Annotated in this window: 107 protein-coding genes, 8 tRNA genes and 4 pseudogenes (1 of these 119 running past the window's edge); 60 read left to right on the forward strand and 59 right to left on the reverse strand. The window is 71.6% G+C overall.

Annotated features, from left to right (window positions below; translation table 11 throughout):
- Positions 1-65: 65 nt before the first annotated feature.
- The 5 genes from H7827_RS13265 (at position 66) to H7827_RS13285 (ending at position 1,365) form a co-directional block, all read left to right on the forward strand.
- Entirely contained in the window at positions 66-416 is a 351-nt protein-coding gene (locus H7827_RS13265) for a metallopeptidase family protein (protein WP_030733240.1), read from the forward strand.
- Positions 417-498: 82 nt separating this feature from the next.
- A tRNA-Glu gene (locus H7827_RS13270) sits at positions 499-574 on the forward strand.
- 121 nt (positions 575-695) lie between these two features.
- Complete coding sequence (gene aroQ, locus H7827_RS13275; RefSeq protein WP_432745241.1) at positions 696-1,169, forward strand: type II 3-dehydroquinate dehydratase; 474 nt, start codon at positions 696-698, stop codon at positions 1,167-1,169.
- Between the two features lie 43 nt (positions 1,170-1,212).
- Positions 1,213-1,287: transfer RNA gene (locus H7827_RS13280), tRNA-Asp, on the forward strand.
- A 4-nt stretch (positions 1,288-1,291) separates the two neighbouring features.
- Positions 1,292-1,365, forward strand: a tRNA-Phe gene (locus tag H7827_RS13285).
- An 87-nt stretch (positions 1,366-1,452) separates the two neighbouring features.
- On the opposite strand, the gene H7827_RS13290 is transcribed toward H7827_RS13285, so the two are convergent.
- Together H7827_RS13290 and H7827_RS13295 are read right to left on the reverse strand one after the other, a co-directional pair.
- Positions 1,453-1,698, reverse strand: a complete 246-nt coding sequence (locus tag H7827_RS13290) for a tyrosine-type recombinase/integrase (protein ID WP_432745244.1) — start codon at positions 1,696-1,698, stop codon at positions 1,453-1,455.
- Between the two features lie 2 nt (positions 1,699-1,700).
- Positions 1,701-1,886: pseudogene (locus H7827_RS13295) on the reverse strand (bifunctional DNA primase/polymerase); the annotation flags it as partial.
- A gap of 112 nt (positions 1,887-1,998) precedes the next feature.
- On the opposite strand from H7827_RS13295, the gene H7827_RS13300 reads away from it, so the two are divergent.
- Together H7827_RS13300 and H7827_RS13305 are read left to right on the forward strand one after the other, a co-directional pair.
- Complete coding sequence (locus H7827_RS13300) at positions 1,999-2,127, forward strand: GntR family transcriptional regulator (RefSeq protein WP_432745247.1); 129 nt, start codon at positions 1,999-2,001, stop codon at positions 2,125-2,127.
- A 45-nt stretch (positions 2,128-2,172) separates the two neighbouring features.
- Positions 2,173-2,730, forward strand: a complete 558-nt coding sequence (locus H7827_RS13305; protein WP_432745250.1) for a UTRA domain-containing protein — start codon at positions 2,173-2,175, stop codon at positions 2,728-2,730.
- A gap of 1,473 nt (positions 2,731-4,203) precedes the next feature.
- Here the strand turns inward: H7827_RS13305 and H7827_RS13310 are convergent.
- Both H7827_RS13310 and H7827_RS13315 read right to left on the reverse strand, forming a co-directional pair.
- Entirely contained in the window at positions 4,204-4,755 is a 552-nt protein-coding gene (locus H7827_RS13310; protein ID WP_432745252.1) for a hypothetical protein, read from the reverse strand.
- A 289-nt stretch (positions 4,756-5,044) separates the two neighbouring features.
- Positions 5,045-6,049 (reverse strand): ABC transporter permease, encoded by a 1,005-nt coding sequence (locus H7827_RS13315; RefSeq protein WP_432745254.1) that lies wholly within the window; start codon positions 6,047-6,049, stop codon positions 5,045-5,047.
- A 77-nt stretch (positions 6,050-6,126) separates the two neighbouring features.
- Here H7827_RS13315 and hrpA point away from each other — a divergent pair, with 77 nt between their 5' ends.
- Positions 6,127-10,074, forward strand: a complete 3,948-nt coding sequence (gene hrpA / locus H7827_RS13320; protein ID WP_432745257.1) for an ATP-dependent RNA helicase HrpA — start codon at positions 6,127-6,129, stop codon at positions 10,072-10,074.
- An 82-nt stretch (positions 10,075-10,156) separates the two neighbouring features.
- Positions 10,157-10,231 (forward strand) — tRNA-Asp (locus H7827_RS13325).
- A 503-nt stretch (positions 10,232-10,734) separates the two neighbouring features.
- On the opposite strand, the gene bldC is transcribed toward H7827_RS13325, so the two are convergent.
- Positions 10,735-10,941 carry a developmental transcriptional regulator BldC gene (bldC, locus tag H7827_RS13330; RefSeq protein WP_019431930.1) on the reverse strand — a complete coding sequence of 69 codons (207 nt, stop codon included), beginning with the start codon at positions 10,939-10,941 and terminating at the stop codon, positions 10,735-10,737.
- 451 nt (positions 10,942-11,392) lie between these two features.
- Positions 11,393-12,331 carry a hypothetical protein gene (locus H7827_RS13335; protein WP_432745260.1) on the reverse strand — a complete coding sequence of 313 codons (939 nt, stop codon included), beginning with the start codon at positions 12,329-12,331 and terminating at the stop codon, positions 11,393-11,395.
- Positions 12,332-12,770: 439 nt separating this feature from the next.
- Here H7827_RS13335 and H7827_RS13340 point away from each other — a divergent pair, with 439 nt between their 5' ends.
- Together H7827_RS13340 and H7827_RS13345 are read left to right on the forward strand one after the other, a co-directional pair.
- On the forward strand, positions 12,771-13,904 hold the full coding sequence (locus tag H7827_RS13340) for a Leu/Phe/Val dehydrogenase (RefSeq protein ID WP_432745262.1): 1,134 nt from the start codon (positions 12,771-12,773) through the stop codon (positions 13,902-13,904).
- Positions 13,905-14,198: 294 nt separating this feature from the next.
- On the forward strand, positions 14,199-14,501 hold the full coding sequence (locus H7827_RS13345; RefSeq protein ID WP_386537050.1) for a DUF3073 domain-containing protein: 303 nt from the start codon (positions 14,199-14,201) through the stop codon (positions 14,499-14,501).
- Positions 14,502-14,617: 116 nt separating this feature from the next.
- Here H7827_RS13345 and purM read toward each other — a convergent pair whose 3' ends face one another.
- The 3 genes from purM to H7827_RS13360 all read right to left on the reverse strand — a co-directional run bounded on the left by purM (position 14,618) and on the right by H7827_RS13360 (position 18,229).
- Positions 14,618-15,691: a phosphoribosylformylglycinamidine cyclo-ligase gene (gene purM, locus H7827_RS13350; protein ID WP_432745265.1), complete on the reverse strand. Its 1,074-nt coding sequence runs from the start codon at positions 15,689-15,691 to the stop codon at positions 14,618-14,620.
- Between the two features lie 108 nt (positions 15,692-15,799).
- The gene (gene purF, locus H7827_RS13355) at positions 15,800-17,341 is read right to left on the reverse strand and encodes an amidophosphoribosyltransferase (protein WP_375878023.1); all 1,542 of its coding nucleotides are present in this window, start codon (positions 17,339-17,341) and stop codon (positions 15,800-15,802) included.
- A 102-nt stretch (positions 17,342-17,443) separates the two neighbouring features.
- Positions 17,444-18,229 (reverse strand): sterol carrier family protein, encoded by a 786-nt coding sequence (locus H7827_RS13360; protein ID WP_386537045.1) that lies wholly within the window; start codon positions 18,227-18,229, stop codon positions 17,444-17,446.
- A gap of 147 nt (positions 18,230-18,376) precedes the next feature.
- On the opposite strand from H7827_RS13360, the gene H7827_RS13365 reads away from it, so the two are divergent.
- Both H7827_RS13365 and H7827_RS13370 read left to right on the forward strand, forming a co-directional pair.
- Positions 18,377-18,862, forward strand: coding sequence for a PH domain-containing protein (locus H7827_RS13365; RefSeq protein WP_390116058.1), 486 nt, complete (start codon positions 18,377-18,379; stop codon positions 18,860-18,862).
- Positions 18,863-18,976: 114 nt separating this feature from the next.
- A complete protein-coding gene (locus H7827_RS13370) occupies positions 18,977-19,519 on the forward strand; it encodes a hypothetical protein (RefSeq protein WP_030733215.1) in 543 nt (180 codons plus the stop codon).
- Positions 19,520-19,532: 13 nt separating this feature from the next.
- On the opposite strand, the gene H7827_RS13375 is transcribed toward H7827_RS13370, so the two are convergent.
- From H7827_RS13375 to H7827_RS13385, 3 genes and pseudogenes are all read right to left on the reverse strand, one after another.
- Positions 19,533-19,763: a hypothetical protein gene (locus H7827_RS13375; RefSeq protein WP_432748082.1), complete on the reverse strand. Its 231-nt coding sequence runs from the start codon at positions 19,761-19,763 to the stop codon at positions 19,533-19,535.
- A 109-nt stretch (positions 19,764-19,872) separates the two neighbouring features.
- Positions 19,873-20,025 (reverse strand): annotated as a pseudogene (locus H7827_RS13380) (pyridoxamine 5'-phosphate oxidase family protein); the annotation flags it as partial.
- Between the two features lie 114 nt (positions 20,026-20,139).
- Positions 20,140-20,454: a hypothetical protein gene (locus tag H7827_RS13385; RefSeq protein ID WP_200365708.1), complete on the reverse strand. Its 315-nt coding sequence runs from the start codon at positions 20,452-20,454 to the stop codon at positions 20,140-20,142.
- A 93-nt stretch (positions 20,455-20,547) separates the two neighbouring features.
- On the opposite strand from H7827_RS13385, the gene H7827_RS13390 reads away from it, so the two are divergent.
- The gene (locus H7827_RS13390; protein ID WP_432745271.1) at positions 20,548-21,273 is read left to right on the forward strand and encodes a PIG-L deacetylase family protein; all 726 of its coding nucleotides are present in this window, start codon (positions 20,548-20,550) and stop codon (positions 21,271-21,273) included.
- A 99-nt stretch (positions 21,274-21,372) separates the two neighbouring features.
- On the opposite strand, the gene H7827_RS13395 is transcribed toward H7827_RS13390, so the two are convergent.
- On the reverse strand, positions 21,373-21,888 hold the full coding sequence (locus tag H7827_RS13395) for a GNAT family N-acetyltransferase (RefSeq protein WP_432745274.1): 516 nt from the start codon (positions 21,886-21,888) through the stop codon (positions 21,373-21,375).
- Positions 21,889-21,924: 36 nt separating this feature from the next.
- Between H7827_RS13395 and H7827_RS13400 the strand changes: the two genes are divergently transcribed.
- The gene (locus tag H7827_RS13400; RefSeq protein WP_432745277.1) at positions 21,925-22,614 is read left to right on the forward strand and encodes a maleylpyruvate isomerase family mycothiol-dependent enzyme; all 690 of its coding nucleotides are present in this window, start codon (positions 21,925-21,927) and stop codon (positions 22,612-22,614) included.
- A 16-nt stretch (positions 22,615-22,630) separates the two neighbouring features.
- Here H7827_RS13400 and H7827_RS13405 read toward each other — a convergent pair whose 3' ends face one another.
- On the reverse strand, positions 22,631-24,553 hold the full coding sequence (locus H7827_RS13405; RefSeq protein ID WP_432745279.1) for a serine/threonine protein kinase: 1,923 nt from the start codon (positions 24,551-24,553) through the stop codon (positions 22,631-22,633).
- A gap of 131 nt (positions 24,554-24,684) precedes the next feature.
- Here H7827_RS13405 and H7827_RS13410 point away from each other — a divergent pair, with 131 nt between their 5' ends.
- Entirely contained in the window at positions 24,685-25,323 is a 639-nt protein-coding gene (locus H7827_RS13410) for a TetR/AcrR family transcriptional regulator (RefSeq protein WP_432745281.1), read from the forward strand.
- A gap of 192 nt (positions 25,324-25,515) precedes the next feature.
- Positions 25,516-25,791, forward strand: a complete 276-nt coding sequence (locus H7827_RS13415) for a DUF3817 domain-containing protein (protein WP_432745284.1) — start codon at positions 25,516-25,518, stop codon at positions 25,789-25,791.
- On the opposite strand, the gene H7827_RS13420 is transcribed toward H7827_RS13415, so the two are convergent.
- Both H7827_RS13420 and H7827_RS13425 read right to left on the reverse strand, forming a co-directional pair.
- Positions 25,712-26,635: a phosphotransferase gene (locus H7827_RS13420; protein ID WP_432747983.1), complete on the reverse strand. Its 924-nt coding sequence runs from the start codon at positions 26,633-26,635 to the stop codon at positions 25,712-25,714. The genes H7827_RS13415 and H7827_RS13420 overlap by 80 nt on opposite strands.
- Positions 26,635-27,312 (reverse strand): GntR family transcriptional regulator, encoded by a 678-nt coding sequence (locus tag H7827_RS13425; protein WP_432745286.1) that lies wholly within the window; start codon positions 27,310-27,312, stop codon positions 26,635-26,637. Before H7827_RS13425 ends, H7827_RS13420 begins: the two co-directional genes overlap by 1 nt.
- A 139-nt stretch (positions 27,313-27,451) precedes the next feature.
- Between H7827_RS13425 and H7827_RS13430 the strand changes: the two genes are divergently transcribed.
- The 5 genes from H7827_RS13430 (at position 27,452) to H7827_RS13450 (ending at position 32,347) form a co-directional block, all read left to right on the forward strand.
- Complete coding sequence (locus tag H7827_RS13430) at positions 27,452-28,795, forward strand: malonyl-CoA decarboxylase domain-containing protein (protein ID WP_432745288.1); 1,344 nt, start codon at positions 27,452-27,454, stop codon at positions 28,793-28,795.
- Between the two features lie 14 nt (positions 28,796-28,809).
- Entirely contained in the window at positions 28,810-30,345 is a 1,536-nt protein-coding gene (locus H7827_RS13435) for an AMP-binding protein (RefSeq protein WP_432745291.1), read from the forward strand.
- Between the two features lie 53 nt (positions 30,346-30,398).
- On the forward strand, positions 30,399-30,815 hold the full coding sequence (gene madL / locus H7827_RS13440) for a malonate transporter subunit MadL (RefSeq protein WP_432745293.1): 417 nt from the start codon (positions 30,399-30,401) through the stop codon (positions 30,813-30,815).
- Position 30,816: 1 nt separating this feature from the next.
- Positions 30,817-31,587 carry a malonate transporter subunit MadM gene (gene madM, locus H7827_RS13445; RefSeq protein WP_386537014.1) on the forward strand — a complete coding sequence of 257 codons (771 nt, stop codon included), beginning with the start codon at positions 30,817-30,819 and terminating at the stop codon, positions 31,585-31,587.
- A 118-nt stretch (positions 31,588-31,705) separates the two neighbouring features.
- Positions 31,706-32,347 (forward strand): class I SAM-dependent methyltransferase, encoded by a 642-nt coding sequence (locus H7827_RS13450; protein WP_432745295.1) that lies wholly within the window; start codon positions 31,706-31,708, stop codon positions 32,345-32,347.
- Positions 32,348-32,366: 19 nt separating this feature from the next.
- On the opposite strand, the gene H7827_RS13455 is transcribed toward H7827_RS13450, so the two are convergent.
- The 3 genes from H7827_RS13455 to H7827_RS13465 form a co-directional block, all read right to left on the reverse strand.
- The gene (locus H7827_RS13455) at positions 32,367-32,597 is read right to left on the reverse strand and encodes a hypothetical protein (RefSeq protein WP_432745297.1); all 231 of its coding nucleotides are present in this window, start codon (positions 32,595-32,597) and stop codon (positions 32,367-32,369) included.
- 91 nt (positions 32,598-32,688) lie between these two features.
- On the reverse strand, positions 32,689-33,714 hold the full coding sequence (locus H7827_RS13460; protein WP_432745299.1) for a trypsin-like serine peptidase: 1,026 nt from the start codon (positions 33,712-33,714) through the stop codon (positions 32,689-32,691).
- Positions 33,715-33,849: 135 nt separating this feature from the next.
- Positions 33,850-34,260, reverse strand: coding sequence for a RidA family protein (locus H7827_RS13465; protein ID WP_432745301.1), 411 nt, complete (start codon positions 34,258-34,260; stop codon positions 33,850-33,852).
- A gap of 304 nt (positions 34,261-34,564) precedes the next feature.
- Here H7827_RS13465 and H7827_RS13470 point away from each other — a divergent pair, with 304 nt between their 5' ends.
- Entirely contained in the window at positions 34,565-34,759 is a 195-nt protein-coding gene (locus tag H7827_RS13470) for a hypothetical protein (protein ID WP_148236115.1), read from the forward strand.
- Positions 34,760-34,816: 57 nt separating this feature from the next.
- On the opposite strand, the gene H7827_RS13475 is transcribed toward H7827_RS13470, so the two are convergent.
- On the reverse strand, positions 34,817-35,503 hold the full coding sequence (locus H7827_RS13475) for an ArsR/SmtB family transcription factor (protein ID WP_386537000.1): 687 nt from the start codon (positions 35,501-35,503) through the stop codon (positions 34,817-34,819).
- Between the two features lie 71 nt (positions 35,504-35,574).
- Between H7827_RS13475 and H7827_RS13480 the strand changes: the two genes are divergently transcribed.
- A complete protein-coding gene (locus H7827_RS13480) occupies positions 35,575-36,342 on the forward strand; it encodes a sulfite exporter TauE/SafE family protein (protein ID WP_432747984.1) in 768 nt (255 codons plus the stop codon).
- Between the two features lie 54 nt (positions 36,343-36,396).
- Here the strand turns inward: H7827_RS13480 and purL are convergent, their stop codons facing one another.
- The 3 genes from purL to purS are packed head-to-tail and all read right to left on the reverse strand — an operon-like array spanning position 36,397 to position 39,592.
- Complete coding sequence (purL, locus tag H7827_RS13485) at positions 36,397-38,652, reverse strand: phosphoribosylformylglycinamidine synthase subunit PurL (RefSeq protein ID WP_432745304.1); 2,256 nt, start codon at positions 38,650-38,652, stop codon at positions 36,397-36,399.
- Entirely contained in the window at positions 38,649-39,329 is a 681-nt protein-coding gene (purQ, locus tag H7827_RS13490; protein WP_200365722.1) for a phosphoribosylformylglycinamidine synthase subunit PurQ, read from the reverse strand. Before purQ ends, purL begins: the two co-directional genes overlap by 4 nt.
- Entirely contained in the window at positions 39,326-39,592 is a 267-nt protein-coding gene (gene purS, locus H7827_RS13495; protein ID WP_200365723.1) for a phosphoribosylformylglycinamidine synthase subunit PurS, read from the reverse strand. The genes purQ and purS overlap by 4 nt, the downstream gene beginning before the upstream one ends.
- Positions 39,593-40,003: 411 nt before the next feature.
- Between purS and H7827_RS13500 the strand changes: the two genes are divergently transcribed.
- From H7827_RS13500 to H7827_RS13535, 8 genes are all read left to right on the forward strand, one after another.
- Entirely contained in the window at positions 40,004-40,321 is a 318-nt protein-coding gene (locus tag H7827_RS13500; protein WP_030733157.1) for a histone-like nucleoid-structuring protein Lsr2, read from the forward strand.
- A gap of 100 nt (positions 40,322-40,421) precedes the next feature.
- Positions 40,422-40,493: transfer RNA gene (locus H7827_RS13505), tRNA-Gly, on the forward strand.
- 49 nt (positions 40,494-40,542) lie between these two features.
- A tRNA-Gly gene (locus tag H7827_RS13510) sits at positions 40,543-40,614 on the forward strand.
- 89 nt (positions 40,615-40,703) lie between these two features.
- A tRNA-Gly gene (locus H7827_RS13515) sits at positions 40,704-40,776 on the forward strand.
- Between the two features lie 139 nt (positions 40,777-40,915).
- Complete coding sequence (locus tag H7827_RS13520) at positions 40,916-41,842, forward strand: ABC transporter ATP-binding protein (protein WP_386536995.1); 927 nt, start codon at positions 40,916-40,918, stop codon at positions 41,840-41,842.
- Positions 41,843-41,952: 110 nt separating this feature from the next.
- Entirely contained in the window at positions 41,953-42,756 is an 804-nt protein-coding gene (locus tag H7827_RS13525) for an ABC transporter permease (protein ID WP_200368624.1), read from the forward strand.
- A gap of 19 nt (positions 42,757-42,775) precedes the next feature.
- Positions 42,776-44,242 carry a sensor histidine kinase gene (locus H7827_RS13530; protein ID WP_432745307.1) on the forward strand — a complete coding sequence of 489 codons (1,467 nt, stop codon included), beginning with the start codon at positions 42,776-42,778 and terminating at the stop codon, positions 44,240-44,242.
- Entirely contained in the window at positions 44,239-44,844 is a 606-nt protein-coding gene (locus H7827_RS13535) for a response regulator (protein WP_432745309.1), read from the forward strand. Before H7827_RS13530 ends, H7827_RS13535 begins: the two co-directional genes overlap by 4 nt.
- Before the next feature lie 198 nt (positions 44,845-45,042).
- Here the strand turns inward: H7827_RS13535 and H7827_RS13540 are convergent, their stop codons facing one another.
- Positions 45,043-45,552 carry a MarR family winged helix-turn-helix transcriptional regulator gene (locus tag H7827_RS13540; RefSeq protein ID WP_432745311.1) on the reverse strand — a complete coding sequence of 170 codons (510 nt, stop codon included), beginning with the start codon at positions 45,550-45,552 and terminating at the stop codon, positions 45,043-45,045.
- Positions 45,553-45,735: 183 nt separating this feature from the next.
- On the opposite strand from H7827_RS13540, the gene H7827_RS13545 reads away from it, so the two are divergent.
- A complete protein-coding gene (locus H7827_RS13545; protein WP_432745313.1) occupies positions 45,736-47,247 on the forward strand; it encodes an MFS transporter in 1,512 nt (503 codons plus the stop codon).
- Between the two features lie 43 nt (positions 47,248-47,290).
- Here the strand turns inward: H7827_RS13545 and H7827_RS13550 are convergent, their stop codons facing one another.
- The 6 genes from H7827_RS13550 to purD form a co-directional block, all read right to left on the reverse strand.
- Positions 47,291-48,376, reverse strand: coding sequence for a low temperature requirement protein A (locus H7827_RS13550; protein ID WP_432745315.1), 1,086 nt, complete (start codon positions 48,374-48,376; stop codon positions 47,291-47,293).
- An 89-nt stretch (positions 48,377-48,465) separates the two neighbouring features.
- Positions 48,466-49,236 carry a hypothetical protein gene (locus H7827_RS13555; protein ID WP_432745317.1) on the reverse strand — a complete coding sequence of 257 codons (771 nt, stop codon included), beginning with the start codon at positions 49,234-49,236 and terminating at the stop codon, positions 48,466-48,468.
- 122 nt (positions 49,237-49,358) lie between these two features.
- Complete coding sequence (locus tag H7827_RS13560) at positions 49,359-50,282, reverse strand: phosphoribosylaminoimidazolesuccinocarboxamide synthase (RefSeq protein ID WP_432745319.1); 924 nt, start codon at positions 50,280-50,282, stop codon at positions 49,359-49,361.
- A gap of 98 nt (positions 50,283-50,380) precedes the next feature.
- Positions 50,381-51,874 (reverse strand): N,N-dimethylformamidase beta subunit family domain-containing protein, encoded by a 1,494-nt coding sequence (locus tag H7827_RS13565; protein WP_386537059.1) that lies wholly within the window; start codon positions 51,872-51,874, stop codon positions 50,381-50,383.
- 370 nt (positions 51,875-52,244) lie between these two features.
- On the reverse strand, positions 52,245-53,837 hold the full coding sequence (locus H7827_RS13570) for a hypothetical protein (RefSeq protein WP_432745321.1): 1,593 nt from the start codon (positions 53,835-53,837) through the stop codon (positions 52,245-52,247).
- Between the two features lie 393 nt (positions 53,838-54,230).
- Positions 54,231-55,496: a phosphoribosylamine--glycine ligase gene (purD, locus tag H7827_RS13575; protein WP_046724263.1), complete on the reverse strand. Its 1,266-nt coding sequence runs from the start codon at positions 55,494-55,496 to the stop codon at positions 54,231-54,233.
- 191 nt (positions 55,497-55,687) lie between these two features.
- On the opposite strand from purD, the gene H7827_RS13580 reads away from it, so the two are divergent.
- On the forward strand, positions 55,688-56,422 hold the full coding sequence (locus tag H7827_RS13580) for an SLATT domain-containing protein (protein ID WP_432745323.1): 735 nt from the start codon (positions 55,688-55,690) through the stop codon (positions 56,420-56,422).
- Between the two features lie 20 nt (positions 56,423-56,442).
- Here the strand turns inward: H7827_RS13580 and H7827_RS13585 are convergent, their stop codons facing one another.
- Entirely contained in the window at positions 56,443-57,090 is a 648-nt protein-coding gene (locus tag H7827_RS13585; RefSeq protein ID WP_030733123.1) for a hypothetical protein, read from the reverse strand.
- Positions 57,091-57,223: 133 nt separating this feature from the next.
- On the reverse strand, positions 57,224-57,883 hold the full coding sequence (locus H7827_RS13590; RefSeq protein WP_386536967.1) for a GntR family transcriptional regulator: 660 nt from the start codon (positions 57,881-57,883) through the stop codon (positions 57,224-57,226).
- A 118-nt stretch (positions 57,884-58,001) separates the two neighbouring features.
- On the opposite strand from H7827_RS13590, the gene H7827_RS13595 reads away from it, so the two are divergent.
- The 4 genes from H7827_RS13595 (at position 58,002) to H7827_RS13610 (ending at position 65,435) form a co-directional block, all read left to right on the forward strand.
- Positions 58,002-58,514, forward strand: coding sequence for a MarR family winged helix-turn-helix transcriptional regulator (locus H7827_RS13595; RefSeq protein WP_432745326.1), 513 nt, complete (start codon positions 58,002-58,004; stop codon positions 58,512-58,514).
- Positions 58,515-59,009: 495 nt separating this feature from the next.
- Positions 59,010-60,833, forward strand: coding sequence for a protein kinase domain-containing protein (locus H7827_RS13600; RefSeq protein WP_432745328.1), 1,824 nt, complete (start codon positions 59,010-59,012; stop codon positions 60,831-60,833).
- Positions 60,834-60,902: 69 nt separating this feature from the next.
- Positions 60,903-62,942 carry a serine/threonine-protein kinase gene (locus tag H7827_RS13605; protein ID WP_432745330.1) on the forward strand — a complete coding sequence of 680 codons (2,040 nt, stop codon included), beginning with the start codon at positions 60,903-60,905 and terminating at the stop codon, positions 62,940-62,942.
- Positions 62,943-63,125: 183 nt separating this feature from the next.
- On the forward strand, positions 63,126-65,435 hold the full coding sequence (locus H7827_RS13610) for a serine/threonine-protein kinase (RefSeq protein WP_432745332.1): 2,310 nt from the start codon (positions 63,126-63,128) through the stop codon (positions 65,433-65,435).
- 91 nt (positions 65,436-65,526) lie between these two features.
- Here H7827_RS13610 and H7827_RS13615 read toward each other — a convergent pair whose 3' ends face one another.
- Positions 65,527-66,810 (reverse strand): adenylosuccinate synthase, encoded by a 1,284-nt coding sequence (locus H7827_RS13615; protein WP_386541906.1) that lies wholly within the window; start codon positions 66,808-66,810, stop codon positions 65,527-65,529.
- Between the two features lie 107 nt (positions 66,811-66,917).
- On the opposite strand from H7827_RS13615, the gene H7827_RS13620 reads away from it, so the two are divergent.
- Positions 66,918-67,688: a diacylglycerol kinase gene (locus H7827_RS13620; RefSeq protein ID WP_386541905.1), complete on the forward strand. Its 771-nt coding sequence runs from the start codon at positions 66,918-66,920 to the stop codon at positions 67,686-67,688.
- Here the strand turns inward: H7827_RS13620 and H7827_RS13625 are convergent.
- Positions 67,685-68,209, reverse strand: a complete 525-nt coding sequence (locus H7827_RS13625; RefSeq protein ID WP_432745335.1) for a GbsR/MarR family transcriptional regulator — start codon at positions 68,207-68,209, stop codon at positions 67,685-67,687. The two genes, H7827_RS13620 and H7827_RS13625, sit on opposite strands and share 4 nt — an antisense overlap.
- A gap of 65 nt (positions 68,210-68,274) precedes the next feature.
- On the opposite strand from H7827_RS13625, the gene H7827_RS13630 reads away from it, so the two are divergent.
- From H7827_RS13630 to H7827_RS13660, 7 genes are all read left to right on the forward strand, one after another.
- Positions 68,275-69,195, forward strand: coding sequence for an ABC transporter ATP-binding protein (locus tag H7827_RS13630; RefSeq protein WP_386541901.1), 921 nt, complete (start codon positions 68,275-68,277; stop codon positions 69,193-69,195).
- Positions 69,192-70,871: an ABC transporter permease gene (locus tag H7827_RS13635; RefSeq protein ID WP_432745337.1), complete on the forward strand. Its 1,680-nt coding sequence runs from the start codon at positions 69,192-69,194 to the stop codon at positions 70,869-70,871. Before H7827_RS13630 ends, H7827_RS13635 begins: the two co-directional genes overlap by 4 nt.
- 236 nt (positions 70,872-71,107) lie before the next feature.
- On the forward strand, positions 71,108-71,707 hold the full coding sequence (locus tag H7827_RS13640; protein WP_148236114.1) for a hypothetical protein: 600 nt from the start codon (positions 71,108-71,110) through the stop codon (positions 71,705-71,707).
- A gap of 11 nt (positions 71,708-71,718) precedes the next feature.
- The gene (locus H7827_RS13645) at positions 71,719-72,546 is read left to right on the forward strand and encodes a class F sortase (RefSeq protein ID WP_386541897.1); all 828 of its coding nucleotides are present in this window, start codon (positions 71,719-71,721) and stop codon (positions 72,544-72,546) included.
- 135 nt (positions 72,547-72,681) lie between these two features.
- Positions 72,682-73,050, forward strand: coding sequence for a YbjQ family protein (locus H7827_RS13650; RefSeq protein ID WP_030733097.1), 369 nt, complete (start codon positions 72,682-72,684; stop codon positions 73,048-73,050).
- Positions 73,051-73,059: 9 nt separating this feature from the next.
- Entirely contained in the window at positions 73,060-73,662 is a 603-nt protein-coding gene (locus H7827_RS13655) for a DUF7691 family protein (protein WP_432745340.1), read from the forward strand.
- A 97-nt stretch (positions 73,663-73,759) separates the two neighbouring features.
- Positions 73,760-74,473, forward strand: a complete 714-nt coding sequence (locus H7827_RS13660; RefSeq protein ID WP_432745342.1) for a bleomycin resistance protein — start codon at positions 73,760-73,762, stop codon at positions 74,471-74,473.
- A gap of 724 nt (positions 74,474-75,197) precedes the next feature.
- Here H7827_RS13660 and kynU read toward each other — a convergent pair.
- From kynU to H7827_RS13705, 9 genes and pseudogenes are all read right to left on the reverse strand, one after another.
- Positions 75,198-76,433 (reverse strand): annotated as a pseudogene (kynU, locus tag H7827_RS13665) (kynureninase); the annotation flags it as partial.
- Positions 76,426-77,247: a tryptophan 2,3-dioxygenase gene (locus H7827_RS13670; RefSeq protein WP_432745344.1), complete on the reverse strand. Its 822-nt coding sequence runs from the start codon at positions 77,245-77,247 to the stop codon at positions 76,426-76,428. The pseudogene kynU and the gene H7827_RS13670, both read right to left, overlap by 8 nt.
- A 166-nt stretch (positions 77,248-77,413) precedes the next feature.
- On the reverse strand, positions 77,414-77,827 hold the full coding sequence (locus H7827_RS13675; protein WP_030733075.1) for a DUF3151 domain-containing protein: 414 nt from the start codon (positions 77,825-77,827) through the stop codon (positions 77,414-77,416).
- Between the two features lie 51 nt (positions 77,828-77,878).
- Positions 77,879-78,901, reverse strand: a complete 1,023-nt coding sequence (gene fbaA / locus H7827_RS13680; RefSeq protein WP_432745347.1) for a class II fructose-bisphosphate aldolase — start codon at positions 78,899-78,901, stop codon at positions 77,879-77,881.
- 150 nt (positions 78,902-79,051) lie between these two features.
- Positions 79,052-79,588, reverse strand: a complete 537-nt coding sequence (pyrE, locus tag H7827_RS13685; RefSeq protein ID WP_030733069.1) for an orotate phosphoribosyltransferase — start codon at positions 79,586-79,588, stop codon at positions 79,052-79,054.
- 11 nt (positions 79,589-79,599) lie between these two features.
- Positions 79,600-80,463: an aldose 1-epimerase gene (locus H7827_RS13690; RefSeq protein ID WP_432745349.1), complete on the reverse strand. Its 864-nt coding sequence runs from the start codon at positions 80,461-80,463 to the stop codon at positions 79,600-79,602.
- A gap of 23 nt (positions 80,464-80,486) precedes the next feature.
- Positions 80,487-81,485 carry a CoxG family protein gene (locus tag H7827_RS13695; protein WP_432745351.1) on the reverse strand — a complete coding sequence of 333 codons (999 nt, stop codon included), beginning with the start codon at positions 81,483-81,485 and terminating at the stop codon, positions 80,487-80,489.
- 191 nt (positions 81,486-81,676) lie between these two features.
- A pseudogene (locus H7827_RS13700) lies at positions 81,677-82,465 on the reverse strand (spermidine synthase); the annotation flags it as partial.
- A complete protein-coding gene (locus H7827_RS13705) occupies positions 82,462-83,019 on the reverse strand; it encodes a DUF2617 family protein (protein WP_432745353.1) in 558 nt (185 codons plus the stop codon). The gene H7827_RS13705 and the pseudogene H7827_RS13700, both read right to left, overlap by 4 nt.
- A gap of 447 nt (positions 83,020-83,466) precedes the next feature.
- On the opposite strand from H7827_RS13705, the gene H7827_RS13710 reads away from it, so the two are divergent.
- From H7827_RS13710 to H7827_RS13730, 5 genes are all read left to right on the forward strand, one after another.
- Entirely contained in the window at positions 83,467-85,224 is a 1,758-nt protein-coding gene (locus H7827_RS13710; protein WP_432745355.1) for an ABC transporter family substrate-binding protein, read from the forward strand.
- Between the two features lie 183 nt (positions 85,225-85,407).
- Positions 85,408-86,919, forward strand: a complete 1,512-nt coding sequence (locus H7827_RS13715; protein WP_432745357.1) for an ABC transporter permease — start codon at positions 85,408-85,410, stop codon at positions 86,917-86,919.
- An 11-nt stretch (positions 86,920-86,930) separates the two neighbouring features.
- Positions 86,931-87,935: an ABC transporter permease gene (locus H7827_RS13720; protein ID WP_432745359.1), complete on the forward strand. Its 1,005-nt coding sequence runs from the start codon at positions 86,931-86,933 to the stop codon at positions 87,933-87,935.
- Positions 87,935-89,080, forward strand: coding sequence for an ABC transporter ATP-binding protein (locus tag H7827_RS13725; RefSeq protein WP_432745361.1), 1,146 nt, complete (start codon positions 87,935-87,937; stop codon positions 89,078-89,080). Before H7827_RS13720 ends, H7827_RS13725 begins: the two co-directional genes overlap by 1 nt.
- 2 nt (positions 89,081-89,082) lie before the next feature.
- Positions 89,083-90,132 (forward strand): ABC transporter ATP-binding protein, encoded by a 1,050-nt coding sequence (locus H7827_RS13730; protein WP_432745363.1) that lies wholly within the window; start codon positions 89,083-89,085, stop codon positions 90,130-90,132.
- An 81-nt stretch (positions 90,133-90,213) separates the two neighbouring features.
- On the opposite strand, the gene H7827_RS13735 is transcribed toward H7827_RS13730, so the two are convergent.
- The 3 genes from H7827_RS13735 to clpB all read right to left on the reverse strand — a co-directional run bounded on the left by H7827_RS13735 (position 90,214) and on the right by clpB (position 93,813).
- On the reverse strand, positions 90,214-90,510 hold the full coding sequence (locus H7827_RS13735; RefSeq protein WP_030733044.1) for an MTH1187 family thiamine-binding protein: 297 nt from the start codon (positions 90,508-90,510) through the stop codon (positions 90,214-90,216).
- Positions 90,507-91,133 carry a YbjN domain-containing protein gene (locus H7827_RS13740; RefSeq protein ID WP_432745365.1) on the reverse strand — a complete coding sequence of 209 codons (627 nt, stop codon included), beginning with the start codon at positions 91,131-91,133 and terminating at the stop codon, positions 90,507-90,509. The genes H7827_RS13735 and H7827_RS13740 overlap by 4 nt, the downstream gene beginning before the upstream one ends.
- 94 nt (positions 91,134-91,227) lie before the next feature.
- Complete coding sequence (clpB, locus tag H7827_RS13745; RefSeq protein WP_432745367.1) at positions 91,228-93,813, reverse strand: ATP-dependent chaperone ClpB; 2,586 nt, start codon at positions 93,811-93,813, stop codon at positions 91,228-91,230.
- Positions 93,814-93,998: 185 nt separating this feature from the next.
- On the opposite strand from clpB, the gene H7827_RS13750 reads away from it, so the two are divergent.
- Positions 93,999-94,580: a Uma2 family endonuclease gene (locus H7827_RS13750; RefSeq protein ID WP_432745369.1), complete on the forward strand. Its 582-nt coding sequence runs from the start codon at positions 93,999-94,001 to the stop codon at positions 94,578-94,580.
- 55 nt (positions 94,581-94,635) lie between these two features.
- Complete coding sequence (locus H7827_RS13755; protein ID WP_432745371.1) at positions 94,636-95,439, forward strand: nucleotidyltransferase; 804 nt, start codon at positions 94,636-94,638, stop codon at positions 95,437-95,439.
- Here the strand turns inward: H7827_RS13755 and H7827_RS13760 are convergent.
- On the reverse strand, positions 95,436-96,251 hold the full coding sequence (locus H7827_RS13760; RefSeq protein WP_432745373.1) for a trypsin-like serine peptidase: 816 nt from the start codon (positions 96,249-96,251) through the stop codon (positions 95,436-95,438). The genes H7827_RS13755 and H7827_RS13760 overlap by 4 nt on opposite strands.
- A 208-nt stretch (positions 96,252-96,459) precedes the next feature.
- Between H7827_RS13760 and H7827_RS13765 the strand changes: the two genes are divergently transcribed.
- The 3 genes from H7827_RS13765 to H7827_RS13775 all read left to right on the forward strand — a co-directional run bounded on the left by H7827_RS13765 (position 96,460) and on the right by H7827_RS13775 (position 99,551).
- Positions 96,460-98,343: an N-acetylmuramoyl-L-alanine amidase gene (locus tag H7827_RS13765; protein ID WP_432745375.1), complete on the forward strand. Its 1,884-nt coding sequence runs from the start codon at positions 96,460-96,462 to the stop codon at positions 98,341-98,343.
- Positions 98,344-98,380: 37 nt separating this feature from the next.
- The gene (locus tag H7827_RS13770; RefSeq protein WP_386536774.1) at positions 98,381-99,025 is read left to right on the forward strand and encodes a phosphatase PAP2 family protein; all 645 of its coding nucleotides are present in this window, start codon (positions 98,381-98,383) and stop codon (positions 99,023-99,025) included.
- A gap of 79 nt (positions 99,026-99,104) precedes the next feature.
- The gene (locus tag H7827_RS13775; protein ID WP_432745377.1) at positions 99,105-99,551 is read left to right on the forward strand and encodes a hypothetical protein; all 447 of its coding nucleotides are present in this window, start codon (positions 99,105-99,107) and stop codon (positions 99,549-99,551) included.
- 12 nt (positions 99,552-99,563) lie between these two features.
- Here H7827_RS13775 and H7827_RS13780 read toward each other — a convergent pair whose 3' ends face one another.
- The 8 genes from H7827_RS13780 to H7827_RS13815 all read right to left on the reverse strand — a co-directional run bounded on the left by H7827_RS13780 (position 99,564) and on the right by H7827_RS13815 (position 106,934).
- On the reverse strand, positions 99,564-100,349 hold the full coding sequence (locus H7827_RS13780; RefSeq protein ID WP_432745379.1) for an alpha/beta fold hydrolase: 786 nt from the start codon (positions 100,347-100,349) through the stop codon (positions 99,564-99,566).
- Positions 100,350-100,489: 140 nt separating this feature from the next.
- Positions 100,490-100,975, reverse strand: coding sequence for a heat shock protein transcriptional repressor HspR (locus H7827_RS13785; protein WP_386536767.1), 486 nt, complete (start codon positions 100,973-100,975; stop codon positions 100,490-100,492).
- A 3-nt stretch (positions 100,976-100,978) separates the two neighbouring features.
- Positions 100,979-102,184 (reverse strand): molecular chaperone DnaJ, encoded by a 1,206-nt coding sequence (gene dnaJ / locus H7827_RS13790; RefSeq protein WP_030733021.1) that lies wholly within the window; start codon positions 102,182-102,184, stop codon positions 100,979-100,981.
- A gap of 96 nt (positions 102,185-102,280) precedes the next feature.
- The gene (gene grpE / locus H7827_RS13795; protein WP_386536764.1) at positions 102,281-103,051 is read right to left on the reverse strand and encodes a nucleotide exchange factor GrpE; all 771 of its coding nucleotides are present in this window, start codon (positions 103,049-103,051) and stop codon (positions 102,281-102,283) included.
- Positions 103,048-104,928 carry a molecular chaperone DnaK gene (dnaK, locus tag H7827_RS13800; RefSeq protein ID WP_030733014.1) on the reverse strand — a complete coding sequence of 627 codons (1,881 nt, stop codon included), beginning with the start codon at positions 104,926-104,928 and terminating at the stop codon, positions 103,048-103,050. Before dnaK ends, grpE begins: the two co-directional genes overlap by 4 nt.
- Positions 104,929-105,039: 111 nt before the next feature.
- Positions 105,040-105,585 (reverse strand): peptidoglycan recognition protein family protein, encoded by a 546-nt coding sequence (locus tag H7827_RS13805; RefSeq protein WP_432745383.1) that lies wholly within the window; start codon positions 105,583-105,585, stop codon positions 105,040-105,042.
- 266 nt (positions 105,586-105,851) lie between these two features.
- Positions 105,852-106,496, reverse strand: coding sequence for an NADPH-dependent F420 reductase (locus H7827_RS13810; RefSeq protein WP_432745385.1), 645 nt, complete (start codon positions 106,494-106,496; stop codon positions 105,852-105,854).
- 72 nt (positions 106,497-106,568) lie between these two features.
- A complete protein-coding gene (locus tag H7827_RS13815; protein WP_386536755.1) occupies positions 106,569-106,934 on the reverse strand; it encodes a DUF488 domain-containing protein in 366 nt (121 codons plus the stop codon).
- A gap of 96 nt (positions 106,935-107,030) precedes the next feature.
- Between H7827_RS13815 and H7827_RS13820 the strand changes: the two genes are divergently transcribed.
- From H7827_RS13820 to dcd, 3 genes are read left to right on the forward strand one after another with little or no spacing between them, the layout of a single operon-like run.
- Positions 107,031-109,187 (forward strand): (Fe-S)-binding protein, encoded by a 2,157-nt coding sequence (locus H7827_RS13820; protein ID WP_030733005.1) that lies wholly within the window; start codon positions 107,031-107,033, stop codon positions 109,185-109,187.
- A 47-nt stretch (positions 109,188-109,234) separates the two neighbouring features.
- On the forward strand, positions 109,235-109,936 hold the full coding sequence (locus H7827_RS13825; RefSeq protein WP_375877996.1) for a Yip1 family protein: 702 nt from the start codon (positions 109,235-109,237) through the stop codon (positions 109,934-109,936).
- A gap of 17 nt (positions 109,937-109,953) precedes the next feature.
- Positions 109,954-110,529 carry a dCTP deaminase gene (gene dcd, locus H7827_RS13830; RefSeq protein ID WP_030733001.1) on the forward strand — a complete coding sequence of 192 codons (576 nt, stop codon included), beginning with the start codon at positions 109,954-109,956 and terminating at the stop codon, positions 110,527-110,529.
- Here dcd and H7827_RS13835 read toward each other — a convergent pair.
- Entirely contained in the window at positions 110,497-110,700 is a 204-nt protein-coding gene (locus H7827_RS13835) for a hypothetical protein (protein WP_432052361.1), read from the reverse strand. The two genes, dcd and H7827_RS13835, sit on opposite strands and share 33 nt — an antisense overlap.
- Before the next feature lie 77 nt (positions 110,701-110,777).
- Between H7827_RS13835 and H7827_RS13840 the strand changes: the two genes are divergently transcribed.
- A tRNA-Gly gene (locus tag H7827_RS13840) sits at positions 110,778-110,848 on the forward strand.
- 65 nt (positions 110,849-110,913) lie between these two features.
- On the opposite strand, the gene H7827_RS13845 is transcribed toward H7827_RS13840, so the two are convergent.
- The 3 genes in view from H7827_RS13845 to repSA are tightly spaced (at most 2 nt apart) and all read right to left on the reverse strand, a layout consistent with a single transcriptional unit that may run on beyond the window.
- Complete coding sequence (locus H7827_RS13845) at positions 110,914-112,113, reverse strand: tyrosine-type recombinase/integrase (protein ID WP_432745388.1); 1,200 nt, start codon at positions 112,111-112,113, stop codon at positions 110,914-110,916.
- Positions 112,113-112,319, reverse strand: a complete 207-nt coding sequence (locus H7827_RS13850) for an excisionase family DNA-binding protein (protein WP_432745390.1) — start codon at positions 112,317-112,319, stop codon at positions 112,113-112,115. The genes H7827_RS13845 and H7827_RS13850 overlap by 1 nt, the downstream gene beginning before the upstream one ends.
- A 2-nt stretch (positions 112,320-112,321) precedes the next feature.
- Positions 112,322-112,731, reverse strand: the 3' end of a protein-coding gene (gene repSA, locus H7827_RS13855; protein ID WP_432745392.1) for a replication initiator protein RepSA. The gene runs 973 nt beyond the window's last position; the window shows 410 of its 1,383 coding nt (coding positions 974-1,383); the start codon falls outside the window, past its right edge; its stop codon occupies positions 112,322-112,324.

A 112,731-nucleotide genomic window follows, 5' to 3' on the forward strand; every position in this document is an offset into this window, starting at 1 on the left:
GGACGGCAAGGACAGGCGCCCTGCCCAACTGCCATCCGGCCCCGGGGGTCACGGACAATGGAGGTGTGCTGAAGATGACACGTGAGTCATTCGAGGAACTGGTGAGCGAAGCGCTGGACCAGGTCCCCCCGGAACTGGCCCGTCTGATGGACAACGTCGCCGTCTTCGTCGAGGACGAACCCGACCCGTCCGACCCCGAACTGCTGGGGCTGTACGAGGGAACGCCGCTCACCGAGCGCGGCGAGTGGTACGCGGGGGTGCTGCCGGACCGGATCCTCATCTACATGGGCCCCACGCTGCGCTACTGCGAGACCGAGCGGGACGTGGTGCACGAGGTGACGGTGACCGTCGTCCACGAGATCGCCCACCATTTCGGCATCGAGGAGGAGCGGCTGCACGAACTGGGCTGGGGATGAGGATCCGTGTTGGTGATCCGTTCGGGCATCGCCTATGCTTCTCGCGTTCACCCGTCACTTCGCGGTTTCGGTGTGACCAGCGGCCCTCATCGTCTAGTGGCCCAGGACGCCGCCCTTTCAAGGCGGTAGCACGGGTTCGAATCCCGTTGGGGGCACCACCCGAAGCCATCCACAGCGTTCCGTCTGTGGGTGGCTCTTTGCCTTTTTCCGTTTTTCCGCCGCCTTTTCGCCGCTTCCCGCGGCCCCGAGCCGCCCCGAGAACGAGAGAAGTGATGCCGGGTGTCCGACCGACCGCTCCTGGTGCTCAACGGTCCCAACCTCAATCTGCTGGGCAAGCGCGAACCCGCGATCTACGGCACGGACACCCTGGCCGACGTCGTCCGGCTGTGCGAGGAGACGGCCGCCTCTTACGGCGTCACCGTCGACGCCCGGCAGAGCAACCACGAGGGCGAGCTGATCGACTGGATCCAGGAGGCCAGGGAGAAGCACGCGGGCATCGTGATCAACCCGGCCGCGTACTCGCACACCTCGGTCGGCCTGCTGGACGCGCTGAGCGCGTGCGACGGGCTGCCCGTCGCGGAGGTGCACATCTCCAACATCCACCGCCGCGAGGCGTTCCGGCACCACAGTTACGTCTCGGCCGCCGCCTCCGCCGGAGTGATCGTGGGCTGCGGTGTCCAGGGGTACGCGTTCGCGGTGGAGCGGGTCTGCCGGCTGCTGAAAGCGCCGCTCAGCGGGGTCTCCGCACCGTGATACGCTGCTTCAGCGACATCGGGAGAGCCGGTCGCACAAGCCAGGTCCTGTAGAGCAGTTTGGAGTGCTCGCCACCCTGTCAAGGTGGAGGCCGCGGGTTCAAATCCCGTCAGGACCGCTCTGGCTGGGTAGCTCAGTTGGTACGAGCGTCCGCCTGAAAAGCGGAAGGTCGCCGGTTCGACCCCGGCCCCAGCCACCTTCCTTGAACAGCAAAAACACCCCTCTCAGTGGTATTGAGAGGGGTGTTTTTGACATCCATACGCCAACCGGTACGCCAACGGCGTCAGCTCAGCCGGTCCCCGAGCTTGTCCGACGCCTTCCGCATCTCGTCAAGGGACGCGTGGGCGTAGACCTTCATCGTGACGCTGTGGTCGCTGTGCCCGGCGATCTGCTGCACGATGTGCGGCCGCACCCCGAGGTCCAGCAGCAGGGTCACGCAGGAGTGGCGTAGATCATGAAAGCGGAGAGCGCCCAACCCGAGCCGCTTCCGCAGCGGATACCAACTGCGCCGGAGATTGTCCGGCTCCAATGCGGGCCGGTCTCACCCGGCTTGGGCACGTCCAGGTCGATGACCAGCAGTCCGGACGGCCCGGTGGCCAGGCCGATGTTGTACGGGCCGGCCTGCCAGCACCGGGCGATCCGGTCCGGGTCGGTGGTGGCACATGGCTCCCACCGGGAGATGGCGGGGCGCTTGGTGCCGGGGATGAGCGGGAAGATGTGCCAGCCGCGTTATCCGTGTCCGGTTCGACAACAAGGCCGACCCCCACCGGAAATCCATCCTTCCCCCATCCGGTCTGACCGGCTCACCGTGGGCGGCGGAAGCCTGACCATGCACACTCTCTACCGCTACGAAGTAGTGGCCAACGACTTCCGCCAGCAGATCACCCGCGGCGACCTACGCGCGGGCGCCAAGCTCCCCACCGAAGAGAAGCTGGCCACGCAATACGGCGTGGGCTGACCCACCATCCGGCAGGCCCTTGGCGCGCTCCAGGCCGAAGGGCTCGTGGAGAAGCGCCACGGACGCGGCAACTTCGTCCGCATCCCACTGAACCGCATCGTGTACGCGAACGACCGGCACCCCGAACCGACCCCCGCCGGCCCGCCGACCCTCACCCAGACCACCATCCGCGAAACCCTCGCCGGCACCGACCTCGCGCCCCTCCTCGACGTCCCGGAGGGAACACGGCTGATCGAACAGACCACGATCAGCCGCAGAAAAGGCAGCACCCCCCACGCCATGGTCCGCGCCTACATCCCCCGCAACCTCATCCCCGGCCCCCTGCCCACCCCCGAACCGCAGACCTCACCCTGGGCGGACAACCTCCGCACCCACCTCACCACGGCCGGCATCCACCCCACCCACACCACAGAACGCCTCACCGCCCGCCCACCCACCGCCGAAGAATCCGAAACCCTCAACCTCGCCCCCGGCGTCTCCGTCCTGGCCATCCAACGCCAAACCACGGACACCACAAACCGCATAGTCGAAGCCGCCCACCTCATCCTCTCCGGCGACCGCGTCGAAGCCACCTACACCACCCCCGTAGCCAAGAAGCTGTAACACCAGGGGACACCTGTCCCACCTGTCCCACTGTCCCACCTGTCCCACTGTCCCACCAGCAATCCCGGGGTCGGGCGCTCCAAAAAGCGCTCCACCCCGTGCCGTTCGGGATACGGATTCGCCACCCAACATCGCACCCAACTTTGTAACTCGACCTGCGACATGACATGGCGACTAGCTGTAAGGTTGTGTTCAGACGCGTACTCGTCAGTACGCCGAACAGGGGCTTCTCTGATCGTGTGAACTTCTCGCACTGGTGTGGTTCTGCCCCCGGGTTGCATCCGGGGACAGAACCACGTGCGAGATGCCAGAGTGAGCCCGGCCGAGTTCTACGCGGTCGGGCTCGCTCGCGCTGCAGAGCTATCGCAGCGCCTCGATGCACCTTGCGATGGCAGTCACAACACGGGCCGATACTTCTGCCACCATCACCCAACTCGCCTTCTCAGTACCTTGCGTAGTTGGACGACGCCGCCTTCGTCGTGCTGTTCGCCCCATCTCTCCACCTCCCCCTGCATTCTCAGGTGACATCCCTGAGCACTTGAAAAATCCAGGGCTGCCAATTCGAGGCGGTGAAGCTAGGCCAGCTTAGCGGGCATCAGGCCACACTGTGAAAGAGAAGAACCATGGCACTCATAAGATAGATGATCGCATGTCTTCAAATCGGATAAGGGCACTCTAGAGCGCGACCAGGGTAGCGCCCCTCTCGTGTTCCAGCCCTTGGACTTAAGTCGAACGTATGTTGCCATTGCAGCCCTGGCCTGGATACTTGAGAGCTGGATCGAGCTCGACGGTGATCAGGCACGTAAGCACCCAGCTCGCAGCCCCATTCGGCAATCACCGCTAGAGATAGGCACCAAAGGCACCAAGCTTGCACGTCGCCTGACATTCGGCCCAACATGCATGCGGGCAACGGCCAGCATTCCAAGCCAGCCCCCGCCGACCCATCGATCCTGCTCAGGTCACCAACCGCGAAACCATCAGCGAGACGGACCCGCCCCCCTGGGGCTACGCATGAAGGAACCCCCTACAACATAGACCGAGGGCCTCACAAGGAGGCCCTCGGCGCTCGGTGCGGCCGACTAGCTACCGGTTACGCACGATCAACAAAATGACCGCGATCAGCAGCAGCGAGATCGGTTCCATTGTCTTCTCCCTCTACCAGGCCCTCACTTGGGCAGCGGATTGTTGGAGAAGTCACCCACCGAGCACTCATCAGTATGCGGCAACGAACCCTTAGTTGTCAGCCGTTCGGCGGAACTTACCTGGCGAGCCAGACACATGCAGGTCGACACGCAGGGGTTCCGCCAACATGCCCACGGAACACCCCGGGCTCCTACTCAGCAGATGATCATGTTCCGAGGCATGCCACCGAGACTTGAGCTCATACTGCGTGGCCTCTTAGCAGTCCAGCCAACTCGTCAGGGTGCGCCTTCGTCACCTCGCTCTCCAGTTCAACGACTGAAGGGATGCAGCTCAGGATGTGCTCTGCCATGGCGGCACCCAGTCATTCTCCCTGCACACGGCTGCAAGGGGCCGGTCTACACTTTTCAAGAGTTCCGAGCCATAGATGTCTTTAATCCGCATTCCCAGAACGCGCGAGACAGACAATTCAGTCTCGGGGTTACCCATGTCGCGGCGGGCCGACAAGACGAACTCCGCATAAAGCTTCAAAAGAACTCCAGGTGGAGCATTGTGATATGTGGACTGCATAAAATTATGGAATCCATCCACCGCTTCATCAGATCCGTAAATACTGATCCAAGCCGCAAACTCGGCGACATCCTTTCGGAACTTCTCGCCGTTGGCAACAATCTCTTTGACGGCCTCCGGATCCAGCACGTTGGCGAGGAGATCGATCATGGGCTTGTAGGTGCCATATCTCCTCTCGGAGACCTTTTGCTCCAAATCTCGGAGCCGCTGCGCTGCGGCATCGTGACGTCGAGCGGCCCGAGCGGACCAGGACGCAACGATAGCCGCAAGTACTGAAGCGATCGCCGGAATGCTTGTAGCGATGAGTCCACCCACGCACTTTCCCTTTCAGGAGATCTACCTTCGTGGACACCGACACGTCGCTGACGACCCGCTGTGATGGGGTACTGAGCTGATATGCCAGCGTGACTGAAGGCTATCGACTGGCACTGACATCAGTGGTGACATCAACGTCGATGGATGTCAGCGCATCAGGGCAGTCCTCGGCAGCAGGCGACACAGGGCGCGGGGGCACGGCACGGGATGGTGGGGTCGCCTGAAAAGCGGAAGGTCGCCGGTTCGACCCCGGCCCCAGCCACCTTCCTTCATCGACAAGCCCCGCGCCTCACAGCGCGGGGCTTTCGTGTTTCTCCCGGCCGCCGGGGTGGCGGGTGCGCCAGGTCCAGAAGATCACCGAGGAGACCAGGGCCCAGCCCAGCAGGACCAGATAGGGCTGCAGGTGCTGGTATCCGTGGAAGTAGACCGCGTTGTGCAGGGCGTTGACCGAGGCGCCCGGGGGGAGCCAGCGGCCCAGGATGCCCAGGGCGGCGGGGAGCAGTGGCCAGGAGACGGGGCCGCCGGAGGCCGGGTTGCCCAGGATGACCAGGAGGCCCCATGTCGGCAGCAGCGCCCAGCGGCCGAAGAAGGTGTTGAAGACGGTGAAGACCATGCCCGCGGTGAACATCGTCAGCATGAGCTGGAGCCAGCTGATCAGCGGCAGCGGGACCGCGTCCAGGATCCAGTCCACGGTGGCCGCGATGAGGAAGCCGCCCAGGACGGAGAAGCCGGCCACCGCCACGATGCGCTCGCCCGGGGTGAGCCGGGAGGCGTGGACGCTGAGCTGGATGGTGCCGAGGAAGCCGATGATCACCGCGGCCAGGGTGATGTAGAAGAGCGCCAGGCCGCGTGGGTCGCCGGAGTGCAGGGGCTTGAGGTCGGTCACCGTGACCTGGGCGCCGATCGTGTGGCCCGCCGCCGGGCCGGCCGTCTTCAGCAGTTCGGCCACCGAGGCGCCCGAGGCGCTGGAGACCGACAGTTCGATCGCGTCGTCCCGCTCCCGCACGATCGCGAAGACCCGCTGCCGCTCCACTGCGTCCACAGCCTGTGGATAATCCGGGTAGGTGTGGATGCGCAGCGTGGTGTGGAGGGCTTCTTCCAGGGCCGAGACGTACGCGGTGGTCCTGGCCGGCTCCGGTTCGCCGGCCACCGCCACCGGCATCCGGTGCGGGGTGGGGTTGGCGAGGGCGTAGGTGTACGCCCCGGCGAAGACGGCCGCGCCGACGGCGGCCAGCAGGGAGATGACCACCGCCGCGTAGTAGGGGGAGTGTTTGAACGCCTGCCAGCGACTCACATACGCACTCTAAAGGGATAAATCTCCCCGATATTGGTTCGCCGCTCCCCGCCGCCAGGTGAGACTCTTGACTCCGTATGTCTACGCAGCCCCCCTCCCCCGCCGCCCTTGCCGAGCGCCTGCCCCAGCTGATGCTGCACGACGAGCGGCGGCTCGGCCGGCGGCTCGACGGTGCCCGCCGGATCCGTAAGCCCGAGGCGCGGCAGTCCGTGCTGGCCGAGATCGCCGAGGCGATGGACCGGGCCGAGCTGCGCGTCGCGGCGCGCCGGGCCGCGCTGCCGGCGATCGTCTATCCCCAGCAGCTGCCCGTCAGCCAGAAGAAGGACGAGATCCGCGACGCGATCCGCGACCACCAGGTGGTGATCGTGGCCGGTGAGACCGGGTCCGGGAAGACCACCCAGATCCCGAAGATCTGCCTGGAGCTGGGGCGCGGGGTGCGCGGGCTGATCGGCCACACCCAGCCGCGCCGGATCGCGGCCCGTACCGTCGCGCAGCGGGTCGCCGACGAGCTGGGGACGCCGCTGGGGGAGACGGTGGGCTGGAAGGTCAGGTTCACCGACCAGGTCGGGGACTCGACCCTGGTGAAGCTCATGACGGACGGCATCCTGCTGGCCGAGGTGCAGCACGACCGCGAACTGCTGAAGTACGACACGATCATCATCGACGAGGCCCACGAGCGGAGCCTCAACATCGATTTCCTGCTGGGCTACCTCGCCCAGCTGCTGCCCCGGCGGCCCGATCTGAAGATCATCATCACCTCGGCCACCATCGACCCCGAGCGCTTCGCCCGGCATTTCGGCCCCGGGGAGGGGCGGGCGGCGCCGATCATCGAGGTGTCCGGGCGGACGTTCCCGGTCGAGGTCCGTTACCGGGAGCCCGAGGAGGACGACGACCAGGTCTCCGCGATCTGCGCCGCCGTCGACGAGCTCCAGGGGGAGGGGCCCGGCGACATCCTCGTCTTCCTCTCCGGGGAGCGCGAGATCCGGGACACCGCCGACGCGCTGGAGAAGCGCCGGCTGCGGTTCACCGAGATCCTGCCGCTGTACGCGCGGCTCTCGCACAGCGAGCAGCAGCGGGTCTTCCAGCAGCACAGCGGGCGGCGGGTGGTGCTCGCCACCAACGTGGCCGAGACCTCGCTCACCGTGCCCGGCATCAAGTACGTGATCGACCCGGGGACGGCCCGCATCTCCCGGTACAGCCACCGCACCAAGGTGCAGCGGCTGCCGATCGAGCCGGTGTCGCAGGCCAGCGCCAACCAGCGCAAGGGCCGCTGCGGGCGGACCAGCGACGGCATCTGCATCCGGCTGTACTCGGAGGAGGACTTCCTCTCCCGGCCCGAGTTCACCGATGCCGAGATCCTGCGGACCAATCTCGCCTCCGTGATCCTCCAGATGAACGCGGCCGGCCTGGGCGAGGTCGAGAAGTTCCCCTTCATCGACCCCCCGGACCACCGCAGCGTCAAGGCGGGCGTGCAGCTGCTGGAGGAGCTGGGCGCGCTGCACGGCGCCAAGCTCACCGACACCGGGCGCAAGCTCTCCCAGCTGCCGGTCGACCCGCGGCTGGCCCGGATGGTGCTGGAGGCCGGCCGCAACGGCTGCGCCCGCGAGGTGATGGTGATCGCCGCCGCGCTGTCCATCCAGGACCCGCGCGAGCGCCCCGCCGACAAGCAGCAGGCGGCCGACGAGAAGCACCGGCGGTTCCGCGAGGGGCCCGGCGAGGAGTCCGACTTCCTCGCCCTGGTCGCGCTGTGGGACTACGTGCGCGAGCGGCAGCGCGAGCTGTCTTCCTCCGCCTTCCGCCGGATGTGCCGCACCGAGTTCCTGAACTACCTGCGCATACGGGAGTGGCAGGACATCTACGCCCAGCTGCGCTCGGTCGGGAAGACCATGGGGGTCACCCCCGGCGACCAGGCCGCCTCCCCCACCGTCGTCCATCAGTCGCTGCTGGCCGGGCTGCTCTCCCACCTCGGGCTCAAGGACACCGACAAGAACGAGTACCTGGGTGCCCGCAGCGCCAAGTTCGCGGTCTTCCCCGGCTCGGCGCTGTTCAAGAAGCCGCCGCGCTGGGTCATGTCGGCCGAGCTGGTGGAGACCTCCCGGCTGTGGGCCCGGGTCAACGCGAAGATCGAGCCGGAGTGGATCGAGCCGCTCGCCCAGCACCTGGTCAAACGCACGTACAGCGAGCCGCACTGGGAGCAGAAGCAGGCGGCGGTGATGGCGTACGAGCGGGTCACGCTGTACGGGATCCCCGTCGTCGCCCAGCGCAAGGTCAACTACGGCCGGATCGACCCGGAGACCTGCCGGGACCTGTTCATCCGCAACGCCCTGGTGGAGGGCGACTGGCGTACCCAGCACCAGTTCTTCCGGGAGAACCGCGCGCTTCTCGCCGAGGTCGAGGAGCTGGAACACCGCGCCAGGCGCCGCGACATCCTGGTGGACGACGAGACGCTGTACGACTTCTACGATCAGCGGCTTCCGGAAGAGATCGTCTCCGGGGCGCACTTCGACTCCTGGTGGAAGAAGAAGCGCCACGACGAGCCGGATCTGCTCAACTTCGAGAAGTCCATGCTCATCAACGAGCGGGCCGAGGGCGTCACCAAGGCGGACTACCCGGACACCTGGCGGCAGGGCCGGCTCTCCTTCCGGGTGACGTACCAGTTCGAGCCGGGCACGGACGCGGACGGCGTCACCGTGCACGTACCGCTCCAGGTGCTCAACCAGGCCACCCCGGACGGTTTCGACTGGCAGATCCCGGGGCTGCGCGAGCAGTTGGTGACCGAGCTGATCCGCTCGCTGCCGAAGCCGATCCGGCGGCACTGCGTACCGGCGCCGAACTACGCCGCCCGCTTCCTGGCCGGGCTCTCCGGGCCGACCTCCCGGCCGCTGCGCGTGGAGCTGGCGGCGGCGCTCCAGCGGATGACCGGGGTACGGGTGTCGGCCGAGGACTTCTCGCCGCAGGCGGTGCCGGCCCATCTGCGCATCACCTTCCGGGTGGTGGACGAGCGGCGCCGGACGCTCGGCGAGGACAAGGACCTGGAGGCGCTGCGGCTGGCGCTCAAGCCCAAGACGCGCGAGGCCATCTCGCGGGCGTTCAAGGCGTCCGGGCAGGCCGCGGGCGGGGAGACCTCCCAGGTGGCCCTGGAGCAGCGCGGCGGCATCACCTCCTGGACGGTGGGGACGCTGCCGCGCCGGTTCGAGACGCGGCGGGCCGGGCAGCCGGTGCAGGCGTATCCGGCGCTGGTGGACGAGGGGTCGAGCGTCGCGGTGCGGCTGTTCGACACCGAGGAGGAGCAGCTCGCCGCGATGTGGCCGGGGGTGCGGCGGCTGGTCATGCTCCAGTTGCCCTCCGATCCGGCGAAGTTCGCGGTGGGCAAGCTGGACAACGCGGCGAAGCTGGCGCTGGCCGCCTCCCCGCACGGCAGCGTGCAGGCGCTGCTGGCGGACTGCGTGACGGCGGCGGCGGACCGGCTGATCGCCGACCGGGGCGGGGTGGTGTGGGACCAGGAGAGCTTCACCAAGCTCTTTGACGCGGTGCGCGCCGACATCGTCGATCTGACGCTCAAGATCGTGCGGCAGGTGCGGCAGGTGCTGATCGCCTGGCAGGCGTGCGAGCGGCGGCTGAAGGCCACCACCAGTCCCGTCCTGGCCTCCTCGGTGGCCGATGTACGGCAGCAGCTGGGCGAGTTGCTGCGTCCGGGCTTCGTCACGGCGCACGGGGCCGGCCGGCTCGCCGATCTGCTGCGCTATCTGACGGCCGTGGACCGGCGGTTGCAGCAGCTGCCGCACCAGGCGGAGCGGGACCGGGCGCGGATGGCCAAGGTCGCGGAGATGCGGGACGAGTACGCGTGGCTGCTGGAGCAGTTCCCTGCCGGGCGCCCGGTGCCGCGGCAGGCCCGGGAGATCCGCTGGATGATCGAGGAGCTGCGGGTGAGCTACTTCGCGCACGCGCTGGGCACCGCGTACCCGATCTCCGACAAGCGGATCGTGAAGGCCATCGACGCGCTGGTGCCGGGGCCCGCGCGCTGAGCCGGCCGGCGGTGCGGCGGGCCGATCTTCCGATTGGCTCCGCGCCCCGGCGGTGGGGTAGAGTCATCGACGCAAGGAACGAGGTCCTGTAGAGCAGTTTGGAGTGCTCGCCACCCTGTCAAGGTGGAGGCCGCGGGTTCAAATCCCGTCAGGACCGCATCACGAACCGGACCCCCACAGGGGGTCCGGTTTTTTTGTGTCACGTTTTCAACTACCCCGATGGAAAAGGGGAGTTGAGGGGAAGGAGAGGGGCAGAGGATGAACGGGCCCCGCCGCGAAGGAGCGGGCCGGCCCGGAGCGAAGGGTTCGCACTACCTCAGCAACTGCCGTGCGGACAAGAGTTTCCCCGTGTGACGGGAGTCACCTGGAACGATCGCTCAGCGGGCTGGTTCGACCCCGCAGAGACACCCGCTTATTTAATATGTGCAATTGCACCGCCCCCAGAGGGCTTCCGGAAGATCCCCCGAAAGATGCCGGAAGGACCCGGAAGCCGGCACCCCGGCGTACGCCGGGGGAAAAGCAGATCGCGCCGGACCCGGCGGAGTCCGACGCGATCTATGACCAGGAGGCCGGGATGGGGGCCCCGAAACCTGGGTTGTACTGGGGTTTTACCGGGTGTAGCCAGGTGTTGCAGGGTGTTGCGCTTGCTGTGCTGCTGGCTCAGGCCTCGCCGCGCTGCTGCGGGATGCCCGCCAGCAGTGCGCGCACCTCCGCTTCGCGGTAGCGGCGGTGCCCACCGAGCGTGCGGATAGACGTGAGTTTGCCCGCCTTTGCCCAGCGTGTGACCGTTTTGGGGTCGACGCGGAACATCGTGGCAACCTCAGCCGGGGTCAGCAGCGGCTCGGCATCAGGGGTGCGAGCGGTCATGAGCGGCCTCCTCGGGAGAACCGAACCATCACGGTTCTTTCCTCTAAATTCTGCACCTTGGCCCGCGTTGCCCGAAATGGCAGACGCGGGCCGAGTCGGTTATAGGACGAACGGCTTGTCCTCGGCACTACAACTACACCATCCGTCCAGCCGGGTCGGCCAAACCGATGGAATTGCGCTCTCAGGTGTTCAACCTCGGCGGAAGCCGATGGACCATGCCATAGCGGACAGTTATCGATGGGTGACAATCAGTCACTATCCTGATCAGTCCGCATCTGGCGCACCAAGGAGTGCATTACCGATCTATCCGCCCTTCGACGGATAGAAGAAGCCCGATCGGGCTCCTTGTCCTATTTTGGCACGAGGAGACGGGTTGCTGACAAGACTTCCTTAGAGTGCCTTCCATCACGCTTGGGCCTTTAGTCCCATGGCCCGGCGTCCCGGTCGGCCCTCAGTTGGCGAACTGGCGCTCCCGGACGGTCATCCAGCGCTCGGTCAGCTCCTCGTACAGCCTGCCCGCCCGCTCCAGGTCGCCCTCTGCCAACGCCGAGAGCCCCGCCGCGACCTCCGCCGCCGAGCGATCGGCGGCGAGCTGTTCCTCAGTGATCGTATAGACCAATCCGCCGTAGTCCAGTTCGACCAGTGACCGCGGATGAAACTCCTCCAGCCAGCGACCCACATCGGTGAGCGCCGCCGCCAGCGGACCGTCCCCCAGCCCCTGGCCGGGAGGTGCCCCCAGCTCCTCCTCCTTCTCCTCCCGCGCCCCCACCTCGGAGGGCGCCTCGGCCGCCGCCTGCCGGGCCGCGTCCCGCACCGTCCGCAGCCCGCGCGCCACCCGCTGCCGGGCCCGGACCATCGGCGTCCGGTAGCGCAGCGCCGCCGGCCTCCCCTCCCCCAGCCCCTCCCCCGCGGGCTCCGCCGCCGTGAACTCCCGCTCCTCGTCCGCGAACAGCGCGAACCAGCGCACCGGCACATGCCACAGCGCCGACCTGATCCACGGCCGGGCGTCCGGGTTCCGCTCCCGCCAGCGCCCGTACTCCTCCACCGCACGCTCCCGCGCCTGCGGCGGCAGCGCCGCGTCCAGCACCGACTGCGGCATCAGCCAGTGCCCCACCTCACCCAGCGCCTCCCAGGAGCGCAGCCGGGTCCGCCAGGGGCACACGCACACCACCCCGTCCACCACCGCCACGAACGCGTCGGCGCTCTCCTTGGGCGGCACCACCCGTCCCGGCACCGCGATCAGCTCGCGGATCGAGCGCCGCAGCTCCTCCTGCGGCCCCGGGATGTCCCCGCGCTCGGCGTACCGCGCCCAGTGCGCGCGCTCCGGCTCGGGGAACGCCCCCAACGGCTCGTACACCCGTAGATACGCCGCGTACGGCACCTTCGACACGTGCGGTCCCTCCAAGTCCCGGCTCCGGCGGCACGGGCGGCCCGCCCGGTCCCGCCGGGGGCGCCGCCGCACACCCCTCGATCGTGGCAGTGTGACGCACCCACGGCATCCCCTGCGCGGCATCAGGCTTCAGGGCCTGTCTGATGGATCCCGCCCGGCCCGCGGCGTCTGGCACGGCACCTCGCCGCACTCCGCTTCGCTCCGTCTCTGCTCTTCTTGCGAAGACCTTGGAGGCAGAGCTGTCGAGACGCCCGAGTAGCCCACTACGAGGACGCCCCTCCGCCCTGCGACGCACCGCACCTGGGGGTACCTCCCGGCCGAAGGCTGGGGGAGCCGCGGGCCTGACCGGCGCTATCCGTCGGACAAGCCCTAAGCTCGTCTCAGCAGGCCCTCCCGACCACTTGGAGGGCATCCGCCGCGTAGCGCAGGAGTCACCACCGTGACCGACGTAACAGCCGCTGTCAGCGCCGACAGTGTTCCCTTCGCCCCCTCCGGCTCCGTCCTGGACACCCTTTTCCGCTCCGAGCAGGGCGGCCACGAGCAGGTCCTGCTCTGCCAGGACCGGGCTTCAGGACTCAAGGCCGTGATCGCCCTCCACTCCACCGCCCTGGGCCCGGCGCTCGGCGGCACCCGCTTCCACGCCTACTCCGGCGCGGCCGTGCCCGAGGAGGCCGCGCTGCGCGACGCCCTCAACCTGGCGCGCGGGATGAGCTACAAGAACGCCCTGGCCGGCCTGGACCACGGTGGCGGCAAGGCCGTGATCATCGGTGACCCGAACACCCTCAAGAGCGAGGAACTGCTGCTCGCGTACGGGCGCTTCGTCGCCTCGCTCGGTGGCCGTTACGTCACCGCCTGCGATGTGGGCACCTACGTGGCCGACATGGACGTGGTGGCGCGCGAGTGCCGCTGGACCACCGGGCGTTCCCCCGAGCAGGGCGGCGCCGGGGACTCCTCGGTGCTCACCGCCTTCGGCGTCTTCCAGGGGATGCGGGCAGCGGCGGCGCACCGCTGGGGCACCCCGGACCTGGCCGGCCGCACGGTGGGCATCGCGGGCGTCGGCAAGGTGGGTCACCTGCTGGCCGGGCACCTGATCGGGGCGGGCGCCCAGGTGGTGATCACCGATGTGCGCGCGGAGTCGGTGGCGCGGGTCAAGGACGCGCACCCCGGGGTACGGGTGGTGGCGGACACCGAGGCGCTGATCACCACCGAGGGCCTGGACATCTACGCCCCGTGCGCGCTGGGCGGCGCGCTGAACGAGCGCACGGTGCCGGTGCTGACCGCAGGCATCGTGTGCGGAGCGGCCAACAACCAGCTGGGCCACGCGGGCGTCGAGAAGGACCTCGCGGACCGGGGCATTCTGTACGCGCCGGACTACGTGGTGAACTCGGGCGGGGTCATCCAGGTGGCCGACGAACTCCACGGTTTTGAGTTCGCACGTGCGAAGGCGAAGGCCGAGTTGATCTACGGGACGACCCTGGAGATCTTCGAGCGCGCCGACACCGAGGGGGTCCCGCCGGCGGTGGCCGCCGACCGGATCGCCGAGGCCAGGATCGCGGCGGCGGGCCCACGCTGAGACGCCCTCGCGGGGCGTACGGGGGCGGCGGCTCGCCCCCCGGGTAAGACATGTCACCACCCCTAGGGCGAGTCGCGCTCCGAAAGAAGGTAAAATCGCCGCTGACCAGCAAGGAGAGTTTCACCGGAATCGTTCGGGCGACCCGGGACCTGCGGACGGCGTACCGCAGGCGCGCGGAAGCAGGTACGGTTGAAACCCGATGGATCGGGTCCTCGTCCGAGAGCCCGCTCTCCTTTATGAACGGATGTCAACACTCCGGGGCCGTTGGGCTCCGTCGTTGAGGGGGTCGAGCCAATGGGGCGCGGCCGGGCCAAGGCCAAGCAGACGAAGGTCGCCCGCCAGCTGAAGTACAGCAGTGGCGGAACCGATCTGACACGTCTGGCCGAAGAGCTGGGTGCATCGCCGTCGAACGAGCCGCCGAACGGCGACCAGTTCAAGGACGACGAAGAGCTGGACGATGAGCTGGACAACGACCCGTACGCGAAGTACGCGGAGATGTACGGCGACGACAGCGACGAGGACGAGGACGAACAGGGGACCGGCAGGTCCCATGGGTCCTCCGGCTCGTCCGGTGCCCCGAAACGCCGGGGCACTTGAGCGGAATCTCAGGCAGTTCCTCAGCAGCCTGCTGAGCGACGGCAGCACGCGACCCGGTCCCGGTACCACCACCACCGGACCGGGTGCTGTGCTGTCCACGGACTGCCCCTCGCCTATCAGGCGTAGTCACCACTGAGCGTCACGGCCTCATCGCCCTCGGCACGCTCGGTCACCTCACCGGCCACCCATGCCGGTACTCCGCGCTCGGCGAGCAGCGCCAGCGCGCCGTCCACCGCGTGCGGCGGCACCACGGCGACCATCCCCACGCCCATGTTGAGCGTGCGCTCCAGTTCCGGCCGCGCCACCTTGCCGGCGTCGCCGACCAGGCCGAAGACGGGCGGCGGGCTCCAGGTACCGCGGTCCACCCGGGCGTGCAGCCCCTCGGGCATGACGCGGGCGAGGTTGCCGGCCAGGCCGCCGCCTGTGATGTGCGAGTACGCGTGCACCTCGCTGTCCCGGGCCAGTGCCAGGCAGTCCAGGGAGTAGATCCGGGTGGGTTCCAGCAGCTCCTCGCCGAGGGTGCGGCCCAGCTCGGGCACCTCGCGCTCCAGCGCCCAGCCCAGCTGCCGCAGCAGCACATGGCGGACCAGGGAGTACCCGTTGGAGTGAAGGCCGGAGGCGGCGAGCGCGATCACCGCGTCGCCGGACCGGATGCGGTCGGCGCCCAGCAGCCGGTCGGCCTCGACCACACCGGTGGCGGCGCCGGCCACGTCGTACTCCTCGGGGCCCAGCAGCCCCGGGTGCTCGGCGGTCTCGCCGCCGACCAGCGCGCAGCCGGCCAGCACACAGCCCTCGGCGATGCCCTTGACGATGGACGCCACCCGTTCGGGGTGCACCTTGCCGACGCAGATGTAGTCGGTCATGAACAGCGGCTCGGCCCCGCACACGACCAGGTCGTCCACGACCATGGCGACCAGGTCGTGGCCGATGGTGTCGTGGATGTCCAGGCGCTGGGCGATGGCGACCTTGGTGCCGACGCCGTCGGTGGCCGAGGCCAGCAGCGGGCGGCGGTAGTTCTTGAGCGCGGAGGCGTCGAAGAGCCCGCTGAAGCCGCCGAGGGTCCCCACGGACTCCGGGCGCTGGGTCTTGGCCACCCACTTCTTCATCAGCTCGACGGCGGTCTCGCCGGCCTCGATATCGACACCGGCGGCCGCGTAGCTGGCACCGGGCTGCCCGGAGTGGGTGGTCATCGCGCGTCTCTCTGTGGATGGGGCGGGGGGAAAGGGGAAGGTGCGGGGCCCGTACGGGAGGTACCCGCCTCGCGGTCGGGTCGGTCGTACGGGCCCGGCCGCCCGCGGCTAGGGGCGGCGCAGCGCGTCGGCGGCGCCGGGACCGGTCAGCAGCGTCAGCGAGGTACGGGCGTCTTCCTGCTCCAGGACATCCTTGCCGAGCACCTGGGGGTCGGGCAGCTCGACGGGGTACTGGCCGTCGAAGCAGGCCCGGCAGAGGTTGGGCTTGTCGATGGTGGTGGCCTCGATCATCGCGTCTATGGAGATGTACGCGAGGGAGTCGGCGCCCAGGGAGGTGCCGATCTCGTCGACCGACAGGCCGTTGGCGATCAGCTCGGCGCGGGTGGCGAAGTCGATGCCGTAGTAGCAGGGCCACTTGATCGGCGGGGAGCTGATCCGGACGTGGACCTCGGCGGCGCCGGCCTCGCGCAGCATGCGGACCAGGGCGCGCTGGGTGTTGCCGCGGACGATGGAGTCGTCGACGACCACCAGGCGCTTGCCGCGGATCACCTCTTTGAGGGGATTGAGCTTGAGGCGGATGCCGAGCTGCCGGATGGTCTGGCTGGGCTGGATGAAGGTACGGCCGACGTAGCTGTTCTTGACCAGTCCCGATCCGTACGGGATGCCGCTGGCCTCCGCGTAGCCGATCGCGGCGGGGGTGCCGGATTCGGGCGTGGCTATGACCAGGTCGGCCTCGACCGGTGCCTCGGCGGCGAGCCGGCGGCCCATCTCCACCCGGGAGACGTACACGTTCCGGCCGGCGATCTCGGCGTCGGGGCGGGCCAGGTACACGTACTCGAAGACGCAGCCCGCGGGCTTCGCGTCCGCGAATCGGGAGGACCGCAGACCGTTCTCGTCGATGGCGATCAGCTCACCGGGCTCGACCTCGCGGATGACCGAGGCGCCCACGATGTCCAGGGCGGCCTGCTCGGAGGCGACCACCCAGCCGCGCTCCAGGCGGCCCAGGACCAGCGGGCGGATGCCCTGCGGGTCGCGGGCGGCGTACAGCGTGTTCTCGTCCATGAAGACGAAGCTGAACGCGCCTTTGACCTGGGGCAGCACGATCGGGGCGGCCTGTTCGACGGTCAGCGGCTCCCCGGTGGCCTCGTCCCGCTGGCCGGCGAGCAGCGCGGTGACGAGGTCGGTGTCGTTGGTGACCGCGGCGCGCTGGCGGCGGCCGTGGTCGGTGGGGAGTTCGGCGACCAGGTCGGCGAGGTCGGCGGTGTTGACGAGGTTCCCGTTGTGGCCGAGCGCGATCGAACCGTGGCCGGTGGCCCGGAACGTCGGCTGGGCGTTCTCCCAGGTGGAGGCACCGGTGGTGGAATACCGGTTGTGGCCGACGGCCAGATGCCCCCGCAGGGAGCCGAGGGAGGTCTCGTCGAAGACCTGGGACACGAGTCCCATGTCCTTGAAGACCAGAATCTTGGATCCGTCGCTCACCGCGATGCCCGCGGACTCTTGTCCGCGGTGCTGGAGTGCGTACAGACCGTAGTAGGAGAGCTTGGCGACCTCCTCGCCCGGGGCCCAGACACCGAAGACGCCGCAAGCGTCCCTCGGGCCCTTTTCACCGGGGTCGAGGTCGTGGCTGAGGAGTCCATCACCACGAGGCACGTGGTTGAGTCTAGGACAGGTTCTCCGCTGGGGAAGAACCAGTGGATTGTGAGACATCCCCCAGCGGGTGCCTGACCTGCCCCGTTTCCGCACCCTGTGACATCAGCCGAGCACGGGCAGTTGACCGGCGAGGGAGATCGCGCGTTCGCCGCTCGCCCTGAGCCGGCCGGTGGCGGCGGTCTGCGCCCAGGTGGCGCGGCCGGTGGCCAGCCGCAGCCAGGTGATGGGGTCGGCCTCGACGACCGAGGGCGGGGTGCCGCGGGTGTGCCGGGGGCCCGGCAGGCACTGGACGGCGACGAACGGCGGGACGCGCAGCTCGGTGGAGTTGCCGGGGGCCTTGGCGGCCAGGGCGTCCGCCAGCACCCGGACGGAGATGGCCAGGGCACCGCGGTCCAGCCGGACGGGGCTCTGCAGGGAGCGGGTCAGGTCGTCGCTGTGCACCACCAGCTCCACCACCCGGGTGACGGTGAAGTCCAGGCCGCGCATCGGGCCGAAGCGGTGCGGCAGGAGGAGGTCCTCGCGGACGGCCGTCTCCAGGACGGCGTCCAGCTCCTCGGCGGCGGCGTCGATGGCCTCCACCGGGTCGCCCGCGGCCTCGGGGGCGTCGCCGATGCCGGCGCCGGGGTGGACGGCCCACTCGTCGAGATCGAGCGCGGGCCGGGTGGCGGCGGGGGCGGGCTGGGCGAGGAGCCGGGGGACGGCGTCGATCTGGCCCGCGATGTGCGCGAGCAGCGAGCTGACGTCGCGGCCCGGCAGGGCGGCGGGCCGGGCGAGCTGCTCGGGCGTGAGGGCGTGGGCGGCCAGCCGTACGTGTTCCACCTGCGCGAGCAGCGCGTCACGGACTCGGTCGGGGTGGTAGGCGCGCGACTTGCGCCGGACGGCACACATGGGAGGGAGCTTACGGCCATTCCTGCGGGAAGATCAGTGTTTGGGGAGGTGAAGTGGGGTGGGAGCGTGGTGGCAACGACATGACAACCTGATACCAAGTGGCCGGAGGGCGGCTGTGGCCTCGGCGCGCTGTGCCATGCTCCCGGTATGGCTTACGCGGACCGTTACCTCGCCGACGACGAAGAACTCCTTTACGAGACCAGGCAGCACTGGACCACGCTGGTCAGTGAGTTCGTGCAACTGGTCGTCATCGCGGCGGTGGCGGCCGTACTGACGCTGATCATCGGGGACCTCGGCTCCCCCGTGGCGTGGGTGGTGCTGGGGCTCGCCGGGATCGCGATCATCTGGCGGTGGCTGGTGCCGATGCTGCAATGGCGTTCGACGGTGTACTTCCTGACCACCAAGCGCCTGCACAAGCGCACCGGTTTCCTCAACAAGGTGGGTCGCAGCATCCCGTTGAGCCGGGTGAACGACGTGTCGTTCTCGGCCTCGCTGTGGGAGCGGATCATGCGGTACGGCACGCTGCACGTCCAGTCCGCCTCCGAGCAGGGCAAGATGACCTTCAAGCACGTGCCCAGCCCGGAGGAGTTCAAGAACCGGGTGTACGAGGCGCTGGACCGCGTCGACGACTGAGACCGGCCGGCCGCCCGCCGTTCACACGTCCCGGTCGCGGCCTTGATAATCGTGCGAGAACAAAGGGAGTTGGGGCCGGTCACGCCACGCGCGTAGCCACTACGATCATTTCTTGTGATCGCACTGGTGGTGACCATCGCGCTGGCGTTCGCCGGCTATCTCGCCACGTACCTCAACGGGGTACGGCTCTCCCAGCGCCAGGAGCGGCTCGCCCGGGTGAACCGGCAGCTGAGCGACTTCTACGGGCCGTTGTTCGCCCTCACCGAGGGCAACAGCCGCAGCTACGCCGAGTTCCTGGAGCGCAACGTCCGGCCGGACGGCAGCTCACCGTTCGGCGAAGGCGGACCCGCCGCCACCGAGCGGGAGAGCAGCGAGTGGCGGCTGTGGGCGTCCACCGTGTTCCTGCCCAACATCCAGGCGATGCGCGATCTGGTGATCCAGCGCGCCGACCTGCTGCGCGAGCGCGAGGTGCCGCCCGTGCTGCTCGAACTGTGCGCGCACGTCTCCGGATACGAGATCACCGCGGCGCGCTGGGCGCGCGAGGACTACAGCGAACACCTGTCGGTGGTTCCCTTCCCCGGCGAGGAGATCCGCGCCTACGCGCGCCGCGGGTTCACCGAGCTGAAGGCGGAGCAGGCCCGGCTGCTGGGCGGCTGAGCCCTCCCCTCTCCTATGGCGAGGCGGGGCCGGCGGGTGGTTCCACGGCGTAACTCAGGTCCTTGACGGTGAGAGTGGCCGGGGCCAGGCGCAGCCAGACGGCGCCGCCCGCCGTGGAGTCGCCGTGCAGATACCCGGTGAACCGCCGATCCCAGCGGGACTCGTCGGGGCCAAGGTAGCGGCTGAGCTTGCGGCGGCCGCGCGGCACGTCGAAGGGCAGGAGTTCGGCGCCGCCGCGCGCCATGACCTGCCGGACCCTGCCGGTCGCCAGGTCGCACTCTCCCCCAGACTTCGTCCGGGGGCACCCCCAGCACCACGGCCACCCGGGGATCGGCCTCCACGTGCTGCCGCAGCTTCGCCCAGGGGCCGGTGAGCGTCCAGAACGCGCCCTCCTCCCACAGGAACCACACCGGCCGGACGGCGGGCCCGGCCGGGGTGTTGGTGGCCAGGCGCGCGGTGCGGGGCGCGGCGAGGAAGGCGTCGACGTCGAACGGGTGGTCAGGCATCCCGCCATCCTCACCGTCCACGGGCCCGTCCGCATCGGTCCCAAGACCGAGCCTCCTTGGTCCGTCCGTGCTCGGTCCGGCCGTCCGCAACCACGGCGGGCGCGGCCGGGGCCGTCAGGTCGCCGAGTCCCGGATCTGCTCACGGGTCAGCCGCACCGGCTGCCCGGTGTCCTTGTCGAAACGGCGCCGCACGAGGATGTCGAAGCCGAGCGCGTGCAGGGCCGTCTCGGCCGCGTTGGTGTTCGCCGGTTCCCTTCCGGCCAAGGCGTTCCGTACGAGCACGAGGGCCGGGAGGTTCCTGCCGCCCGCCGTCACGAGGACGTCGTAGGAGATGTCCTCGGCCGTCCGCAGCGCGGCGACCGCGACATCGGCGAGGGTGAGGACGGCGTAGCCGCCGTTCTTCAGCCGGACCCTGGTTTCGTCAGCCATGGTGACCACGGTAAGTGCCGCTGATCCGGTGGGAGAACGGCGGTGCGGTGCGTGATCCTGGACCGGGGGGAGTGGTCGGTACAGGATGGGGCGATGGCGACCCTGGTGGCGTTTCACGCGCATCCCGATGACGAAGTCCTGCTGACCGGCGGCACCTTGGCGCGGGCCGCCGCCGAGGGGCACCGGGTGGTGATCGTGGCCGCGACCGACGGCCACATGGACGCCGTGCCCCCGCAGGGCGCGCCCCGGCTGGCCGAACTCCGGGCCGCCGCCGGTGTCCTGGGCGCGCACCGGGTGGTCCATCTCGGGTACGCGGACAGCGGGCACGGCAAGGACCTGTACCCCGACCCGGCCGACCGGCCGCGCCTGGTACGGGCCGACACCCGGGAGGCCGCCGGGCGGCTCGCCGACGTGCTGCGGCAGGAGCGGGCCGATCTGCTGCTGGGGTACGACCGCAACGGCGGCTACGGACACCGCGACCACGTGAAGGTGCACGAGATCGGGCGCCGGGCGTTCGCGTCCGGCGCCGTGCCACGGCTGCTGGAGGGCACCGTGCCGCGCGAGACGGCCGCCCGGCTGGCGCGGGCGCTGCGCGAGGACGCCACCCGCCTGGAGCGGATGTTCCTGCCGCGCGCGGAGATCACGCACGCCGTCAACGTCCGCCGCTACGCCGCCCTCAAGCAGCGGGCCCTGGCCGAGCACCGCTCGCAGACGGGCGGCAAGCTGCCCGGCACCCTGCTCGGTCTGCCCGTCCCGCTCTTCCGGGCGCTGCTGGGCCGGGAGTGGTTCAGCGAGGTCGGGCGGCCGCGGCGGCCCTGAGCGGCGGCCGAAGAGGTACGCGCCCCCGGTCCGCCGCGTCCCGCCCCCGCCACGCGCCCGCCGGCCGTGGGGCCGTCCCGCCGTGACCGGTGGTGCCGGTCACAGCGCGAACTGCCCCTGGGTACCGGTCAGGCCGAGCCCGGCCATCAGGTGCCGCATCGCTGTGTTCTCCGGCGTCGTGGACAGATAGAGCCGGTCGTGCCCGTCCGCCCGGGCCCGGTCGATCAGCAGCCGGAGGACCGTGCCGCCCACCCCCGCGCCCCGGTGCGAGCGGCCGATCCACAGACCGGCCTCCACGGTGCCCGCCTCCACCGTGCCCGGCCGCACGCGTTTCCGGTCGCGGTCGCGGTCCGGGCGGGGGCACAGCCGCGCCGCGCCCGCCACCCGGCCGGCCACGGTGATCGCGTACGTCGACTCCACCGGGTCCGGCGGCAGCGAGCGCCACGCGTGGAACCGCAGGAACGCGGCCCGGCGCTCCGCCGTCCAGCCGTCGCCGCCCGTCGGGTCCGCGACCGGCGGCATCACCTCCGGCGGGTCCGCTTCCGCGACGGCCACGGCGAGCAGGGCGGTCAGCAGGGGCCGGTCGAGCGGGAGCAGGACCACATCGGAACGCATCCCCGCATCCTGCCGGACAGGAGTAGGGTCCGGCGCATGCGTCCCGAGTCGTACCTGAGCCATCTGCGCCGCGAACTCGACGCTTTCCGGGCCACGTTGAGCGCCGACTTGGGCGCGCCCGTCGAACACTGCGGCCCCTGGACGCTGCGCGATCTGGCCGGGCACCTGGGCAGCGGCAACCTGTGGGCGGCCACAGCCGTCACCGAGGGGCACGGGGACCATCACCCGCCCGCACCGCGGGACCCCGGAGCGCTGCTGGAGTGGTACGACGGCGGGTGCGCGACGCTGCTGGCCGCCCTGGACGCCGATCCGGCGGCTCCGGCTTGGTCGTTCGCCCCACCGCGCACGGTCGGTTTCTGGCAGCGGCGGCGGGCGCAGGAGACGCTGATCCACCGGTGGGACGCGGAGCACGCGCTCGGGGCGGCCAAGCCGCTCGATCCCGCTCTGGCGGCGGACGGTGTCGCGGAGGTCTTCGACACGATGGCGCCGCGGATGATCACCCGGGGTCTGGCGACCGGGCCGCCGCACGCGCTGCGGGTGACGGCCACGGACACCGGGGCCTCGTGGACGTATGGGCCAGGCGAACCGGTGGCCACGCTGGCCGGACCGGCCGGGCAGCTGCTTCTGCTGCTGTGGGGCCGGATGGCCGAGGGCGAGGGCGGCCTGTCATGGTCCGGCGACCGGGCGGCCGGGCTGCTCGTCCTGGGCTCGCGGCTGACGCCGTGAGCCGTGCGGCGGCGGCTCACAGCCACTGCCAGCACAGCGTGTAGCCGAGGTCGGGGAAGTCGGAGTTCTGCCAGGTGGTCGAGCCGTCGTTGCCGCAGAACGCGATGTCGTTGTAGGTGCTGGTGCGGCCGGTGACGTAGACGTTCCCCTCCTCGCAGCCGGAGAAGGTGAAGGTCGCGGCGGTGTCCGGGCCGGACTTGATCATGCAGTTGTTCTGCTGGGCGACGCCCGCGTCGTCGGGGTAGTTCATGGCCAGGCAGAGCCGTACGCCCAGCTCCGGCCAGCCGTCCACGGAGAAGTAGCGGCTGTGGTGCCAGGTCCAGGAATCGCAGTCGCTGGATGAGCTGTCCTCGCCGAACCGGGCGACCACGGTGAAGTTGCCGGTCTCGCAGCCGGCCTCGCTCCAGTAACTGCCGTCGCCCTGCTCGCCGTACACGCAGTCGCCGGGCTGTGCGTGGTAGGCGGTGCCGTTGCCGTGGTGGTAGCTGAGGCACAGGGTGGTTTCCCAGTACGGGTAGTTGACGGACCAGTCGACATCCTGGACGCCGTCGCAGTCGTCGTAGTCCGTGCTGTCGTGGTAGACGGCCACGGCCTCGAAGGTGCCGTCGCCGCAGCCGGCCGGTGTCAGGTCGAGGTCCTGCATGGTGCCGTGGTTGGTGAAGCAGTCGCCCGTTTCCGCGTCCCCGACGGGGTCGGGCTCGGGCTCGGGTTCCGGCTCCGGCTCCGGTTCCCACTCGCTGTCGGTGCCGGTGTCCGCCTCGTCCACCGGGTCGGAGTGCTCCTCGTCAAAGGTCTCGGAGGCGGTGGGAGTCGGTGTGCCGCCGCCGGCCGTGTCGTCCTTGCCGCCGTCGGGCAACCACACCACCAGGGCGAGGATCAGCAGCACGACCAGGCCCACGGCGGCCACCACCCCGCTGGCCGGAGTCTGCCGATCGGGCGTCGGGGGCCCGGTGGGCGGGGCGACCACCGTCGGGGGCACCGCGTCCGCGGTGACCGTGGGCGCGTCCGCCGCCGGGACGAGCCCGCGCACCTGTGCCCGCTGCGCCTCGGTCATCCGGTGCACGGCGGGCGGCCAGGGACGGGCCGCTCCCGGCCCGGCCCCGGCCTCGTCCAGCGGGCCGATCAGCTCCAGGACGCGGGCCGGGGTGGGGCGTTCGGCCGGGGTCTTGGACAGGCACGGCTCGATGACGCGGCGCAGCCGGTCGGGGACCGCGCCCAGGTCGGGGGTCGCGTACACCACGTTGAACATGGTCTGCGGGATGCCGGGGCCCTCGAAGGGGTTGGTGCCGGTGCACGCCATCAGCAGGATCGTGCCGAGCGAGAACATGTCGCTGGCCGGGGTCAGTTCCGCCCCCTGTGCCTGCTCGGGCGACATGAACCCGGGCGCCCCGATGACCGAGCCGGAGCGGGTGACGGCCGTGGTCATGGTCTGGAGCCGGGTGGTGCCGGCGCCCTCGGCGGCGCGCACGATCCCGAAGTCGATGACCTTCGGCCCGTCGTCGGCCAGCATCACATTGGACGGCGACAGGTCGCGGTGCACGAGGCGGGCCGCGTGGATGTCGCGCAGGGCCGCGGCGAGGCCGGCGGCCAGCCGCAGGACGGTGTCGGCCGGCAGCCGCCCGGTCTCGTCCAGGACCCGGTGCAGCGAGGGGCCGTACACGAACTCGGAGGCCAGCCACGGCACCTCCGCGTCGATCTCGGCGTCCACCACGGCCGCGGTGTGCGGGCTGCGGACCTTGCGCGACGCCGCGACCTCACGCTTGAAGCGTTTGCGGAACTCCGCGTCACCGGCGAGGTGTTCGTGCACGCGCTTGACGGCGACCAGGTTGCCGTGCGGTCCGGTGGCCAGCAGCACCCGGCCCATACCGCCTTCGCCCAGCACGGCGAGCGGCCGGTAGCGGCCGATCCGGCGCGGATCGGCGCCCCCGAGATCCTCCATGGCCGTAGCCCTCCCCCCGGGCTCCCCTTCTGGAACGGTGTTCTAGAACTACTTTCCAGTTGATCCCCGGCGTGCGTCAATATCCTCAGGACACAGGGCCGTTGAAGACAGTGAAGATATGGTGATGGCACGTGACGGAGCGGGCACGCACAGCCCCGGCCGGGCCGGCGAAGCAGCGGCGCGGACAGCACACCGTCGACCGGCTGCTGCGGGCCGCGTTCGAGGTGTACCGGGACGCCGGGCCCCAGGGGTTCACCCTGCCGGCGGTGATCGAGGCGTCCGGGGTGAGCGTGGGCAGCCTCTACCACCACTTCGGCAGCTTCGACGGGCTGGCGGCCACTCTGTTCATCCGGTGCAAGGACGATCTGCTGGCCGCCCTCACCGACGCGGTACGCCCCGCCACCTCGGCCAAGGGCGCCGTCACCGCGCTCGTCAGCGGCTATCTGCGCTGGTCGGCGGCGCACCGCACGGAGGCGCTCATCATCCACGCCTCCCCGTACGCCGGTTATCTGCGCGCCCACGCCGAGCGGGTGGACGCCGGGCGGGCGCCACGGGTCGCGGAGCTGCTGGAGTTCTTCGGGCCGCGGCTGGCCGCCGAGGGACTGCGCCCGCTGCCGCCCGCCCAGGCCGAGATGCTGATCATGGGGCCGGTGACCTTCGCCGTCACCCGGTGGCTGGCCGGTACGGAGGGGTTCGACCTGGAGGAGGCCGCCCGGACGCTCCCCGACCGGATCTGGCTCTCCCTCGGGACGGTGCCGGCGGCGCCCTGACCGGCGACGGCCGAGCGGGCGGGGCAATGGCGAGGACCACGACGACGCGGTGGCGCCATCCCGTTGAAACGTGGCACCGGGGCCCCTGGGACGGGCGGGACGCGCGGCCTAGCGTCGGTGACGCCCCGTACGGGCCGCGGCCCGAAGTCGCGGCCCGTACCCCCCGCGACCCCCGCCCCGAAGGACGTCACCGTGCCCCTGCGGCCCCTGCGCATCGCCGCGCACATCGAGCTGGCCTCGCTTTTCATCCTGCTGGCCAACCTCGCCACCGTGCACCTGCGGCCCCTGTCCTCCCTGCTGGGGCCCACCCACGGCTGCGCCTACCTGTTCGTGATCCTGCTGGCCTGGCGCCTCCCGCACGCCACGCCCGCCGTCCGGGCGCTGTCGCTCATTCCGGGAGTGGGTGGACTGCTGGCGCTGCGCCGCGCAGCCGCTCGATCACCGCTCGGCCGGCCGGCCCCCAGGTAGGCTGCCCGCCCGGCCGGCCCAACTCTCCCGCCCGCCCGATGCCGATGAGGGCGAGCGCCTTGGTCAGCGCCAGACCCCTTGCACGGCGCACGGCCGCCTCGTCGGCGGCGCCGTACGCGGCCAGGAAGGGTACGTCCGCCCCGGCCGGCAACAGCAGCCACGCGGCGGCGAGATCGATGGCCGGGTCGCCGCCGCACAGTTCGCCGAAGTCGACGACCCCGGCCAGCGTGCCGCCGTTCACCACGACGTTGGCGGGATGCAGATCCCCGTGCAGCCACACCGGCGTCCCGGACCAGTCGGGCGCGGCCACGGCGTCCTCCCACACGGCGCGGAGCGCGGGATCACGCTGGACGGCCAGGACCGCCGGGTCGTCCTCCATGCCGGGCAGCACCTCGAGGGTCCGCAGCGGAGCGGCCTGGTAGGCGTGCCCGGGCACACCGGCGGGCGCGGGCCGGTGGAGCGCCCGCAGGAAGCGGGCGAGTTCGGCGGCGGCGTGCGGCCCGTCGGTGATCGGGGCACGGTCCGCGGGTTCCCCGGGCACCCAGGCGACGACGGACCAGTGCCAGGGGAAGTGCGCGGACGGCGCCCCGGCGCGTACCGGAAGGGGAACCGGCAGCGGCAGGCCCGGCACCACTTCGGGGGCCCAGCGCTGTTCCTTGAGCGCCTCGGGGGCGGCGGATTCCCGGCGCGGCAGCCGGACCGCGAGATCCTCCCCCAGCCGCCACAGCTGGTTCGACCAGCCGGTCGCCGCGAGCCGCAGCTCCCGCCCGGCGAGATCCGGGTGCTGCTCCCGCAGCAGCGCCCTGACCAGCGCCTCGTCGATGTCGTGGTGGGAGTCGATCATCACGGGACCGGCCTTACGTCCTGGGTGAGGCTGCGCCAGGTCCGCACCAGCTGGCTGAACTCCCTGACCTGGACCAGCACATGCTCGCGGGCGGCCGTCTCGGCGGCCTCGGCGTCGCCGCACGTGATGGCCTGCGCGATCGTGCGGTGCTCGGCGAGGGAGCGGCGCATGCGGTCCGGGACCCGCAGTTGCAGCCGCCGGTACGGCTGCAGGACGCGTTTGAGCGCACGGACCTGCTGGCGCAGATATTCATTGCCGCAGGAGTCGTACACGATGCCGTGGAAGTCGGCGTTGGCGTAGTAGTAGCGGTCGGCGTCACCGGCCAGCGCGTGCTTCTCGCACTCCCGCAGGGCCCGCCCCAGATCGTCCAGGGGCTCGCGTTCGATGCGGCGGGCGCTCAGTCTGGCGGCCATGCCCTCCAGTTCGGCCATGACCTCGAACCGCTCGGCCAGCTCGGGGACGCTCAACTCGGTGACGTAGGTGCCCTGTTTGGCGCGGATCTGCACCAGCCCCGAGCGTTCCAGGGCTTGGAGGGCCTCACGCACCGGTGTGCGGGAACAGCCGAACTCCCGCTCCAGCCGGGCGGGGTCGAGTCGCTGGCCGGGGCGGTAGCGGCCTTCGACGACAGCTTTCTCCAGGGCGTCCCGTACCCGCCGGGCCTCCGGGATTCGAGCCATGCGCACCTCCGGGCTCAGGCTATCCGGTCAATCGGTGTGTTCCAGGGGGTAGCGCACCGCACGTCTGTCCTCTACGGTGCGGCTGTTATATACATCACGCCCGGTGATGCATACACCAAGCTGTCGGGAGGAGCGGAACGTGGAACACCATGACGGCTGGCCCCTCACCGACCTCTTCCCCGCCGCCGGCCCCGGGCCGGAAGACCCGCTGGAAGCTCTGCTCACGGCCTGCGAGGTGCTGATGAGCGACGTGGGCGAGGCGTCCCTGCGCGCGGTCGCGGCCCGCGCCCTCACCGCCTACCGCGCACTCGACGACGACGGCAGGCTGGCGTTCTTCACTCACGTCACGACGGCGTACGGCGTCGACGCCGACCAGGTCCGCGCGGCCTTCCACCAGTGGGAAGCCGCCAGGGACGGCGGCCTGGGCGGCAACACCGAACTCGTCCGGCTCTTCGACGCGGTCGAACCGGCCAGGCAGCAGTTGCTGCGCCGCCTCCACCACGCGCCGGGCGCCACCCTGGCCCTGGTCGGCATGCGCGAGGACCTGCTCCGGCTCGCCCGCCACCACCCGCCGCTGCGGCCCCTCGACCACGACTTCCACCACCTGCTCACCTCCTGGTTCAACCGCGGATTCCTGCGCATGGCGCGGGTGACCTGGCAGGACGCGCCGCCGGAGCTGCGCGGGCGACTGCTGCGCGGCGAGCGGGTCCACCCGATGGCGGACGAGAACGCACTGCGCCGCCGGCTGGAGCCCGCCGACCGCGACCTGTACGCCTTCTTCCACCCGGCCACCGGGGATGTGCCGCTGATCTTCGTGGAGGTGGCGCTGGTACGCGGCCTGCCCGACCGCGTCGGCCCGCTGCTGGAACCCGGCCCGGAGCTGGACCCGGCGCAGGCGGACACCGCCGCGCTGTACTCGATCAACAACGCGCTGGACGGGCTGGCCGGGGTCTCCTTCGGCAGCTTCCTCATCAAACAGGTCATCGAGGACGTGAGCGAACGGCTGCCGCATCTGCGGCGCTTCGCCACCCTCTCCCCGCTCCCCGGGTTTCGCCGCTGGCTCACCGGCCAGGCCGGGCACGACCCGCGGCTGCGTGCCCTTCGGGACGAGCTGGACGCCCTGGCCGGGCCGCAGCGGCTGTCCGCTCTCCCGGCGGCGGAGACCGAGCGGATACGTTCGCGGCTCCTCCCCGCCCTGACCCGCTACATCGCGCTGGGCAAGCGGGAGACCGACGGGCGACCGCTCGACCCTGTCGCCCGCTTCCACCTCGGCAACGGCGCCGCCGCCTGGCAGCTCAACTGGCCGGCCGACACCTCGCCCACGGCCTGGCGGCAGTCGTACGGCGCGATGATCAACTACCGCTACGAACCGGAGCGGCTGGAGCGCCGGCACGAGGATTTCGTACGCCACCGCACCGTCGCTCTCGGCGGGCCGATGCGGGACGCCCACGCGGCCGCCGCACGGGACCCGAGCGGAACGTGAAAGGAACAGCCCCGATGGCACCACCTCTGCCGCCGACCATCCATCAGTCCTTCGCCGAACAGGTGGAACGGCAGCCGGACAAGGCACTCTTCGAGCTGCCCGACGGGCGGAGCGTCAGCTACGGCGACACGGAACGGACCGTACGCCTGATCGCCGCCCGGCTCGTGGCGGACGGGGTCACCCCGGGCGACCGGGTGGCCATGCAGGTGGAGAAGTCCCCGGAGGCCATCGCGCTCTACCTGGCCACCCTGCGCGTCGGCGGTGTCTTCCTGCCGCTCAACACCGCCTATACCGGCGCCGAGATGGAGTACTTCATCAAGGACGCGGAACCCCGTGTCCTGGTCTGTTCCCCGGAGCACCGGGCCGGCCACGCACACCGGGCCGGCCCGGAACTCGTCCTGGAAACCCTCGGCACGGCGGGCGACGGAACCCTGCTGGAAGGCGGACCGGACGCCCCGGAGCCGGAGCCCTTCACGGCCTCGGCCGACGACCCGGCCGCCATCCTCTACACCTCCGGCACCACCGGACGCTCCAAGGGCGCCGTGCTCTCGCACGGCAATCTGGCCTCCAACTGCCGGGCGCTGCTCGACTCGTGGCAGTTCACGGGCGAGGACCGGCTGATCCACGCCCTGCCGATCTTCCACATCCACGGGCTCTTCGTCGCCGCGAACATGACCATCACGGCCGGGGCCTCCATGTACTACCTGCCGAAGTTCGACGCGGAGACGATCATCGACCTGCTGCCCCGGGCCACCGTGCTCATGGGCGTGCCCACCTTCTACACCCGGCTGCTGCGGAACGACCGGCTCACCGCCGCCTCCTGCTCCTCGGTACGGCTGTTCGTCTCGGGTTCGGCGCCACTGCTCGCGAGCGACCACGAGGCGTTCCGGGCGCGAACCGGGCACACCATCCTGGAGCGCTACGGGATGACGGAAACCGGCATGAACACCAGCAACCCGTACGCGGGCGGGCCGCGCAAGCCCGGCACCGTCGGCAAGCCGCTGCCCGGAACCGAGATCCGGGTGGTGGACGCCGCGACCGGCCGGGTGCTGCCGGACGGCGAGGTCGGCAGCATCGAGGTACGCGGCCCGAACGTCTTCACCGGCTACTGGCGGCTGCCCGAGAAGACCGCCTCCGAGTTCCGCGCGGACGGCTACTTCATCACCGGGGACCTGGGCCGCGTCGACGAGGACGGCTACCTCAGCATCGTCGGCCGGGGCAAGGACCTGGTGATCTCCGGGGGTTACAACATCTACCCGAAGGAGATCGAAGAACTGCTCGACGCGCACCCGGGGGTGCTGGAGTCCGCCGTGATCGGGGTCCCGCACCCGGACTTCGGGGAGACGGTGGTGGCCGTCGTCGTCCCCGCACCGGGCCAGGAGCCCGGGGAGCGGGAACTGCTGGACTTCATCGGCGGTGACCTCGCCCGGTTCAAGCACCCGCGGGCCGTCCGGCTCGTGGAGGCGCTGCCCCGCAATGTCATGGGCAAGGTGCAGAAGGCCGAACTGCGCAAGCGCTACGCGCGCCTGTTCACCGGCGCCGACACCTGACCCAGCCCGGTACTCCCCCCACCTCACCCTTTCCTGTCCCTCAGTCTCTCAGCGTGGAGAAGACGATGATCATTTATGGAGTCGCGGCACTGGCGGTGTGCCTGCTCGCGGGCACCCTCGCCGGTGAACTGATCGGCGCCGCCGTAGGGGTCGACGCCAACGTCGGCGGAGTCGGATTCGCCATGATCATGCTGGTGCTGGTCACCGGCTGGCTCCGGGCGAAGGGGCTCTTCCCCCAGGCCACCGAGCAGGGCGTGCTCTTCTGGAGCGCGATGTACATACCCATCGTCATCGCCATGGCCTCCACCCAGAACGTGGTGAAGGCGGTCAGCGGGGGCCCGATGGCCATCCTGGCGGGTCTCGCCGCGCTCGCGGCCGGCCTCGCGCTGGTGCCCGTCCTGGCACGGATCGGCGAACCGGGCGAGCCACTGCCGCCGCCGGTCGCCACCGAAGAGCGGCAGGAGGTCTGAGATGGAACTGGACAGATTCGCCTCCGTCTTCGAGAACAACGGCCTGCTGGTGGCCTTCGCCCTGGTCGGTGCGCTGATGCTGGTCTCCGGCTGGCTCTCCAAAACGCTGACCCGGGGACGGCTCCAGGGCTCCGCCATCGCCATCCTCCTCGGCCTGGCCCTGGCCTACTGGGGCGGTTCGGTGACCGACGGCGACTCCGGCCTGGCCGGCTTCGCCGCCCTGTCCGGCCTGAGCGTGATGGGCGGGGCGATGCTGCGGGACTTCGCGATCGTCTCCACCGCGTACGGCGTGGACCTCAAGACCATCAAGCGGGCCGGGGTGGCCGGAGCGCTGTCGATCCTGCTGGGCGTGCTGGTCTCGTTCGCCGCCGGGGCCCTGATCGCCGCCGCGTTCGGCTACACGGACGCCAAGTCGATGGCCACCATCGGCGGTGGCGCGGCCACCTACATCGTGGGCCCGGTGACCGGCACGGCGGTGGGCGCCGAATCGGACGTCATCGCCCTGTCCGTGGCCGCCGGACTGGTCAAATCCGTGGTGGTCATGGTGGGCACCCCGTTGGTGGCCCCGCTGATCGGCCTGAACAACCCGAAGTCGGCCATGGCCTACGGGGGGCTGATGGGCACCACCTCGGGCGTGGCGGGCGGCCTGGCGGCCACCGACAAGCGACTGGTGCCGTACGGCGCCATGACGGCCACCTTCTACACCGGCGTGGGCTGCCTGCTCGGCCCGTCGCTGCTGTACTTCGTGCTGCGGGCGATCGTGGGCGGGTGAGACGCCGGCCCCTGCCGGGAGACCGGGAACCGGCGGGCCGCAGGACGGCGGTCACCGTGGCCGTCCGCGCGGGATATCCGTTCGCGGGGCCCGGCCGTCACAGGTTAGCGTCACGCGCGTGAATGCCATCGGTCCCATCGATCCCATCGATGCCAAGGACATGGTCCGGCGCGGGTACGACGCCGTCTCCGCGCGGTACGACGAGGCGTACGGCGCGGGGACGAAATACGCGGACCTGCTGGGCGAGCTGTGCCGGCGGGTGCCGGCCGGCGGGCGGATCCTGGACGTGGGCTGCGGCAGCGGCGTGCCGGTGGCCCGGGTGCTGACCGACGCCGGATACCGGGTGACCGGGATCGACATCAGCGCCACCCAGATCCGACGGGCCCGGGAGCACGTGCCGGGGGCGGAGTTCGCCGTGGGAGACGCCACCACCGCGTCCTTCGCACCCGCCTCCTTCGACGCCGTGGTCTCCCTCTACGCCCTCATCCACATCCCGCTCCCCGAACAGCCGCCCCTGCTGCGGAACATCGCCGGATGGCTGCGCCCCGGCGGCTGCTTCGTGGCGACCACCGGACACGGCGCGTGGAGCGGGACCCAGGAGAACTGGCTCGGCGGCGGCGCCCCGATGTGGTGGGGCCACGCGGACGCCGCCACCAACCGGGCATGGATCACCGGGGCCGGTCTGGCGGTCGACCGGGAGGAGTTCGTCCCGGAGGGCGACAGCGGGCACGCCCTGTTCTGGGCACACCGTCCGTCCTGAGGGGGGCAGGGCGCGGGCGTCAGTCGGGGATCGGCATGGGCGCGGGCTCGGCGTCCCGTATCCGTTCGGGGGTCCAGTAGTCCAGCACGTCCTGCGGATCCTCGTCCGTGGTGTGCGTGATGACGCCGGAGTCCTCGGCCTCCTCGGCGTCCGAGGCCAGCGCCATCGCCATGCCCGCCAGCGCGCCGACGACGAGCACCCCGGTCAGGATGCCGACGGCGGCGAGCGCGCGCCGGGTGGAACGTCCCATGTCCGTCCTCCTCGGGCGGCTTCGCGGCCGGCTGCCGTGCCGTGCCCTGCCCGCCCGGTGCAGCGTAACCGGGCGGGCAGGGCGGGGAACACTAGGTGTAGCTGCCCTGGGCGTCGAACATCTCCTTGACGCTGTCACCGAAGTACGGGCTCCGGTTCGCGCCCGCCGAGTCGACGGTGCTGGTCACCCCGTTGACCTGGCCGAGTCCCGTGCTGTCGTTGTACACGCGCAGCCAGGGGCCGCCGCTGGAGCCGCCGCCGAAGTTGCAGTCCAGCCGGAGCCTGCCGCCCGAGTCGACGGTCGTCCCCTGGCACCACCACTGCACCTGGCCGCTCGCGTGGTTCCCCGGGTAGCCCCAGATGGTGACGGCCTGGCTGCGGCTGTAGTTCCAGCTCAGGCCGTGTCCGCCGGTGACGTTGACCAGCTTGCTGCCGTTGAGCGGCCAGGTGGTCACCATGGCCACGTCCCACTCGAAGTTGCTGTTGTTGATCCAGCCGTTGAACGACCGGAACTGTTTGGCCGCGAACGTTCCGAAGGGGCGGGCGCCCTCGCGGTAGCGCGGGACGTAGGTCCAGTTCGTCATCCACGCGCCGGCGTTGCCGTTGCTGCCGCCCACGTTGACGCAGTGTCCGGCGGTGATCAGCAGCTGCTTGGAGTCGCTGTTGAGGGCGCCGGCCGAGCACCAGTAGTCCCCGCCGTTGTTCGGGTTGGTGTAGAAGACCCGGCCCACGACCGGGGTCTCGGTGAGGGCGGCCGAGACATCGCCGCCCTCCTGCTGGAGCGGCGCCGCGGGCTCGGTCGAGCCGGGCTCGCCCCCGGAGTCCTCCGGCGCCCGCGCCGCCGGGGCGGCGTCGGCGGCATCCGCGGCGTCCGGCACGAGGTTGTCGGCGGGCAGAGCCCCGGCCATCCGCTCCGGGGTCCAGTACTCCTCCAGCGCGGCGGCGGGATCGGTGTCCGCCAGGGCGGCCAGAGCGGCGGCCCCGCCCGAGAGCTGGGCGTCGGCGGTACGGGTACCGGCCGGGTCGGTCCGGTCCTCGGCGGAGGCGTTCCCGGCGAGCCCGGAGAGCAACAGGGTGGCGGCCAGCAGCGGCAGGCACGCGCGTCTTAAGCGATTCACAGAGCAACCTTCCGGTGGGAGTTGCGTGAAGCGACGAAAGATTGTGCGCCCCGGGGGTGTGCGCTGCCTAGCCCTGTACGACCGGATCGCGCCGTAGGCGGGAGGGGTGCCGGTCCGGCCTGTGGTGTCCCGTGCTCAGGAGTCGAGCACGGCGGCCACGGCCTCGATCTCGACGAGCTGGTCGTCGTAGCCCAGCACCGTGACCCCCAACAGCGTGCTGGGCACGTCGTGATCGCCGAAGGCGTCCCGGACCACTTCCCAGGCGGCGACGAGGTCCGCCTGCCGGGACGAGGCGACGAGAACCCTGGTGCTGATGACGTCCTCCAGCGAGGCACCCGCGGCGGCCAGCGCGATCCGCAGGTTCTCCACGCACACGGCCGCCTGTCCGGCGTGGTCACCGACCACCGCGGTGGAGCCGTCCTTGTTCAGCGGGCACGAACCGGCCAGGAAGATCAGCCGGGCCTCGGCCGGAGCGGTGGCCGCGTAGGCGTACTCGGCGGCGTCCGAGAGCTCGGCGGAACGGATCAGCGTGACGGCGCGGGGCATGGCTCTGTCCTTCGGCGACGGTGGCGTGGGCCCTCATCGTCGCCGGGCCGCGCGCCCGCTGTCACCCCGGTTTTCGCGGGTCACCGGCCCGGACCCCGCCCGGCGGGCGGCGGTTCCGCGCCGTCCGACGCCGGTCGCTTCCGGTGGGTCTGTCGCGCGGGGTCGAAGAATGTCATGCTCGTAGCCATCGCCGTCGCCTTCTTCGTCTCCGTCTCATTCGCGCCGTCGCTCATCACCGCATCAGCACCTGGCACATCGAGGCGGTCCGGGAGCGGTCGGGGCCCCGTCGTAGGGGGTGAGCACCGTGACCGAGCCACTGCCGGACCTGCGCCGGTTACAGCCGCATCAGCTCATGGGCATCCGCTGTGTGCTGTGCAATCGCTATCTGGGCGCCATGGCCCGGCGGCTGGGGCCGCCACTGCTCGACCGGTGGGGGTACCGGTACCAGTTGTACGCCTGCCGCCCGCACTGTCCGCTGCGGCGCTTCCCTGAGCCGTAGGAGCACGGCCGGCCGCGTACGGCGTCACCGCCGACGTCACCGTTCACCCTTCACCGTTCACAGCGTCAGGGACAGCTGCGCCGACAGGGCGGCCCGGCCGGCGTCCGTCACGGTCACCGCGCGGGTGGACTTGTCACGGGTGAGCCAGGCCGACTCGAACGCGTGGCGGCACAGCGCCGCCCCCACCACGCCCGCCAGGTGCGGGCGGCGTTCGGTCCAGTCGAGGCAGGAGCGGACCAGCGGGCGGCGCGTGCGGACGACGGGAAGCGTGATCCCCACCTCGGCGAGCCAGACCGCCCCGTCACCCGTGAGCCGGACGCCCTGCTGCCAGTCCAGCAGCCCGCGCTCGGTCATCGCGTCCGTGATGGCCACCCCCACCTCGCCCGCGAGGTGGTCGTAACAGGTGCGGGCCCGTGCCAGGGCCTCGTGCCGGCGGACACCCGACAGGGAGCGGACGGGGGCGGCGCGGTTGGGGGCGAGGGCGGCGAGGGTCTCGATGAGGTCGGCGACCTGGGGGTCGGCGAGCCGTACATAGCGGTGCCGGCCCTGGCGTTCCTCGGCGAGCAGGTTGCCGCGCACCAGCAGGTTCAGGTGTTCGGTGGCCGTTGAGGCGGCCACCGCGGCGTGCCGGGCGACCTCGGTGGCCGTCCAGGCGCGGCGGTCGAGCAGGGCCCAGCAGATCCGGGCGCGGGTGCCGTCGGCCAGCAGCCGGGCGACGGCGGCGAGGTCAGGAGCGGTGTCCATGTGTCCAGTGTCGCCCCACTACCCTTCGGTCCTCGCCGAAATGTTCAGGTTTTATGATCGCGAACATGCACATGTCCCTGGGAGAGATGATCGCCGTGTTCAGCGCCGGCCTCGGCGCCGGTGCCATCAACGCCGTGGTCGGCTCCGGGACGCTGCTCACCTTCCCCGTGCTGCTGGCGGTCGGACTGCCGCCCGTGACCGCCACCGTGTCCAACGCCATGGGTCTGATCCCCGGCGCCATCAGCGGCGCCATCGGCTACCGGCGGGAGCTGCGGGGGCAGCGCCCGCGCCTCCTCAAGTTCGGGGCCGGAGCCCTCGTCGGCGGTCTGACCGGCGCCGCGCTGCTGCTGGCGCTGCCGGCCTCCGCCTTCGAACGGATTGTGCCCGTCCTGGTGGGACTCGCCCTGATCCTCGTGGTGTTCCAGCCCCGGATCAGCCGGAAACTGCGCGAGCGTCGCGAACGCGACGGCTCCACCGCCCACCCCGACGGCGGGCCGGCGCTGTCCGTCGGGCTCGCGCTCGCCAGCGTCTACGGCGGCTACTTCGCGGCCGGCCAGGGGATCATCTACATGTCCCTGATGGGCATGACGCTCGACGAGAGCATGCAGCGGCTCAACGCCGTGAAGAACGTCCTGGCGGCCCTCGTCAACAGCGTCGCCGCGCTCTTCTTCCTCTTCCTCGCCGACTTCCACTGGACCACCGTGGCGCTGCTCGCCGTCAGCTCCGCGATCGGCGGCCAGCTCGGCGCGAAGGTCGGGCGGCGGCTCAGCCAGACCGTGCTGCGGACGCTCATCGTCCTGGTCGGATCCGTCGCGATCGTGCAGCTGGTCCTGCGCTGACGCGGCACGACGGGGCCGGTACGTCCGTACCGGCCCCGTCCCACGCTCGTGTGCTCAGCCGAACAGCGCCGGCAGCGTCGCCTCACGCGCCTCGCGCAGCTCCGCCAGCGGGATGCCGAACTCGCCCTGCACCTCGATCGACTCGCCGTCGACCACGCCCACCCGCGCGGCCGGAAGGCCACGGGCCGCGCACATGTCGGTGAAGCGGGTCTCCTCGCTGCGCGGCACGGCCACGATCGCGCGGCCGGCCGACTCGGAGAAGAGGAAGGTGAACGCGTCCAGGCCGTCCGGGACGACCAGGCGGGCGCCCACTCCCCCGGCCACCGCCGACTCCGTGACCGCCTGGACCAGACCGCCGTCCGACAGGTCGTGCGCCGCGTCGATCATGCCGTCGCGGGAGGCGTTGATCAGGACCTCGGCCAGCAGCCGCTCGCGCTCCAGGTCCACCTTCGGCGGCAGGCCGCCCAGGTGGTTGTGGATCACCTGGGACCACGCCGAGCCGCCGAACTCCGCCCGGGTGTCGCCGAGCAGGTAGATCAGCTGCCCGGCCTCCTCGAAGGCGTGCGGGGTACGGCGCGTGACGTCGTCGATCACGCCGAGCACACCGACCACCGGCGTCGGGTGGATGGCCTGCTCGCCGGTCTGGTTGTACAGCGAGACGTTGCCGCCGGTCACCGGGGTGCCCAGCGTCTGGCAGGCGTCCGCCAGGCCCCTGGTGGCCTCGGCGAACTGCCACATCACGGCCGGGTCCTCGGGCGAGCCGAAGTTCAGGCAGTCGGTCACGGCCAGCGGCTTGGCGCCGGTGGCGGCCACGTTGCGGTACGACTCGGCGAACGCCAGCTGCGCGCCCGCGTACGGGTCGAGCTTCGCGTACCGGCCGTTGCCGTCGGTGGCGATCGCGACGCCGAGGTTGGTCTCCTCGTCGATCCGGATCATCCCGCCGTCCTCCGGCTGGGCCAGCACCGTGTTACCGAGGACGTACTTGTCGTACTGGTCCGTCACCCAGGACTTGGACGCCTGGTTGGGCGAGGAGACCAGCCGCACGACCTGCTCGCGCAGTTCCTCGGAGGTCCCCGGCCTGGGCAGCGCGCCCGCGTCGTCCGCCTGGAGCGCGTCCTGCCACTCGGGGCGGGCGTACGGGCGGTTCAGCAGCGGGCCCTCGTGCGCGACGGTGCGCGGCGGCACGTCCACGATCTGCTCGCCGTGCCAGAAGATCTCCAGCCGGTCGCCGTCCGTCACCTCACCGATGACGGTGGCGATCACGTCCCACTTCTCGCAGACCGCGAGGAAACGCTCGACCTTCTCCGGCTCGACGACCGCGCACATGCGCTCCTGGGACTCGCTCATCAGGATCTCCTCCGGCGACAGGGAGGAGTCGCGCAGCGGGACCGTGTCGAGCTCGACGCGCATGCCGCCGGAGCCGTTGGAGGCCAGCTCGGAGGTGGCGCAGGACAGGCCGGCCGCGCCGAGGTCCTGGATGCCCACGACCAGGTCCTGGGCGAACAGCTCCAGGGTGGACTCGATGAGCAGCTTCTCCTGGAACGGGTCGCCGACCTGGACGGCGGGGCGCTTGGCGGGCTTGCCGTCCGCGTCCTCGAAGGTCTCCGAGGCGAGGATGGAGGCGCCGCCGATGCCGTCGCCGCCGGTGCGGGCGCCGTACAGGATGACCTTGTTGCCGGCGCCGGACGCCTTGGCGAGGTGGATGTCCTCGTGCCGCATGACGCCCACGCACAGGGCGTTGACCAGCGGGTTGCCCTGGTAGCAGTCGTCGAAGACGATCTCGCCGCCGATGTTGGGCAGGCCCAGGCAGTTGCCGTAGCCGCCGATGCCGGAGACGACGCCGGGCAGCACGCGCTTGGTGTCCGGGTGGTCCGCGGCGCCGAAGCGCAGCGGGTCCATCACGGCGACCGGGCGGGCGCCCATCGCGATGATGTCGCGGACGATGCCGCCGATGCCGGTGGCGGCGCCCTGGTACGGCTCGACGTACGAGGGGTGGTTGTGCGACTCGACCTTGAAGGTGACCGCGTAGCCCTGGCCGACGTCCACGACGCCCGCCTGCTCACCGATGCCGACCAGCAGCGCGTCGGAGTGCGGGGCCTTCTCGCCGAACTGCTTGAGGTGGACCTTGCTCGACTTGTACGAGCAGTGCTCGGACCACATCACGGAGTACATGGCCAGCTCGGCGCCGGTCGGGCGGCGGCCGAGGATGGCGCGGATGCGCTCGTACTCGTCCTGCTTGAGGCCGAGTTCGGCCCACGGCAGCTCGGTGTCCGGGGTGTCGGCGGCGTGTTTGACGGTGTCGAGCGTCATGAGGCGGCGACCATCTTCTTGAGGACTGAGGTGAAGAAGCCGAGGCCGTCGGTGCCCGGCCCGGTGAGGGACTCGACGGCGTGCTCGGGGTGCGGCATCAGGCCGACGACGTTGCCGGCGGCGTTGCTCACGCCGGCGATGTCGCGGCGCGAGCCGTTGGGGTTGCCGTCCAGGTAGCGGAAGACGACGCGCCCCTCCGCCTCCAGTTCGTCGAGGGTGCGCTCGTCCGCGACGTAGCCGCCCTCGCCGTTCTTCAGCGGGATGGTGATCTCCTGGCCGGCCGTGTAGTCGGCGGTCCAGGCGGTGGCGGCGTTCTCGACGCGCAGCCGCTGATCACGGCAGATGAAATGCAGGTGGTCATTACGGGTGAGGGCACCGGGCAGCAGGTGCGATTCGCACAGCACCTGGAAGCCGTTGCAGATCCCGAGGACCGGAAGGCCGGCCCTGGCCTGCTCGATGACGGTTTCCATCACCGGGGAGAAACGGGCGATCGCACCGCAGCGCAGATAATCCCCGTAACTGAAGCCGCCCGGCAGAATCACCGCGTCGACCTGGTGCAGGCTGGTGTCGCGGTGCCACAGGGCGACCGGCTCGGCGCCGGCGAGCCGGACCGCGCGCTGCGCGTCGCGGTCGTCCAGCGAGCCGGGGAAGGTGACGACTCCCACACGGGTGCTCACGGCGCGACCTCTTCCGCGCTCTCTTCCACGCGCACGGCGAAGTCTTCGATCACCGTGTTGGCGAGGAAGGTCTCGGCGAGCTCGCGGATACGGGCGAGGGCGGCCTCATCGACGGGGCCGTCCACCTCCAGCTCGAAGCGCTTGCCCTGGCGGACATCGGAGATTCCGGCGAACCCGAGCCGGGGCAGCGCGCGTTGCACGGCCTGGCCCTGGGGGTCGAGGATCTCCGGCTTGAGCATGACGTCGACTACGACGCGGGCCACAGGTACTCCCGGTGGGATTGGTGCTGACGCTGCTGCCCATCAGCGTACCTGTCGGACAAATCTACACGGGTAGACCTGACGCCGGACGGCCCCGCCTCTGGCATGAATCGGTCACGTTCAGGTATCGGGGACGGAAACCCCTGCAAGAAGCGGCGAGAAAACCGTAAGGTCCCCATTGCGGCATGACACGTGCGGCCGAATTTCCACTCACCGGGACTTCGCGCTTCGCAGAAAAAGCCAGCCGATGTACAAATAACGAACGCGGCACCGCCGTACAGCAGTACAGCACCTTGCTCCCGATCATGGGAACGCCCCCGCGACACCGGCGCGCGGTCCGGCCAGGACCGGCTCCGTCGCCGCCGTCGTCGCCGTCAGGCACGGGGGACGCACCCGCCGAAAGGACCGATATCCGTGGCACAGCGCGTCGTGGTCACCCTCTCCGACGACATCGACGGCGGAGAAGCGTCGGAAACGGTGGCTTTCGGGCTTGACGGGAAGACGTACGAGATCGACCTCAGCGAGGAGAACGCGGAGAAACTCCGCACCGTCCTCGCCCCCTATGTGACGGCCGGCCGCAAGCGCGCCAAGTCGGGCCGGACCTTCACCCACACCTCGGTGGCTCCCGACCCCCGCGCGGTGCGCGCCTGGGCGGAGTCCAACGGCTTCGACGTACCGGCCCGCGGACGCATCCCGCGCAAGGTCTACGACGCCTTCAACGAGGCGCACTGATCCGGTCGTTGGGCCGATTTGCCAACGACCCCGGGTGATCGGCTAGAGTCTGGATCACGCCGAAGGGCGGGGCCGGAAAAGCCCCGAACGAGGCGGATGCGCGGGTGTAGTTCAGTAGTAGAACACCCTCTTTCCAAGAGGGAGGCGCAGTGTGCAATTCCTGTCACCCGCTCTATCCACTCCGGTGCGTATGCCCGTCATGCGCACCAGCGGGTGGAGATGCGGGTGTAGTTCAGTAGTAGAACGCCCCCTTTCCAAGGGGGAAGCGCAGTGTGCGATTCCTGTCACCCGCTCTGCATCTCCATACTCGGTACAAGACCCCCTCGGGGATCGGGTACAGTAGGTGCCGCACCACCCGGGAAGCCCCGGGCGGGGCAACCAGGCGGACGTAGCTCAGCTGGTAGAGCACAACCTTGCCAAGGTTGGGGTCGCGAGTTCGAATCTCGTCGTCCGCTCAGATGAAGGGCCCGGTCTCAACAGACCGGGCCCTTCGGCGTTGTGGGGCGCACGTGCCCCGCCCGATCTGACATTCGTCATACGGATCCATGACAGTCGGCAGTGGGAGCCGGGCCCCGGCGGCGGAACCCTTGAGGCATGACCAAGGGTGATGCGTGGGGGACGACGGTGATCGAGGCGCGCGGACTGCGCCGCCGCTACGGCCCGGAGGGGCCCGACGGCTTCGAGGCCGTGCGGGGAATGGACTTCGAGGTGCGGCGGGGGGAGCTGTACGCGCTGCTGGGCACCAACGGCGCGGGCAAGACCTCCACCCTGGAGCTGCTGGAGGGGCTCGCCCCGGCGACCGGCGGCGAGGTGCGGGTCTTCGGGCACGACCCGTACCGGCAGCGGGCCCGGGTGCGCCCGTACATCGGGATGATGCTCCAGGAGGGCGGGTTCCCGGCCGACCTGACGGTGACCGAGACGGCGCGGATGTGGGCCGGCTGCGTCACCGGGGCGCGTCCGGTGCCCGAGGCGCTGGAGCTGGTGGGGCTCACGGACCGGGCGGATGTCCGCGTCAAGCAGCTGTCCGGCGGTGAACGGCGGCGGCTGGACCTGGCGATGGCGCTGATGGGGCGGCCCGAGCTGCTGTTCCTCGACGAGCCGACCACCGGTCTGGACCCGGAGGCGCGGCAGCGCACCTGGCAGCTGGTGAGCGAGCTGCGCGACGCGGGGACCACGGTGCTGCTGACCACGCACTACCTGGAGGAGGCGGAGGTGCTCGCCGACCGGCTGGCGATCATGCGGGAGGGACGGATCGTCGTATCGGGAACCACCGGGGAGGTCCTGGAGGCGCAGCCGGCCCGGATCCGGTTCACGCTGCCGCCGGGGGTGGGGCCCGAGCGGCTGCCGCTGACGGTGCCGGCCGCGGCGGACGGGCAGCGCGTGGAGATCCGTACCCGCCAGTTGCAGCGGGCGCTGACCGAGGTGCTGCTGTGGGCGCGGGACGCCGAGGTGGAGCTGGTGGACCTGGACGCCCGCTCGGCCTCGCTGGAGGAAGTCTTTCTGGAGGTGGCGGGAGCATGAAGCAGCGCACGGGGACCGAGGACGCGCGGGGCGGGACGGACACCGCGACGCACGGCGGGGTGCGGCACGTGCCGCACTCCGGTGGCGGTGGCGGCGAACGGCACGCGGGGATGAGCACGGAGACATGGCGGCTGCTGATGGGGATGCCCAGCAAGGCGTCACTGCGGCGGATGGGCTCGCTGGGGCGTGCCGAGCTGACGCTGCTGCTGCGCAACCGCACGGCGCTGTTCATGAGCCTGGCGATGCCGGTCGGCATGGTGCTGGTGTCGTACGTCTCGGCCGGCAACCTGGAGTCGACGGGGACCAGCCTGGGCGTCGGGGAGATGGTGCTGACCGCCGGCATCGGGTTCGTCCTGCTGCTGGTGGCGTACTTCAACCCCATCACGGCGTACGTGGCGCGGCGTGAGGAGCGGGTGCTCAAGCGGCTGCGCACCGGGGAGGTGACGGACGCCGAGATCCTGACCGGTACGGCGCTGCCCTCGCTGGTGCTGGCGCTGGCGCAGGTGGCCCTGCTGGTGATCTCGGGGGCGCTGTTCCTCGATGTGGGGATGCCGGACCAGCCGGTGGTGCTGGTGGTCGCGGTGCTGCTCGGGATCGTGATGATGGTGGCGCTGGCGGCGGTCACGGCGGCGTTCACCAAGACCGTGGAGAGCGCGCAGATCACCAGCCTGCCGTTCTTCATGCTGTCGGCGGTGGCCTCCGGGCTCTTCGTCCCGCTGGACGGGTTGCCGGACGGGGTGGCCAATGTCTTCCGGGCGCTGCCGATGACGCCGGTGGTGGAGCTGGTGCGCGGTGGCTGGCTGGGCGGGATGACGGGCGGCGAGATCCGTCTGGCGCTGGTGCTGGCGGTGGTGTGGACCGGCCTGTCGGTGTTTGCTGTACGGCGGTGGTTCCGCTGGGATCCGCGGCAGTGAGAGGGATGTGAGAAGCGGCATGGGGACGGCGGCACCGGGTGGCGGCGGCTGGGTGGACCGGCTGATCGGCAGCAGCCAGCGGGCGCGGGTGCATCACTACACGCGGTACACGCTGTACACCTTCGCGGGGGTGGAGCTGGTCGCGGTGCCGCTGAACATGCCGCAGTGGATCGCGAACAGCCATCCGCTGTCGGCGGTCGGGATCGGGGTGCTGATCCTGCTGCACGGCCTGTGCAACATCCAGCTCACCCGGGTCGGGCTGCGCTGGTACCTGGCCGAGGGGCGCGGCGTCATCCGGCCCGGGCGGCTGCTGGCCGCGCACGCGGTGGTGACGGTGCTGATCCTGGCCCTGGTGTTCGTGTCGGTGGCGGCGGGGCAGGCGCCGGAGACGACGGTCGGCGCCCTGGTCTCGCTGTGGGCGTTCGGGATCTCCGGTCCTTCGCTGCTGCTGTCGCAGCGGCAGCTGTGGGCGGGGCTGGGTGTGCTGGTGGGCGCGATGGTCGTCGGCGGCACGGCGGCGGGGATGGCGACGCAGCTGACGCTGGTGCTGGCGGTCCTGTCGGGAGGGCTGTCGGTGCTGATGGCGTTCACCTGCCGGGTGACGGCGTGGACGCTGCGGGTGGTGAACAAGCTGGACGCGGCGCGGGAGACGGAGGCCCGGCTGGCGGTCGCGGAGGAACGGCTGCGGTTCGGCCGGGACATGCACGACGTCCTGGGGCGGAACCTGTCGGTGATCGCGCTCAAGAGCGAGCTGGCGGCACAGCTGGCGCGGCGCGGGTCGCCGGCGGCGGTGGAGCAGATGACGGAGGTCCAGCGGATCGCGCGGGAGTCGCAGCAGGAGATGCGCGAGGTCGTGCGCGGCTACCGGGAGGCGGATCTCCAGGCGGAGCTGGCGGGGGCGCGCGGCGTGCTGGAGGCGGCCGGGATCCGCTGCCGGATCGAGGACGGGGGCAGTACGGAGCTGCCGGTGGCCGTGCAGTCGGCGCTGGGGTGGGTGGTGCGGGAGGGCACCACGAACGTGCTGCGGCACGCGGACGCGGCGGTGTGCGTGATCCGGCTGCGGCCGCCGGCGCGGGGCGGGATCGTGGCGGTGCTGGAGATGGAGAACGACGGGGTGCGGGGCGCGGGCGCGGCGCCCGGTGGATCGGACGGTACGGGGCTGCGGGGCCTGCGCGGCCGGCTGGGCGCGCTGGGCGGGACGCTGACGGCGGAACCGTACGGGGGCGGGGTCGCGGGGTCCGGTGCCGCCGGGGCTGGGGGCGGGGCCGGGAAGGGCGGTTCGTTCCGGCTCACGGCGACGGTGCCGGTGCCCTCCCCGGCGAGTGCCGCGGCCCGGTCGCGGACGGGCGCGGCGACGGAAGCGGCGACGGACGCTGCGGGGCGCGAGGAGCCGGGGACGGCCCTGCACACCGGCGAGCGGGAGGCCGGGCCGCCGGACGGGGCGCTGCTGCCGGGCCCCGTCGGCGACCGGGAGGTGGGCGCGTGATCAGGGTGCTGCTGGCGGACGACGAGCATCTGATCCGGGGCGCGCTGGCCGCGCTGCTCTCGCTGGAGGACGACCTCGTCGTGGTCGCGGAGGCCGCCTCGGGCCCCGAGGCGCTGGCCATGGCGGCGGCGCACCGGCCGGATGTGGCGGTGCTCGACCTCCAGATGCCGGGTGCGGACGGGGTGACGGTGGCGGCCGGGCTGCGGACGGAACTGCCGGGATGCACCACCATGATCGTGACGGGGCACGGCAGGCCCGGGCATCTGAAGCGGGCGCTGTCCGCCGGGGTGCGCGGGTTCCTGCCGAAGACGGTGTCGGCGCAGCGGCTGGCGGAAATCATCCGAACGGTGCACGGCGGCGTCCGTTACATTGACCCGGAGCTGGCGGCGGACGCCATCAGCGCGGGCGATTCGCCGCTGACCGCCCGGGAGACGGAGCTGCTGGAGCTGGCGGCCGACGGGGCGCCGGTCAGCGAGATCGCCGAACGGGCGGCGCTGGCCCCGGGCACCGTACGCAATTACCTCTCCTCGGCGGCGGCCAAGCTGCACGCCGAGAACCGGCACACGGCCGTACGGCTGGCGCGGGAACGCGGCTGGCTGTGACCGTGCGTCCACCCGTACCGACCGAGCCCCGCCGCCGCACCACCGAAGGGATCGCCGCACCATGACGACTGCCACCCTGATCGTTTTCGCGATCTCCATCGGAACGGTGGCCTGGATCGCCTGGCGCGGTTTCCGGGCGGAGGACGCGCGGCGCGAGGCCGAGGAGCGCGACCGGTAGGCGGACGGGCCCGGGCGGGTTCAGCCGGCGGCGTTCTCCGGGGTCCCGTCCGCTCCGGCGGGCCCCCCTTGCGCCGGGCGCGGCCAGCTGCGTCCGGTACGGGCCTCGATGCTCTGGTTGAAGCGGGTGAGTGACTCCTCCAGGGCCTGTACGTCCGCCGGGTCCCATGCGGCGAGCACCGCGGCCAGGCCCTCCCTGCTGCGCTGTTCGCGGTCCGCGAGCCGGCGCGCGCCCTCCTCGGTCATCTGGAGGCGGCGGGCCATCCCGCCGTCGGGGTCGGGCACCCGGCGGGCCAGTCCCTCCCGGAGCAGGGCGGCGGTCTGCCGGTTGATGGTGGAGGTGTCCAGGGCGAAGGCCTGGGCGAGTTCGGCGATGGTCATGGGGCCCTGGGCGGCGAGCCGGGTCAGCAGCAGATGGGCCGAGCGCTCCAGGGCGGCGCCGCCGTCGCGCTGCCGGCTGGACAACTCGTACCGGGTCAGGAGCAGCAGTTCGCGCTGCAGCCCCTCGAACCGTTCCCGCGACTGGGCCACCTCGGTTACCTCCTGGGTCGGATCGTCAAGAAAACCCCAAGGCCGAGCGTTCCACACTCCAACGAAATATGCATGATGCACATCGTATGTATGCTGCATGAAGGGGACGTGAGCCGTCCCGCCCGCCGCCCCCGTTTCCCTTCCCTTCCTCCCCCGCACACTCCGCCCGGAGGCCGCCTTCCCATGCCCAGCTCCACCGCGCCACCACCCGCCGCGCCACCCACCCCCGGCGCCAAGGGGTCAGCCAACGTCATCGTCGTGATCCTCGCCTTCTCCGGCATCGTCACGGCGCTGATGCAGACCCTGGTGATCCCGCTGCTCGTCCAGCTGCCCGTCCTGCTCGACACCACCGCCGCCAACGCCTCCTGGGTGGTCACCGCCACCCTCCTGGCCGCCGCCGTCGCCATGCCCACCACCAGCCGGCTCGGCGACATGTTCGGCAAGCGCCGGATCATCTTCGTCAACCTCGGCCTGCTGATCGCCGGATCGCTGGTGTGCGCACTGTCCGACTCGGTCCTCCCGATGATCGCCGGACGGGCCCTCCAGGGCTTCGGCATGGGCCTCATCCCGCTGGGCATCGGCATCATGCGCGACGTCATGCCACCCGAGCGGGTCGCCTCCTCGATGGCCCTGATGAGCGCCTCCCTGGGCATCGGCGGCGCGCTCGGACTGCCCGCCGCCGCCCTGGTGGCCCAGAACTTCGACTGGCACGTGCTGTTCCACGCCTCCGCCGCGCTCGCCGCGCTCGCCCTCGTCCTGATCGCCCGCTACGTACCCGAGTCGCCGGTACGGTCCCGCGGACGCTTCGACTTCGCCGGCTCGGCCGGCATCGGCATCGGCCTGGTCTGCCTGCTGCTCGCGCTGTCCAAGGGCGCCGACTGGGGCTGGAGCAGCGGCAGCACCCTGGGCCTCTTCGCCGCCGGCGTGCTCGTGCTGCTCGCCTGGGGCTGGTACGAGCTGCGCACGCCCGACCCGCTGGTGGACCTGCGCACCACCGCCAAGCCGCAGGTGCTGTTCACCAACCTCGCCGCGCTGGTCATCGGGTTCGCCATGTACGCGATGTCGCTGATCGCGCCGCAGCTGCTCCAGCTGCCGCGGGAGACCGGGTACGGGCTCGGCCAGACCATGCTCGCCGCGGGACTGGCGATGGCCCCCGGCGGGCTGATGATGATGCTCTTCTCGCCGCTGTCGGCCGTCATCACCAAGTCCCGGGGGCCCAAGACCTCACTCATCCTCGGCTCGCTCGTCATCGCCGCCGGTTACGCGCTGGGCCTGGTGATGTTGGACGAGGTCTGGCAGGTCATCGTCTTCTCCTGCGTGGTCACCTCCGGCATCGCCATCGCGTACGCGGCGATGCCCACCCTGATCATGAGCGCCGTCCCGGTCTCCGAGACCGCCTCCGCCAACGGCCTGAACAGCCTGATGCGCTCGATCGGCACCAGCACCGCGGGGGCCGCGATCGGCGTGGTGCTGGCGAACAGCACCCTCACCTTCGGCGGGGCCGAGGTGCCCTCGCTCACCGGGTTCCGCACCGGCTTCGCCATCGCCTGCGGGGCGGCGCTGCTGGCCGCGCTGATCGCCGCGTTCATCCCGGGGACGCGACCGCGGGGCGCGGCCCCGGAGGCCGACGCGGCGCAGGACAGCGCCGAGGCCGGGGAGAACCTGGCCCGTACCGCCACGCGCACCGCCGGCTGACGGGCGGCCGAGGGCCGGGGCCGGCCCCGGGAACGGCCCCCGGTCACCCGGCCGGAGCGCGGCGGCCGGCCAGCAGCGGCCACAGCCCCACCGCGGCGGCGTCCGTCATCCGGTGCAGCACGCCCAGCAAGAGCAGCACGACCGCCACCGGCACGGCGACGGTCAGCCCTGCGGACAGCTCGGAGAGATGGGCGTGGTGCTCGGTGACATCCAGCGCCGCCTCCAGGCCCGCACCGAGGGCGGCCAGCGCCGCGAACACCACATAGTGCCCGTACCCCCAGGCCAGGGCCGTGCGCAGGGTCGTCAGCCGCACCTCGCGACCGGTGAAGTACAGCCACCACAGCGCGAAGACCAGCAGCAGCCCGCCCACGGCGATCAGCAGGATGGGGGTCGACAGGCCGCGGTCGGTGACGGCCGACTGGATGGCCGTCAGCGAGCCGAGAATGACCTCCCCGAGCACGATGATCGTGAACAGCCCGTACCGCTCGGCGATATGGCCCGGATGCCAGCGGGTCACGCTCCCCCGGAACTCGGCCCAGGCCGGTACGGCGAGTTCGGCCGCCACCAGGACGACGAACGTGGCCGCCGCCCACCCCCCGAAGACCCACAGCCGGGCGACCCATCCGGCCTGCACCAGCGCCACCCCGGCCGCGTACCGCAGCGCGCCCCGGCGGCCGGCCGGATCCGCGGCGGCGGCCCGCAGCCACTGGGCGACCATCGCGGCGCGCATGATCACATAGCCGGACACCACCAGTGCCCAGTCACCGTGCTGGAACGCGCCGGGCACCCCCGCCGCCAGCACCAGGACGCCTGCCATCTGGAGCAGCGTCAGCAGCCGGTAGGGCACGTCGTCGGTGTCGTAGGCGGAGGCGAACCAGGTGAAGTTCATCCAGGCCCACCAGATGGCGAAGAACACCGCCGCGTAGCCGAACAGGCCGGAGCCGGTGCGGCCCTCCGCCAGCGCGTGATGGAGCTGGGCGGCGGCCTGGGAGACGGCGACCACGAAGGTCAGGTCGAACAGCAGTTCCAGCGGGGTCGCGGCGCGGTGCGCCTCCCCCGGGTCCCGGCCGCGCATGGGCCGCCGCGCCGGACCGGCGCGGGCCGTGCGGGCGGCGTCCTGTGCGCCCATGCCGCCTCTCCCGCCGTGGTCGGTCCCCCCTCCGTCGCACGACGAGGATAAGCGGACATTTCAGGCGTCGGCCAGCGGGCGGTCCGGCGTCATATCCAGCCGCGGTCCCGGGCCAGCAGGGCGGCCTGGGCCCGGCTGCCGGCGTTGAGATGGTCCATCAGATGGGCGATCCGGCGCCGGTAGGTGCGCACCGAGACGCCGATGCCGCGCGCCGCCGTCTCGTCCTTGGCGCCCGAGCACATCGCGGCCAGGATCAGCCGGGCGTTCTCGGTCGGGGTCGGCGCGGGGGTGAGCGGGGTGGCCCGCTCCCAGGCGCGCTCGAACAGCGCCCGGACACTGGCCACGATGGCCGGCTCCTCGGTGAACAGCGCCCCGTGCTCGATGGTGGGGCCGCCGCCCAGCGGGAGCGCGACGGCGCGGGAGTCGCAGGCCAGCAGCCGTTCGGTGGCGTGCGGGATCAGCCGTACCCGGGCGCCGTGCCGTTCGATCTCGCGCAGGTACGCCGCGGTGGGCGGGTCCTCGAGGGTCTCGCAGAGCATCACGGTGCGGAAGGCCACGCCGCGGCGCAGACAGCGCAGGGCGAGCGGGCGGATCCAGGCGAGGTACGCGGCGGACAGCTCGGTGTGCGGGACGAGGGTGAGGATGTCCTCGCGGGCGTGGAAGGCGAGTTCCTCGATCCGGTCGCGGATGGCGGCCGGGTCGGTGAGCCGCTCGATCCGCCCGATGCGGTCGGCGGGGGCCGGGGCGGGGCCGTCGGGCACGGCGGGCGCTGTGCCGTCGGCGGGAACGGGACGGTCCTCGCTCCCTGTTCGTCCGGGCCCGCGCGGGCTGTCCTGGCTGCGATCCGTGCCGGCGTGCATGTTCTTCCCCGTTCGGGCGGTGCGGTGCCGGGGTGGTCGGGCCCGGCGGCATGCCTGTTGGGGGAGTTTTTACCAAGCGGGCCCCGACCCGGCCAGGCCGGGGCCCGCTTGACCGTTCACGGTCAGTCCCAGGCGGTGCCCGTCAGCAGCCGGAACGCCTCCGTGTAGCGCTCCCGGGTACGGTCCACGACCTCCTGCGGCAGCTCCGGCGGCGGGGTGTCGCCCGTACGGTCCCAGCCGGAGGCCGGGGAGGACAGCCAGTCGCGGACGAACTGCTTGTCGTACGCCTTCTGCGGGCGGCCGGGCTCCCACTCGTCCTTGCGCCAGAAGCGCGAGGAGTCCGGGGTCAGCACCTCGTCGGCGAGGACCAGCTCGCCCTCCTGGCCGCCCTCCCCCGCGCCGGGCCGGCGGCCGAACTCGAACTTGGTGTCGGCCAGGATGATCCCGCGGTCCCGCGCGATGTCCCTGGCCCGCCCGTACACGGACAGGGTGGCCTGGCGCAGCTGAGCCGCCGTCTCGGCACCGACCTGGCGGGCGACTTCCTCGTAGCTGACGTTCTCGTCGTGCTCCCCCACCGCCGCCTTGGTGGCCGGAGTGAAGATCGGGGCGGGCAGTTCGGAGCCGTCGACGAGGCCGGCCGGCAGGGCCAGACCGCACACCGTACGGTCGCGCTCGTACTCCGCGAGCCCGGTACCGGTGAGGTAGCCACGGGCCACCGCCTCCACCGGGACCATGTCCAGCGCGTGGCAGACCATCACCCGGCCCGCCCAGTCGGCGGGGGCGCCGGCCGGCACCTCGGTGGAGATGACGTGCCCCGGCACCAGATCGGCGAGCTGGTCGAACCACCACAGCGACAGCCGGGTCAGGATGCGGCCCTTGTCGGGGATCTCGGTGGGCAGCACCCAGTCGTAGGCGGAGACCCGGTCGGTGGCGACGAGGATCAGCTCACCGGCCTCGTTGCGGTAGAGATCGCGGACTTTCCCGGTGTGCAGATGCACAAGACCGGGCACCCGCGCGGGCTCAGGCTTCGTGACGAATCCTGGCACTGTGCCTCCTGGCGGCTAAGCGGTCGGTCGGTCGATGGGCCACGCGGCGTTCATTCTCACGCATGGCGGCCGGTGACCGGCGCGCGGGGCCCGCCCCGTCAGTCGCGTTTGCAGATGCGGTCCAGGAGGTTGGCGGTGGCCTTCTGGATCCGGGTGTCGGTGTGCTGCGGGCGGTCCAGCGCCGGCGACCAGGCGAAGGTGCCGGAGGCGAACACCCAGGCCCCGCTGGGCGCGCGGTACAGGGAGGTCTCCTGGTGGCGGCGGGCCCCGGACTCGTCCCGGTACGGGGAGTGGGCCAGCAGGATCCGGCTCTCGCACTCGGGCAGCGCGGTGCGCGGGTAGTAGCGGTCGGCCTCCCCCGCGACCAGGCCCGGGAGTTCGTCGCCCTCGGCGGCGCCGGTGGCCTCCCACAGCCAGTGGTCGGCGTTGCGGACCACCAGCGGGTACGGGCGGGGCACCCGGCCCGCGTACTGCACGCCGAGCAGCAGTTGCTCGGGCTCGCCCTGCTCGCGCCACAGGGCGGGCCGGCCGGGGCCGTGGCGCTTGCGGCAGCGCAGCAGGCCGTCCTCGTCGCCGGAGGGCAGCGCGGTCAGCTCGACCTGCCAGTACATGGTGTTCGCCGACAGGAACACCAGCGAGGTGCCGGTGTCACGGGCGTGCTCGACGGCGCGGCGCATCGGGACGGACCAGTACTCGTCGTGCCCGGGGAAGATCAGACCGCGGTAGCGGGAGGTGTCGACGCGGCCCGCGTGCAGGTCGCGGGCGGTGGCGTAGGCGAGGTCGTAGCCGTAGCGCTCGGCCCAGCGGATGAAGTCGTAGGCGTGCCCGACGTGCAGCGGCAGGCCGGCGCCGGCGAAGGGGCGGGCGAAGGAGACGGTGGTGGCGGCGTCCTGCTCGCCCAGCAGATGACCCGAGGCGTCCCAGGCGTGGTAGAGGCTGGCGCCGGTGCGGCCGTCCTCGGGGAAGAGGTTGTACGCCTGCCAGGTGATGTCGGGGAGCAGCAGGAGCAGATCGGCGGGCTGGTCGTCCCGGACAGTGAAAGGTACGTGCGAACGGAATCGGCCATCCGCGGTGGTGAGGACGGCGACGTGCGCGCCGGGCCGCCAGTCGGGCGGGACCTGGAGCCGCCACGAGAGCCACCAGTTGTGGCAGGAGGCGGTGCGGTCGGCGAGCAGCGGCTCGGGCTGCCGGGTGCCGCGCTGCGTGGGGCTGCGGGTGAGCATCTTGGCGCCGTCACCCGCGTAGTGCCCGATCCGGTAGATATCGATGGAGAAGTCCTGGGGCGGGTTCACCGTGACCCGGAAGTCGATGGACTGGCCGGGCGCGACGGCGCTCTGCGGGGCGAAGCCCTTGATCTGGCAGTCGACGTCATCGGGGGTACGGGGGCCCGGGGCGGGCTGGTCGTCCCCCCGCCGACCTGGGGAACATAGCCCCTGGGCGTCGGGGTCCACGTACCACGGGACGACCCGGCCGGTGTCGTCGAAGTAGTGCTCGCTGCCGCGCAGCCAGGGCAGCGGTCCCTGCCCGAACGGATCGGACACGGCGTGCGCCAGGGCGCCCGACTCCCACCGCCGGATCCGATCGGTTCCCACAGATCCCAGAGACAAGGTCCCCTCCTCCGCCCCGACTCCACTGCCGAACCAGCACATCACACATCACGAGGGCGTTGTCACCGTTCGTCGTGAAATGGCTGGAGGTGATTGCCCCCGCGGCGGTGGGAGGCGGCGGGAGGGGCCCGGCCGGGGCGGGTGACGGCCCGTCCGGGACCGTCAGCGGCGCGACGGGGCGGTGGCCCGGCCGGAGCGGGGAACCGGGGGAGGTGGGAAGCCGCATGGCACCGACGCCCAGCCTCCGTAGGGGCAGTTCCCCACAGGAATCCGCTCGGTGCTGCCATGTGCTGTCCGCCCCCGGCGCGAGGGGCGTCAACTCAGCAGCGGGGTGCGCCAGCCACGGGCCGCCGGCTCAGACCAGGCGTACGGGCTTGTCCGGCCGTACCCCGGCCGCCGTCAGCCAGGCGCGCAGCGGCTCGGGGTCCGCCTCGTCCACCAGGCTGTGCACGCAGCCGCCCAGCCGCTTCAGATCGGCGCGGCGGCGCGGGCTGCCGGTGCGCAGCACCGGCCCGTCCAGCCAGTCGAGGGCCGGGGTGGCGCCGGTGGTGTCGGCGGCGGCGCAGCACACCGCGGCGGCCACGTGCTCCACCAGCACCTCCCGTCCGCTGGGCGGCGGCTGGGCGGGGAAGCCGAGCGGTGCCACCAGGCCGGTGTGGCCGTCGGCGGCGGCCGGGGGCGGCTCCTGCGCCGCGCGGGGCGGGGTGGCGGCGCCGATCCTGGCGGCGAGCGCGTCGGCGCCGCCGGGCCCGGTGGCGGCCTCGGTCAGTTCGCTGAGCGCGCGGGCCAGGGTCGGGGTCCCCTCGGTGTCCAGCGCGGCGAACAGCCGGGCCGCGCGGTCCCGCCAGACGCGGTCCACGACCTCCTCCGGGTAGGCGGCCCAGTCCAGCGGTGCCCAGGGCGCGCCGCCCTGGGCCGGGCCGCCGTGGAAGAGCCGGGCGGCGAGGAAGGAGATCTCCTCGTCCACCCGTCCCGGCTCCTCCAGCAGATCGCAGGCGGGGCGTTCGCCGAGCCGGGAGGCGAAGCCCTGGGGGGCGAGCCGGTCGCGGCGGGAGAGTTCGGTGAGGGCGGAGACGACACCGGCGTTGAGGCGGCGCGGCCAGCGGCCGACCCGCCAGGCGGGCAGCGCGACCTTGGTCAGCAGCCGGTCCCATCCCGCGTAGGCGAGTCCGACCTGCTCCTGGGCGGCCATCCGCACCCCGTGGTCCACGCCGTGCGCGCGGGCGGAGGCGGCCGCGGCCACCCCGCGTTCCATCTCGGCGGCGTGCGTTCCGGCGGCGCGCAGCAGCAGCCGGGCGACCAGGCCGGAGAAGCCGAGCAGCGGATGCCGCAGGGGCGAGGCCGCGGCGGCGAGCCCCGCGGTGGCGTCCCAGCTGCGCAGGCAGCGGCGGGCCGCGGCGATGTCGGGGTGGGCGGAGGGACCGGTGCCGGCGACGACGGGGGCGAGCAGGGCGCGCAGCTCGCTGACCCGCATCCACCACAGGAAGGGGGAGCCGATCACCAGAACCGGGGCACGGGTGTCGGCGGACGGCTCGGGACGGGGGCCACCCGTATCCCGGGTCCGGGGTCTTTCCTCCAGCCAGCTGTCGCAGTCGGGAGTGAGGGCGATCCCCCCGGGGTGCGGGACGGCGAGGCGGTCGGCGAGGTCCCGTATCAGGCCGTGCAGCGCCGGGGCGGCGGTCTCCGGCACGTCGACGGTGGGCGTGACGGCCGGCCTGGCGCGGGTGATGAGCACGCCGACGGCGACGGCCACCCCGATCGTGACGGCGGCGAGGGCGGCCACCGGCCACCGCACGGCGTCCGGCACGCCGGAACCCGCGGCGAACAGCACGACGCCGACGGCGCACGGAAGGAGCGCGAGCGCCAGCGCGCTGTTGCGCGCGCGCAAGACGGCCAGCGCGTGGTCGCGCGCGGAGAGTGTGGCTCTGTGCTGCTGACGCTGCCCCATGCCCCTGCCCTCCGCCTGCCCAGCCCCGATACCGCTCGTCATCCCACTGTGGCACCGCCGAGCGACATCGCAATGTGCGCTGAGCCGATCGCATGATCACTACGGCGGCCCGGCGTGGGACAACTCCCGCCGCACCCTAGTTGCGCGCGGCGCGAGCGTCAGCCGGACAGCACCATCGGTCACCCGATGGAGGGGCTTTGGGCAAAGGATGACGACCTGATCCAGCCACCCCGACGCAAACCCGCCGGTGGCGGAGAGGCACCGATGGGCCGGGCCGTACGAGGGCGTACCGGGTCGCGGACCGGCCCGGCGGGCGGGCGCACACCGGCGCCCCGGCCGGGTCGGGCGGCCGGGGCGCCGGAGGCGGAAGACCGGGATGCACCCGGGCGGGGCTCAGGCCGGGTCCGTCCCCAGCGCCGCCGCCTCCGCGATGTCCTTGCGGTAGTGGGAGCCCTTCAGCTCGACGCGCCCCACCGCCGCGTACGCGCGGGTGCGGGCCGCCGTCAGGTCCGCCCCGGTGGCCGTGACCGACAGGACGCGGCCACCCGCGCTCAGCACCGCGCCGTCCGCACCCCGCTTCGTACCGGCGTGCAGCACGTACGCGTCGGGGCCGTCCACCTCCGCCACCGCGTCGAGCCCCGTGATCGGGTCCCCCGTGCGCGGCGCCGCCGGGTAGCCCTCGGACGCGATGACCACCGTCACCGCCGCCCCCTCGCTCCAGCGCAGCGGCGGCAGCGCGGCCAGCTCATCGGTGGCCGCCGCGTACAGCAGCCGGGAGAGCGGGGTGCGCAGCCGCGCCAGGACCGCCTGGGTCTCCGGGTCGCCGAAGCGCGCGTTGAACTCGATGACCCGCACGCCGCGCGAGGTCACCGCCAGACCCGCGTACAGCAGCCCGGAGAACGGCGTGCCCCGTCGGCGCAGTTCGGCGACGGTCGGCTCCAGGACCGTCGCCATGACCTCGTCCACCAGCCCGGGCGGGGCCCACGGCAGCGGCGAGTACGCGCCCATGCCGCCCGTGTTGGGGCCCTCGTCGCCGTCGTAGGCGCGCTTGAAGTCCTGCGCGGGCTGGAGCGGGACGACGGTGGTGCCGTCCGTGACGGCGAACAGCGAGACCTCGGGGCCGTCCAGGAACTCCTCGATGACCACCCGCTCGCACGCCAGGGCGTGCTCCCGCGCCTGCGCGCGGTCCTCGGTGACGACCACGCCCTTGCCGGCCGCGAGGCCGTCGTCCTTCACCACGTACGGGGCGCCGAAGGCGTCCAGCGCCGCGTCGATCTGCTCCGCCGTCGTACACACGTGGCTGCGCGCCGTGGGCACCCCGGCCGCCGCCATGACGTCCTTCGCGAACGCCTTGCTGCCCTCCAGGCGGGCGGCGTCCCGGGACGGGCCGAAGACCGGGATCCCCGCCTCCCGCACCGCGTCCGCCACACCGGCCACCAGCGGCGCCTCGGGGCCGACGACCACCAGGGCGGCGTCCAGTTCGCCGGCGAGCGCGGCCACGGCCGCGCCGTCCAGCGCGTCGACGGGGTGCACGGTGGCGACCTCGGCGATCCCGGCGTTGCCGGGGGCGCAGTGCAGCGCCGTCACCTCGGGGTCGCGGGAAAGGGCGTGGCACAGAGCGTGTTCGCGGGCACCGCCGCCGATGACAAGGATCCTCACGGGCAGCAGCCTATCCGCGCCGCCACCCCGATCACTCCTTCGGGTGAGGGGAGCGGAGCGGGCAAACCGCATCACCCTCCGATCTCGCCCGCTTACGGGCGCAATTACTCCGAAAGTGGTCCGTCGGTCGCTGTTTCCCGGGGTAGGAAAGGGGATCTTCGTTCGTTCATACCTCTTCAGGGAGTCGCGGGATGAGCCATCCGGAGCACGCCCGGCGCGCGGATCTGACCGGGGGCCCCGCCCCCTGCGCCGACTGGCACGAGCCCACCGACCGGCTGGTGGAGCTGTACGAACGCGCCGAGCGGGAGGCGCTGGCCACCATGGAGTGGTACCTGGAGTCGCGGCAGCGCAAGCGACGAGCGGCCCGGGCGCTGCGCGGCGGGATGCTGGCGGGGCTGGCGGTGGGGGCGGGGCTGCCGCTGCTGGCGTTCACCGGGGCGGGCGGGGGCGGGGGCGCCCTGGCGGGCTGGGGGTATCTGGCGCTGCTCGGCGCGGGCCTGTGCGCGGCGTCCGACCGCTGCTTCGGCCTGAGTTCGGGCTGGATGCGGGACATGGCGGTGGCCCAGGCGGTACGGCGGCGGCTGGAGGCGCTGCGGTACGACTGGGCGGCGGAGAGCGTACGGGAGGTGCTCGGGCCAGCCGAGGGCAGCGCCGGCGACGCGGCCGAGCGCTGCCTGTGGGTGCTGCGGCGCTTCTCGGAGGACCTGGCCGAGCTGGTGCGGGCGGAGACCGCCGACTGGATGGCGGAGTTCCGGTTCGCGCCGGGCCCGCTGCCGGCGCCGACCGGGCCGGAACGGGGGCACCGGGAGGAGCGGTACGGGGAGTGCCCGGCGGTGGGCGGCGCACGGCTCACGCCACTGCCCGGCGCGGGCGGCGGCCGGGCGAACATGCCGAGGCAGCGGCCCCCGGAGGGGCCGCGCCCCTGAACGTCACGGCGGCGGCCGGATCAGCTGAAGACAATCATCGAGCCCTGCGCGAGGCTGCGGGTGGCGGCGGCGTGCAGGCCCAGCCACACATGGCGTTCGCGGGCGAACGGCCCGTCGTCCGCGTACCCCTGCGCCGGTTCGTCGAGCCGGGTGGGACGTCCGGGCGGGGGCGGGCTCGGGGGCGGGTGGAAGGGGTCGATGCCCAGCGCGGGGGCGACCGTCTCCAGCTCGCGCAGCAGACCGTGGCTGGAGCCCAGCGGCCCGCCGCCGGCCAGCAGCGAGTCGGTGACGAGCGGGTGCGGGAAGTCGACGGGGACGTACGCGCCGGCGTGGTCGAAGTGCCACACGAGGTGGGTCTGCTGGGCGGCGGCCTCGAACATCTCCAGCAGTTGCTGGTAGTCGCCGTCCAGGTCCTCGACCGGGGTGACGGGCAGCCCGCTGAGCCGCAGGAGGTAGGCGCGGCGCAGGAGATGGAGGGCCGTGTAGTCGAAGCCGGCGACGGGGGCGACGTCGCCCGACATGCCGGGGACGTAGCCGTGCACCGGGACGGGCGGGGCGCCGGCCTCGGCGAGGGCGCGGTCGTACTCGGCGAGTTCTTCGGCGAAGGGGTTGTCGGGGCTGTGGCACAGCACGTCGACAAGGGGGACCAGCCACAGATCACATGCCACGGCATCACGTTCTCTCAGGGGGGAGTTCGGCGGACGGCCCGGATGTGGTGCGGTACGGGCCTCGGTGTCGGTCGGTGTCGGTGTCGGTCGGCGACGGTGTCGTGGGGAGAGGTCTCCCCCGCCGTCGGCCCGGTCACGCCCCGGAGAGTTCGATCGCCAGCGCGAGGGTGTGGGCGCGGTGGGCACCGAGGAGCCGTTCGGTGTCCTTGGCGTCGCGGCGCTCCACGGCGTCGGCGAGTTCGAGGTGCCCCGACCAGAGCCGGCCGTCGAGGGAGTGCCGGCGGCGGAGATAGGGGACGGTGTACGCCCAGCACCGGACGCGCATCCGGTCCATGAACTCCCCGATGTGGGGGTTGGTGAGCAGCGCGTCGAACTCGCGCCAGAAGCGCAGGTCGTACCCGATGAGAATGTCGAGGTCGCCGCCGAGGGCGGCCTGCCGGGCGGCGGCGGCGCGGCGGCGGATGGAGGTGAACTCCCCGGGGTCGGCCTGCGGCAGAGCGAGAGTGGGGTTCTGGTGGAGCACGCCCTGGCAGACGAGCGCCTGCGCCTCGATCAGTCGTTCGAAGTCGCCGAGGGTGTCCTGGCGGATGCGGAAGCCCCGGTGCTGCTCGACCTCCAGCAGGCCCTGGGCGGACAGGTCCACCAGGGCTTCGCGCACGGGGGTGGCGGAGACACCGTAGTGCTCGGCGATCTCCCGCACGGTGAACTCGCCACCGGGGGCCAGCCGGCCGGCCAGGATCTCTTCCCGCAGGGCATCGGCGAGTTGCTCGCGCAGGGTACTGCGTTGAATCACGCCGACCCACACTACAGTTCCCCGATTTCATTGACAGCATTCTGTCCACTTGACAGGATATTGTCATGAGCAGTGAGACGGCGGGAACACCCCCGCGGCGCTTCCTGGACGCCGGCGCGTGAGCGGGGAACGGGCCAGGGGCGCGGAAGCCGCCGCCGGGGCGGGGGCCGGGGCCGAGCGGCAGGCGCTGCTCTCGGGGACGGCACTGACGGCCTTCCGGCTGAACGGACAGTTCCTGTCGGTCGCCGAGGGGCTGGCCCGGCCGGCGGGACTGACGGCCGCCCGGTGGCAGGTGCTGGGCGCGGTCGCGGACGAACCGCTGCCGGTGTCGGGCATCGCGCGGGCCATGGGCATCAGCCGGCAGAGCGTGCAGCGGATCGCGGACCTGCTGGTGGAGAGCGGCCTCGCGGCGTACGAGCCCAATCCGGCGCACCGGCGGGCGAAGCTGTTCGGGCCCACGGCCGAGGGCCGGGAGGCGATGCGCGCGATCGGCCCGGACCACGCGGCGTTCGCGGACCGGCTGAGCGCGGCACTGGGCGGGGACGGGGAGTTGACGCGGGCACTGGCGACCCTGCGCCGGCTGAGCGAGGCCCTCGACCGGCTGGAGGCGGAGAATCCACCGAACGGATGATGTCACTCTCTGTAATCATTCGCTACGCTCGTGGTGACGGTGGACTCGACGCGGGGGTGAGCGTGATGAGGGAGCGGGCGATGCGCGAGCGGGCGATGGAGGCGTGGCTCGCCCGGCCGGCGGGGCGGGTGGGCCGGTGGCGGGGCACGGGTGCCGCGCGGGCGGCCCTGCGGGGCCGCCGCCCCGATCCCGGGGGCGGCGCCGGAGCCCGGGCGGGAGGCCGGACGGGGAGCCGGGGTGAAGGTCCGGTGAAGGGCCCGGCACAGGCGGGCGGGCGGCGCGGAAGGGCCGAGCCGGGCGATACAGGCGGTATGCCGGGTTCGGGCACCACGAAGGGCACGCACCGTACATACGGCGTATGCTGCGTGGCCGTGCCGGGTGCCCGCGGCCCTGCCCGCACGGGCAGTTCATGGGCTCCTGCGATGCGGACCCGGCTGACCGGCCTCTATTCTCGGTGGCGTTCGGGACCGCAATACGGGGAGGGAAACGCCGCTCATGCGACCGCTCGCGCCCGAAGACCCGCCCACCATCGGCGGCTACCAGCTGCTGGGCAAGCTCGGCGAGGGCGGAATGGGGCAGGTCTACCTGGCCCGGTCCGACCGCGGCCGCACCGTGGCCGTCAAGACCGTGCAGCCGGCCCTGGCCAGGGAACCGGAGTTCCGGCGGCGGTTCGCCCAGGAGATCACCATCGCCCGCAAGGTCGGCGGGCAGTGGACCGCGCCGGTGCTCGACGCCGACACCGACGCCGACACCCCCTGGGTGGCGACCGGCTACATCGCCGGCCCCGCCCTCAACCAGGTGGTGTCGGAGGACTACGGGCCGCTGCCCGAGAAGTCCGTCCTGACCCTGGCCTCCGGGCTGCTGCTGGCGCTGCGGGACATCCACGCCGTCGGCCTGGTGCACCGGGACCTCAAGCCCGCCAACGTACTGATCACCATCGACGGGCCGCGCGTCATCGACTTCGGTATCGCGCGCGCCTACGACGGGGTGACCGGTGGCGGCCTCACCCGGACCGGTTCGGTGATCGGCTCGCCGGGCTTCATGTCGCCCGAGCAGATCATGGGCAAGCGGCTGTCGGCCGCCAGCGACGTGTTCTGCCTCGGCTCGGTGCTGGCGTACGCCGCCACCGGCAAGCTGCCGTTCGGCACCACCGACAGCGGCGGGCACGCCCTCATGTACCGGATCGTGCAGGAGGAACCCGAGCTGGAGGGGGTGCCCGACGGGCCGCTGCACGAACTGATCAGCGGCTGTCTGCACAAGGACCCCGAGGTGCGGTCCTCCGTCGACTCGCTGCTGGAGCTGACCGGCAGCGAGCCGCCGAGCGGCGCCTGGCTGCCCGCCGAAGTGCTGGCCCAACTGGGACGGCACGCCGTCCAGTTGCTGGACCGGGAGGACCCCCTGCCGGTCGGCGGGCGGGCCGGCCCGGCGGCGGGCGAACAGCCGGCGCAGCCGACGGTGCCGCCGGCCGTCGCCCTGGCCGAGACCCCGCCGCACGGCGGGCCGCAGGCCGCCCCGGCGTACAGCGGTGTGCCCTCCGCCCCGGCCGGGTTCGGCCCCGCGCTCACCACGCCCCTGGTCTCCCCGGTCCCCGCACACGCGGGGCGCGCCGCCGCACCGCGGCCGCCGCACGCGGGTCCCGGGGGCAACGGCGGCCACGGCCCCGGGGGCCGCCCGCACGGCACCAAGCCCGTGAAAGGGCTGGCCAAGACGCTGACCTGGCTGCTGGTGCTCGCGGCGGTCGTCTCCACGTTCAGCCTGAGCCAGTACATCGACATCGCCGAGCGGATGACGGGCTGGGGCGGCACCGACTTCTCGGGCTTCACGGACAGCAGTGAGATCCGCAGCATCGCGACGCTGACCGAGATCATCGGCATCAGCGCCCTGCTGCTCCAGTGCGTGATGATCGTGGTGTGGCTGATCTGGTTCCACCGGGTGCGGCACAACGCCGAGATCTTCGCGCCGGGCCAGATCCGGTACGGCAAGGGGATGGCCATCGGGTCCTGGTTCATTCCGATCGGCATGCTCTTCCTGCCCCGGGGCATCGCCCGGGACATCTGGCGGGCCAGCCATCCCCAGGCGTACCCGTCCATGAAGACGGTCGACTTCTGGTGGGTGCTGTGGGCGCTGTGGATGGCCTGCCTCCACCTTCCGCTCGCCTGGGACTCCTGGGAGAGCGTGTCGAGCATCGAGTCGGCCCAGGTGGTGCTCGGGGTGATGCTGGTGAGCGAGTTCATGCTGTTCGTGGCCTCCATCGCCGCCATCGTCTTCGTCCAGCGGCTCAGCCGGCTTCAGGAGCAGAGGATGGTCAACGCGGCTTGACAGAGCCGCGCCGGGGGGCCTCTATCCTCAGTGAGGCATGAAGGTTTCGAACGGGGGAGTTCGTTTCGCATGGACCCGCTGACGCCACAGGACCCGCAGCGCATAGGTGAGTACCGGCTGCTGGCCAGACTGGGCGAGGGCGGCATGGGCCAGGTGTACCTGGCCCGTTCCGACCGCGGCCGCACCGTCGCCGTCAAGACCATCCGCGGTGAGCTCGCGCGGGAGCAGGACTTCCGGCGGCGGTTCGCCCTGGAGATCACCGCCGCCCAGCGGGTCGGGGGCCGCTGGACCGCGCCCGTCCTGGACGCCGACACCGAGGCGGCGACGCCCTGGGTCGCCACCGGCTACATCGCCGGCCCCTCCCTGCACCAGGTGGTGGGCCGCGACTTCGGGCCGCTGCCGGAGCGCAGCATCCGACTGCTGGCCAACGGTCTCACCGCGGCGCTGCGCGACATCCACGCCGCCGGCCTGGTGCACCGCGACCTCAAGCCGTCCAACGTGCTGTTGACGATCGACGGGCCCCGGGTCATCGACTTCGGCATCGCCCGCGTCCTGGAGTCGGAGCCCGGCGCCGGAGTGACGCGGACCGGGGCCACGGTCGGCTCCCCCGGATTCATGTCCCCCGAGCAGATACGCGGCCAGCGGCTGACCCCCGCCAGTGACGTGTTCTGCCTGGGCTCGGTACTCGCGTACGCGGCCACCGGGCGCACCCCGTACGGGGCACTGGACAGCGGGGCGCACATCCTGCTGTTCCGGATCGCCGAGGAGGAGCCGGAACTCGACGGCATACCCGCCCCGTTGCGTGGCCTGATCTCCGCGTGTCTGGCGAAGGAACCGGCGGCCCGCCCCACCCTGGACGACCTGGAGCGCCACACGGCGGCCGAACGCGACGGCGAACCCTGGCTGCCGGGCGCGCTGGTGGCCCAGCTGGGGCGGCACGCCGTCCAGTTGCTGGACTCCGAGGACCCGGAGAGCCGCACCGACACCCCGGCGGTGACCCCGCCCGCGTCCTCGCCCGAGCCCTCTTCCCCCAACCCGACGGCGCTCGCGACCCCGGCGACGCCCGTGCAGCAGCAGCCCGCTGCGGCCCAGCCGCCGCATCTCCAGTCCACCTTCGGCGGCCCGGTGCCCTCCCCCTACAGCCGGCCGGGGGCGGCCCCCGGCCCGTACGCGCACCACTCGGGCGGGTTCGGCCCGCCTTCCCAGCAGGTGTACACGCACCAGCCGCACCAGCCCCCGGGGCGCGCCGCCGGCCGCCGGCTGTCCGGCCCGGCGATCGCGGGCATCTGCGTCGCCTTCGTCGCCCTGATCGGGGGCGGCATCATCACCGCCAACGTCATCAACGGCAACGGAGGCGGTGGCGGTGGCGGTGGCGAAGCGATCACCGAGGCGTATCTGGGCTCCTGGCAGGGCGAGTACACCACCGTGGACGACGAGGGCGAGAACGTCTGGCACGGGGTGCGGCTGGATGTCGTCCAGGGCGAGGAGGGCGAGAACGTCGGCACGGTGACCGCCGTGACCGACTATCTGCTGTGCTCGTACGACATGCGGCTCAGCTCCTTCGACAAGGACGCGGACGAGCTGGGCTTCCGGGCCGAGCCCGCCTGGAGCGTGCCCGCCGACGAGGTGGACGGCGAGTGCCCCACCCCCGGCACCCCCGAGGTGCAGCGGATGGTGGCCCTCGGCGAAGGGGACATGACGCTCGCCCTGGCCGGCGAGGAGATCGATCTGGAGCGCGCCGGGAGCGACGCGGTACCCGATCTGCTGGTCGGCGAGTGGGGCGACACCTGGACCGACGAGGACGGCGTCGAGTGGGCCACCACCCTGACCGTCTCCGAGGGCACCATCGGTGAGGTGGTGCTCACCTACGAGGAGTGGAACGACGATCGCGGCACCTGTGTGTGGGAGAACAACCTCGCGCAGGTCTTCGACCGGGATGTCGTCCTGGGGCCGGACGTCTACGTGGAGTCCGCGTCCGCCGCGAGCCTGGAGTCCTGCGGCGCATTCAGTGCTCCCCGGCTGACGGTCGCGCGGGGCACCAATGACACGATCACAGTCGGCTGGATCGACGATCCGGGCGGCCGGACCCTGGACTTCTACCGGCAATAGCGGCTGACACGACTACTGATCAGTAAGTGATCGGTATTCGATGATCCAGATCACAAATTGGCAAGGATCGCAAGCTCACACCCGAGAACGGGAACCGGTTACGGTTCGGCTTCTGTCCCCATGTGTACGTACAGGCACCCGTATCCTCAGGGGGCTTACGCGAGCGAAGAGGAGTACCACAGCATGAAACCGCTCGGGCCCACCGATCCCCAACGTGTGGGCCAGTACAGGCTGCTGGGGAAATTGGGCGCCGGCGGGATGGGCAGCGTCTATCTCGCCCGTTCCGACCGTGGACGCACGGTGGCCGTAAAACTCGTGCAGCCCGAACTCGCCCGGCAGCCCGAATTCCGCCGCCGCTTCCAGCAGGAGGTCGAATCCGCCCGCCGGGTCGGCGGGGAGTTCACCGCGCCGGTGCTGGACTGCGACACCGAGGCCGAGACGCCGTGGGTGGCGACCGGCTACGTGGCCGGCCCCTCCCTGCACGAGGTGGTCACCTCCACCTACGGCAAGCTGCCCGAGCGCACGCTGCTGATCCTCGCGAACGGTCTCGTCAAGGCGCTGCGCGACATCCACGCGGCCGGCCTGGTGCACCGTGACTTCAAGCCGTCCAACATCATGCTCACCATCGACGGCCCGCGGGTCATCGACTTCGGCATCGCCCGCGCCCTGGAGGCCCACGGCGAGGGGCTGACCCGTACCGGCGCGGCCGTCGGTTCGCCGGGCTTCATGTCGCCCGAGCAGTGCCGCGGTGAACTGGTCACCCCGGCCAGCGACATCTTCTGCCTGGGGTCGGTGCTGACGTTCGCCGCCACCGGGCACACCCCGTTCGGCGACGCCAACAGCGCGATGCACGCGCTCATGCTGCGGATCGTCCAGGACGAGAAGAACCTGGACGGCGTGCCGGACGGCATCCGCCCGCTGATCGAGGACTGCCTGGCGCAGTTCCCCGGCGAACGGCCCGGGCTGAGCGCGCTGCTGGAGCGGACGGTCGACGCCGACGAGATCGGCGACGACGAGCCGTGGCTGCCGGGCGCCCTGATCGCCAAGCTCGGCAAGCACGCCGTGGAACTGCTGGACTCCGAGGACCCGCTGGTGGCCCCGCCCCGGCCGGCCATGTCGCCGCCGCCGGCGATGCCGTCCGCGCCGCCGTCCTCGGTGAACGCCCCGGCCGCGCCCGCGTCGCCGCCGCCGAACTCCGGCCCGCCGAGCGCCCCGGTGACCCCGCCGCCGCCCGGTGCCCTGCCGACCCCGACGCAGCTGGCGGCCCCCGGGACCCCCGGAGCCCCGGGCACCCCGCCGCCGAGCCCGGTGCCGGGACAGGGTCCGGGCAGCATGGACGCGATGCAGACCATGACCTCGGCGATGCCGCCGCCGGGGGTGTACGGCACGGCCCAGCCCACGCCGTACGGCCAGCCCACCACCGGTTACGGCTACCCGGGGCAGCAGGGCCCCGGCTACGGCTACCCGCAGGGCCCCGGCCCCGGACAGCCGACGCCGTACGGGCACCAGAGCATGAACGCGGTCTACCCGATGGGCCCCGGCGGCCCCGGTGCTCCCGGCGGACCGGGCGGGCAGAACGGCAAGAAGAAGTTCACCTGGCTCATCGTCGCGGCGGCGGTGGCCGTCTTCGGCATCGCGGTGGGCGTGGCTCTGGCCCTGACCAGCGGTGACGACGACAAGAACAACCAGGCGGACCCGGACCCCAGCCCGACCCAGCAGACCGACCCGCAGACGGACCCGGAGCCGGACCCCGAGCCCGAGCCGGACCCGGTCGAAGAGGTCCCGGGGAACATCGACCCGAACGAGATCCCGTACGACATCTACAACGCGTGGGAGGCGGAGGTCGAGAACCCCTCCGGCAAGACCGCGCTGCGCCGGATGGAGGTCTCGTACGACGACGACTACAACCCCCACCTCACCACCTGGGACCTGTACGGCGACGTGCTGTGCAAGGGCGAGGGCCAGCTGCTGGACACCACCGGCGGGGTGCTGACGTTCACCAACGAGATGACCGAGACGGTGCCCAGCTCGGCCTCGTGCTCGGCGCTCGGCAACCAGACGCTGGAGATGGACGGCTCCGAGGTCAACTGGACCGTCCCCGACGCGGGTATGGAGGCCGACTTCGAGCTGGCCGTCGCCGGCGTGCAGCGCGATTCGATGCCGTACGCGCTGATCTCCAAGTCCTGGGTGGTGGACATCCCGGGTGCGGGCTCGGCCACCGTCTCCCCCGAGACCATCGCCTACCCGGGCCAGAAGGCGCTGACCGTCAGCGGTTCTTCCTGCACCTGGGAGTTCCAGATGGTGTCCGGCGACATCAACGGCGACGGCATGACCGTCAGCCCGGGTGAGGTCACCAGCGGCGGTTGCGACCCGCTGCCCGCCTACTACGTCACCTCCGACGAGGACAGTGAGGCGCCGGAGCTGACGATGGAGCCCGTGGAGGGCGCGACCCTCTCGGAGACGCTGACGGGCGAGTACCAGAGCCCGTACTGACGGAGGGCGTCGCCGTACCCGGCGACGACGAACGGCCGGGGCCGGAACGCGTTCCGCGTTCCGGCCCCGGCCGTTGTACCGAGAGGCCCGGTTACAGGAACGAGTTGATCTGGATCGTCTCGTCCCGCCCGGGGCCGACGCCGATCGCGGAGATCGGGGCGCCGGAGAAGTCCTCCAGGGCCTGCACGTACCGCTGCGCGTTGACCGGCAGGTCCTTCACCGAGCGCGCCTTGGTGATGTCCTCGCTCCAGCCGGGCAGGTACTCGTACACCGGCTTGGCGTGGTGGAAGTCGGTCTGGCTGTAGGGCAGTTCCTCGACCCGGCGACCGTCGATCTCGTACGCCACGCAGACCGGGATGCGCTCCCAGCCGGTGAGCACGTCCAGCTTGGTGAGGAAGAAGTCGGTGAGCCCGTTGACCCGGGTCGCGTACCGCGCGATCACCGCGTCGAACCAGCCGCAGCGCCGGTCGCGCCCGGTGGTGACGCCGAACTCGCCGCCGATGCGCCGCAGCGCCTCGCCGTCCTCGTCCTCCAGTTCGGTCGGGAAGGGACCGGCGCCGACCCGCGTCGTGTACGCCTTGAGAATCCCGATCACCCGGCTGATCTTCGTCGGGCCGATGCCCGCGCCCGTGCAGGCACCGCCCGCCGTCGGGTTGGAGGAGGTGACGAAGGGGTACGTGCCGTGGTCGACGTCCAGCAGCGTGCCCTGGCCGCCCTCCAGCAGCACGACCTTGTCCTCGTCGATCGCCTGGTTGAGGAGGAGGGTGGTGTCGGCGACGTACGGGCGCAGCCGGTCGGCGTAGCCGAGCAGTTCGCCGGTGATCTCGTCGATGCCGATGGCGCGGCGGTTGTACAGCTTGGCCAGCAGCTGGTTCTTCTGGTCGAGGGCCGCCTCGACCTTCTGCCGCAGGATCGATTCGTCGAACAGGTCCTGGACCCGGATACCCTGCCGGTTGATCTTGTCGGCGTAGGTCGGGCCGATGCCACGACCGGTGGTGCCGATCTTCCGCTTACCCAGGAAGCGTTCGGAGACCTTGTCGAGGGTCTGGTGGTAGGGGGTGATGAGGTGGGCGTTGCCGCTCACCAGCAGCCGCGAGGTGTCCACCCCGCGGGCGTTCAGGCCGTCCAGCTCGGAGAAGAGGACCTTGGGGTCGATGACGACGCCGTTGCCGATGACCGGGGTGCAGCCGGGGGAGAGAATGCCGGAGGGCAGCAGATGCAGCGCGTACTTCTGGTCGCCGACGACGACCGTGTGACCGGCGTTGTTGCCGCCCTGGTAACGCACCACGTAGTCAACCGAACCGCCGAGCAGATCGGTGGCCTTGCCCTTGCCTTCATCACCCCACTGAGCGCCGAGCAGCACAAGTGCGGGCACAGGCGTACACCCCTTCCGAGCGGGGCATGGGAAAGTCAGCTGCCCCGGATCGACGAAACCCCTGGCGCAATCGCGACAGGGGCTCTTGCACAGAGAGCTTACGGGAGATGGGGGCGGGAGGCGAACAGGTGCTCATCGTCATCGACCCGGCGGCACGGCGTGCGGATGGGGAATCGGTAAGGATCGCGCGCGATGTGCTGTGCGCGGGTGTGGGGGCGGGTGAGGCCAAGGTCCGCATACTGGAGGGCCCGCAGGCCATGTCGAGGGCGCTGGCCCGGCGCGGCAGCCACCGGGTGGTGATCGTCGGGGACGACCGGGCGCTGGTCCGGGCGGTACGGGCGCTGCACCGCGCGGGAGAGCTGGCGGTGGCGCCGCTGGCGATGGTGCCGGTGGGCGCGGGCCCGGCGGTGGCGCTGGCGCGCGGCCTCGGGGTGCCGACGGACGCGGTGGCCGCCTCGCGGGCGGTGCTGGCGGGCGCGGACCGGTCGCTGGACCTGCTGACGGACGACGCGGGGGACGTGGTGCTCGGCGCGCTGGGTATTCCCGCCCCGCGTCCGCCGCTGGTGCCGTGGTGGCGGCGCGGGTTCGGCACCGCCCAGGTCCGCGGTGAGCGGCTGCGGGTGGAGGCGGACGGGCGGGTGCTGGTGGTCGGCGACCGGCCGGTGACGGCGGTGTCGGTGCGGGCCGCGGGCGGGCTGGCCGAGGTGGTGGTCCGGGGCGGTTCCGAGGTACGGGTGCGGGCGGCGTCGGTGACGGTGACCGGGCAGACGGGGCAGGGGTTCCGGTACCGGGCGGACGCGATGGACTGCGGGCCGACCCGGGCGCGGACCTGGACCGTGCTGGAGGGCGGACTGCGGCTGCGGATGCCGCCGGGCTAGTCGGTGCCGGTGCCGGTGCCGGCGCCGGTGCGCTTCCGTTCGCGCCAGCGGTCCAGCATCCCGCTCAGCTCCTCCTGGAGGAAGAACATGAAGTCGGCGGTCTCGGCCAGCCGTTCGGCGGCCGGGGTGCCGGGGCCGACGATCTCGACCCCGGCGCGCATGCTGGCGCTCCAGCGCTCGATGATCGGCTCGCGGTGGACCAGGGCGGCGAACCACACCTGCTGGTGGAGGCGGTAGCGCTCGCGCCGGGAGCCGGGCTCGCGTTCGCGGCTGACCATGTGGACATTGGCGAGGTAGCGCACGCCGCCGGAGACGGCGGCCGGGCTGACCTGGAGCCGGCGGCCGATCTCGGCGGCGCTGAGGACCCCCTCCTCCGAGGCCATCAGGCAGGCGAAGATCCTGGCCGGCATCCGGGCCATGCCGGCTTCGATGAGGTCCGCGGCGAACCGTTCCACGAAGGCCGCCACGGCCGCCTCGTCCCGGGGCTGCTGATCGTTCACCTGCTCATACTCCCATCTCATCGCGGCCGTCCCTCTTGGCGCTTTCTTAACTTCACACATTACTGAAAGTTCGATAACTTCGAGAGATGACCCAGGCAACTCCCCCCACCGCCATCGAGGTGACGGGGCTCGTGAAGACCTTCGGCAGGACCCGCGCCCTCGACGGCCTCGACCTGACCGTCCGCTCCGGTGAGGTGCACGGCTTCCTCGGCCCCAACGGCGCCGGCAAATCCACCACCATCCGTGTGCTGCTCGGCCTGCTGCGCGCCGACACCGGCACGGCCACACTGCTCGGCGGCGACCCGTGGGCCGACGCGGTGGCCCTGCACCGGCGGCTGGCCTACGTTCCTGGCGACGTCGAACTGTGGCCCTCCCTCACCGGCGGCGAGGCCATCGACCTCCTCGGCCGGCTGCGCGGCGGACTCGACGCGCGGCGCCGCGCGGAGCTGATCGAGCGCTTCGACCTCGACCCGACGAAGAAGGGCCGCACCTACTCCAAGGGCAACCGGCAGAAGGTGGCCATCGTCGCCGCCCTCGCCTCCGACGCCGAACTTCTCCTGCTGGACGAGCCCACCGCCGGCCTCGACCCGCTCATGGAGGTCGTCTTCCAGGACGTCATCCTCCAGGCCAAGGCCGCCGGGAAGACCGTGCTGCTCTCCAGCCACATCCTGGCCCAGGTCGAGAAGCTGTGTGACCGGGTGAGCATCATCCGGCTCGGGAAGACCGTCCAGAGCGGCACCCTCGACGAGATGCGGCACCTGACCCGCACCACCATCGAGGCGGTCACCGAGCGCCCGTCCGCCGCGCTCGCCCAGCTCGCCGGGGTGCACGACCTGCGCGGCGGCGAGGCGCCCGGGGAGGTTCGCTTCACGGTGGACGGCGCCCGGCTGGACACGGTGGTGCGGGAGCTGTCCGGGTACGGGGTCAGGTCGCTGGTCAGCCATCCGCCGACCCTCGAGGAACTCATGCTGCGGCACTACGGCGACGAACTGGCGGCCCACCGGTGACCGCCGCCACCACGACGGCTCCCGGCACCGCGCCCCTGCCCCCGCCCGCCCGGGACAGGGCCCCGGCCGGCGCGCTGACCGGCACCGGCGTCCTGCTGCGCTTCGCACTGCGCCGCGACCGGGTACGGCTGCCGGTGTGGATCGGCGCCCTCGTCCTGGGCACCGCCTCCTCCCTGGCCAGCTTCGAGTCCACCTACGCGGACGCCGCCGACCGGCAGGCCGTCGCCGACACCCTCGGCAGCCCGGCCGGGCTCGCCATGACGGGACCCGCCCGCTACCTGGAGGGCGACTACGGCTTCGGCGCGATGCTCGGCCACCAGATGCTCGGCTTCGTCCTGGTCGTGGTCGGACTCATGAGCGTCCTCACGGTGGTGCGGCACACCCGGGCCGAGGAGGAGAGCGGGCGCGCCGAGCTGCTGCGGGCCGGCGTGCTGGGGCGGCACGCCCAGCTGGCGGCGGCGCTCGTGCTCGCCGCGCTCGCCAACGTGCTGCTGGGGCTCGGGGTGACGGCCGCCGTGGTGGGACAGGGCGCCGGGGGCGCGCTGCTGTACGGGGCGGCGCACACCGCCACCGGGCTCGTGTTCGCGGCGCTGGCGGCCGTCGCCGTACAGATCACCCCGTACGCGCGCGGTGCCTCCGGCCTGGGGCTGGCCGCCATCGGGGCGGCGTACGCGCTGCGGGCGGTCGGCGACGTGGGCGGGGACGGCGGCAGCTCCGCGCTGTCGTGGCTGTCGCCGATCGGGTGGGCCCAGCGGACCTATGTGTTCGCCGGCGACCACTGGTGGCCGCTGCTGCTGTCGGTGGCGCTGGCGGCGGCCGGAGTGTGGGGCGCGTTCGCCCTGTCGGTACGCCGGGACGTGGGCGCCGGGTTGCGCGCGCAGCGGCTGGGCTCCCCGACCGGCTCCGCCGCCCTCGGCCACCCGCTGGGGTTCGCGCTGCGGCTGCACCGGGGCGTCCTGGTGGCGTTCGCCGCCGGGCTCGCGCTGCTGGGGGTGATGTACGGCTCGATCCTTGGCGATGTCGAGAAGATGATCGAGGACATCGAGGCGGTGCGGGAGCAGGTGGCGCGGGCCGGCGGGGCGACCGTGGCCGAGTCCTTCCTGTCCGTGGTGCTGATCGTCCCGGCGATCGTGGCCGCGGTGTACGTGGTGATGGCGGCGCTGCGGCCGCACGCCGAGGAGAGCGCGGGGCGGGCGGAGCCGTTGCTGGCGACGGGCCTGTCCCGTACCCGGTGGGCCGGTTCCCATCTGCTGGTGGCGCTGGCGGGCGGCACCGCCGTGCTGGCGGTGGGCGGTCTCGCCCTCGGCGCCACCGGCGCGCTGTCGGGGTCGGACGGCTCGCTGCTGTGGAAGACGCTGGGCGCGGCGCTGGCGTACGCCCCCGCGCTGTGGGTCACGGCCGGGCTCGCGGCGGTGCTGTACGGATGGTTCCCGCGCGCGAGCGCCGCCGCGTGGATCGTCCCGGCGTACGCATTCGTGTGCGGCTATCTGGGGGAATTGGTCGGCTTCCCCTCCTGGCTGAACGATCTCTCCCCCTTCGGCCACGTCCCGCAGCTGCCCGCGGCGGCCCTGGACGGGGCCGCGTGGCTGTCCCTGCTGACGCTCACCGCGCTGGCCGCGGCCCTGCTGGCGCTTGGCCTGGCGGGCTTCGGCAGGCGAGATCTGGACACCAAGTAGGGCCCGCGGAAGCACCTCGCGGGAGCACAATGGAAGGGAGGGAGGGCGGTGTCCACACCCCCTTCCCGAGACGCCCGGCCGTCCTTTCCCCCGAGGGGCGGTCGGGCCCTTCCGTAGGCCGTCGCGGTGCACCCGTACCCCGGTACGGAGCAACGCGGCACCCGCAGGGACGCACTCCGGATGCGGATCACATGACCCACTGTTCGCATAGGTGACAACCCGTCACGCCACCGCGCGTGCCGTTCGCCGACGACCCGGAGGTCATCGCTCCTATGAAGTCCCAGTCACCGCGAAGGACGTCCACGACCGGGCGCCGCCTGGTCACCGGCGTCGCCGCCGCCTTTCTGACCCTCGGTCTGGCCGCCGCTCCCGCCGTCGCCGGAGGCGACAACAAGGGCAGCCAGACCACCAACCCGCCGCTGTCCATCAGCCCGAGCGCGGGCGGTGCCGGTACCTCCGTCACCGTCCGGTCCACCTGCCAGCCGGGCGGGCCCGCCACCTCGGAGGCGTTCCAGGCCGACATCAACCTGGCCACCAAGGAGTCGGACGGCCGCTGGTTCGGCACCGGCAAGATCAGGACCAGCGGCCTGACCATCGGCAAGAGCTACCCGGTCACCCTGGTCTGCGCCGATGGCGTCACCCTGACGACCAACTTCACCTTCACCTCGGCGACCCCCTCCGGTGGCGCGGGGGCCGGCTTCGGCGGCACGGCGGACGGTGGCAGCACCGCCCAGACCACGGCGCTGGCCGTCGGCGGCGGTCTCGCCGTCGCCGGCGCGGTGGGTTACGTGTTCCTCGCCCGGCGCCGCCGCTCCGCCGGTAACCACTACTACTGATGGGCACGAGCGTGACTGAGATCCTGCGCGGCCTCCTGGGCGGTCCGGCCGCTCTCGTACGCCGGGCGGGCGAGCGCTACCGTTGCGCCCGCTCCCGTCCGGGTACCCCGAGCGGGCGGCGCCGTCCGGCGCCGCGCGGCCGGGGTCTCAGACACGCCGCTGCCCAGCGTCCGGCCTCCAGCCTGACCCGGTTCCAACGGCTCGCGCGCCGCAGCCGCCGCTACGAGGTGGCGGCTGCGGTGGCGGCGGTGACGGTCGGTCTGACGGCCGGCATCTGGCCGCCGGAGCCGGTGATCGAGTTCGGCAAGCAGCAGACCGCGGCGGCCGAGGCCGAGGCCAGCCCGACGATCGGCCCCTCCTACACGGGCGCCGAGGGATACGGGGCCCCGTTGCCCCGCTCCCGCCCGACCCGGGTCCGCGTGCCCTCCCTGGGCACGGACGTCGAGGTCTTCGGCGCCCAGCTCGACCCGGACGGCGGCCCGCCCACCCCGGCCGAGGAGGACGCCATGCGCGCCGCCTGGTACTCCGGCGGCGTCTCCCCCGGTGAGCGCGGGGCGGCCCTGCTGGTCGGCCACCTCGACACCTACGTCGGCCCGGCGGCCTTCGCGGGCCTGGCGAACCTCCAACCCGGCGAGACGGTGGAGGTCGACCGGGAGGACGGCACCATGGCGACCTTCATCGTGGACGCGGTGGAGATGTACGCCAAGAACAACTTCCCCTCCGACCTCGTCTACGGCTCGGACGACACCCCCCAGCTCCGCCTCATCACCTGCGGCGGCGCCTGGTCGGCGGCGACGGGCTACGACTCCAACATCGTGGCGTACACACACCTGGCATGACCGCGCCCCGATGCCGGGATTCCCGCCGGCCCACGGCCCGGCCGGCGGAGCGGATCACCGGTGGGCGTCCGGAGTCGCGGGCGGCCTCCGCACACCTTCTCGCCATCACCCGCCGCCCGGCCTAGGCTTGTGGGCATGAGCATCGACGATTTCGGCGGCGGCCCGAGCGCGGCCGCGGGAGTGCTGGTGGTCACGACCAACGACATCCCGGGGCGCCGGGTCACCGAGGTGATCGGTGAGGTCTTCGGGCTGACGGTGCGTTCGCGGAACCTCGGCAGCCAGATCGGTTCGGGCATCAAGTCGATGTTCGGCGGCGAACTGCGCGGGCTGACCAAGACGCTCGCCGAGTCCCGGGCCCAGGCCGTGGAGCGGCTGATGGAACAGGCCCGGGCGCGCGGCGCCAACGCGGTGCTGGCGATGCGGTACGAGGTCAGCACGGCGGACTTCGGCACCGAGGTGTGCGCGTACGGCACGGCGGTCCGCCTGGCGGACGCCGACTCCTAGACTCGCGCCATGAGTTACGCACTGAGCCTGTATCTCGTCGATCCCGCGCTGGTGCGCGGCGTCGTCGGCGGCGGGGACGAGAAGCAGCGGCGGATGATGGGCGGCCGCTTCAAGCGGGAACTCGACCGGGACGACGAGTGGTTCGCCGATCGGATAGCCGAGGGGGCGCCCACGGCGTACGAGGCGCTGCGCGCGGTGGTCGACGGTGGCCCGTTCGAGAAGGCGCACGCCTTCCAGTACGCGTACGCCTACCAGCGGATCTGTGCCTTTCACGGCCGGCCGCTGGACAACAACAGCTTCTCGCCCTTCCGGTACGGATGGCTGGGCCGGGTGGACGAGGGTCTGGCGCAGCTGGGCGTCACCGCGGTGGACGTCACCTCCTTCACGTACCACGACTTCCCCGGCCCGTTGCCGCGCCCCGACGACGTGCCGGGGCACGGCGTGTGGAGCGCGGCCGACTGTGCCCGCGCGCTGACGCAGTGGGAGTCCACCACCCGCGAGCAGCGGTCCGCGCTGGACGGGGAGGTCCTGGAAGCCGTCGAGTCGGTCGCGGAGTGGCTCCGCCGGGCGGCGGCGAAGCCGGGCGCCGGTGTCATGGGGTTCTTCGCCTGAGCGCGAGCACCGCCGCGCGCCGTCCCGGGAGGCGGTGCGCGGCGGTGCTCCGCGCCGCCACAGGCGCCGGTAGTCAAACTTGACTAGAGTCGGCGGCATGACCGAGAAAACCATTCCGCTCCTCACCTGTCCGGCCATCGCACCGGTCGCCGAGTTCTACACCTCGCTCGGCTTCGCGGTGACCTTCGAGCAGCACAGCCCGTACGCCTACCTCGTCGTCGAACGCGGCACGGTCGAGCTCCAGTTCTTCGGCATGAAGAACTTCGACCCGGCCACCTCCCTCGGCGGCTGCTACATCCTCACCGACGAGGTCGACGCCCTGCACGAGATCTTCCGGGCCGGCCTCAAGGAGACCTACGGGAAGGTGCCCACCCGCGGCATACCGCGGATCGGGCCGCTGAAGGACATGGCGTACGGCGTGCGGCAGTTCCTCATGACCGACCCCGGTGGGAACTCGATCCGGGTCGGGCAGCCGACCGGCGGCGACGGACACATCGAGCCCGCGCCCAAGGACACCTTCGAGCGCGCCCTGCACTTCGCGGCGCTCTTCGCCGACTCCAAGGAGGACCTGCCGGGCGCGGCCAAAGTGCTGGACCGGGTGCTGGCGCTGACCCACCAGCGGCCCACGCCGGTGCAGCGCGCGCGGCTGCTGATCCTGCGCGCCGATGTCGCGCACCGCGCCGGGGAGGACGCCGCCGCCGTCACCCGGCGCCTGGACGAGGCGGCGGCCGTCCCGCTCTCCGACGCGGAACGGGCCACCGTCCCCGACGACCTCGCCCGGCTCGCCGAACTGCGGCTCAGCCTCGCCTGAGGAGGCCGGTCAGCCGGGCGCCCGCCGCTGTCCCGGGGTCCATCGGCGCGTAGTGACCGGTCTCCGGCAGCGGGATCACCGTCGCGCCGTGCCGGGTGGCGTACGCCAGCGAGTGGGCGAGCGGCACCTGCCCGTCCTCCGTGCCGTGCAGCACGGTCACCGGACCGGGCGGAGTCGGCAGACGCAGCGGATCGGCCTGCGGGTGCGGCCCGCCCAGGTGGTCGCGGACCGCGCCCGCGCCCAGGCCCAGCCGGTCGGCCGCGACCAGGTCGGCGACCGGGGAGACCACGACCGTACGGGCCACCCGGCGGTGGTGGCCGGCCGCCGCCCACAGCGCCAGCTGGCCGCCGGCCGAGTGGCCCGCCAGGGTGAGAGGCGTGCCGCCCGGCAGGGCGTCCAGGGCGGCGCGCACGTCCTCGGCGGCGTGCGGCCAGCACCCCGGCCCCCGGCGGTACTCGATCAGCGCCGCCGGGACGCCGTGCCGGGCCAGTGCCGCCGCGAGCGGGGCCAGATGGGCGCGGTCGTAGCTCTCGCGCCACCAGCCGCCGTGCACGATCACCACCCGCGGCTCCCCGTCCCCGTACAGGTCCACGAGCTGTGCGGGATGCGGGCCGTACCGCAGGGTGCGGTCGGGCGCGGCCGGGGGCCGGGAGAGCAGGGCGGCGGCCTCGTCGGCGTCCCGGCCGGTGTCGGGCGCCCCCGCGCCAAAGGGCGGGGCCGGGGTCCCGGCGAGCACCTCGGTCAGCACCCGCGCCGCGCGGTCCGCGTCGGCGAAGGAGGTGTACAGCGGGGTGAAGCCGAAGCGCAGCACGTCCGGTTCACGGAAGTCCGCCACCACCCCGCGCCGGGTCAGCTCCGCCGTGACCCGGCGCGCGTCCGGGCAGCGCAGGGCGACCTGGCTGCCGCGCCGGGCCGGATCGGCGGGGGTGATGCTGGGCAGCAGCCCGGCGAGCCGGCGTTCGAAGAAGGCGGTCAGGGCCAGGCTCTTGGCCCGCACCGCGGCCATGTCGACGCCGTCCCACACCTCCAGCGCGGCCTCCAGGGCGAGCAGCGACAGGATCTCCGGGGTGCCCACCCGGCCGCGCGGGGCGCCGTCGGCCGGGCGGTAGCGGGGGGACATCGCGAACGGCTCCGCGTGCGAGTTCCACCCGGGGAGCGGCGAGTCGAACGCCTCCTGGTGCCCGGAGCGCACGTACAGGAACGCGGGAGCGCCGGGGCCGCCGTTGAGGTACTTGTAGGTGCAGCCGACCGCGAAGTCCACGCCGTCCGCGTCCAGCGCGAGCGGCAGGGCGCCCGCGCTGTGGCACAGGTCCCACACCGCCCGGGCGCCCGCCGCATGGACCGCCGCCGTGATGCCGGGCAGGTCGCGCAGCTCGCCGGTGCGGTAATCCACGTGGTTGACGAGCACCGCGGCCGTACGCGGCCCGGCTTCCGCCGCGATCCGCTCGGCGGGGACGGGGCGCAGCGTCCGGCCCGTCATCCGGGCCGCGGAGTCCGCTATGTAGCCGTCGGTGGGGAAGGTGGCGGCGTCCACCAGGATCTCGTCACGGTCGGAGGGCGCGATCCGGACGGCGGCGACCACGGCCTTGAAGACGTTCACGCTCGTCGAGTCACCCACCACCACCTGGCCGGGCGCGGCCCCGAGCAGCGGGGCGATCCGGTCGCCGACCCGTTCGGGGGCGGTCCACCAGCCGGACTCGGTCCACGAGCGGATCCGCAGCTGCCCCCACTCGCGGGACACCACCTCGGCGAGGCGGTCCGGGACCGTACGGGGCAGGGCGCCCAGCGAGTTGCCGTCGAGGTAGACGGTGTCGTCCAGGACGAACGCGGCGCGTTTGGCGCGCAGGGGGTCGGCCGCGTCCAGGCGCCGCGCCTCGGCGCCGGGTTCGCCCGCGTCAGCGGCCACCGCCGGTGCCCCGGCCCCGGTGGCTGTCTCCGTCCCGGTCCCGGCTTCAGACATAGCTGCGCGCCGTCCACAGTTCGGGGAAGACGTTCTTGGCGGCACGTTTCTCCAGCCAGGCGACCCCGGCGGAGCCGGCCGTCCCGGTCTTGCCGCCCATCGCCCGCCGGGTGGCGACCAGATGGTCGTTGCGCCAGCGCCACACGAGCTCGGCGACCTCGGTCAGCGCCTCCCCCAGCCGCTGGAGGGGACCGTCGCCGGCCGCGTACACCCGCTGCCAGGCCGCCTCCACCTCCGGGTGCGGCTCGTAGCGGGCGCTGAAGTCGCGGCCGAGCACCTCGGCGGGCAGCGGCCGATCGCCGTGCCGGGAGAGGTAGGCCAGCGCCTCGTCGTACAGTCCGGGCTCGTGCAGGGCCTTGGCCAGCTCGTCGTGGACCTTCGGGGTGCCGCGGTGCGGGACCAGCATGGCGGCGGACTTCTCGCCGAGCAGGAACTCCATCCGCCGGTACATCGCCGACTGGAAGCCCGAGCCCTCCCCCAGCGCCGCCCGGTAGGCGTTGAACTGCCCCGGGGTGAGGTGGGCCAGCGGCTCCCAGGAGGCGTTGAGCGCGCTCAGCTCGTACCCGGAGCGGCGCAGCGCCTCCAGCGCGCGCGGGAGGTCATCACCGCGCAGCGCGTCGGCGGCGGTCCGCCATTCGTGCACGATCACGGTGAACCACAGCTCCATGACCTGGGTGGTGACGAGGAACGCCATCTCGCCCGGGTCCTTCGAGAGCGGGCGCTGGAGGTGGGTCAGCACCTCGGCCCGTACATAGTCCTCGTACGGCGTGCTGCCGTCGTAGTGCAGCGTCGGCTCGCCGGGGGTGTCCGACATCTCGCTGGCTCCTTCACGCTGGTCCGTGCGCCTGCGTACTTCCCGGGATCGCCGGGGTACAGCCGCAGAGTACGTCCCCCGGGCCCGAAGAGCGCCCCCGCGTGGTGTGCGGGGGCGCTCTCGTGGTCACGGGCGTCGCGCGGGCCCGGCGATCAGGTGCGGGGGTTCAGGACAGCGTCTGGGCCGCGGTGGGCGAGCTGTCGCGCAGGAAGGTCGTGCAGCGCTCGTACTCCTCCTGCTCCCCGATGGCCTGCGCGGCGCGCGCCAGCGCGTGCAGGGCGCGCAGGAAGCCCCGGTTCGGCTCGTGCTCGAACGGGATGGGGCCGTGCCCCTTCCAGCCGCTGCGGCGCAGCGCGTCCAGGCCGCGGTGGTAGCCGGTGCGGGCGTACGCGTAGGAGGCGACGGGAGCGCCCTCGGCGAACGCGTCGTCGGCGAGCTGGGCCCAGACCAGGGAGGAGGCCGGGTACTTGGCGGCCACCTCGGAGGGGGCGGTGCCGGACGCGAGCAGTTCGCGCGGCTCCGGGTCGTCGGGCAGGTGGGTCGGGGGCGGACCCCCGAGCAGGTTCTCGTGAAGGGACATGTGGTCCAGTCTGCCTGCTCGGGGGCGCCTTTCACCTCGGTGCCCGGGGTGTCACTTCAGGCGGGTGCCGGTGGAACGCAGGTCGCCGCAGGCCTGGGTGACGCGGGCGGCCATGCCGGCCTCGGCGAGCTTGCCCCAGCTGCGGGGGTCGTAGGTCTTCTTGTCGCCGACCTCGCCGTCGACCTTCAGCACGCCCTCGTAGTTGCGGAGCATGTGGTCGGCGACGGGCCGGGTGAAGGCGTACTGGGTGTCGGTGTCGAGGTTCATCTTCACCACGCCGTTGCCCAGCGCGATGGCGATCTCCTCGCGGGTGGAGCCGGAGCCGCCGTGGAAGACGAAGTCGAAGGGGCTCTGCTTGCCGTAGCGCTCGCCGACACCCTCCTGGAGGTCCTTGAGCAGCTCGGGGCGCAGGACGACGTTGCCGGGCTTGTAGACGCCGTGCACATTGCCGAAGGAGGCGGCCAGCAGGTAACGGCCCTTCTCGCCCAGGCCCAGCGCCTCGGCGGTGCGCAGGGCGTCCTCGACGGTGGTGTACAGCTTGTCGTTGATCTCGTGGGTGACGCCGTCCTCCTCACCGCCGGTGGGGGTGATCTCCACCTCCAGCACGATCCTGGCGGCGGCGGCGAGGGCCAGCAGTTCCTCGGCGATCTCCAGGTTGTCCTTGAGGGTCTCGGCGGAGCCGTCCCACATGTGCGACTGGAAGAGGGGGTTGAGGCCGCGGTCGACGCGCTCCTTGGAGAGCTGGAGCAGCGGGCGCACGTAGCCGTCCAGCTTGTCCTTGGGACAGTGGTCGGTGTGCAGCGCGATGTTCACCGGGTACTTCGCGGCGACGACATGGGCGAACTCGGCCAGCGCGGTCGCGCCGGAGACCATGTCCTTGTCGTACTGGCCGCCCAGGAACTCGGCGCCGCCCGTGGAGATCTGTACGATGCCGTCGCTCTCCGCCTCGGCGAAGCCGCGCAGTGCGGCGTGCAGGGTCTGCGTCGAGGTGACGTTGATGGCGGGGTAGGCGAACTGGCCTGCCTTCGCCCGGTCGAGCATCTCGTTGTAGACCTCGGGAGTTGCGATGGGCATCTGTCCGCTCCTTGGTATCCGTGCGGTTCCGCGTCCCGCCCATCCTCCCAGACCGGAACAGATGCACCAGTGTGGCGGGCACCATAGACACAGAGAGTCACTGTTTCACGTGAAACAGTGACTCTCCGCGATAACCGCTGGCGGGGGGCGTCAGCCCAGGCCCAGCTCCGGCAGGCCGTAGATCTGCACGTACGGCAGCCCGGCGGCCTCGACGGCCGGCGCCGCACCGCGTTCGATGATCACGGCGACCGCGACCACCTCGGCACCGGCCTCACGCACCGCGGCCACCGCCTCCAGCGCCGAGGAACCGGTGGTGGAGGTGTCCTCGACCACCAGCACCCGGCGGCCCGCCACGTCGGGGCCCTCCACCCGGCGCTGAAGTCCGTGCACCTTCTGCGCCTTGCGCACCACGAACGCGTCCAGCCGGCGGCCGCGCGCGGCCGCCGCGTGCAGCATCGACGCGGCCACCGGGTCGGCGCCCAGCGTCAGCCCGCCCACCGCGTCGTACTCCAGATGCGCGGTGGCCTCCAGCAGCACCTCGCCCACCAGCGGGGCGGCCTCCCCGTCCAGGGTGATCCGCCGCAGGTCGACGTAGTAGTCGGACTCCACCCCGGAGGAGAGGGTCACCTTGCCGTACACCACGGCCTTGTTCTGAATCTGCCGCAGCAGGGTCTCACGCGCGTTCATGAAAGCCGACATTACGGCAGCCGCCGCCAGGTCCAGACCGTGGAGATCTCCAGCGGCTCGATGGGAGTGACCAGGTGCGGGGTGGTGTTCAGCCCGTTCGGCGGCCCCGACTGCGGCTCCACGCACAGCGCTTCGGCCACCTCGTCGTAGATCACCACCCACTCGCTGCGGCTCGCGACCTTCAGCTCCAGCTGCCCGGGCCAGGTCAGGGTGACGTCCACCCCCTCCGGCATCCCGAAACAGTCGTCCCACGGCCCCGGCAGCGGCGTGATGCGCCGCCCCGTGGGCAGATGGTCATCGCCGCGCTCCTCCTGCCAGCCGGCGCTGAAACCCAGCTCCGCGCCCGGGGCTCCGGGAGTGAGATGCCGCAGGAACCAGGGGTGCCAGCCGGCCTGCGCGGGGAAGGACACCTCGGCGGTCTCCACCCCCAGGGTGAGCGTCAGCCCACTGCCGTCCTCGGCCAGTTCGACGCGCTGGGTCACCGTGCCCGCGTACGGCCAGGGGTCGCCCTGCTCGCCGGCGCCGATCGCGCGGCTGAACACCGCCGAGCGCTCATCGGCCCGCAGCGTCCGCCACGGCCTGCCCCGTACCGTCCCGTGCATGGCGTGCCGCTGGCCCTCGTCCACCGGCAGCTGGTGCGAGATCCCGCCGTTGCGGAACCGGCCCTCGCGGGTGCGGCCGCACCAGGGGGCCATCACGAAGGAGCCGAAGCGCTCGCCCTGCCGCAGCAGTTCGGTGCCGTCGATCAGCAGCGAGGACAGCCGGGCGCCCTGGTCGGGGCGCACCGTCAGCCGGGTGCCGCCGGCACGCAACGAGACGCCCTGCTCGGCACGGTCGTCCTGGCGGTCGGGTCGGTCTGAGTCATCCGTGGTCACCCGAAGACCATAACGATGCCCGCTCAGCGGCGCCGTCGCAGCACCCGTCCCACCACGACGGCCGAGGCGAGGGCGAGCGCGGCGGCCGGGGCCACCCAGCGCAGCGAGATGGAAACGGCGCCCCCGGTGCCGGGCGGCGGCGCGGGGGCGTAACGGCCGCGCGGCGGGGCGTGGTCGACCTCCTCGGCGCTGCGGCCGATCATGGTCCGGCGCGCGAAGTCGGCCTCGGGGGCCGGGGTGTGCCGGCGGGCGGCGCGTTCCCCCTCCTCCTCCATGTCCTCCAGATCCTCCAAGTCCTCCAGGGCTTCGAGATCCTGCAGATCCTCCAGACCGTCGAGCTCCTCCAGACCCTCCAGCTCCGGAAGACCCTCCAGGCTCTCCAGGTCCTCGAACTCCTGCCCGCCGTGCGCGGACGCCGCCGCCGGCTGACTCTCGGGGGCGGGGATGCCGGGGATGACCCGCTCGTTGTCACCGGGCTCGCCGATGCCTCCGGTGCCGCTCACCGGCGGCACCTCGCCCCGCTCGACCTCCTCCTGGCCGAGATCTGCCACCAGCGCCTCCAGGAAGCGGTCCAGCAGCCGGCGGCCCGCCGTCTCCCGCTGCCGTGCCCCGATGGCCGCCAGCCGGCCCTCGCTGCGCACGGAGGCGCTGAAGGCGAGGGTGGTCCCGGAGCCGTCGGCGAGCGTGCGCGGGGCGACGGTGAGGGTCAGCGCCGCGGTGCCGGTACCGCGTGCCTCGCCGCCCTCGGCGGTGAGGGTGAGGCCCCCGGTTCCGGCCGGGGCCGTGACGGTCAGGGTGCCCCGATAGGTGATGGAGGTGCCGCCGATGCGCAGCCGCAGCCGGCCGGCGACGGTGGACGGCTCCGCCGCGGCGCCGGAACCCGCGGCGGAAGCGGAGGGTTCCCCGGACGGCTGCTCCCGGTCCAGCTCAAGGCCGGGAACACAACGGGCCACCCGCCCCGGATCGGCGAACGCGCTCCGCAGCACGGCGGCGGAGAACGGGACGTAGACCTCGTGTTCCATGCCGCGACCCTACCCACTGGGGCCGCTTAAACGACTAGTCCGACACAGGACAGGGAAACCGGCCACCCCACCTGGGGGCACTCCGACGCCGGCCCGGCCGGCCGGCCACCCGGCCGCCGCCCTGATCCGCCCCGTTCGCCGCACCGCTATCCGGGCTCCTCACCACTCCCGCCGCTCACCGTCCGCTCCGCCAGCGCCGCGTCCGTGGCCCGCTCCAGCGGAGCCACCCACGTGATCAGCCCGAGCAGCACCGCGATGACGCCCGCGTTGAGCGCGAGCAACCGCCACCGCCAGGACCGGGTCAGATCGTCCCGGAACAGCCACAGCACCAGCAGCCCGCCCGCCGCCGCGTTGACGGCACCGGTGACCAGCGCCGCCGTCACCCGCCCCAGCAGCGGCAGCAGAAGGAAGGGGAAGGCCAGCCCGCCGAGCAGCGCCCCCACGTAGTCCGCCGCCGACAGATCGGCCACGGCGCGATCCGCCTCCTGCTCCCTGATCCGCTGGATGAGCGCCATCAGCAGCGGCATCTCGGCACCGATCAGCGCCCCGATGGCGAGCGCGTAGCCGAACAGCGCCCAGCGCGCCTCGCCGCTCCACACATAGGAGAGGTAGAGCACCATGGCGCAACTGCCGCCCACCAGGCCCAGGAACGCCTCGATCAGCGCGAAGTTGGCGGCGGCGCGCCCGCGCAGCCGTTTGGAGGCGAGCGAGCCGATCCCCATCGCGAAGACCATCAGCGACAGCACGACCGAGGTCTGGGTGACGGTGTCCCCCACCAAGTGATCGGCCAGCGCGATCAGTTCCAGCTCGTAGACCAGGCCGCAGGCCGCGCAGACGAAGACGCCGGCCAGCACCAGCGCCCGGCCGATACCGGGGGGCACCGGCAGCCGGGCGGCGTCGGAGCCGGGCCCGTTGTCGTGCGGCGGACCGGACCGCCGGGGCGTGGGCCGCCCCGGTGCGGGGGCGGATGGAGCTATCACGAGCCGAACATTACGTCACTCCCCGCACCCACTCTGTCACTCGTGGAAGGGCTGTGCACGCCGATCCTGGTCCGGGTGACCACCAGGCGCCGCTCCTGCGGATAGGCGTGCCAGGTGCGCCAGTGCACCTGGTGGCCGCGCCGCTGGGCGAGTAAGGCCGTGAAGGCGTTCGGGTCGCCGGGGAAGGTGGCGGCCAGTCCGTAGGGATGCTCGGCGACCAGCGCCAGCAGCTCCTGCGCGCGGCCGGTGAAGGAGCCGGCGCTCAGGGTCTCGACGCGGGCGGCGAACTCGTAGTCGAAGCTGCCCAGCCGCTTGGAGACCCCCAGCGGCAGGGGGGTGTTGCTGCCCGGCATGCAGGCCACGGTTTCGGAACAGGAGTCGCCCAGCGCGCTGAGCAGCACCTGGTGGGAGGCCCCCAGCACGCGCAGCTGCACGCTCGCGCCGGCGAGTTCGAGATCGAGGGTGGCCAGGGACGGCAGGGGCTCGCGGCCCAGCGCCCAGGCCAGATCGTCGGCCCTGGTGTCGGTATAGGCGGTGTGAATGGTGGTGAGCATGGGTCGGCTCCCGCACGCACGCGATCGATGGTGGGACGGACCGGCCACCGGTTTACCCTCGGCCGGCTCCGTCCGCCGGGCCTGGCAGGCACTGGGCGGGGCGCCCAGGCGCTGAACCCGGATACGGACATCACCGAATCACGGAACACGCCGCCCCCACAGCGTTTTTACCCAACTTCGGCAGGTTTCCATCCCCCCGGGGACAGGGTGGGTCAGGTGTTCTCCTGCCCGTGCCCGCAATGCGAACACGCGTTCACGTTGCCGATGTGCTAGCACTGCGGAAACGCCCGTTTGTTCCATATATGCGCGTAGATACTGGTAACAACTCAGTCTGTTTCACATCTCGGCTGCACAACGGTCACCCTTGCGCACTTGTTCGCGCGCTGTTCTGTGACGAAGCTCTCCGCAACTTCACACTACAAGTCATCACACCGTGGAAGGCCCAAGATGACCCGAATCGGCAGGGCGTCAAAGCTGGGCGCAGCCATCCTGGGAGGCGCACTCGTCCTCTCAGCATGTGGCAGCGACAGCGACGGCGGCGACGACGCAGGCAAGAAGAACAACGGCGGCGGGGGGTCCTCCGACACGGTGACGCTCGCCTGGGCCCAGCCGCTGGACAGCTACAACCCCACGACCGCGGGCGCGAACTCCAACGCCAACGGCACGATACTCAACGGCACCGTCGGCGGCTTCTGGTCCTTCCAGGGCGAGAGCGGCCTGGTGACCCCGAACCCGGAGTTCGGCACCTACGAGAAGGTGTCCGACGACCCGCTGACGGTCAACTACACCATCAACGAGGACGCCGTATGGTCCGACGGCGTGCCGATCGACTGTGACGACATCCAGCTGTGGTGGACCCAGCAGAGCGGCCACCTCGACGGCCTCTTCTCCGCCGTGAGCACCGCGGGTATCGAGGACACCGTCCGCCCCGAGTGCGAGCCCGGCGGCAAGTCCTTCACCCTGGAGTACACCACCCCGTACGCCGACTGGGAGTCCGCGGGCCCCGGCACCGGCAACACCAAGATCATGCCGGCGCACGTCGTCGCCTCGGAGGGCGGGCTGAGCGACGAGGAGTTCCTCGCCGCGCTGCTGGGCGACGACCCGGCCCCGCTGGCCGACGCCGCCGCCTTCTTCAATGAGGGCTGGCTGATTAACGGCTCGCTGCCCGATGAGTCGATCATCCCCTCCTCCGGCCCGTACAAGCTGACCGGCTTCGAAGAGGGCCAGTCGGTCACCCTGACCGCCAACGAGGCGTACTGGGGCGAGCAGCCCGCCACCAAGACCATCGTCATCCGCCAGGTGGCCGAGGAGCAGCAGGTCGCGGCGCTCCAGAACGGCGAGGTCGACGTCATCCAGCCGCAGCCGACGGTGGATGTCGCCAACCAGCTCGCGCAGGCGTCCGGCATCCAGTCGCACCTGGGCAACCAGTACACCTACGAGCACTGGGACTTCAACTTCGACCGCGGCCCGTTCGCGGACTCGCTCGAACTGCGTCAGGCGTTCGCGCTGTGCGCCCCGCGTCAGCAGATCGTCGAGAACCTGATCCAGCCGATCGTGCCGGACGCTGAGGTCAAGCAGATCCGTAACATCGCCCCCTGGGACCCGGGTTACGACGTGGCCGACGCCGCCGTCGCCCCCGTGGTCGAGGAGTTCGGTGTCACCGACATCGACCGCGCCCGCGCCATCCTGGAGGCCGAGGACGCGGTGGGCACCAAGATCCGCGTGGAGACCCTGGACAACCAGCGCCGCAACGACTCCGGCGCGCTGGTCAAGGCATCCTGTGACCAGGCCGGCTTCGATGTCGAGTTCGTCTCCTCCGCCGACTTCTTCGACACCACCGGTGGTCTGTCGCAGGGCACCTTCGATGTCGCCCAGTTCGCGTGGATCGGCTCCAACCAGCGGTCCGGCTGGAGCTCCACCTACCGCTCCTCCGAGTGCACCGTCGAGGGCAAGGGCAACAACAACGGTTGCTACGCCAACCCCGAGGTGGACGAGCTGCTGGACCAGATCCTGATCACCTCCGACGAGGACACCGCCCAGGAACTGGTCGCCCAGGTCGAGCTGCTGCTGTGGGAGGACCTGGTCACCATCCCGATCTTCCAGCACCCCGGCATCACCGCTTGGGGCGACAGCGTGCAGAACATCGTCCCCAACCCGTCCCAGGGCTCCATCACCTGGAACGTTCACGAGTGGACCAAGGGCTGAGGCCGCGGCGGTGACAGCACCACCCGCGTCACGGTGACCGGGTGAGCTGATCCGCCGCACCGCACCAAGGCACACGCCTCACGGGGCCGGGGGGCCTCAAACCCCCGGCCCCGTCTGCCATTTGCATCATCACCTTCAGTCCTTTCACCTCCCACACCACTCGCACCTTCAGGAGTCAGCGCCATGCTCGTCTTCATCGTGCGGCGGCTGTTTGTCTCGATCTGGGTGTTCATCACCGCCACGATCGTGATCTTCTTCCTGGCCACCAAGGTCAAGGACCCGCTCGCCGACGCGCGCCAGCTGCCGGACAACACGCGCGAAAACGCCATCGCCGTCATCACCGAACGCATGCATCTGGACGAACCCTTCATCGTCAGATACTTCATGTGGCTCAGAGACGCCATCCAGGGTGATCTCGGCGTCAACCGGCAGGGGCTGAGCGTCAACGCGATGCTGGACGCGGCCGTGAGCGCGACCCTTCAGCTCGTCGTGGGCGCCACCGTGATCGCCATCGTCATCGGCATCGCCATCGGCGTCATCTCCGCGCTGCGCCAATACAGCGCCCTGGACCAGTCGGTCACCTTCGTGGCCTTCATCTGCTTCTCGCTGCCGGTCTTCTGGGTCGCCACCCTCCTCAAGGAGTTCATGGCGATCGACTTCAACGACTGGCTGGCCGACCCCGTCATCTCGGTGCCGTTCATCGCCGGCATCACCCTGCTCACCGCACTGGCGGCCGGCGGCCTCGTCGTCGGCGACCGCCGTACCCGCCTCACCGTCTTCGGCACCACCGCCGTCGGCATGGCGGTGCTGCTCTCGGTGCTCTCCGCCACCAGCTGGTTCACCGACCCGGGCCTGGGCCCCATCGTGGTGGCCCTCACCGCCCTCGGCGGCGCCATCGGCTTCACCACGCTGGTCAGCGGCCTGGAGTGGGCGCCCCCGCTGAAGGCGGCGCTGATATCCGCCGGCCTGGGCATCGTCGCCTATTTCGCCTTCGGCCCGGTGCTGGAGGACCCCAGCCTGGGGACGCTGGTGCTGCTCGCCCTGCTGACGGCCGGCATCGGCTACGGCATCGGCCACTTCCTGGGCGGCCCGCTCTACCGCGCCAACGCCATCCCGGCCGCCATCTTCACCGGTCTGTTCACCGGCGCGGTCATCTTCCTGGACCGGATGCTCCAGTCCTTCGCCTCCTACAGCGACTCGGTGAACGGCCGCCCCGTCTCCACCATCGGCGCCAGCACCCCCAACTACGAGGGCACCTTCTGGGAGAGCGGCCTCGACTCGTTCGGCCACCTGGCGCTGCCCAGCCTGGCCCTGGTGCTGATCTCGCTGGCCACCTACTCCCGTTACACCCGCGCCAGCATGCTGGAGGTCATGAACCAGGACTACGTCCGCACCGCACGGGCCAAGGGCCTGAGCGAGCGCGCCGTGATCACCCGCCATGTGCTGCGCAACGGCCTGATCCCCATCACCACCTTGGTGGCCCTCGACATCGGTACGGTGCTGGGCGGCGCGGTCATCACCGAGAAGGTCTTCGGCTGGCGGGCCATGGGCACCATGCTGCTGGAGGGCATCCAGCAGGGTGACCCGATGCCCATCATGGCGTTCTTCCTGGTCTCCGGTGGTGCGATCGTCCTCTTCAACATGATCGCGGACATCGCCTACGCCGTCCTCGACCCCCGTATCCGGCTGTCCTGAAGGAGATAGACATGACGGACACGAAGCGCGCAGCGCAGACAGCGGAGCCGGGACCGGACCAGAAGACGGCCGCCGACGCCCAGGGCATGAACATCGTGGCCCGCAGCCAGGGCCAGCTGGTCCGCCGCCGGTTCTTCCGGCACAAGGGCGCCATGATCGGCCTGGTGCTGTTCGTCCTGGTGGTGGGTCTCGCGGTGACCTCCATCGGCGCCGGGCCGATACCCGGCTGGTGGGACAAGGACCCCACCACCACCGGCACCGCGCTCAACGGCGGCCGGCCGACCCTGTCCGTGATCCCCGGTTTCCTCGGCGGCGGCGGATTCCACCTCGGCGAACACCCCTTCGGCCAGGACAACATTGGCCGTGACTACTTCGCCCTCACCATGCGCGGCGCCCAGGTCTCCCTGGTGATCGCCCTGCTGGTCGGTCTGATCGCCACCTTCGTCGGTACGGTCATCGGTGCCGCCGCCGGCTACTTCCGCGGCTGGACCGAGTCCAGCCTGATGCGGACCAGCGATGTGCTGATCGCCGTCCCCACCCTGCTGATCGCCGGCCTGATCGGCACCATGATCGCGGGCAAGGGCATCGTGCTGTTCGGCGTCTTCCTGGGTCTGGTGACCTGGATGCAGACCGCCCGCCTGGTGCGCGGCGAGGTGCTGTCGCTGCGCGAGAAGGAGTTCGTGGAGGCCGCCCGCTCGGTGGGCACCTCCTCCAAGCGGATCATCTTCAAGCACATCCTGCCCAACACCATCGGCATCATCATCGTCTCGGTGACGCTGGCGATCGCCTCGGCGGTGCTGCTGGAGACCGGCCTGTCCTTCGTCGGCCTGGGCGTGCAGCCGCCGGACACCTCGCTCGGCCGGCTGATCAGCGACTACCAGACGGCGCTCGGCACCCGCCCGTGGCTCTTCTACTGGCCCGGTGTGTTCATCATCCTGATCGCCCTGTCGGTGAACTTCATCGGCGACGGTCTGCGTGACGCCTTCGATCCCCGACAGAACCGGGTGCGTGACTGATGTCTGCGATTCAACCCCCCGCCCCCGTCCCCGCGGTGACCGAGGCGGCCGAGGACGTCCACGAGGCGCTCAGCCTCGCCGACGCCAAGCCGCCGACCGACGAGGCCATCCTCGAAGTCAGCAACCTGACCGTCGAGTTCCCCACCGACGACGGCGTGGTACGCGCCGTGCGCGGCGTCGACTACACCCTGCACGCCCGCGAAGTGCTGGGCATCGTCGGCGAATCCGGATCCGGCAAGTCGGTCTCCTCGATGGCGGTCATGGGCCTGCTGCCCAAGTCCGCCCGCATCAAGGGCTCCATCCGCTACCGGGGCCAGGAGATGCTGACCATGCGCCCCAAGGAACAGCGGGCGCTGCGCGGCAAGAAGATCGCCATGATCTTCCAGGACCCGATGACCTCGCTCAACCCGGTCCGCTCCATCGGCGACCAGCTCGCCGAGGCCGTCCTGGCGCACCACCTCGTGCCGCGCAAGGAGGCGATGGCCCGGGCCAGGAACATGCTCGACCTGGTCGGCATCCCGCAGGCCGGGAAGCGGCTGGGCGCGTACCCGCACGAGTTCTCCGGCGGTATGCGGCAGCGGGTGATGATCGCGATGGCGATCATCAACGACCCCGACGTCATCATCGCGGACGAGCCCACCACGGCGCTCGACGTCACCGTCCAGGCGCAGATCCTCGAAAAGCTCCTTGAGGTCAAGGACGCGGTCAACGCGGCGATCCTGATGATCACCCACGACCTCGGGGTGATCGCCGGCATGGCGCACCGCACTCTGGTGATGTACGCGGGCAAGCCGGTGGAGATCGGCGGCACGGACCAGGTGTTCTACGAGCCCCGGATGCCGTACACGGCCGGTCTGCTGGGCTCCATCCCGTCGCTGGACGGGGACCGCGAGGACCGGCTGCGGCCCATCGTCGGCACGCCGCCGTCGCTGATCCACCTGCCCCCCGGCTGCCCGTTCGCGCCGCGGTGCCCGCTGGCGACGGACGAGTGCACGGCCACCGAGCCCGCGCTCACGGAGGTCGGCGAGGGCCACCGGTCGGCCTGCCACCACAGCGACAAGCTGGCCGAGGCGGCGGACCCCACGGCGTTCTTCCGCGACGACACGGACACGGACACCGACACCACTGAGAGCGAGGAGGGGTGACGATGACGACCACGGAAACCACGGATCTGTCGAAGACCCCCGAGAAGGCGGCCACCGAGCCCCGCGAGGAACTGCTGCGGGTCGAGGACCTGGTGGTGAACTTCCCGGTGCGCGGCGGCGGGCTGATCCGCCGTGTCACCGGACAGGTGCAGGCCGTCAGCGGCGTGTCCTTCAGCGTCGGCACCGGCGAAACCCTCGGCGTGGTCGGCGAGTCGGGCTGCGGCAAGTCGACGACCGGGCGCGCCGTGCTCCAGCTGATCAAGCCGACCTCGGGCTCGGTGAAGTTCAACGGCAAGGAGATCACCGGGCTCAAGCCCTCCCAGCTGCGCCCGGTGCAGCGCGAGACCGGCATGGTCTTCCAGGACCCGTACGCCTCGCTCAACCCCAAGCTGCCGGTGAACGACATCATCGCCGAGCCGCTGAAGGTGCAGGGGCAGTGGCGGGACGGCGGCAAGGACCGGGTCGCGGAGCTGCTGCGGCTGGTGGGGCTGAGCCCCGAGCACGGCAACCGCTATCCGCACGAGTTCTCCGGCGGTCAGCGGCAGCGCATCGGCATCGCGCGGGCGCTGGCGCTGTCCCCGAAGCTGCTGGTGCTGGACGAGCCGGTGTCAGCGCTGGACGTGTCGGTGCAGGCCGGTGTCGTCAACCTGCTGGAGGACATCCAGGACCGGCTCGGCGTCGCGTACGTCTTCATCGCGCACGACCTGTCAGTGGTGCGGCACATCTCCGACCGGGTCGCGGTGATGTACCTGGGCAAGGTGGTGGAGACCGGCGAGCGCTCCGAGGTGTACGAGCGGCCCTCGCACCCGTACACGCAGGCGCTGCTGTCGGCGGCCCCGCTGGCGGACCCGAAGAAGGAGCGGCAGCGGCGCCGTACGGTGCTCACCGGTGACGTGCCGAGCCCGCTGGACCCGCCGAGCGGCTGCCGCTTCCGTACCCGCTGCTGGAAGGCGCAGGACATCTGCGCCACCGAGGAGCCGGAGCTGAAGGACCGCGGCAGCGGGCATCCGGTGGCGTGCCACTTCGCCGAGGAGAACACCGCGGTGGTGTGAGCGCGGGGGTCGGGCCCGAACGCGTGACGGCGGGCCCCGGGGATCATCCCGGGGCCCGCCGTTCCGTGTGTGTGCCGGTCCTCAGCCCTCGCCGAGGATGCGCTCGACGGTGGCGACCTTGCTGTGCAGGCCGTCGGTGACGCCCTCGCGCAGATCGGCCTTCAGCACCAGGCTGACCCGCCCGGCGTGCGCCTGGACGGCCTCGGTGGCGCGTTTGACGACGTCCATGACCTCGTCCCACTCGCCCTCGACGCTGGTGAACATGGCGTCGGTGCGGTGCGGCAGCCCGCTCTCGCGGACCACGCGGACGGCGTCGGCGACGGCCTCGCCGACGTCCTCACCGGCGCCGATGGGGGTGACCGAGAACGCGACGATCACGCGTCGTCGCCGCCCTTCCGCGTCTCGCCACCGTTGTCGGTGCCGTTGTCCGCGTCGCTGCCGTTGCCGGCGTCGCCCTCGCCCTCGCTGTCGCCGGACTCGGCGTCCTGCTCCAGACCCAGAGTCTCCACCAGCCACTTGTCGAACTCGATCGAGGCCCGGATCCAGCTGACCGTCGTGTTGACGAAGTGGTCGGGCGCCACACCCAGGCCGATCAGCAGCTGCGACTCACCGATGAGCCGGACCGTGCCGTCGTCATTGGTGTGCGTGTAGACCTTGGGCCACAGCGTGCGGCGGTTCCAGTCGTCGATGGTCTCCAGCAGCCGGCCCTTGTCCTCGATGCTGTGCGGCCGGTCGTAGAAGGTGCGCACCGAAAGAATCCGCTGCTGCTTCTCCCCGCGGAACATGAAGTACGTGCGGAACTTCTCCCAGGGGGCGACCAGGTCGCCCTCCTTGTCCGTCACGTACTTCAGCTTCATCCGCTCCAGGAGCTGCTTGATCAGGTCCTGGTTGGGCATGATCGGTCCGGTCGGCTTCTTCGCTCCGCCCTGACCAGGGGTCTTGTTCTCCGGCTTCTCCGGTTCGCCGCCGAAGTTCGGAATCGCGGAGGGATCGACAGACACGGGATGGGTCCCTTTCCTCGGTATAAGGAGACACTGCCATCCTCGCTCATCCCCGCCCCGTTCTGGCAAGCAGTACGGGACGGGAAAGATCACCTCATCCGGCCGGAACCGCCGACACCAGCAGCCCGCCGCCCTCCGTGGACGGCTCGACCCGCACGGTGTCCCCGTCCCGGACCTCCCCGGACAGGATGCGGCGCGCCAGCTGATCGCCGATCGCCGTCTGGACCAGCCGGCGCAGCGGACGGGCGCCGTACGCCGGATCCAGGCCCTCCTCGGCCAGCCAGTGCAGCGCGGGCTCGGTGACCTCCAGGGTGAGGCGGCGGTCGGCGAGCCGGCGCTGGAGCGAGTCGATCTGCAGCCGCGCGATCCGGCCCAGCTCGGAGAGGTCCAGGGCGCTGAAGACGACCAGGTCGTCCAGCCGGTTCAGGAACTCGGGGCGGAAGGCGGCCCGCACCGCGGCCAGCACCTGCTCGCGCCGCTCGTGCGGCTTGGCCAGCGGGTCCATGAGGTGCTGGCTGCCGAGGTTGGAGGTGAGGATGAGGATGGTGTTGCGGAAGTCGACCGTACGGCCCTGACCGTCGGTCAGCCGCCCGTCGTCCAGCACCTGGAGCAGGATGTCGAACACCTCGTGGTGCGCCTTCTCCACCTCGTCGAGCAGCACCACGGTGTACGGGCGGCGGCGCACCGCCTCGGTCAGCTGGCCGCCCTCCTCGTACCCCACGTAGCCGGGGGGCGCCCCGACCAGGCGGGCCACCGAGTGCTTCTCGCTGTACTCGCTCATGTCGATGCGGACCATGGCGCGTTCGTCGTCGAAGAGGAAGTCCGCCAGGGCCTTGGCCAGCTCGGTCTTGCCGACGCCGGTGGGGCCCAGGAAGAGGAAGGAGCCGGTGGGGCGGTCGGGATCGGCGACCCCGGCGCGGGAGCGGCGCACGGCGTCCGAGACGGCCCGTACGGCGTCGGTCTGGCCGATGAGGCGGCGGCCCAGCTCCTCCTCCATCCGCAGCAGCTTCTCGGTCTCGCCCTCCAGCAGGCGGCCGGCCGGGATGCCGGTCCAGGAGGAGACGACGTCGGCGATGTCGTCCGGGCCGACCTCCTCCTTGACCATGGTGGCGCGGGCGGCGGTCTCCTGCTCGGCCTCGGCGGCGTCGGCGAGTTCCCGCTCCAGGGCGGGGATCTCGGCGTACAGGAGCTTGGAGGCCGTCTCGAAGTCGCCGTCGCGCTGGGCGCGCTCGGCCTGGCCGCGTGTCTCGTCGAGGCGCTCCTTGAGCTCACCGACGCGGTTCAGGCCCTGCTTCTCCTTCTCCCAGCGGGCGGTGAGGCCGCGCAGCTCCTCCTCGCGGTCGGCGAGCTCGCGGCGCAGCCGGGCCAGGCGCTCCTTGGAGGTGGCGTCGGACTCGTTGGCCAGGGCCAGCTCCTCCATGCGCAGCCGGTCCACCGAGCGCTGGAGTTCGTCGATCTCCACCGGGGAGGAGTCGATCTCCATGCGCAGCCGCGAGGCGGCCTCGTCGACGAGGTCGATGGCCTTGTCGGGCAGGAAACGGGAGGTGATGTAGCGGTCGGAGAGGGTGGCGGCGGCGACCAGCGCGGCGTCGGCGATCTGCACCTTGTGGTGCGCCTCGTACCGTCCCTTGAGGCCGCGCAGGATGGCGATGGAGTCCTCGACGGTGGGCTCGGCGACCAGGACCTGCTGGAAGCGGCGTTCGAGGGCGGCGTCCTTCTCGATGCGCTCGCGGTACTCGTCGAGGGTGGTGGCGCCGACCATGCGCAGTTCGCCGCGGGCGAGCATGGGCTTGAGCATGTTGCCGGCGTCCATGGCGGAGTCACCGCCGGCCCCGGCGCCGACGACGGTGTGCAGTTCGTCGATGAAGGTGACGATCTGGCCGTCGGAGGACTTGATCTCGGCGAGGACGGCCTTCAGCCGCTCCTCGAACTCGCCCCGGTACTTGGCGCCGGCCACCATGGCGCCGAGGTCGAGGGAGACCAGGCGCTTGTTCCGCAGGGACTCGGGGACGTCGCCCTTGACCATGCGCTGGGCCAGCCCTTCGACGACGGCGGTCTTGCCGACGCCGGGCTCGCCGATGAGGACCGGGTTGTTCTTGGTGCGGCGGGAGAGGACCTGGACGACGCGGCGGATCTCGTGGTCGCGGCCGATGACGGGGTCCAGCTTGCCCTCGCGGGCGGCGGCGGTGAAGTCGGTGCCGTACTTCTCCAGGGCCTTGTACGTGTTCTCGGGGTCGGCGGTGGTGACGCGCTGGGCCCCGCGGGAGCGCTGGAACGCGTCGGCGAGCGCCTTGGCGTCCAGCGGCTCGCCGGCCTTGCCGCCCCGGTCGGCGATCCCGATGAGGAGGTGCTCGGTGGAGACGAACGTGTCCCCGAGGTCGGTGGCCCGCCGCCCGGCGTCGGCGAGCACCGCCATCAGCTCGCGGTTGGGCTGCGGACGGCTGACGGTGCTGCCCTGCACGGTGGGCAGCGCCCCGAGCAGCCGCTCGGCCCCGGCCCGCAGCGCGGCGGCGTCGGCGCCGACGGAGGCCAGCAGATCGCGGATGTTCTCGTTGTCCTGCCCCTCCAGGAGGGCGAGCAGCAGATGCGCCGGGGTGATGTCACTGTGGCCTTCGGTGAGTGCCCGGTCATTGGCACCACTGATCGCTTCCCGGCTCCTGTTGGTCAGCTCGGCACTCACGTCGCGTTACTCCTCCGGATTGCCTCATGGAACGTGCGATAAGTTGAGCGTACTCCACTCAAGGCTCCGATGCACCTGGTCAACGTCTTTTCCGGTTGTCCTCTTTTGAATGAAGAAGATCGTTCTGCCTGGCATCCGGTGCCGTCCACGGCCGATGCTGGCCCGGAAAGCAAAGGAGGTGCACCATGACGGTTATGGCACACGAGCCCATGACGACACAGGCGGACGTCCTCCTGGAGACATTTCTGGCCCTGGAGACCCCGGACGGGATCAGGGCGGAACTGATCGAGGGAGAAATCGTCGTGTCGCCGGCCCCGGAAGGCAACCACGAGGACCACATCAGCACACTCATCAGGCAGGTGCTGCGTCACTCCGCCGTGGACATGGACGTCTCGGGCCACAAGGGACTGTCGCTCCCCAAGCTGGGACCGCTGCCCAGGGACCATGTGATCCCGGACGTCACCTTCGCCCCGCGCGAGAAACGCCTCTTCCGTGACGCCCCCTCCTGGATGCCGTGCGGCGGCGTGGCGATGGTGGCAGAGGTGACCAGCAGCAGGGCCGAGCGCGACCGCACTCAGAAGCGGCGCTCGTACGCGAGGGCACAGATCCCGCACTACCTGCTGTTCGACCGGGAGCTGGAGACCGTCACCCTGCACAGCGAACCGGGCATGAACGACTACCGCACGGTCCTCTCCGTCGTCTATGGAAAGGCCCTGCTTCTGCCCGAGCCGTTCGGGTTCGAACTGGAGACGGCCGACCTCATGTGACCCCGGCGCCGGATAACCGCTCGCCGGACGGGCGCCGTACCGGGATAGTCGCCACATGGACGAGCGAGGGCTGAACCCGGACGGGACCATCGCGCGGGAGGGCTCCCTGGCGCGGGTGGCGGAGCCGTTCCGGCCCGTGGTCGCGGCGGCCCGGGAGCGAATCGGTGAGGTCTTCGGCGGCTCCCGGCTGCACAGCGCGTACCTGTACGGCAGTATCCCGCGCGGCACCGCCGTACCCGGGATCTCCGACCTCGACCTCCAGCTCGCCCTGCACCACGAGCCCACCCCCAAAGACCGGGCGGACGCCAGGGCCCTGGAGTCCGCGCTCGACGCGGCGTTCCCGCAGATCGACGGGGCCGGCGTGCTGCTCGACAGCCGCCGCGCGCTGCTGGCCGAGCACGTCCGGTACGACGCCGGGTTCTTCCTCGCCTGCCTGTGCACCCCGCTGCTGGGCCCCGACCTCGCCGCCGGGCTGCCCCGCTACCGCCCCACCTCGCTCCTCGCCCGCGAGACCAACGGCGACCTCGCCCGCACGATCCCCCGCTGGCGTGCCGAGGCGGCCGGGGCGCGTACGGACGCCGAGCGCCGGGCGCTGAGCCGCCGTGTCGCGCGGCGGCTGGTGCGCACCGCGTTCACCCTGGTGATGCCGCGCTGGGGCGGCTGGACCAGCGACCTCGCGGCCTCCACGGAGATCTTCGGCCGCTACTACCCGCGACGGGCCGCGCAGGTGCGCCGTGCCGCGGTCATCGGCCGACAGCCCTGCGCCGATCCGGCCGTGCTGCGCTTCCTCATCGAGGAGCAGGCCCCCTGGCTGGCCGCCGAGTACGCGGCCGTGCACGGCGTTCCCGCGCCACGCTAGGACGCGTCGGCCGACGCCGCCCGGGCCAGCAGCTCACGCGCCTCCTCGGGGAAGGGCCGGCCCACCACGCGGCCGGTGCCGGTGCCGGCCGACATCACGGCCACCAGCGTGCCGCTGCCGGTCGCGGGGTCGTAGTCCTGGAGCCAGGGCCCGCCACTGGCACCCTCGGTGAGGTCGCAGTCCTCCAGCAGCAGCCCGCCCACATTCGCCGCGGGCGCGTCCGGGCCGTCCAGCACCCGCGTGGCCCCCGAACAGGCGCGCAGCGACTCCCCGTCGTACGGGGCGGCCGCCGGATAGCCGAGGGCGTCCACGTCCTTGCCGTCCGGCACCGGCGCGAACGCCAGGGTGTTCGCGCCGTGCGTCTGCTGGATGGTGCGCCCTTCCTTCTCCTCGACCGTCAGCAAGGCGTAGTCGTGGGGCAGGAGGCCGGCGATGTCCCCGCCCGGCTCCGGCTGCCACTGCTGCGGGGTGTGGAAGGCGAGCACCCGCCAGCCGTCGCGCTGATAGGTACTCAGGCCGTGGTCGTACCCGGGCACGAACCACACCTCGGCGGGCGGCTGCGGCCGCTCGGGCGAGCTGACGCAGTGCGCGGCGGTGGCGATGACGCTGCCGCCCGGCGCGTCCACGATGGCGCCGGAGCAGACTCCGAGACGGCCGGTGTCGTCCAGCTCCCAGATGATCTTGCCGACCGTGCCGGGCGCACCGTCCGCCCAGGGATCGGCGGCGAGCGCGGCGGGCGCGGCGGCGCCCTGGACGGTGACGGTGAGGGCGCCCGCGGTGAGGGTGGACAGCAGGCGGCGGGGGAGGTCCATGCGGGAACGGTCCTGCCGGCGTGCGGGCGCTGTCCAGCTCCGTCATTCGATCGAGTGAAAAGATCACGGACCGGCAACGGAGAGGGGCGCTCGGCCCGTCTTCACCGGTGTGGACCGATGACGGCAACACCCCTGTCGCACCCCCGCATTGACGCGGACATGCACAGCCACTACCCCTGTACCCGACGCGCAGCAGAAGGAGCCTGCCATGCGACGACGCCCCCCGGGCATCACCCGCCTCAGCACCGCCTGCACCGCCGTGGCCCTCACGCTGCCACTGCTACTCGCCGGGCCCGTTTCCCCGGGCGCCGTCGCGGCGGACGACGACCGGGCCCTGCAGGCGGCCTTCGGCGCCGCCGCGCGGGAGTCCGGGGTCCCCGAGCCCGTACTCCTCGCGGTCTCCTACCTCTCCTCCCGCTGGGAGGGCCACGGCGGCGCCCCCAGCGTCACCGGCGGGTACGGACCGATGCATCTGACCGACGCCGCCACCGCGCTCGCCGGAGAGCCGGACCCGCGCGGGGACGACGCCCGCACCCCGCAGACCCTGGTGCGGGCCGCCACGCTCACCGGCCTCGACCCGGACGAACTGCGCGCGCGGGACGCGGCCAACGTCGCGGGCGGCGCCGCCCTGCTGGCGGAGCATCAGCGCGCCCTGGGGCTGCCGCCGAGCCCCGACCCCGCCGACTGGTACGGGGCGGTCGCCGCCTGGTCGGGCGCCGACACCCGGGAGGCCGCCGAGGTCTTCGCCGACGAGGTCTACACGGTCCTGCGCGAGGGCGCCGCCCGCACCACCCCCGAGGGGCAGCGGGTGGTCCTGCCCGCCACCCCCGTCACCCCGGACAGGGCACAGACCGCGGCGCTGGGGCTGCCCGACCCGCCGCGCGACCCCCGCGTGGAGTGCCCGCGCACCGTCTCCTGCGCCTGGCTGCCCGCGCCGTACGAGGAACTGGACGAGGAGGGCGGCTACGGCAACCACGACAAGGCCGACCGGCCGCGCTCCCAGTCGATCGACTACATCGTCATCCATGACACCGAGGCCACCTGGGAGCGCACCCTCTCGCTGGTCGCCGACCCGGCCTATGTCTCCTGGCACTACAGCCTGCGCTCGGCCGACGGCCACATCGCCCAGCACGTGCCGACCAAGGATGTCGGCTGGCACGCCGGGAACTGGTACGTCAACGCCAAGTCGATCGGCCTGGAGCACGAGGGCTTCCTGACCGACCCGGACGCCTGGTACACGGAGGCGATGTACCGCACCTCGGCCCGCCTGGTGCGCCATCTGGCCCGCGCCTACGACATTCCGCTGGACCGGCAGCACATCCTGGGGCACGACAACGTCCAGGGCACCGTGACCGCCAACGTGCCCGGCATGCACACCGATCCCGGCCCCTACTGGGACTGGTCGCACTACTTCGAGCTGCTGGGCGCCCCGCTGCACCCCACCGCCGGGCCGCGCGGCGGACTGGTGACCATCGCCCCGGACTACGACCGTCACTCTCCCGTGTACACCGACTGCGACGGCACCGCCTGCGCGCCGCACGGCTCCTCGGCGGTGCGGCTGCACACCGAGCCGGACGCCGGCGCCCCGCTGGTCCGGGACATCGGCACCCATCCCGGCGGGGACGGCGCGTCCTCCACCGGGGTCAACGATGTCGGCGCGCGGGCCACCGCGGGGCAGCGGTTCGCGGTCGCCGAGCGGCGCGGGGAGTGGACGGCGATCTGGTACCTGGGCCAGAAGGCGTGGTTCCACAATCCGCCCGGGGCGCCGACCGCCTTCGACGCGCAGGGCTGGGTCGTCACCGGCAAGCGGGGCGCGCAGACCATCCCCGTGTACGGGCGGGCCTACCCCCAGGAGTCCGCGTATCCGCCGGACGTGCCCTACCAGCCGGTGAGCCCGCTGAGTTACGAGGTGCCGGCGGACCAGGCGTACGCGGTGGGGCTGCGGACGACCAGCGAGTACTACCGGGCGGTGACGTTCGACCCGGCCGGCCATCAGGTGGTGCGCGGCGAGACGTACTACCAGATACAGGTCGGGCACCGGATCGGCTTCGTCAAAGCGAGCGATGTCACCGTGCGCTGGTCCGCGCGGTGACGCGCGGCGGGGGCGGAAGGGGGCCTAACCTGCCCCAATGGCCCGCTCTTTGCTGACCGCCGCCGTCTCAGGTGTGTTGTTCGTGCTGCTGACCGTCGCCGTGCTGGTGCACGGCCGCGAGCCGTTCGGGATCGATACCGCGCTGACCAACTGGGCCGTGGAGCACCGCTCCTCCGCGCTCACCCAGGTGATGAGAGCGATCACCGATTCGGGTACCGGGGTGGTGCCGATCCTGCTGATGGCCCTGGCCGGCGCGCTGGCGGCGCGGCGCTCCGGCGGAATCGCCGTCGGGGCGCTGGCCGGGGTCGGGGCGCTGGTGGTGGGGCAGTTGCTGCGGTACGGGCTGATGCAGGCCATCAACCGGCCCCGTCCGCCGTCGGTGGACTGGGTGATGCACGCCAACGGCGCGTCCTTCCCCTCCGGGCACACCACGACCTCCGCGCTGGCCGGGTTCACGCTGTGCACGGTGCTGTTGCTCACCGTGCGGCGCGGCGCGGCGCGGACGGCGGCCGTGGTGCTGTTGCTGTGCTGGACGGTGGCGGTCGGGGTGAGCCGGGTGTACCTCGGGGTGCACTGGGCGACGGATGTGCTGGGGGGATGGCTGTTCGCGGGCTTCCTGGTGTTCCTGGTGCTGCCCGCGGTCCCGACGCTGGCGCCCAAACGGCTGCCCCTGCCGGTCTGACCGGCCGTCCGCCGCGCCTGGCGCCCTCCCGGTGAACAGCCGCTGGCACCGGGCGTGTTGAGGGGTCCATACTCGGCGGATGCGTTCGCGTTCGCTGGGAGCCGCCCTCGCGGTGGCCGTGGTGTCAGCCGTTGCCGGGTGTGGTGCCGCCGTCGAGGCGGCGCCGGATCCGGGGCCCGCCCCGCGGGGGGAACGGACGGCGCCCGGCCCGGACACCCCGCTGAAGGTGGCGCCGTGGACGCCGGAGGCGGTCGCCGCCGAACCCCCCGACGAGGGGCACACGCCCGCCTCGCCGACCCCGGCACCGCCCCCGCCGCCCGAGCCGGAACCCGAACCCGAACCGGAACCGGAACCGGCGCCCGCCGGCGAGGAGGACGCGGAGGAGGGCGCCGGTACGGATGAGCACGCCCCCGCCCCCGGCCGCGACGATCACCACCGGAACCGGGACGGCGGCGGACACTGCGGGCCCGCCCGCGAGTGGCTGGAGGAGTGGCAACGGGAGTGGTGCGACGTGGTCTTCGACTGAGCCCCGACCCGTTCACGCCGTGAGGAAGCCGCGGACGGCCTCCGCCACGCCCACCGGATCGTCGTCGTGGATCCAGTGCCCGGCGGCGGGGAACTCCAGCAGCCGGGCCCCCGGGCGGCGGGCGGTCATCTCCCGGGCCAGCGTGGCGGGCAGCAGCGTGCTGTGTCCGCCGCGCAGCACCAGCGCCGGGCAGCGGGAGCCGAGCCATCGCGGCCACCAGTCCCCGACTCCGCCCGCCTGCACCTCCGTCATCGTGTCCCAGTCGAACAGCAGCCGCCAGCCGCCGCGTTCCTCGTCCGGGACGGCGCTGGCCATGAAGTACGCGGCATCCGGTACGCCGGCCGCCTCGATCGCGGCGGCGAGCGCCTCGCGGGTGGGCGCGGTGGCCGGCCAGCCGCGCACGTCCAGCACGGGACGCTCGATCTCCGGGCGCCGCATCACCGGGCCGACATCCTCGATGATCAGCGCGGACACCAGATCGGGCCGGCGGGCCGCGAGGTGGTACGCGATGATCCCGCCCAGCGAGTGGCCGAGCACCGCGACCGGCCGGCCGCCCCGTCCCTGGACCAGCTCCGTCAGCAGCCGCTCCGCGTCGTCGGTGAACCGCTCGACGCCGAAGCCGCCGGGGCGCGGCGGGCAGTGACCGTGACCGCGCTGGTCGGGCGCGAGAACCCGGAAGGCGGGGCCCAGATCGGCGGCGAGCCGCGCGAAGACCGCCCCCCGCCCGAAGCTGCCGTGCAGGGCGAGCAGAGGTGTCCCGTCCCCGCCCGAATCCAGTCCGGGTGCCGTCCACGCCATGCGCACGAGCCTAGGTCCCCGGACACGCACCGGCCCCCCGCTTTTCCGGCCCCGGCCCCTCGTCGTCCCGCGCCGCCCCGCGCAGCGCATGGCGAGGGGCCCGGCGCGTCCGCACCGGGCCCCTCGTCCGCGTGTTCCGCTCAGCCGCGCCGGTCGGGCCGCCACACCACGACGGCACCCTGGTGGGTGACGTCCTGGTACGGCACCAGGTCCCGCCGGTAGGAGGCGTGCACCTGGGCCTCGCGCTGCCGCATGGCCAGCGCCGCGCCCTCCAGCGCCTGCTGCATCTCGGCGGCCTGGGCGCGCAGCACCGCCACCTGATGCTCCAGCTCGATGATCCGCTTGATCCCGGCGAGGTTGATGCCCTCGTCCTGGCTCAGCCGCTGCACCTCGCGCAGCATCTGGATGTCACGGGCGGAGTACCGGCGGCCGCGCCCGGCCGTACGGTCGGGGCAGACCAGACCGAGCCGGTCGTACTGGCGCAGGGTCTGCGGGTGAAGTCCGGACAGCTGGGCCGCGACCGAGATGACGTACACGGGGGTGTCGTCGGTCAGCGGGCCGGGGCCCGGCCCGGGGCCTCCACCTGGTGAGCGGGGCCCGGATCCTGGTGCGTTCCAGCCGTCCATTCGTCACTCTCCCTTCGCGGCCTCGAACAGCGCTGCCCGAGGGTCATCGTCCCCGGCGGCCGTCCGGTACTCCTCCAGGGCCTTGCGCGCCGCCTCGTTCAGATCCCGCGGAACCACTACTTCTATCGTGACCAGCAAATCGCCGAGCGAACCGTCCTTGCGCACCGCGCCCTTGCCCCGGGCACGCATGGTGCGCCCGCCAGGGGTGCCGGGCGGGAGCTTCAGCGTGACGGGCGGACCGCCCAGAGTCGGCACGGTGATCTCGCCCCCGAGGGCGGCCTCGGGGAAACTCACCGGCACCGTAATGGTCAGATTGTCACCACGGCGGCCGAACACGGGGTGTTCGTCCACATGGACGACGACATACAGATCACCGGCCGGGCCGCCGCGTTCGCCCGGGGCGCCCTTGCCGCGCAGCCGGATGCGCTGCCCGTCGCCGACGCCCGCCGGGATGCGGACCTGCATGGTGCGGGAGCTGGTCGCCCGCCCGCTGCCCCGGCATACGGAGCACGGGTCCTGGGCGATCAGGCCCCGGCCCTTGCAGTCCACGCACGGATCGGTGAGCGAGAACCCGCCCCCGCCGCCCCTGCTGACCTGGCCGGTGCCGACGCACGTCGGGCACACCCGTGGCGTGCCGTTCTTGTCGCCGGTACCCGAACACGCCTTGCACGCCGCGCTGGAGGACATCCGCAGCGGCACGGTGGCACCCGAGACCGCCTCGGTGAAGCTCAGCGTCACCTCGGACTCCACGTCCTGCCCACGGCGCGGCGCGGTCGTACGGGTGCCCGCGCCGCCCCGGTTGAACAGTCCGCCGAAGACGTCGCCGATGCCCCCGCCGCCACCGAAGCCGCCGGCCGGGCCACCGGGCCCGCCCGGGCCGCCCGGCCCGCCCTGGGTGCCCCCGAAGAGGTCACCCAGGTCGAAGTTGAACTGCTGGCCGCCCGCCCCGGGGCCGGGCCGGAAGCCGCCACCGCCGAAGAGGGCGCGCGCCTCGTCGTACTCCTTGCGGCGCTTCACGTCGCCGAGCACGTCGTACGCCTCGGAGACGTTCTTGAACCGCTCCTCGGCGCGGGAGTCACCCTTGTTGGCGTCCGGATGGTTCTCGCGGGCGAGCTTCCGGTACGCCTTCTTGATCTCCGCCTCGGTGGCGTCGCGCGGGACGCCGAGGACCTTGTAGTAGTCCTTCTCGATGAAGTCCTTGGTGCTCATCCCCGGCATCCCTCCTCTCCGGCCTTCCCGGCCCGTCCGGCCTCACCGGTCGTCCCGGTGAGGCCGATTCCGATCAGCAGCCGCATTCCCCCGGCCTCAGCCCTCGTCCGGAGCGGCGGCATCACTCTTGCCGCCGCCGGTTCCGTTCTCCGGCTCGGACGTCGACGCACTGTCCTCCTGCTGCTCGGCCGCGGAGTCGGCCCCCGCCGCCGCGGGCTGCGCGCCCGGCTGCGGCTCGGCGACACCGACCCGCGCGGGGCGGATCGTCCGTTCGCCGATGCGATACCCGGGCTGGAGGATCTGCACGCACGTCGTCTCGGTGACGTCCGGCGAGTAGCTGTGCATGAGGGCCTCGTGGATCATCGGGTCGAAGGGCTCGCCCTCCTTGCCGAACTGCATCAGACCCATCTTGGCCGCCACCGTCTCCAGCGACTCGGCCACCTGCTTGAAGCCACCGACCAGCTCGCCGTGGTCCCGGGCGCGGCCGATGTCGTCCAGTACCGGCAGCAGTTCGGTGAGCAGATTGGCGACCGCGATCTCCTTGACGGCGATCCGGTCCCGCTCCACCCGGCGGCGGTAGTTCTGGAACTCCGCCTGGAGCCGCTGCAGGTCCTGGGTGCGTTCGTTCAGCGCCGAGCGGGTCTGGTCGAGCTGCGCGGTCAGCGCCACCTCGACCGAGGACTGCCCGGCGTCGCCGCCCTGGCCGCCCTGGCCCGCGCCCGTACCACCGGCTGCCGCCCCGTCACCGGGGGCCGGAGCCCCCCCGCCGTCCGGGTTCTCCGGCTCGGCGGGGGTGGCGTCCGCGTTCGCGGCATCGCCGTCGGGGACCTCGGGCTCCTTGTCGAAGCCCTGCGGGTCCTGGGTCACGCCGCACCACCCTTCGGCTTGTCGTCGTCCACGATCTCGGCGTCGACGACGTCGTCCTCGGCACCGCCGGAGGCCGCACCGCCCTGGGCACCGCCGGCCGCACCCGCGCCCGCCTCGCCGCCGGGACCGGCGGCCTGGGCGCCCTGCGCGTCCGCGTACATCGCCTGGCCCAGCTTCTGGCTGGTGGAGGCGACGGTCTCGGACGCCTCGCGGATCGCCGCGGTGTCCTCGCCCTTCAGCTTCTCCTTGAGGTCGGCGACCGCGGTCTCGACCTCGGTCTTCACCTCGGCCGGAACCTTCTCGGCGTTCTCCTTGAGGAAGTTCTCCGTGGTGTAAACGAGCTGCTCGGCCTGGTTGCGGGTCTCCGCGGCCTCGCGGCGGCGGTGGTCCTCGTCCGCGTACTGCTCGGCGTCGCGCATCATCCGCTCGATGTCGTCCTTCGGCAGCGCGGAGCCACCGGTGACGGTCATCCGCTGCTCCTTGCCGGTACCGAGGTCCTTGGCGGAGACGTGCATGATGCCGTTGGCGTCGATGTCGAAGGTGACCTCGATCTGCGGGACGCCGCGCGGCGCCGGGGGCAGACCGGTCAGCTCGAACATCCCGAGCTTCTTGTTGTACGCGGCGATCTCGCGCTCGCCCTGGTAGACCTGGATCTGCACGGACGGCTGGTTGTCCTCGGCCGTGGTGAAGATCTCCGAGCGCTTGGTCGGGATCGTGGTGTTGCGCTCGATCAGCTTGGTCATGATGCCGCCCTTGGTCTCGATACCGAGGGACAGCGGGGTGACGTCCAGCAGCAGGACGTCCTTGACCTCACCCTTGAGCACACCGGCCTGGAGGCTGGCGCCGATGGCGACGACCTCGTCCGGGTTGACGCCCTTGTTGGCGTCCTTGCCACCGGTCAGCTCGCGCACCAGCTCGGCGACCGCGGGCATCCGGGTGGAGCCGCCGACGAGCACCACGTGGTCGATCTCGGACAGCTGGATGCCGGCGTCCTTGATGACGTTGTGGAACGGGGTCTTGCAGCGCTCCAGCAGGTCCGCGGTCAGCTGCTGGAACTGCGCCCGGGTGAGCTTCTCGTCCATGTGCAGCGGGCCCTCGGCGGACGCCGTGATGTAGGGCAGGTTGATCGAGGTCTCGGTGGACGAGGACAGCTCGATCTTGGCCTTCTCGGCGGACTCGCGCAGCCGCTGGAGGGCCATCTTGTCCTTGCTGAGGTCCACGCCGTGCGCGGCGGCGAACTGGCGCACCAGGTGGTCCACGACGCGCTGGTCCCAGTCGTCACCACCGAGGTGGTTGTCACCGTTGGTGGCCTTCACCTCGACCACGCCGTCGCCGATCTCCAGCAGCGAGACGTCGAACGTACCGCCACCGAGGTCGAAGACCAGGATGGTCTGGTCGTCCTTCTCCAGGCCGTAGGCGAGGGCGGCGGCGGTCGGCTCGTTGACGATCCGCAGCACGTTCAGGCCGGCGATCTCGCCGGCCTCCTTGGTGGCCTGCCGCTCGTGGTCGTTGAAGTACGCCGGGACGGTGATCACCGCGTCGGCGACCTTCTCGCCCAGGTAGGCCTCCGCGTCCCGCTTCAGCTTCTGCAGGATGAACGCGGACATCTGCTGCGGGTTGAAGTCCTTGCCGTCCAGGTGCACCTTCCAGTCGGTGCCCATGTGGCGCTTGACCGAGCGGATCGTCCGGTCCACGTTGGTGACTGCCTGGCGCTTGGCGACCTCGCCGACGAGCACCTCACCGTTCTTGGCGAAGGCGACGACGGACGGCGTGGTCCTGGCGCCCTCGGCGTTGGTGATGACGGTGGGCTCACCGCCTTCGAGAACACTGACGACGGAGTTCGTCGTGCCCAGGTCGATGCCGACCGCTCGTGCCATTTCGGTTTCCTCCAGCACTGTTGAGTGAATCTGACTCAAGAGTGCCGCAGGCTGCCACCGGCGTCAAATGACCTGAGCGTGGCCGACTCAACTCTTATCCCATTCTTACGCTCAAGGGGGCCCGGAGGGTTCGGCTCCCGCCCCGTCCGCCCGCAGCCGGGCGGCCTCCGCGCGGATGGCGGGCAGTGCCTCCTGCAGAGAGTCGCCCGGACAGTCCGTGTACGAGGTGTCGCGGTGCCCGGAGATCACCTCGACGTCCACCGCCTCCCCCTCCCCGAAACGGCTGTCGTCATTCGTGGACACCAGCTGCGTGTGCTCGCGCGGATCCACCCCGGACCGCAGCTTCCAGGCGGCGACCCGCGCGATCGCGTCCAGCACCGCCTGCGGCGGCGGGGCGTCGTCGAAGGTCCCCAGCACGGCGACACCCACCGTGTCGCTGTTGAAGCCCTCGGTGTGCGCCCCGTACGCGTCCCGCTCCAGGCCGCCGGCCCGGCCCTCGTAGATCGTGCCGCACCGGTCGACCATGAAGTTGTAGCCGAGGTCGTCCCAGCCGCGCCGGCCGACGTGGTACCCGTACATCTCGCGCAGCATCTCGGGCACCTCGGCGCAGTCGTACACGTCGTCGTGCGCGGTGTGGTGCACGAAGACCGCCTTCACCGCGCCGGTGTACGTGGTCGGCCCGGAGCGCAGGCCCTCGTCCGCCCCCCCACTCCTCGCGGGTCATGATCCCCTCCGGGCGGGCGGTGGCCCGCTGCGCGGTGGCCGGGCCGCCGTCCGGCTGCCCGCCGCCGCCCCCAACCTCCCCGGCGCCCGGCACCCCGTCCCAGGTCACCAGGAGGGCGAGCGGCAGGACGGCTGCGGCCAGCGCCCAGCGCCGGCGCGGCCCGTCGGCTGTGGTGATCCGGATCTGCCTCACGCCACCCCTAGGAAATGATCTTGAGTGCGCCGGCCCAGTCGAAGCCGAGCCGGTCCTGGACCGTCATGAGCAGGAACTGGAAGCCCTCCAGCTCCCGCGCCCGGCGCAGCGGCCCGACATCCAGGGGCCGCAGCCCGCCGGAGGAGACGAGCTCGGCGACCGTTGCCTTGGCCCCCTCGTCATCACCCGCGAGGAACACGTCCAGCCGCTGTCCCGCCACCTCACCGGCCACCAGGGTGGTGGCGAAGGTGGTGTTGAACGCTTTGACGACGGGGACGCCGGGCGCCGCCTCGGCGGCGATCTCCTCGGCGGCGGAGACCCCGGGCGCGGTGACGAGGGAGTCGAAGGTGGTGAAGTCGACGGGGTTGCAGATGTCGACGACGACCGAGCCGGTGAGCGCGGTGCCGTAGTCGTTCACCAGATCGCGGCCCACCGGGTGCGGCACGGCCAGGACGACGATGTCGGCGTCCTCGACGCCGATCGCGTCCGAGGGCTGCACATGGCCGGTGGGGTGGCTCTGGCGCAACTCGTCCGCCAGGGCACGCGCCTTGTCGGCGGAGTGGTCGATGAGCCGTACGCTGTGCCCCCCGACCAGTGCCCGGGTGGCGATGCCCCGGGCCATGCTGCCGGCACCCACGATGGTCACGATCATGGGCTCATCGCACCACGCCCCCCGGGGGACCGCACCTCGAATGGGCCCAGGGCGGCGACCCCCCGCACCGGCTCAGCGGCCCCGCAGCCGCTCCGCCAGCACCGCCGCGTGGCTGCGTTCCGGCTCCCTGACCGAGGTCACGAGGGTGACGGTGTGGGTCCGCGCCTCGGCACGCAGCCGTTCGAGCTCATCGGCCCGTTCGGGGGCTTTCAGTTCGGCCAGATAGCGGCGGCGGAACTCCGCGTACGACGCGTGTTCCCCGTGAAACCAGTGCCGCAGATCGGTCGAGGGCGTGATCTCCTTGGGCCACTCGTCGATGTGCGCGTCCGCCTTGGTGACCCCGCGCGGCCAGACCCGGTCGATCAGCACCCGGGTCCCGTCCTGTTTGTCCGGCGGGTCGTACACCCGCCGCACCTGAATGTCGGGGCGGCTTGTCATCACTGTCCTCCAAGATGTTTCCAGGATGGCCGGTGAAGTGGGTACCCTCATACGAAGCCGTTAAGTTACCGCCCAGTAAGACCGACAGGAGCTGACATGCAACTGGCCGCGATCGTTGTCTCGCTGGTGCTCACCGCTGTCGCCGTGGCGCTGTTCAGCCGGGCGATCGTGGAGATCGTCCGCTTCCTGCGCCTGGGCCAACCCGTGCCCGAGGGCGCCCGCACCGGCGACCCCGGGGCGCGCACCCTCACCCTGGTCAAGGAGTTCCTCGGCCACACCCGGATGAACCGCTGGGGCATCGTCGGCGTCGCCCACTGGCTGGTCGCCCTCGGCTTCCTCACCCTGGTGCCCACCCTGCTCCAGGCGTACGGCCAGCTCTTCCAGGCCGACTGGCTGCTGCCGGTGATCGGCGGCTTCACCCCCTTCGAGATGTGGACGGAGTTCTTCGCCGCCGGCACCACCGTCGGCATCCTCGTCCTCATCGCCATCCGGCTGCTGAACCTGCCCTCGCGGGCGGGCCGCAAATCGCGCTTCACCGGGTCGACCGCCTGGCAGGCGTACTTCGTCGAGTACGTCATCCTCACCATCGGCGTCGCCATCCTGCTGCTGCGCGGTCTGGAGGGCGCCCTGCACCATGTGGACGGGTACGGCGCGGCGTACTTCGTCTCCTACCCGCTGGTCGCCCTCTTCGACGGGCTGAGCGTCGGCACCCTGCAGACCCTCGTCTACCTGGTCGTCCTCATCAAGATCAGCGTCTCGATGATCTGGGCCATCACCGTCGCCCTGAACACCTCCATGGGCGTCGCCTGGCACCGCTTCCTGGCCTTCCCCAACATCTGGTTCAAGCGCGAGGCCGACGGCGGCACGGCCCTGGGCGCGCTCCAGCCCATGACCTCGGCCGGCAAGCCCATCGACTTCGAGGACCCGGGCGAGGACGACCAGTTCGGTGTCTCGCAGGTCGAGCACTTCTCCTGGAAGGGCCTGCTGGACTTCTCCACCTGCACCGAGTGCGGCCGCTGCCAGTCGCAGTGCCCGGCCTGGAACACCGGCAAGCCGCTCTCCCCCAAGCTGCTGGTGATGTCGCTGCGCGACCACGCGCACGCCAAGGCCCCGTACCTGCTGGCCGGCGAGGAGGCCCCGGAGCGCCCGCTCATCGGCACCGAGGCGGAGCAGGGCGTCATCGACCCCGACGTGCTGTGGTCCTGCACCACCTGCGGCGCGTGCGTCGAGCAGTGCCCGGTGGACATCGAGCACGTCGACCACATCGTCGACATGCGCCGCTACCAGGTGATGATCGAGTCGGCGTTCCCCAGCGAGGCCGGCACGATGCTGAAGAACCTGGAGCGCAAGGGCAACCCCTGGGGGCTCGCGAAGAAGAAGCGCCTGGAGTGGACCAAGGAGGTCGACTTCGAGGTACCCGTCGTCGGCCAGGACGTCGAGGACCTCACCGAGGTCGACTACCTCTACTGGGTGGGCTGCGCCGGCGCCCTGGAGGACCGGGCGAAGAAGACCACGAAGGCGTTCGCGGAGCTGCTGCACACCGCCGGGGTGAAATTCGCGATCATGGGCGGCGAGGAGACCTGCACCGGCGACTCGGCGCGGCGGCTCGGCAACGAGTTCCTGTACCAGCAGCTGGGCCGGCAGAACGTCGAGACCCTCAACGAGGCGTTCGGCTCCATCCCCGTCAAGCGCATCGTGGCCACCTGCCCGCACTGCTTCAACACGCTGGCGAACGAGTACCCGCAGCTGGGCGGCCGGTACGAGGTCATCCACCACACCCAGCTGCTCCAGCACCTGATCGACGAGGGCCGGCTGGTGCCGGTCACCCCGGTCGAGGGCCTGATCACGTACCACGACCCGTGCTACCTGGGCCGGCACAACAAGGTGTACACCCCGCCGCGCGAGATCATCGGCCGGGTGCCGGGGCTGCGCAACGAGGAGATGCACCGCCACAAGGAACGCGGCTTCTGCTGCGGCGCGGGCGGCGCCCGGATGTGGATGGAGGAGCGCATCGGCAAGCGCGTGAACGACGAACGCGTGGACGAGGCACTCTCCCTCAACCCGGACATCGTCTCCACCGCCTGCCCCTTCTGTCTCGTGATGCTGACGGACTCCGTCAACGGGAAGAAGGAGAGCGGCGCCGCGAAGGAGAACCTGCAGGTCGTGGACGTCGCACAGCTCCTGCTGACCTCGGTGAAGACCCCGGTCGCGGCCGCCGAGACGGAGGGCAGCGTGGAAGACCCCGTCAGCTGACAGGGACCGGGTCCGGAAGACCGCCGGGAGGGGGTACGTTCGTACTTGTGCCCGGACAACGAAGGAAGCGCGAGCAAGATCCGCAGCAGCCGTATCCGTACCAGCAGCCGGTCCCCGATCCGTACTACGACGACGGCGGCGGGAACCAGCACCAGGGATACGGCTACGGCGCGGCGGATCCGACCGAACCGCCACCCGAGCCCCCTCAGCCCCCCCTGCACTGGAAGGAACTGCTGCCGGCGGTCCTCCTGCGGCCGGAGCCCACGTTCTGGCGGATGCGGGACTACCCCATGTGGGGCCCGGCCCTGATCGTCACCTTCCTGTACGGATCGGTGGCGGTCTTCGGCCTCGACAAGGCGCGCGAGGACATACTCAACACCACGGTCTCCAACGCGGTGATCTACCTGCTGATCACCGGGGTCGCCATGGTGCTCGGCTCACTGCTGCTGTCGACGGTGACCCACAACCTGGCCCGGCAGTTCGGCGGCAACGGACTGTGGGCGCCGACCACCGGCCTGGCGATGCTCATCATGGCGCTCACCGATGTGCCGCGCCTGGCGGTGGCCATCTTCGTCGGCGGGGCCAGCCCGGTGGTGCAGATACTGGGCTGGGCGACCTGGCTGTTCGCGGGCGCGCTGTTCACGCTGATGGTGTCCCGCTCCCACGAACTCCCCTGGCCGCGCGCCCTGGCGGCGTCGGCCATCCAGCTGATGTCGCTGCTGATGCTGGTGAAGCTGGGCACGCTGTGACGCTGTAGCCTTCGGGGGTGCTTCTCTCAGACAAGGACATCCGGACGGAAATCGACGCCGGACGGGTACGGATCGACCCCTTCGATCCGTCGATGGTGCAGCCCTCCAGCATCGACGTGCGGCTCGACCGCTACTTCCGGGTGTTCGAGAACCACCGCTACCCCCACATCGACCCCTCGGTCGAGCAGCCCGACCTGACCCGCGTGATCGAGCCGGCCGGCGACGAGCCGTTCATCCTGCACCCCGGGGAGTTCGTCCTCGCCTCGACGTACGAGGTGGTCTCGCTCCCCGAGGATGTGGCCTCCCGGCTGGAGGGCAAAAGCTCCCTCGGACGCCTCGGGCTGCTCACCCACTCGACGGCCGGCTTCATCGACCCGGGCTTCTCGGGCCATGTGACGCTGGAGCTGTCCAACGTGGCGACGCTCCCGATCAAGCTGTGGCCCGGCATGAAGATCGGCCAGCTGTGCATGTTCCGGCTGACCTCGCCGTCCGAACACCCCTACGGATCGAGCGGGGTCGGCTCCCGCTACCAGAACCAGCGCGGGCCGACCCCTTCCCGGTCATACCTGAACTTCCACCGCACCCAGGTCTGAGACGGGCACGGCACTGCGCAGCCGCCCGCACCGCGGACACCTCAGCAACCTCGCGGGCCCGATCCGCTCACGACGCAGCTGCCGCAGGGGAAAACGGGGCGCGGCGAACACGTGCCCCTCGGCACAACGGACAACGGTGACCTGCAAAGAGACCCCTCCAGACGCCGACAACGCGGCCACCCTAAGGGATCCCTCCGACACCCGTCCCCAGCCACTCCCAGGATGCGCTAAACTAGCTCCAGCTCCCGGCGGGCGTAGTTTAATGGTAGAACATGAGCTTCCCAAGCTCAGAGCGCGAGTTCGATTCTCGTCGCCCGCTCTTGCAACGAAGGCCCAGGTCAGGGACACACTCCCCGAACTGGGCCTTCGTCGTGTTCGAATCCGCTAAGGCTTCCGCACCAGAAGCGCACCAGAAGCCCTCGCCCGAGCCGCCCGCACACTGGCATCGATACCGGCGGCGACCTCCCTCTGTCGCTCAACCTCGGAGTGCTGATAGATCATGGCTGCCTTCTCCGAGGACTGACCGGCGCGAACCATGGTGTCCTTAAGGGTCGCCCCGCTGCGGGTCGAGACGTTGTGGCCGGTGTGTCGGGTGTCGTAGTACCGGAACCCCTTCGGCAGCCCGGCGACGACCAGGGCCCGACGCCACTTCCGCCCAAAGGTCGAACGCCGGAACGGCGCACCACGCTCCCCCACGAACAACAGCCCGTCCGGGCCCTCCTGCGCGTACCAATCGAGGTGCCGACGAAGGTCCTTCTCCAGGAACGCGGGCAGCACGATGAACCGCTTCCCCGCCTTCGACTTCGGATCGCCGACCACCCGCTCACCAGTGCTCAACTCCGGCGCGGCCCGACGCACCCACACACCCAACAGCGGTGCATCACCAGGTTCGTCATCCGGCCCGAACAACTCCGCGGCTTCCTCGGCGTTCATCGCCACATCCGAGCGCCGCAGCTCCGCCAGCTCCTCAGGACGCATCGGCCCGTACGTGCCCAGGAGAACGAACAGCCGCCAGCGCGGCCCCATGGCATCCGCCATGGCGTCGATCTGGGCCACGGTGGCGGTCGGCCGCTCCTTCGGGGATTCCTTCCCCGCGCCCTTGATCCGGCACGGGTTCCGGCGGATCAACTCGTCCTCGGTAGCGGTCTCCAGGATGGCCTTCAACAGCCGATAGGACTTGGCAACCGTCGTTGCCCCGGTGGCCTTCTTCCGCTCCGTACGCCAAGCACGGACCTTCGGCGCGGTGATCTGATCCAGATCTTGATTTCCGAAGGTCGGCAGGAGGTGCAGCCGCAGCAGCCGCCGGTACAACTCATCCGTAGTCGGCGAGATCTCCCGATCCTCCACCCACTCAGCCGCGTAGTCACCGAAGTTCACCGCGCCGGCGTTCGGGTCCCGCCAGTCGCCACGACTAAGGTCGGCCTCAACCTGCGACAGCCAGATTTCCGCGTCGGTCTTAGTCGCAAACGTCCCCGGGGAACGGTGTTCTTGACCATCGGTTCCCAGGTAGCTGGCAGTCCATCGCCCCGAGCGGTACTGGCGGACGGCCCCGAACCGCCGACGGGAGCCCTTGTTGTTTCCCATCAAACAGCCCTCCTGTACCGAGAACGGCGGCGAACAGGCTCCACCGTGTTGGTCGTGATGAAGGTGTTCACCGCGCTTTCCGGGATGCGCACATGGCGACCGACCTTGACGAAGGTGATCCGTCGTTCGGCGATCAACCGTCGAGGAAATCGGGCAGTCGTGCCGAGCACCGCAGCAACCTCGTCCACGGACAGCAGTCGTTCCATGGTCACCAGTCCCCCTCTGAGTCGAGTTCGGCTCGCAGTTCACGTGCGGTTCGCCGGCTGTCGCGGATGCTGGTGGCGATGGATTCGGCGAGCCAGGATTCACCGGGGCTGTGACCCTGTCCGGCGTAGGTCCAGTCGGCGAGGACGAGCGTGGTTTCCTGATTGGGTTCGGGGTGGCCGTGTTCGTGGGCTTGCTGGCGTGAGCGGTAGTCAGCGCGTGCCTGCCGGAGGGCGCCCAGGGTGGTCGAGTAGGACCGGCTCTTGGTGGAGAAGTGGCCCCGGAAGCCGAGCATGTGAGCCCAGGCCCATAGCCGGCGGGCGGGGTAGTGGGGGTCGAGGTCTTTGCAGGCAGTGATGATGCGGCGGGTGTGGTCGGGCAAGTCGTGGCGGTCGAGTTCGCCCAGTTCCCCGA

This window comes from Streptomyces sp. JH002 (assembly GCF_050916115.1).
Taxonomy (GTDB): Bacteria; Actinomycetota; Actinomycetes; order Streptomycetales; family Streptomycetaceae; genus Streptomyces; species Streptomyces xiamenensis.

What these genes read in the sequence shown, in the direction of transcription:
- H7827_RS13300 (WP_432745247.1), top strand. Translation starts at nt 1,999, where the DNA reads ATGCACACTCTCTACCGCTACGAAGTAGTGGCCAACGACTTCCGCCAG.
- hrpA (WP_432745257.1), top strand. Translation starts at nt 6,127, where the DNA reads ATGTCTACGCAGCCCCCCTCCCCCGCCGCCCTTGCCGAGCGCCTGCCC.
- bldC (WP_019431930.1), bottom strand. Translation starts at nt 10,941, where the DNA reads ATGACCGCTCGCACCCCTGATGCCGAGCCGCTGCTGACCCCGGCTGAG.
- H7827_RS13345 (WP_386537050.1), top strand. Translation starts at nt 14,199, where the DNA reads ATGGGGCGCGGCCGGGCCAAGGCCAAGCAGACGAAGGTCGCCCGCCAG.
- purM (WP_432745265.1), bottom strand. Translation starts at nt 15,691, where the DNA reads ATGACCACCCACTCCGGGCAGCCCGGTGCCAGCTACGCGGCCGCCGGT.
- H7827_RS13360 (WP_386537045.1), bottom strand. Translation starts at nt 18,229, where the DNA reads ATGTGTGCCGTCCGGCGCAAGTCGCGCGCCTACCACCCCGACCGAGTC.
- H7827_RS13365 (WP_390116058.1), top strand. Translation starts at nt 18,377, where the DNA reads ATGGCTTACGCGGACCGTTACCTCGCCGACGACGAAGAACTCCTTTAC.
- H7827_RS13375 (WP_432748082.1), bottom strand. Translation starts at nt 19,763, where the DNA reads ATGGCGCGCGGCGGCGCCGAACTCCTGCCCTTCGACGTGCCGCGCGGC.
- H7827_RS13385 (WP_200365708.1), bottom strand. Translation starts at nt 20,454, where the DNA reads ATGGCTGACGAAACCAGGGTCCGGCTGAAGAACGGCGGCTACGCCGTC.
- H7827_RS13390 (WP_432745271.1), top strand. Translation starts at nt 20,548, where the DNA reads ATGGCGACCCTGGTGGCGTTTCACGCGCATCCCGATGACGAAGTCCTG.
- H7827_RS13395 (WP_432745274.1), bottom strand. Translation starts at nt 21,888, where the DNA reads ATGCGTTCCGATGTGGTCCTGCTCCCGCTCGACCGGCCCCTGCTGACC.
- H7827_RS13400 (WP_432745277.1), top strand. Translation starts at nt 21,925, where the DNA reads ATGCGTCCCGAGTCGTACCTGAGCCATCTGCGCCGCGAACTCGACGCT.
- H7827_RS13405 (WP_432745279.1), bottom strand. Translation starts at nt 24,553, where the DNA reads ATGGAGGATCTCGGGGGCGCCGATCCGCGCCGGATCGGCCGCTACCGG.
- H7827_RS13420 (WP_432747983.1), bottom strand. Translation starts at nt 26,635, where the DNA reads ATGATCGACTCCCACCACGACATCGACGAGGCGCTGGTCAGGGCGCTG.
- H7827_RS13425 (WP_432745286.1), bottom strand. Translation starts at nt 27,312, where the DNA reads ATGGCTCGAATCCCGGAGGCCCGGCGGGTACGGGACGCCCTGGAGAAA.
- H7827_RS13435 (WP_432745291.1), top strand. Translation starts at nt 28,810, where the DNA reads ATGGCACCACCTCTGCCGCCGACCATCCATCAGTCCTTCGCCGAACAG.
- madM (WP_386537014.1), top strand. Translation starts at nt 30,817, where the DNA reads ATGGAACTGGACAGATTCGCCTCCGTCTTCGAGAACAACGGCCTGCTG.
- H7827_RS13455 (WP_432745297.1), bottom strand. Translation starts at nt 32,597, where the DNA reads ATGGGACGTTCCACCCGGCGCGCGCTCGCCGCCGTCGGCATCCTGACC.
- H7827_RS13465 (WP_432745301.1), bottom strand. Translation starts at nt 34,260, where the DNA reads ATGCCCCGCGCCGTCACGCTGATCCGTTCCGCCGAGCTCTCGGACGCC.
- H7827_RS13475 (WP_386537000.1), bottom strand. Translation starts at nt 35,503, where the DNA reads ATGGACACCGCTCCTGACCTCGCCGCCGTCGCCCGGCTGCTGGCCGAC.
- H7827_RS13480 (WP_432747984.1), top strand. Translation starts at nt 35,575, where the DNA reads ATGTCCCTGGGAGAGATGATCGCCGTGTTCAGCGCCGGCCTCGGCGCC.
- purL (WP_432745304.1), bottom strand. Translation starts at nt 38,652, where the DNA reads ATGACGCTCGACACCGTCAAACACGCCGCCGACACCCCGGACACCGAG.
- H7827_RS13520 (WP_386536995.1), top strand. Translation starts at nt 40,916, where the DNA reads ATGACCAAGGGTGATGCGTGGGGGACGACGGTGATCGAGGCGCGCGGA.
- H7827_RS13525 (WP_200368624.1), top strand. Translation starts at nt 41,953, where the DNA reads ATGAGCACGGAGACATGGCGGCTGCTGATGGGGATGCCCAGCAAGGCG.
- H7827_RS13530 (WP_432745307.1), top strand. Translation starts at nt 42,776, where the DNA reads ATGGGGACGGCGGCACCGGGTGGCGGCGGCTGGGTGGACCGGCTGATC.
- H7827_RS13545 (WP_432745313.1), top strand. Translation starts at nt 45,736, where the DNA reads ATGCCCAGCTCCACCGCGCCACCACCCGCCGCGCCACCCACCCCCGGC.
- H7827_RS13550 (WP_432745315.1), bottom strand. Translation starts at nt 48,376, where the DNA reads ATGGGCGCACAGGACGCCGCCCGCACGGCCCGCGCCGGTCCGGCGCGG.
- H7827_RS13555 (WP_432745317.1), bottom strand. Translation starts at nt 49,236, where the DNA reads ATGCACGCCGGCACGGATCGCAGCCAGGACAGCCCGCGCGGGCCCGGA.
- H7827_RS13570 (WP_432745321.1), bottom strand. Translation starts at nt 53,837, where the DNA reads ATGGGGCAGCGTCAGCAGCACAGAGCCACACTCTCCGCGCGCGACCAC.
- H7827_RS13580 (WP_432745323.1), top strand. Translation starts at nt 55,688, where the DNA reads ATGAGCCATCCGGAGCACGCCCGGCGCGCGGATCTGACCGGGGGCCCC.
- H7827_RS13600 (WP_432745328.1), top strand. Translation starts at nt 59,010, where the DNA reads ATGCGACCGCTCGCGCCCGAAGACCCGCCCACCATCGGCGGCTACCAG.
- H7827_RS13605 (WP_432745330.1), top strand. Translation starts at nt 60,903, where the DNA reads ATGGACCCGCTGACGCCACAGGACCCGCAGCGCATAGGTGAGTACCGG.
- H7827_RS13610 (WP_432745332.1), top strand. Translation starts at nt 63,126, where the DNA reads ATGAAACCGCTCGGGCCCACCGATCCCCAACGTGTGGGCCAGTACAGG.
- H7827_RS13620 (WP_386541905.1), top strand. Translation starts at nt 66,918, where the DNA reads ATGGGGGCGGGAGGCGAACAGGTGCTCATCGTCATCGACCCGGCGGCA.
- H7827_RS13625 (WP_432745335.1), bottom strand. Translation starts at nt 68,209, where the DNA reads ATGAGATGGGAGTATGAGCAGGTGAACGATCAGCAGCCCCGGGACGAG.
- H7827_RS13630 (WP_386541901.1), top strand. Translation starts at nt 68,275, where the DNA reads ATGACCCAGGCAACTCCCCCCACCGCCATCGAGGTGACGGGGCTCGTG.
- H7827_RS13650 (WP_030733097.1), top strand. Translation starts at nt 72,682, where the DNA reads ATGAGCATCGACGATTTCGGCGGCGGCCCGAGCGCGGCCGCGGGAGTG.
- H7827_RS13655 (WP_432745340.1), top strand. Translation starts at nt 73,060, where the DNA reads ATGAGTTACGCACTGAGCCTGTATCTCGTCGATCCCGCGCTGGTGCGC.
- H7827_RS13660 (WP_432745342.1), top strand. Translation starts at nt 73,760, where the DNA reads ATGACCGAGAAAACCATTCCGCTCCTCACCTGTCCGGCCATCGCACCG.
- H7827_RS13670 (WP_432745344.1), bottom strand. Translation starts at nt 77,247, where the DNA reads ATGTCGGACACCCCCGGCGAGCCGACGCTGCACTACGACGGCAGCACG.
- H7827_RS13675 (WP_030733075.1), bottom strand. Translation starts at nt 77,827, where the DNA reads ATGTCCCTTCACGAGAACCTGCTCGGGGGTCCGCCCCCGACCCACCTG.
- fbaA (WP_432745347.1), bottom strand. Translation starts at nt 78,901, where the DNA reads ATGCCCATCGCAACTCCCGAGGTCTACAACGAGATGCTCGACCGGGCG.
- pyrE (WP_030733069.1), bottom strand. Translation starts at nt 79,588, where the DNA reads ATGAACGCGCGTGAGACCCTGCTGCGGCAGATTCAGAACAAGGCCGTG.
- H7827_RS13695 (WP_432745351.1), bottom strand. Translation starts at nt 81,485, where the DNA reads ATGGAACACGAGGTCTACGTCCCGTTCTCCGCCGCCGTGCTGCGGAGC.
- H7827_RS13705 (WP_432745353.1), bottom strand. Translation starts at nt 83,019, where the DNA reads ATGCTCACCACCATTCACACCGCCTATACCGACACCAGGGCCGACGAT.
- H7827_RS13710 (WP_432745355.1), top strand. Translation starts at nt 83,467, where the DNA reads ATGACCCGAATCGGCAGGGCGTCAAAGCTGGGCGCAGCCATCCTGGGA.
- H7827_RS13715 (WP_432745357.1), top strand. Translation starts at nt 85,408, where the DNA reads ATGCTCGTCTTCATCGTGCGGCGGCTGTTTGTCTCGATCTGGGTGTTC.
- H7827_RS13720 (WP_432745359.1), top strand. Translation starts at nt 86,931, where the DNA reads ATGACGGACACGAAGCGCGCAGCGCAGACAGCGGAGCCGGGACCGGAC.
- H7827_RS13725 (WP_432745361.1), top strand. Translation starts at nt 87,935, where the DNA reads ATGTCTGCGATTCAACCCCCCGCCCCCGTCCCCGCGGTGACCGAGGCG.
- H7827_RS13730 (WP_432745363.1), top strand. Translation starts at nt 89,083, where the DNA reads ATGACGACCACGGAAACCACGGATCTGTCGAAGACCCCCGAGAAGGCG.
- H7827_RS13750 (WP_432745369.1), top strand. Translation starts at nt 93,999, where the DNA reads ATGACGGTTATGGCACACGAGCCCATGACGACACAGGCGGACGTCCTC.
- H7827_RS13755 (WP_432745371.1), top strand. Translation starts at nt 94,636, where the DNA reads ATGGACGAGCGAGGGCTGAACCCGGACGGGACCATCGCGCGGGAGGGC.
- H7827_RS13760 (WP_432745373.1), bottom strand. Translation starts at nt 96,251, where the DNA reads ATGGACCTCCCCCGCCGCCTGCTGTCCACCCTCACCGCGGGCGCCCTC.
- H7827_RS13765 (WP_432745375.1), top strand. Translation starts at nt 96,460, where the DNA reads ATGCGACGACGCCCCCCGGGCATCACCCGCCTCAGCACCGCCTGCACC.
- H7827_RS13770 (WP_386536774.1), top strand. Translation starts at nt 98,381, where the DNA reads ATGGCCCGCTCTTTGCTGACCGCCGCCGTCTCAGGTGTGTTGTTCGTG.
- H7827_RS13775 (WP_432745377.1), top strand. Translation starts at nt 99,105, where the DNA reads ATGCGTTCGCGTTCGCTGGGAGCCGCCCTCGCGGTGGCCGTGGTGTCA.
- H7827_RS13780 (WP_432745379.1), bottom strand. Translation starts at nt 100,349, where the DNA reads ATGGCGTGGACGGCACCCGGACTGGATTCGGGCGGGGACGGGACACCT.
- H7827_RS13785 (WP_386536767.1), bottom strand. Translation starts at nt 100,975, where the DNA reads ATGGACGGCTGGAACGCACCAGGATCCGGGCCCCGCTCACCAGGTGGA.
- dnaJ (WP_030733021.1), bottom strand. Translation starts at nt 102,184, where the DNA reads ATGAGCACCAAGGACTTCATCGAGAAGGACTACTACAAGGTCCTCGGC.
- dnaK (WP_030733014.1), bottom strand. Translation starts at nt 104,928, where the DNA reads ATGGCACGAGCGGTCGGCATCGACCTGGGCACGACGAACTCCGTCGTC.
- H7827_RS13810 (WP_432745385.1), bottom strand. Translation starts at nt 106,496, where the DNA reads ATGATCGTGACCATCGTGGGTGCCGGCAGCATGGCCCGGGGCATCGCC.
- H7827_RS13815 (WP_386536755.1), bottom strand. Translation starts at nt 106,934, where the DNA reads ATGACAAGCCGCCCCGACATTCAGGTGCGGCGGGTGTACGACCCGCCG.
- H7827_RS13820 (WP_030733005.1), top strand. Translation starts at nt 107,031, where the DNA reads ATGCAACTGGCCGCGATCGTTGTCTCGCTGGTGCTCACCGCTGTCGCC.
- H7827_RS13845 (WP_432745388.1), bottom strand. Translation starts at nt 112,113, where the DNA reads ATGGGAAACAACAAGGGCTCCCGTCGGCGGTTCGGGGCCGTCCGCCAG.
- H7827_RS13850 (WP_432745390.1), bottom strand. Translation starts at nt 112,319, where the DNA reads ATGGAACGACTGCTGTCCGTGGACGAGGTTGCTGCGGTGCTCGGCACG.